The sequence below is a fragment of the Erythrobacter sp. AP23 genome, assembly GCF_001542855.1.
Taxonomy (GTDB): Bacteria; Pseudomonadota; Alphaproteobacteria; order Sphingomonadales; family Sphingomonadaceae; genus Qipengyuania.
The window spans coordinates 107,937-223,279 of sequence record NZ_LNBY01000018.1; the positions used below are offsets into that span (position 1 = coordinate 107,937).

Here is a 115,343-nt window from a genome sequence, read left to right on the forward strand (position 1 = left end):
ACAGAATCAGCGCGGCATAGGCGAAAGCGATTGCCTGTGCCGGATCGCGCCATTCCGCAGGGCCGGCATAGAGCACTGCGACGCAGGCGATCTGCGGCAGCAGGCCAGCCAGCCCAAGCAGGCGCGGCAGGGTCGGAACGCTACCCAAGTTTGCGCCCCCGCAACAGGAAAGCGGCGAAGCCGAGTGCAAAGGCCAGATCCCCTGCGACGATAGCACCCACGCCCGGGTCACCGCTCTCACCCCAGCTGGGAGGGCCGAGCATCAGCACGACCATCACCTTGCCGAGGATTCCGGCGATCAGCACGGGCGCAAACCGCTTCGGCTGGCGTGCGACCAGAGCATAGACTATGCCGAAGCAGAAGATCAGCACTCCGCCGATCGCCTCGGCCGAACCCCACTCCGCATCGAGGAATGCGCCGAGGCCGATTACGAGGTTGTAGGCCGCAGCAAGCCAGAAGAAGATGCGCCAGCCGATAGGGGTACGGTCGGCCATTACGGCGTGTCCGGGCCGCTGAAGGGCTGGCTTTCGGTCCAGGCGCAGCCCAGGCGCTGCTCGCCCCCGACAAGCAGTGTGGCAGTATAGGGATAGCTGCGGTCGCTCATCCCGTCGGAGCATTCTCCCGGTGTGATGGTCAGATCGAAACCCGCGCCGTCGAGCTGACCGCTGATGCCGAGGCCGTTGTTCCCGGCAAAACGCTGTACCGCGAACTCGCGACCGTCGGGATTCTCGGGCGTGGAATAGGTCGCCATGCCGCCGCCTGCCGCGCCGCCCCAGAAAGGCTCGGTGCCGGTGTAGTGCACGACCTCGGCCTCGGCGATCTCGGTGAAAGTCGATTCCTGCAGCGATCCGGGGCCCGGATCGTCACCGCGGTCACCGCAGCTGCCGAGAGCCAGCGCTCCCAAGCAAAGATAGAACCTACTGTGCTTCACGCCGCGCTCCTGTATTTGCGGATGAAGTCGACCGTCTCGCCGCGCGCCCGTTTTCCCTCGGGCACGGGCAGCAGCATCCAGACGTGGAACATGTCCTCATACTCGCGATAAATGTGTTCGGGCATCCCCTCATCGCCCAGCCGCTCGGCAAGCCGGCGGCCGTCCACCAGCAGGATATCCGAAGTGCCGGAGAAGATCGCCATCGGCGGCAGGCCCTCCAGTTCGCCGAACAGCGGGCTGACGCGAGGATCGTCGATGGACAGGTCGCCGCGATACATTTCGCCGCAGGCCTCCAGCCCGCTGACCGCCAGCATCCGGTCGCGCTTCTCGATCGCGCGTTGACCCTCGGCGGTCGCGGTCGCATCGAGCCAGGGCGAATAAAGCACCAGGCTGCCCGGCATCGCCGCGCCTTCCGATTTCAACAGTTGTGCCAGCGCCAGGCTCATTCCGCCGCCCGCGCTGTCGCCCATCACGGTGATGTTCTTCGCCCCGTAGCGATCCGCCAGTTCATGATAGAGCGAGCGCATAGCCGCCAGCACATCCTCGGCCTTGTTTTCCGGCGCGAGCGGATAGATCGGCACCGTCGCCGATGCTTCCAGCCGCTCGCACAGATCGGCCACCGTGTCCCAATGCACCGCGGCGATGTCCATCACATAGCCGCCACCATGCAGGTAGAGCAGATGCGGCGCATCCGGCCGTGCCCCGCCCTTGGGCTCGATCGTCACCACCGGAAAGCCGCGGCTGGCAAATTCGCGAATGGCAAAGCGCTTGTGCCACTTCGCGCGCGGGCGGATCGGCTTTTGTGCCCGCAGCTTTGCAATCCTCTCGTCGAACTTGTCCGGCTCGGAAAAGAAGCGCTTGATGCCGAGCAGCGGCAGTGCGAAATTGACGAGGCGGGCGCGGATGCTGGCCATTCCCCTTGCTCCTTCAGCCGGGATTGGTGTCGAAAGCGGGAATATCGCCCGTCTCGACCCAGCATTGCTTGCTGCGCGTCCAGATATGCGCCGACGGCGTGAATTGCGTAGTATCGTCCAGCGTGCCTGCCTTGATCCACAGCATCTGCGGCGACACCTCGGCCCTGGTGAACAGAGGCGAACCACAGGTGTTGCAGAACTGCCTTTCGACAGACCGACCGCTTTCCCCACTGTCGCGATAGCGCGCGGGATCGCCGGTAATCTCGACCTGCCCTTCCGGCGCGCCGATGATGGTCGAAAATGCACTGCCCGACTGCTTCTGGCAATGCGTGCAATGGCACACCATGGTCGCCGCCGGCTCCCCTTCGAATGCATAGCGGATTTCCCCGCAAAGGCATCCGCCAGTTTGTCCGCTCATCTCTTCCCCTCCCGAAAACAATGGCGAGACTACCCTTCCAAATCCCTGTGTCCAGCGGGCAGGCGGCGGATTGGATGCAGTTCGGCCCGCATCGTCGAGGGCCACTGTGTCCGCGAGCCGGCAGGGCTTTGGAACACGCCGGGGCCGATCGGCGTTGGGAAGGTGGAAACCCGTCGTCATGAATATGCCTCGCCTCGATCCACGCCTTTGCGCCGCCGCCCTCGTGCTTGCCGTGGTAACGGCCGGCGCGCTGAGCGGCTCGGCGATCGGCTCCACCCCCATGCTTCAGCGCAGCGCGGCGAGCCATATCCCCGAGGCCCCACCCAACGCCGGCGTCGGCGATTTCAAGCTCGACCCGCGCAAGCGGCCACCCGATCATTACCCGCTCGTCACCCCGACCGGCACCATTCCGGTGGCCGCGCTGGCGTCGCATGGGCGTTTGCGCGACAGGCGAGGCGGTTGGGGGGACCGGCCCGATGCCATCCCGCTGGCGGCGACCTACGCGGATGAATTGGCCGAGGACGAGGTAGATCGCCTGGCCAGATGGCAACCCGCGCCGCGCCGGACGGTGCCGGTGGCCGTCCGAATTTCACCGCCGCGCGTTACCGTGGCACGCGGTGCAGAGCGTGGCGAGCAGAGCTATGCGGCGAGCCCGGCGCCGGAGGTCCAATCCGATACCGCCGTCCGGCAGCAAGATCCGGCTAACCCTTCGCCCTCCTAGCCGGCCGGCAGCCGATAGGCCCGCTGAAGCGAGGAAGGCGGCCCCGAAAGAGGCCGCCTTCCGATTTTCGCTCCGATTTCCAACGAAGCTTATTGCGGCATCAACACCGTATCGATCACGTGGATCACGCCATTCGAGGCGGCGACGTCGGTCGCGGTGACGGTGGAGGTGCCACCCGCGGCGTCGGTCAGCACGACATTGCCGTCGACCACAGTGGCGGTCAGCGTGCCGCCGTTTACGGTGGTGATGGTATAGCCTTCCTCACCCGCATCGGTGATCGCCTGGGTCAGCGTGGCGGCGTCCACATTGCCCTCGACCACGTGGTAGGTGAGGATATTGCCGAGCGTTTCGGTATCGTTGGTGGTCAACTCGGTCAGCGTCGCCTCGGGGATCTTGGCGAAAGCATCGTTGGTCGGCGCGAAGACGGTGAACGGGCCGTCGCCCGACAGCGTTTCGCCCAGCTCTGCGGCAGTAACCGCGCTGACGAGCGTCGAGAAGGTCTCGTCGCCCTGCGCGACTTCGACGATGGTGCCGGTTTCGGCTTCGGCATTGGCCATCTGGTCGGCCGCAGCGGCGGTATCGTCATAGCCGTCGTTTTCCGCCGGGGCTTCGGCGCAGGCGGCGATCGCCAGCGATGCGGCAGAGGCGAGCGCAATGGTAAGCTTGTTCATATCGGGTCCCTTTTGTCGGTAAATTCAAGCATTTCCTCAGCCGGCCCACCCGGCTGGTGCTTCAAGATACGAACGCAGAGCGGCTGCGGATGTTTCGAATTTGGGCAAGATTGTGTCGAAGCGGGGCTGAGGCGCGGCGAAGCGTGCCGACATCCGGGCGAGCGGTGCGCGCGATGCCCCGTCTCGCCGCTTCTACATCACCTTGTCGGGCCGCGCATCGTGCTTGTGCTTCGATTCCTTGCCGAAGTTCCGCTCGAGCCGCTGGGCCAGCGTATTGGCCGCCTTGCGCGCGGCATCGTCGACCTTGGCGGCGTGCGCGGTGACGCCGATGGGATTGCCCGAACGCGGGCGCGCCTCGATCGTGCAGACTTTGTCGTCCGCCCCGCCCTTGCGCCCGTTCTCGTCGCGCACATGGATCTCGACCCGGGTCAGCCGCTCCTCGAACCGCGCCAGCTTGTCGCGCACAGCCGCCTCGATGCGCTCCGCGACGTTTTCGGTGCCCATGACGGAGTGATCGGAATTGAACTGGACCTGCATTGGCGAAGCTCCTCTCGGTGATGGTTCTGACTGTTTCCGAGATGGGGTCGAAACCCCTTCTGTCCAGCAGAATCGGACGCATCGTCGACCGATTTGCGCACGCCGTCTCAAGGCGGGCCTCCGCCAGGCGGGAGGCGCGACTGCCGGTCGGGCGAGCGCAGGACGAGCCCTCGCATTCGCGCAGCGAGACCGGGCGCCTATCCCGGCGATACGCGCGCGGTGATCTTGATCTCCACCTCGCCCTCGGGCGCGAACAGGCGGTCGATATCGATCGCGGTCCAGGCGGGGAACGGCGCCTTCACATAGCGGTTCTTGACCGCCGCCAGCGCGGGCATCGAGGCGTCGATATCGACATGGTAGGTGGCGATGTCGATCACGTCGTCCCAGCTCGACCCGGCGCGTTCGAGCACACTGCCGAGATACTGGAAGCTGCGGTCATAGGCCTCTTCGCGGGTCATCCCCTCGGGCGCGGGGCCGAGGATCACGCCCGAGAGATAGACCGTGTCGCCGTGGATCACCGCTTCGGAAAAGCCGAATTCCTCCATCATCGCGAGCCCGGGCCCGCCTTCGGGCATCAGGGTGCGCTTTTCGCCCGCCGCATGATCGTCGGCCAGCGCGGGTGCGGCACTCGCCAGCGGCGCGGCGAGCAAGGCGGCGGCAAGGAAGGGCTGGAAGGCATGCATGGCGGTGATCCTCTCGGGCAATCGGGATATTGCGCGGACGCGCTCTAGCATGAATGCGGGGAGCGCGCGAAACGCCGATACCGCGTGACGAAGGTGACACCGCGTCACCTTTCATCCTCGCCATCAAACTCCTGTAATGCCTCGATCAATTCCTCGTCCGACCAGCCGGACGGACAGTGGCCCAAGGCGCCTTTATGCGTGTGCGCGGCGCTGCCATGCGCGCGCAGCGCCTCCAGCTCGCCCGGATCGTCGGGCCCCGGCGCGCCGGTCTCCACCTTCTCGCCCGCCGCGATCCGCCCGAGCAGCCGCTCGAAATCGCGCGCATGCCGCTCGGCGCCCGGCCCCAGCCGCCCGAAGGCCGGATTGCCGCCCAGCGTGAACCGGCCGAGCAGCGCGACGGTCAGCCGCTCGTCATAGCGGCGATAGCTGTCCACCTTTTCCCCCTGGAAATAGACCGGCACCTCCACCCCGTTGAGCGCGCGTTCGAGCGCGGCATGCGCGAGCACGTCGTAGGAGTGGTGGAAGGCGACCTCCCAGGCGAGATCGAACGCCCTGCCCTTCAATCGCGAGCGCAGGCGATAGGCCGACTGACGCGACATACCGACCGACTTCGCCGCCTCGGTCACCGAATGCGTGGCGGAGAGCGCGCGCAGGAAGCGCACCTGTCTTGCGAGCGACCAGCCGTCGTGACGGGTGGCGGGCGCGGTGTCGGAGGGAGTGTCGGAGAGTGCGTCGGAGGGCTCGGGAGTGGCGGGAGCGGCGGGCGGGATGGGGCTGTGGCGGGTCATCGTGCAGGATAAGGCACAAAACGGGGGGTGTAGGAAAGTTTACCTGCCGTTTACCTGCCCCGGCCGCCTGCGCTAGCGAGGCGCGCATGAGCGCGCCCACCATCCTCGTCGATGCCGATGCCTGCCCGGTAAAGGAAGAAATCTACCGCGTCGCCGAGCGCTACGAGGCGCAGGTCCGCGTGGTCAGCAACAGCGCCTTCCGCGTGCCGGTGAGCGAGTGGGTGAAGCGCGTGGTGGTCTCCGACGGCTTCGATGCCGCCGACGACTGGATCGCGGAGAATGCGGACGAACGCAGCGTGGTGATCACTGCCGACATATTGCTCGCCGAGCGCTGCCTCAAGGCAGGCGCGCGCGTGCTGAAACACGACGGCCGCGAATTCGACGCCGCCAGCATCGGCAGCGCCGTGGCCACCCGCGCGATCATGGAAGACCTGCGCGCCGGGATGGACGGCATGGGCTGCGGCCCACCACCGTTCAGCAAGGCGGACCGGTCGAACTTCCTGCAGGCGCTGGACCGGGTGCTGGTGAGGATGCGCTAGGTCGCGACGATATGCTGGCGGAACCAGTCGGCGAGTTCGTCTTCGGACAATTCGCCGGCGGCAAGGGCGACGAAGGCGACAACCAGTTCGGCGTCGGTGGCATCGAGCGTGTGGCCATTGAGCATCAGGAAGGTTTCGCTCACCACCGCAGCGGTGCGCTTGTTGCCATCGACGAAAGGATGGTTGCGCGCGATCCCATAGGCGTAGGCTGCGGCCAAAGCCGCCGCGTCGGGCTCGCCATACTCGGCGAGGTTGCGCGGGCGCGTCATGGCGCTGTCGAGCATTCCGGCATCGCGAATGCCGTCACCCCCGCCATGCTCGGCCAGTTGCTCGGCATGCGCAGCGAGCGCCACTTCGGTGACGATCCAGGTCCAGAGCGCGGGCATCAAGCCCCCTCTTCTTTCGAGGAGGGGGTTGGGAGTGGTGGCGACCCCCTATCCGTCATGCCAGCGAAAGCTGGCATCTCTGGCGTCAGGCAAAACCGATAGCGATCCCAGCTTTCGCTGGGATGACGTCCACAAATCACTTCGCCAGCTCGCGCAGCGCGCGCTTGCGCTCGGCCATGACCTTGCGCGCCGCCGCCATCTGCTCCTCGAAATCCGGCTCCCCGCCGACGAGCTCGATCCCGTTGGGCTTGAGCACCAGCGTCAGCTCGTCCCCCACCTTCCGGTCGAGATGCGCCAGCACCTCCTTGGGCAGGACGATCCCAGCGGAATTGCCGATTTTTGTGATCTTGAGCGGCTTGTTCATACTGGTGTTATAACGCGAAGCGCCTAGGCCAGCAAGCGATTGCGCTTCTTGATACGCCGTAAGAACCTCTGCCTACTCCACCATCGCTTTAACCTTCGCAATCCCCGATAATGCGTCCAGCGTTCACCTATACGAAGTTCGCGCTTCACATCTTCAATTTCCATCGGATGAAAGCGGCCAAAACTGTCTTCCAGCACGAACAAACGCCACGGATCGAAGTGGACTTTCTCGTCATTCGGATCAGTTTGGTTCCGCTCTAAGGCCTCGACACCCAGTGGATGGATTGTCACGCACTCCCCCGGTTCGATTTTCACGGGAAATCGGCGATCCTCCGCACCTAGCGCTGCTGCAGGTTCGTCATGGATACCCATCGAATAGGCACTTGTTTCACCAAGAGCACGAAAGCGAACAAGAATGAGAGGGCGATATCCCACATTGCAAATCAAAATTCGAATGCGCATCATATCCCCGAAGTGAGGAACGTCTCGAAATGTCACGCGGTCAACGTAAAATGTGAGGCGAGGCCTATCTCTCCATGTTCGCCAGATTTCCCGGGAAAACGCCAGAAGTGCGAGGACGGTTGCGATAACAGAAAGCCATATGTCCATGATAGCTACAGAAAGTTTTCCCAGTCCCGCTTAGGCACCGTGTCGTCGTCGATCATCTTCCAATAAAGCTGGTCATGGTTTGCCCGACGAAGAAAGTCCGCAACTACGAATAGAGTTCGTCGATAAACGTCTTGGGCCTGAGCCATATTTAAAGCTGGCGCATCATAACGAACCGCGACGTATTTGGGCAGCGTTTCCGCTACCATCTGAACCTGATCATCTACGGGTGATGATAGTCTGTCTGCAACAGCTTTGGCCAGCTCGGTAAGGTCATGTCCAAGTGCTTTAATCTCTTTCTGCGTCGCGCCTTCCTTCAGCAGCACCGACTTTCCTACAAGTTCGCAAGCCATAGCTAGGCCTTGCGGTATCGATAAGTCGATTTCTCCAGCGACTAACTGCCTTGCTGAGGCTGTAAGCTGGTTTACTGCAGTCGCCAGCATGTTCTCGACGGCTTTGATTTTTGAATGGTAATTCACCTGAGCCATAAAAAGATCGACACCATCGAAGCCTTGGAATGTGAGTTCCCAGAACGCACTCGGGTGCGTTGCCCAGAGCCTCTCGACTTCGGGTTTGGTAATTGTGATGTAGTCGAGTGGCTTTATCGCTACGCGGCCAAAGCCCATCGGCGGCTTCAAGAAGTAGGAAATCGAGCGCGCCGAGACGCAAAGCGTCAGAAAGGCGCTGCCGTCATATGGAACCGATGGATGCAGTTCACGATATCTTTCGCGAAACCAACCCTCCTGTTTCAACGCAGTCATTATATCGCCCGACTGCTCCCCCCAAATTTTGGCCGCTTGAAATGGGCGCTCCAAAGCAGGGACGCCGTCATCAGCTAGCTGCTCGTCGATGGCTAAAAACTGTTCCGGGGTTGGAGGCGGGCCATCGCCCCCGATGATTGTCATCTAATCTCCCTCCGGCAAATACAACTTCTCGCCCTTCTCCCGATACACCTCGCTCATCTCTTCCATGCCCTTCACCGCTTCCTCGGCTTCTTCGGCTGAGGTCTCGCGCTTGATGTTCTCGCTCGCGAGGTAGCTGTCGGAGTTCTGCTTCGCCGCAAAATCCCGCACTTCCTGCGTGATCTTCATCGAGCAGAACTTCGGGCCGCACATCGAGCAGAAGTGCGCGGTCTTGGCGCCTTCTGCGGGCAGCGTCTGGTCGTGATATTGCTCGGCCGTGTCGGGGTCGAGGCTGAGGTTGAACTGGTCGCGCCAGCGGAATTCGAAGCGCGCCTTGGACAGCGCGTCGTCGCGGACCTTGGCGGCCGGGTGGCCCTTGGCGAGGTCGGCGGCGTGGGCGGCGAGCTTGTAGGTCACGACGCCCACCTTCACATCGTCGCGGTCGGGCAGGCCGAGGTGTTCCTTGGGCGTGACGTAGCAGAGCATGGCGGTGCCGTACCAGCCGATCTGCGCCGCGCCGATGCCGCTGGTGATGTGGTCGTAGCCGGGCGCGATATCGGTGACGAGCGGGCCGAGCGTGTAGAAGGGCGCTTCGCCGCAGGCCTCCAGCTGCTTGTCCATATTCTCCTTGATCTTGTGCATCGGCACGTGGCCGGGGCCTTCGATCATCACCTGCACGTCCTGCTCCCAGGCGCGCTTGGTCAGTTCACCGAGCGTGTAGAGCTCGGCGAACTGGGCTTCGTCGTTGGCGTCGGCGATGGAGCCGGGACGCAGGCCGTCGCCCAGCGAATAGGCGATGTCGTAGGCCTTCATGATCTCGGTGATCTCGTCGAAGCGTTCGTAGAGGAAGCTCTCCTTGTGATGAGCGAGGCACCATTTCGCCATGATCGAGCCGCCGCGCGACACGATGCCGGTGACGCGCTTGGCGGTCATCGGGACATAGGGCAGGCGCACGCCGGCGTGGATGGTAAAATAGTCGACGCCCTGTTCGGCCTGTTCGATCAGCGTATCGCGGAAGATTTCCCAGGTGAGGTCCTCGGCAATGCCGCCGACCTTTTCCAGCGCCTGGTAGATCGGCACGGTGCCGATGGGGACGGGCGAGTTGCGGATGATCCATTCGCGCGTGTCGTGGATGTTGCGCCCCGTGCTGAGGTCCATCACCGTGTCCGCGCCCCAGCGGATCGACCAGACCATCTTGTCGACTTCGCTAGCGACGTCGGAAGCCACGGCGGAATTGCCGATATTGGCGTTGATCTTGACGAGGAAGTTGCGCCCGATCGCCATGGGCTCGGTTTCGGGGTGGTTGATGTTGTTGGGAATGATCGCGCGGCCGCGGGCGACCTCGTCGCGGACGAATTCGGGGGTGACGTAGTCGGGCACCGATGCGCCCCAGGGCTGGCCGCCGTCGCGCGCGGTTTCATAGGCCGCCGCATCGCGCAGCATTTCGCGCCCTAGGTTCTCGCGCTCGGCGACATATTCCATCTCGGGGGTGACGATGCCCTTCCGCGCATAGTGCATCTGCGTGACGTTCGCGCCCGGTTTGGCGCGCAGCGGGCGCTTGACGACATTGGGGAAGGCCGGGACGCCGCCCGAACGATCCGGGCCGAGCTGGCCGTTATCCTCGGGCTTTACCTCGCGCGCATCGTATTCCTCGACATCGCCGCGCGCCATGATCCATTCGCGGCGCTTGGCTTCGAGCCCGGCGCGGATATCGATGGTCGCATCGGGATCGGTGTAGGGACCGCTGGTGTCGTAGACGCGCACGCTGGGCTCGCCGCCCTCGAGGTCGATCTCGCGCATGGCGACACGGATGCCCGAGCCGCTCTTCGCGCCGACATGGACCTTGCGGCTGCCGCGGATCGGGCCGGTGGTGACGCCGATGTCGAACTTGGAATTGATGTCGGCCATGAATGAGGACCTTCCTTGGATTGGGGGAACGTTAGAGACGAATGAGCGCGGCGGCGATCAGCACCACGCCGATGAGGAGCGAGAGCCACGCCCACAGCTTGTTCGCGGCGCCCATCAGGCGCCGGGCGATGGCAAGGAAACTGTCGCCGAAGGCGAGGATGAGCGCACCTTCGATAGCGATCCACCCGCCGAGGACGGTGACGAGCACGGCAAGCCAGTCGTCCGGCCGCCATGGCGAAACGAGGTAGATCGCCGCGCCGAGGGCGATGCAGACGATCCCGCTGAGAAAGCGCAAGCCGATATCGCGTTCGAAATGGGCGAGCAGCGCCGCCCAGCCGCCCGGCATGCGCAATTCGCCGATCGCCGCTGACAGCGCATAGAGCCCGAAAAACAGGGCGATCCAAGCGGGGATGTCGATAGCGTCGGCCACGCGAAATCTCTCCTCTTGGCGGATGGAGAGCGGACCCTTGGCATGTGCCGCCCACTCCCTCCGCCGATGCTAATCGGTTCAGGTTCGACGGGTCGGGCAGCGCAACCTGCCCCTCTCAGCCCAAAGCACGAAGACTCTGCTGGCTCCCCGGGGTTGGCTGGAATTGTACGCACTTGCACCGTCCCTGTCGAGCCGAACCCGCCATGCGTCGGTTTGCCCCGCACCGTCCTATCGCTATAGCGGCCCCACCACCCCCTAAGGAGAGGATTCAACCGATATGAAACTTCGCGCGCCGCTCACCGCCGCCGCCTTGCTCGCCACCGCCTCGATCGCCGCGCAGGCGCAGGCACGGCCGATGACCCCCGAAGACGTCGCCAAGCTCGAAAGCGTCGGCACCATCGCCGTCTCGCCCGATGGCAGCCGTGTCGCCTATACGACCGCGCGGCTTCCCGACGTCACCGAAGGCGAGGAGAACGGAACCACCACGCAGCAGCTGTCGATGGCATACGGTCCCGGCAATGTGCGCGAGTTCCTGCCCGACGACATGAATGTGAGCGGCGTGCAGTTTTCGCCCGATGGCCGCATGGTCAGCTTCCTGTGGGCCGACGGAGACGATAAAACCGCCGTATGGGGCATCCCCGTGGATGGCGGCGCACAGCGCAAGCTCGCCGGTGTCGATGGCGCGGCCGTGCGCTCCTATGCCTGGTCGCCCGATGGCAGCCATATGCACCTGCTGGTCGCGGCGGAAGAGGACAAGGATCGCACCAAGCAGAGCGAGGCCGGCTTCAATTCGGTCGTCTACGAGGAGGAGCAGCAGCTCAACCGCCTGTTCCGTGCGCGTATCGGCGGCGAGCCCGATGCCGAACCGCAGGAAGTCAGCGTTCCTGGCTACGTCACCTCGTTCCAGATCGCGGACGATGCGCGCATCGGCGTGATCGAAACTGCGCCCACCACGCTGATCGACGACCAGTACGTCAACAAGAAGGTCAACATTCTCGACATGGCCTCGGGCGATGTGCGCCTGGTCATCAACACGCCGGGCAAGATCGACGATGTCGAAATCTCGCCCGATGCGAGCCAGCTGGCGCTGATCGCAGCGGTCGACATGAACGATCCGGCGGCGACCACGATCCATTTCGTCGATACCGCCACCGGCACGGTGACGCCACATAATGCGGGTGCCCCCGAAGCGGTGGTCGACGTCGAATACATGGATGACGGCCGCCTGATCGCGGCAGTGCATGTCGGCGCGCAGAGCGTGCTGCGCATCCACAATCTCGACGGTTCGCTTGCACGCGAAATCGATCCCGGCGCGCTGATCATCAGCAATGTCGAGACCGAGGGTTCGGTCATCGCGGTCGAAGCGAGCGCGCCGCGCCACCCGACCGAACTGTTCCGCCTCGACGGTGACAGCTTCACCCGCTGGACCAGCCATAACGCGTGGCTGAGCGAAATCGACTTCGGCGAGCAGCGCACCTTCCGTTACACCGCGCGCGACGGTCAGGAAGTCGAAGGCGTGCTGATCGAGCCGGTCGGCGGCGCCCCGGCAGGCGGCGCCCCGCTGATCCTCAACGTCCATGGCGGGCCGGAAGCGCATGACAGCAATGGCTGGCAGACCGCCTATTCCAAGCCCGGCCAGGTCGCGGCGGGCCAGGGCTATGCCGTCTTCCTGCCCAACTATCGCGGCTCGACCGGCTACGGCACTGCGTTCTCCAAGCAGCACCAGGGCAATTACACCGACCCCGAATTCACCGATCTGGTCGATGCCAAGCGCGCGCTGGTCGCCGAAGGGATCGCCGATGCCGATCGCGTGGGCGTGACCGGCGGATCCTATGGCGGCTATGCCACCGCCTGGTCCTCGACCCGCTGGAGCGAGGAGTTTGCAGCGGGCGTGATGTTCGTCGGCATCTCCAACCAGATCAGCAAGTTCGGAACCGGCGACATCCCCTACGAGATGTACAACGTCCACAGCCGCGCCTGGCCGTGGGACGACTGGCAGAAGATGCTCGAGGTCAGCCCCATCTATCATGTCGACAAGGCGGAAACCCCGCTGCTGATCATGCATGGCGAGGAGGACACGCGCGTCGATCCGGGCCAGAGCCTCGAGCTCTATCGCTCGATCAAGATCCGCAAGCCCGATACGCCGGTGCGGATGGTCTTCTATCCGGGCGAAGGCCATGGCAACCGCAAGGCCGCCGCGCGCTACGACTACAATCTGCGCATGATGCGCTGGTTCGACACCTATCTGAAGACGGGCGACCGCAACGCCGCCCTGCCAGCCGAACGCCCCGAGCTTCCGGCCGGCACGACCGGAACCAAGAGCGAGGACTGATCCTCTCGGCTCATGAAAACGAGGCCGCGCGACCCTGCGTCGCGCGGCCTTTCCGTGTCCGCCGCCGGTGGCTCAGCTGAATTCGAGACCCTCGAATTTTCCCGATTTGCGCCACTGGTCGATATGGTTGAAGAAGCCAAGCGCCCCCGCTGGATGGCCGAGCGCGAACCGTTCCTGCTCGCCATAGCCCTGCCCTTCATTGTTGTAATAGCCGGGTGTGCATTCGGTACTGCCCAGGCGCGCGCCCGGACCGGTGAGCAGGAAATCGATCCACTTCTGTTCGGCCTGCGCGCTCGGCTCGACCGTCGCGTGGCCTTCGCTTTCCGCGTGGTTGACCACGCAGGCCACAGTGTCTGCGTGGTCGACGAGATTGTGCGGATAGTTGGCGATGAAGGCCGCGGCCTGGTTCTGCTGGACGAAGAACATGTTGGGAAAGCCGTGCACATGCAGCCCGTGGAAGCTGCGCATGCCGCCCGCCCAATAATCCGACAGCGTCTGCCCGCCACGCCCGGTCACATCGTATCCCGCGCGCTCGGTGAAATCGGTGCCGACTTCGAAGCCCGAGGCATAGACGATGCAGTCGACCTCATATTCTTCGCCATTGGCGACGACGCCCTTGGCGGTGATCCGCTCGACGCCCTTGCCATCGGTATCGACGAGGTGCGTGTTGGGCCGGGTAAAGGCCTGGAGGTATTCATCGTGGAAGCACGGGCGCTTGCACAGCTGGCGATACCAGGCCTTGAGCTTCTCGCCCGCTTCGCCGCCGACGATGGCTTCGGCGCGCGCACGAATTTCGCTCATCTTCTCGTTATCGGCATCCTCGAAGGCGGCCATGATGCCTTCGGGCGTACGTTCTTCGGGCGGCATGTCGACGACTTGCGCGCGGATGCGCTTGCCGAGATCGGTCCAGCCGTCATCGACGAGATCTTCCGCCGGGAAGCCGACACCGAGATTGGCGACGAAATTTTCCTGCCACTGCTTTTGCCAGCCGGGTCCGGTAACGCTGTCGAACCAGTCGCGTTCGAGCGGGCGGTTGTTGCGTTCGTCGACGCTCGACGGCGTGCGCTGGAAGACGAACACTTCCCTGGCATCGCGGGCGACCTTGGGCACGACCTGCACCGCCGTGGCACCCGTACCGATAATCGCCACGCGCTTGTCGGCCAGCCCCGTCATCGGCTCGCCTTCGGGCGTCCCGCCGGTGTAGCCATAGTCCCACCGACTGGTGTGGAAGCTCTTGCCCTCGAACTGCTCTATCCCGGGCAAGCCCGGCAATTTGGCGACATGCAGCGGCCCCGTGCCCATGCCGACATATTTGGCGGTGAATTCGTCGCCGCGATCGGTCCGCACGATCCACAGCCTGCGACCTTCGTCCCATTGGACGTCGGTTACCTGCGTGTGGAACAGCGCGTTGTCGTAGAGGCCGTACTGCTTGCCGATGCGGCTGCAATGGTCGCGGATTTCGGGAGCGTGAGCGTATTTCTCGCTCGGCATGTGCCCGGTTTCCTCGAGCAGCGGCATGTAGATCATGCTCGCCGTGTCGCATTGCGCGCCGGGGTAACGGTTCCAATACCACGTCCCGCCGAAATCGCCGCCTTTTTCGACGATGCGATAGTCGTCGATGCCCGCTTCCTTGAGCCGCGCCCCGACGACCAGCCCGGCAAAACCGCCACCGATGAAGGCAAAGGTCACATGGTCGCTGACCGGATCGCGCTCTTCACGCGGCGTATAGGGATCGATGGCGAGACCGGAGAATTCGCTTTCGAGCCGCTTGTATTGCGCCGAACCGTCGGCGCGCAGCCGCTTGTCGCGCTCCTCGGCATATTTGCGCCGCAGAGCCTCCTTGTCGATCATGCCGTCCTTGTGGGCCGTAGCCATGTCTCTCTCCCCCGCCGCGTCAGTCTCGATTCGCAACCGAAACATCATGCGTCGTCCAGGGAGGCGCGGCAAGAGGCCCGCATGCCGGGACCTGAGGAATGTCGGCCCATCGGCTTGCCGGACTGGCATGCCCTCTTGCCCAGGGGCTCGGCGCCGAACGAGCCGCGCCCGTTCCGGCTCGGGACGGCAAGTGGGGGGCGCGGACCTCCCGTGGTGGTTCGCGCGAGTGCGCGGACACGTATATTCCCGCATACGAGCGAAACACGGGTGCCCCTAGTTCGTCGGGGGGAGCCGAGAGATGGATTTTGTCGACACCGCCTGGGGAGACCTGCTTCCCTTTGTCGCGATCGGGTTCGTGGCCCAATTGGTCGATGGCGCGTTGGGCATGGCCTTCGGAGCCATCGCAACCACGTTGCTGGTCGGCTTCATGGGTATCCCGCCGGCACAGGCATCCTACCGGGTTCACATCATAAAATGCTTCACCACGGCGGTGTCGGGCGCGAGCCACGCACTGAGCGGCAACATCGACAGGCGGCTGTTCCTGAAAGCGGCCCTGCCCGGCGTGCTGGGGGGCATGATCGGGGCCTATGGCCTCACCCAGATCGACGGCGATACCGTCAAGCCCTTCGTTCTCGCCTATCTCGGCCTGCTGGGCGTGATTCTGATCCTGAAGGGCATCCATGGCCAGTTTCGCCAGCGCACACCCAAGGCGGTCGTGCCTCTCGGATTTAGCGGCGGCATTCTCGACGCGATCGGGGGAGGCGGCTGGGGACCGGTCGTGAGTTCCGGGCTGATGCTTCAGGGCACCGAGCCGCGCAAAGTGGTGGGCTCGGTAAACAGCGCCGAGTTCTTTGTCGCAGTCGCCATATCGGGGGCCTTCGTCAGCCAGCTCGGGATCGAAGAACTGGCCGGCGCGACCCTGGGACTCCTCATCGGAGGCGTGTTGGCCGCACCGCTTGGCGCGATCGTTGCGAAACGCCTTCCGGCACCTGTCATGCTGGTGCTGGTCGGCAGCGTATTGAGCGCGACCACGACCTACTGGCTGTTCACCAGCGTCCTGTGATCCCCGCGACGGGCGGCGCCACGCGGCCGAGGCCGTCCGACCGTCATGCCCGGCGTATCCGCGAAAATCCGTATAGCCAAGGCGGGAAGGGTATGTCGCAATCCCCCCGCTTTTCAGGGCGATTGCGGCCGCTTCGATGCCGTGCCGACCGGTTTGCCCTGAATGCAGGAAGGAAGCGAATTTCGATGCTCGCATCGCGCGGCAGCCGGTGGATCGTCCGCAGCATCCTGCTGATGCTGGTTGCGGTGGCAATCGTGCTCGGCTCTGCCGCCAGGTCCTCATCCGGAGAAGCGATCCTGCTCCGCGTCGAAGGGGCGATCGGCCCGGCGACCGCGTCGTTCTTGGCCAACGGTCTGGAGCAGGCGAGGCAGGCGGACGCCAGCCTCGTCATCGTCGCCATGGATACACCCGGCGGCCTCGACACCTCGATGCGCGACATCATTCGGGATATCCTCGCATCGCCCATCCCGGTCGCCACCTATGTCCATCCCAGCGGGGCAAGGGCAGCGAGCGCCGGAACCTACATTCTCTACGCCAGCCATTTCGCGGCGATGACGCCGGGCACCAATCTCGGCGCGGCGACTCCCATACAGATCGGCGGCATGCCCGCTCCCGAGCAACCCTCCGATGACGAGCAGGACACGGGAGCCGTTCCGGCAAACGCCGCGGAACGCAAGGCGGTCAACGATGCCGTCGCCTATATCCGCTCCCTAGCCGAAATGCGCGGGCGCAACGCCGAATGGGCCGAAGAGGCGGTACGCGGTGCTGCGAGCCTGTCCGCCAATGCGGCGCTGGAGCAAGGCGTGATCGACGTCGTCGCATCCGATCCGGCGTCGCTGCTCGGACAACTGGACGGACGTGAATACATCATGGACGGCGAGACACGCGCGATGAGCAGCGCCGGTCTCCTGATCAACGAAATCGAGCCGAGTTTGGGCACCCAGATCCTGGCGACGATCACAAATCCCAATATCGCGCTGCTCTTGCTGATGATCGGCGTCTACGGGCTGGTTTTCGAGTTCCTCAATCCGGGCGCGCTGGTGCCGGGAACCATCGGCGCGATCTCGCTCCTGATCGCCCTGTATGCGCTCGCCGCGCTTCCGGTCGGTTTTGCGGGGGTGGCGCTGATCGCGCTGGGGGTCGGGCTGATGGTGGCGGAGGCCTTTGCGCCGTCGTTCGGCATATTGGGCATAGGCGGAGTGATCGCCTTCGTGTTCGGCGCGACCGTGCTGTTCGACACCGACGTGCCGGATTTCCGGGTCAATTGGTCCGTGATCGCCGCCTTGGCCATCTTCGGCGCGGGACTAGTGGTTCTCGTGGCGCGGGTCGGCATTCGCTCTTTCGGACACCCCGTCGTTACCGGCGCGGAGGAGTTGATCGGCGTGACCGCGACGGTGCTCGACTGGCGCAATGGCAAGGGCCACGTGTTCGTTCATTCCGAACGCTGGAACGCCCACGGACCCGATCGCCTGGAAGAAGGCGAGACGGTCGTCATCGACGAGATTGCGGGTTTGAACCTCACGGTCTCACGATCGGCCGCGAGCGAGAATTGAAAGCCGGGAGATAACGATGGAATATGTGAATTTTGGCTTCGTCGGCTCGCTGGTCCTTCTGGTTCTTCTCTTCCTTTGGGCCGCGATCAAGATCCTGCGCGAGTACGAGCGCGCCGTCGTGTTCACGCTCGGTCGGTTCACGGGTGTCAGGGGTCCGGGCCTCATCATCCTGATCCCGTTCGTGCAACAGATCGTACGCACCGATCTGCGCACCATAGTGCTCGATGTCCCGACGCAAGACGTGATCTCGAAGGATAACGTGTCGGTGGAGGTCAACGCTGTGGTCTATTTCCGCATCGTCGATCCCGAGAGCGCTATCATACAGGTCGAGAATTTCGCGCAGGCGACCAGCGAGCTGGCGCAAACCACCCTGCGTTCGGTGCTCGGCAAGCACGAGCTCGACGAAATGCTGTCGGAGCGCGACAAGCTGAACGAGGACCTGCAGGAAATTCTCGACAAGAACACGGATGCCTGGGGCATCAAGGTCGCCAATGTCGAAATCAAGCATGTGGACATCGATGAATCGATGGTTCGCGCAATAGCCCGACAGGCCGAGGCCGAACGCGAACGCCGCGCCAAGGTGATCAATGCCGAGGGCGAGCACCAGGCCGCCGCCAGGCTGCTCGATGCTGCCCGCGTCCTTTCCGAAGCGCCCGAAGCGATGCAGCTGCGGTATCTTTCGACCCTTAACGTGCTCGCCAACGAACAGAACAGCTCGACCATCGTCTTTCCCTTCCCGATCGGGTTGGGCGATTGGCTGGCTGGGCGAAAGAACGAAGGATCCACCGATGCCGAAGCTCGATCGACTTGAAGAAACGCCAATGAGCCCGGCCGTGGGAGAAACCGAAATCGGGGAGAAGAACAATGCAGGACATCCATCTCGCGCGCATCCTAATCGGAGGCATCGCGGCGGGTCTCGTCATCATCGTCGGCGAGTATGTGCTGAATGCGATCCTTTTGGCCGAGCACTGGGCCGAATTGAGGCATGACTTCGGGATTTCGCAACCCGGCACCGCCCAGTACGCTTCCGGTAGCATACTCACGCTGTCCTACGGTGTGGTTCTGATCTGGCTCTATGCGGCGATGCGCCCGCGTTTCCGGTCGGACACCAAGGCGGCGGTCGTCGCCGCCTTCACCTTCTGGTTCATCGCCTATGTCCTGTTCCTGCTATCGGTGTGGGCAAACGGATTCGTGACACTTGGAATCGCGATCGTCTCGATTGTCCGGGGCCTTTTCGAAGCGCCCCTTGCCGCTCTGATCGGCGCCCGGGTCTACGGGTTGGGGTCGGGCTTCACCAAGTGAGGGCCGCCCCCCATTCGCCTGCGTGCCCAAACTAGGGACATTTACGGGAAGATTCGTCGCCTCTCGACTTGCGATACTGCGGCCTCCGGGCGGGCGCTCGCCGCCCGCCGGGAGCGGTGTTCAAATTGATAAGGGGGTGCTTGACGGAGTGCCCTGGAGATTGGTCAGACTTGAGCATGCGCCGACCGGCGTGTTTCCCGCCGGGTCCGCAACCCGTGCCTATCTCCTGCGGGTTCCTCTCAATTCGAATGGGCATATCGACCCGCTAATGCACGCCGTGGATCAGCGCCGCGCAACGATGAGGAGATTTTGGCCCAGCGAACCCGACCGCTCGGGCTATATCGTGCGCGAAGAAGCGACATGGCATTTCATCGTCACGAACAATGGTCCGCAAACCGACGATATCGCGTGGTTCGAAGATTGCGCGTTGAGGATCGGCAGGATGCTCGAAATCATCGAACTGGCCAATGGCCCCATCCCGTTCCGGGTCGCCGCAATCGGGCCCGACTAAGCCGATTCAGGTCGCCGGCCCGTCGGTAGGCTGGGTCCCGATGTCCGCGCCTGCCTCTTCACCCACACCCGCGGCAAAGGCGATGCGCAGCAGGTCCGACAGGTTGTAGACATCGAGCTTCTTCATCAGGTTGGCGCGGTGTATCTCGACCGTGCGCGAGCTGATTCCGAGATCGTAGCCGATGGTTTTGTTGGGATGGCCTTGCGCAAGCCCTTCCAGCACTTCGCGCTCGCGCGGCGTGAGGCCGTTGAGCAGCATTTCGGCTTCCTGTCGCCGCCTGCTCTTTGCATCCGATCTATCCAGCCGTTCGAACGCCTCGCCGACCGCTTCGAGCATGGTCTCTTTGGCAAAGGGTTTCTCGATGAAGTCGACGGCACCGGCCTTCATCGCGCGCACCGCCACGTCGACGTCGCCATGACCCGTCATGACGACGATCGGGAAAGCGACACCGCGGTCACGCAACTCGGCTTGCACTTCCAACCCGTCGCTCTTGGGCATTTGAATGTCGAGCAGGACACAGCCCGGTTCCAGCGAACGCAGTTCCTTCAGGAATTCATATCCATCGACATAGGTTTCGACCTTGTGGCCGGAGGTCTTGAGCATAAACCCGACCGAACGGCGGACGGCGGCATCGTCATCCACGAGATAGATCGGATATTCAGTCATCGCCATTTCCTGCCTCCGCCAACGGCACAGTAAAGTGAAACGCCGTTCCTCCCAAATCCGAAGGTTCTACCCAAATCTTGCCGCCATGCGATTGAACGATGGAATGACAAATCGAGAGACCGAGCCCCATACCATCCGACTTGGTGCTCTTGAACGGGTGGAACAGGTGATCGGCGATCTTCGAGTCGAGGCCCGGACCGCTATCGGCAACGGTGATCTCGACAAAGGCCTTCTCTGCCGGGGTCGTGATGACCCTCAACTGTCTGTGCGGCGATTCCAGCATCGCTTCGAGCGCGTTGCGGAGAAGGTTGAGCACTACCTGCTGGAGTTGCACGGGATCGACGAGGACCTTGTCTAGCGATGCGTCCAGCCTCGTCTCGAAATCGACACCCTTGCCATCGCCATTCATCAAGGCGAGCGCCGCTGCCTCTTGGATAATGCGGCGCAGGCTGACGATTTGCCGTCCGGTCTCGCCGCGCTTGATGAAATCGCGCAGGCGATGGACGATCTGCCCGGCACGCAGAGCCTCGGCAGCACATTGCTCCAGCGCTTCCCGGATGAGGGCCATGTTCTCCTCGCCCGGCTCGTCGAGCAGGTCCCGCGCGGCATTCGCGTAGTTCGCCACCGCGGTCAGGGGCTGGTTCAATTCGTGCGCGAGCGAGGTTGCCAAGGAGCCCATCGACGAAATGCGCGACACATGGGCCAGCTCGGACTGCAGCGTGTGCAGTTCGCGCTCGGTCGCATGGCTCTCGGTGAGATCGCGGATATACCCGACGAAGCCCTGTCCCTCCGCGGTTTCTATTTCTCCGATCGACAGCTTGATGGGAAAGGTATTGCCGTTGCGGTGCCGTGCCGTCGTGACCCGGCCGATTCCGATAATGTGCGGCTCGTTCGTAGTGAGATACCGCCGGATATAGCGATCATGGTTTTCCCGATCGGGCGAAGGCATCAGCAGGCTGACATTTTCGCCCTGAACATCCGCCTCGCCATAGCCGAACATCTCCTCCGCGCCCTTGCTGAAGGAGCGAATACTTCCCTCTCCATCGATGACGACCATCGCGTCGGGCACAGTATCGATGAGTGCATGCATTTCCTCGGCATTGCGCAAGGAAATAAAGGACGGCGCCTTTTGATTGCTGTCGTCGACCGTTTCCATACTACCCACCTTCGAATCGCGAGGGGGGGACCCGCGATTGCAATGAGTATACGGTGATTTACGCATCCAACGCGAATCATGCTTTGGGCATGTCGGTCCCATGGCCCGAGTACCGATCAGCGATTGCCATGTCGGCGACAATCGGGATCGCTATGGCCGCGCGCCAATCACCGTCCATCGCAAGGGCCGGCTCGAGCGGATCGGACGCTTGAGCCGTTTCGCACCATGAACGGGCGCCCCCCGTCCACGGGGATCATGCGCGCGATGGAGTTCAAGAAAGTCGGTTCGCCCCTGGAGATGGTCGAACGGGCGATGCCCGCCCCGGGCGCATCGCAAGTCGTGGTCCAGGTGGCAGCCTGCGGCGTGTGCCGGACCGACCTGCACGTTGTCGATGGCGACATTCGTGGCTTACGACCGATCGTTCCCGGGCACGAGATCGTCGGCAGGGTCGTTGCGATGGGGGACGCAGTCACGCGTTTCGACTTGGACGATCGTATCGGAGTTCCCTGGCTGGGCGCGACATGCGGCGAGTGCAGATATTGCCGCACACGCCAGGAGAATCTGTGCGACGCCCCTCAATTCACCGGCTTTTCCGTCGACGGCGGCTTTGCCTCGCACGCCTTGGCCGAAGCAGATTATTGCTTCGCGCTTCCGCCCGCGATCGACGATGCGCATGCCGCGCCGCTGCTCTGCGCGGGCCTGATCGGATATCGCGCTTTTGGCCAGATAGGCGATGCGCAGACGATCGGATTCTATGGTTTCGGCGCGTCGGCCCACATCCTTGCACAGATCGCTACAAGTCTCGGCTGCACGATCGCCGCATTCACCCGTCCAGGCGACGAAGAGGGACAGGAATTCGCGCGCGGACTGGGGTGTGCCTGGGCTGGTGGATCGGATGTGACCCCGCCCTTCGAGCTAGACGCCGCGATCATCTTTGCGCCGGTGGGCGCCTTGGTTCCTCTCGCCCTCTCCGCGGTCAGAAAGGGAGGCACCGTCGTTTGCGCCGGAATTCACATGAGCGACATACCCGCCTTCCCCTATGAATTGCTCTGGGGCGAGCGAAAGCTGCGTTCCGTAGCGAACTTGACCCGCGCCGATGGCGAGGCGTTCTTTGCCGCGATTGCCGACCTGCCCGTCAGAACCCGGATCGAACGGTTCGCGCTCGACGATGCGAACGAAGCGCTCGACAAATTGCGCAATGGGCGGATCAAGGGCGCCGCCGTGGTGGTCCCTTGAATATCCCGTCGACACGCATCGATCCCACGATCGGCAGCCTGGCCCGGCTATTGCTTGCCGCCGCCCTCTTTCTTTCCGCTCCCGCGCACGCCGCCCCGGTGTGGTCTTCGACACAGGCCGAGACCCTCTTGCGCTGGATCGAGCGCGCGCCCGGTGAAGCCCTCACCCTGCCTTCCGGCAGCATTTCCCGCCTTCGTGCGGCCATCGACAGCGGCGATCGAGACCGGCTCGATACCGTGTCCAACGAGGCGGCGATCGTTCTCCTTCGGGCGTGGCGCGGTCGATGTTGCGGGGCGAGGCGGCCTGCCTGGTGGCATATCGACGGCGGTATACGCGACGCCGACCTTCACGCCGGTCTCGAACGCGCCCTGCGCGAGGACCGGCTCGATCCCTACCTGCGCTCCGTTCGGCCCTCGCACCGGCACTATGCCGCCTTGGCGACTGCATTCGCGCAGGAGACCGACGCAGATCGAAAAAGCGTAATCGCCCGAAACCTCGCGCGATGGCGGTGGATGCCCGCGAACCTCGGCGGACGCTATCTGCTGGTCAACATCGCTTCGCAGTACGTCACCTTGTGGGAAGAGGGCCGTGTGCGCGCACGCTGGCGCGTCATCATCGGCAAACCTTCCACCCGAACGCCGGTTTTCAGCACCGATGTCACCGGGGTGGTCCTCAATCCCTGGTGGAACATCCCTTCGAGCATCGCTGCCGAGGGTATCGCGCGTTTCGTTCGCCGCAATCCGGCCGCCGCGCGTGCGCGAGGCTATATCTATCAGAACGGCCGCTACAGGCAGATGCCGGGCGAAAAGAATGCGCTGGGTCGCATGAAGCTCGTGATGCCCAACCCCTACAGCGTCTATCTCCATGACACATCGAATCGCGAGCTGTTCGCCGAGGACCGCCGCGCCTTCAGCCATGGGTGCGTGCGTGTCGACCGTGCGCTGCCATTTGCAGCGAGGTTGCTCGCGCGCGACGGCTGGACGCTGGCGATGATCGAACAAGCGGTAGCGAGCGAAGAAACGCAGACGATCGAGATGTCCGAGGATCTGCCTCTCTACGTGACCTACTTCACGGCGGAGCCGGCATTCTCGGGTGAAATCCGGTTCCTGGAGGATCTTTACAGCCGCGATCCGGTGGTCTTGCCGCCCTCCTCGCGGACCGGGGCTACGGGCATTTACGGATCGCCGCCCGCAGGCTCATCGGACAGTCTCGCTGCCGTTGCAGGAGCCGCGCCATGCCCGATCTGACCACGCCGACCACCGACCTCCCGAACCCGCCGGAAGGATCGCCTCCGAAGCGGTTTTCTAACCGCGAGGCCGAGGAAACATGGAGCGGCCCTGTGACGACGCATACCGGCATGGAATTTCTCATAACGCCGGCGCGGCCGGACGATCGCGACGCGCTACAACGCTTCTTCGATCGCGTTGCACCGCAGGATCTGTATTTCCGTTTCCTGTCCGGCCTGCGAAAAGTCGATGAGGAACGCTTGCAGCAGATGGTGCGGGACGACGATGACCGAAGCATCGATTTCCTCGCCATCGACCAGGAGAGCGGAGAGATCATCGCCAGCGCGATGCTGGGGGCGGACGAGAATTTCGATACTGCCGAGTTCGCGGTATGCACACGCGAAGACATGAAGCATCGCGGGATCAGCTGGGCCCTGCTGGACCATGCGGCCCGCTATGCCGAGGCGATGGGAATCGGCAAGATCGTCTCGCTCGAGAGCGCAAGTCAGGCCGACGCGCTCCAGCTCGAACGGGAGATGGGCTTCACCATCCGTAGCTGCCCGGATGACGCCACGCTGAAACTGGCCGAAAAGACCTTCTAGCCAATCTCGTCTCAGATGACCGCCGAGGACCGCGCCTGGCATGCCATGTCTGCCGCCGAGGCGCTCGACGCGCTCGGGGTCGATCGGCACGGGTTGTCGGAGGGAGAAGCGAACGCCCGGCTCGAACGGCACGGGCCCAATCGACTGCCCGAAGCCAGAATGGTCGGCCCGGCGCAGGTGTTCCTGCGCCAGTTCCGCAGCCCCCTCATCTATCTGCTTCTGGTCGCGGGCGTTCTGTCGCTGGTGATCGGCGACCGCTGGGACGCGACTTTCATTTTCGGCGTGCTGATACTCAATGCCTCGATCGGTGCGTTTCAGGAACTCAAGGCGGATGCCAGCGCACGCGCGCTGCGGTCGCTCGTGCCGCAGATAGCGCGACTACGCAGAAGCGGGGTGACGCGCGACGTGGCCTCGGAAGACATCGTCCCCGGCGACATCGTCGAGTTGGAAAGCGGGATGTCGGTCACTGCCGATATGCGCCTGATCGAGGCGATCGGACTCGAAGCCGACGAATCCACCTTCACCGGTGAATCCATGCCGGTGGCCAAGCGGGCGAGCGAGAATCTGGGCATCGATACGCCCGTGGCCGATCGCACCAACATGGTCCACGCCGGCACGTCGGTCGTTGAAGGTCGGGCGCTGGCGGTGGTCACGCAGACCGGCTCGCAATCGCAGTTGGGCGATATCGACCTGACCCTCGCCGAAGCCGGTCGAAGTGCGGGCGCCATTCCGCTGATCAGGCGGATGAACGTGCTCGCCCGTCAGATCGCGCTCATCGCGGTTATTCTGATCGTGGTTCTGGGCACCATGCTCGCGCTGGAGGGGCAAGGCTGGCGCGAGATCGTGCTGCTGGCGATAGCCCTGGCCGTGGCGGCCATTCCCGAAGGCCTGCCCGTCGCCGTAACGGTCGCGCTGTCGGCGGCGGCGAGCCGGATGGCGCGCCGCAACGTCATCGTCCGGGCCCTCCCGGCGGTAGAGGGGCTGGGGGCCTGCACTCTGATCGCCAGCGACAAGACCGGCACGCTGACCGTCAACAGGCTCACCGTCGAGCGGGTCGTCTTGCCCGATGGCCGGTCGATCGCGCGGGCGGATTGGCAAACGGGTGGCGCCGACCACGCCTTGGCGGAACTGGCCGCGGCGGCGGGCCTGTGCAACGAGGCGCAGTTGCGGGAACACGGCAGCCCGGTGGGCGATGCGGTCGATCTGGCACTGCTCGATTTCGCGCGTGAGAACGGCGGCGATGTCGAGCGCCTGATCGCCGCGGACCGTCTCTCGATCGTCCCTTACGAGCCGGCGCTGCGCTACGCGGCGGTCGAAGCGGACTGGGGTGAGGAAACCCGAACCGTAGTCAAGGGTGCGCCCGAAACGGTGCTGCCGATGTGCGGGGGTTCGGGTGCGGACGAGCAGGGCCTGGCCGATCGGCTGGCAGGAGAGGGATTCCGCGTCCTCGCGCTCGCCCGAGGGCAGGCTCAGACCGGCGGCGGCAGCATTCGCGACCATCTGCGCAATCTCGAATTGCTGGGCTTCGTCGGATTGACCGATCCGCTCCGCCATGGCGTGGTCGAGGCGGTCGCCAAATGCCACGAGGCGGGCATCGGCGTGGTCATGATTACCGGGGACCATCCCGCCACGGCGCTCGCGATTGCGCGCCAACTCGGAATGGATGTCGACGAGGCGAGTGTCATCACCGGTCGGGAGCTGGGTTCTCGCCGTGATGACGAGGAGGCCTTTGCCGAGCGGGTGGTGGGCAGGCAGATCTTCGCGCGGACCGAACCGGCACAGAAGCTCGCAATCGTGAGAGCGCTCGAAGAGGAAGGTCAAATCGTGGCCGTCACCGGCGACGGGGTCAACGATGCCCCCGCGCTGCGTATGGCCGATATCGGGATCGCCATGGGACGAAGCGGCACCGATGTCGCGCGCGGCGCGGCCGATCTCGTACTCGCCGATGACAATTTCGCCACGATCGTCGCCGGTGTCGAAGAGGGACGAGTCACCTTCGCCAATATCCGCAAGATCGTGCTTTTCATGCTGGCGACCGGCGCGGCGGAAATCCTGATGTTCCTCCTCGCGCTGTCACTGGGTCTGGCGATGCCGCTCACGCCGGTGCAGCTCTTGTGGCTCAACCTCGTGACCAACGGAGTGCTCGACGTGACGCTCGGCTTCGGCAAGGGGGACGGCGACGAGTTGCAGCACCCGCCGCAACGCAAGCTGGCTTCGCTGATCGATCGTGACGCCTTGATCCTGATGTTTCCGGGTGCAGCGCTGATGACGGTTATCGCGGTCTGGGTTCTTCATGACCGACTTGCCCTGGATATGCCGATCGAGGATGCTCGCAACCACGTCCTGGTGATGGTGGTCACGTTCCAGATCGCCTTCCTGCTCAGCATCCGCAATCTGAAGCTGCCATTCTGGCGCTGGCATGCCCCGGAAAACGGCTGGATGTTCGTTGGAATGGCCGTGGCCATCCTGCTGCAGATCGCCGCCATGACCGTGCCAGCACTGCAGAGCTTGCTCGACACCGCGCCGGTCGAGAGCAGTTTCCTGTGGCTCTGCGCAGGGGCCGCACTCGCAGTGCTGCTCGTTACCGAGATCGCCAAATGGTGGCTGATCCGGATGGAGCGTGCCACGGAAGAGGCGATGCATTTTGCGGGCGCCCCGAGCATCAGGGGCAATCGATGAACCGATCCAGCGAACTGCCGCAATTCGATCTCGCCTGGCTTCGCCCATCGCGCATCGTGCTGGTCGGAGCATCCAACCGGGCTGGCTCGGTGGGAAAGGTGATTTGCGACAACCTGCTGGCGGGGCGCGGATCCTATGTGGTTCAGACCGTCAATCCGAAACCGCTCGGTGTGGCGGGCGCGGAGCATTTCACGACCTTGTCCGATCTGCCGTCGGGCCCGGGGTTGGCGGTTTTGGCCATTCCAACCAAGGCGGTTGCCGAGGCGATCGGCGAACTCGGCACCAAAGGCATCCGGTTGGCGATCGTAATCTCCGCAGGCCTCGGCAGGACGACCGAGGAAGGCTTGGCCATGCTCGATGCTGCGCGCGCTTCCGGTATCCGCCTCGTCGGTCCCAATTGCCTGGGCATCATACTGCCGCATCATCGCCTCAATGCCTCGTTTGCGCTCGATATGCCGGCCCCGGGCGATCTTGCGCTGCTCTCGCAAAGCGGTGCGATCGCCACCGCCATGCTGCAGTGGGCCAAACCGCGCGACGTGGGATTCTCGGCAGTCGTGTCGGTCGGCGACATGGCCCAGACCGGCATGGGCGAGTTGATCCGGCTGTTTTCCGAGGATCGGAATACCAGCGCGATCCTGCTCTATCTCGAAGGGCTGACCGACACGCGGGGATTTGTCGAGGCGGCGCGCGCTGCCAGCCGGATCAAGCCGGTCATCGCGCTCAAGGCCGGGCGAAGTCGAGCGGCCGGCCGGGCGGCACTTTCCCATACCGGGGCGCTGGCCGGATCCTGGGACGTGTACCGAGCCGCATTTCGCGAAACGGGCATCGTCACCGTCGACACGCTCGAAGACATGTTCGACGCGGCTCACCTGCTGGACCGTTATCCCGACGGAGCCGGCGGACGCTTGGCGATCGTCACCAATGGCGGCGGTGCAGGCATTCTCGCCGTCGACGCGATGGCGGCGACCGGTGCGCGTCTGGCCGAACTGAGTTCGGAAACGATGGCGACGCTCGATCGGTCTCTCCCGCCCACATGGTCGCGCGGAAATCCGGTGGACGTGATCGGAGATGCCGATGCCGCCCGTTACCGCGTCGCAATCGACGCCGTGATCGCCGACGGCGGAGTCGATGCGGTTCTCGTCATGAACTGCCCGACCGGACTGATCGCGCCCGGCGAGGCAGCATGGGTCACGGCGCAATCGGTGAAACAAGCGCGAGCGCGGGGGCTGACCAAACCCGTATTCGGATGCTGGCTGGGCGACGAGAATTACGCTTCTGCAGCGGCCGTCCTGCAGGCCGCACGCATTCCCGTGCTCGCCAATCCGGCCGATGCGGTGCGCGCATTCGGCGTGCTGATCCAGGCCGAGCGCTCTGGCCGGGTACGACCTCGCCATGCGAAGAAGGCCGTGTCCGAGGGGACCCTACGAGCGGCCCGGGCGCTGCTGAAGACGGTAGCGGCAGATGGACGCAAAATCCTGAGCGAGATCGAGGCGAAAAACCTGCTCCGCCTGTTCGCCATCCCCGTCGTCGAAACCCGCCATGTCGGTTCCGTCGAAGAGATCGATGCCGCGTGCGCCGGGATCGATCCCCCCTTCGCGCTCAAGATCGTCTCGCCCGACATCACGCACAAGTCCGACCATGGGGGTGTGGCCCTGGGGCTCGCCGATGCGGCGTCCGTGCGCCGGGCCGCCAAGGCCATGCACGCCCATATCGGGGAAATTTTCCCCGCGGCGCGGATCGAGGGTTTTGCATTGCAGCCGATGATTGCACGCAAGACGGCGCACGAGCTCTTTGCCGGCATCGCGACCGACGAAACCTTCGGGCCCGTCGTTCTGTTCGGCGCGGGCGGGACCGCGATCGAGGTCATCGCCGACAAGGCGATCGGATTGCCGCCCGTTTCTTCCGAGCAGGCCCGCGAGATGATTGCCGATACGCGTATCTCGCGCGTGCTCGGCGGATACCGGCATATTCCGCCCGCCGATCTCGAGGCGATTGTCGAGGTGCTGGAGGCGCTTTCCCGGCTCTGTCTCGCTCTGCCCGAAATCGCGGAGCTCGACGTCAACCCGCTACTCGCCGATGCGGATGGTGTGATCTCGCTCGATGCGCGAGTGATCCTCGCCTGATTTCGTGCGCGCTAAGGGGGTTTCCGTATCGGGGCGATCGACCGGAAACCGTATGACTCGGCCCCCAACCAGCCCATGGAGAAGTCAATCATGGCCGAAGAAATGCTTCTTGCGGAAAAGCGGCGCGAGCATTCCGGTTTGGCAGATTATCTGCGCGAACCGTTCAGTCGGCTGCGTGGCGAAGTCGACCGAATGTTCGACGAGTTCCCGCCGCGCTTTCCGGCCGCGCACTTTGGCTCCCGCTATCTCGCTTCCATGCCGATGCCGGCGCTGGAAATGAAGGAAACCGACGAGGAATACCGTCTCTCCGTCGAGGTGCCGGGCGTCGCTCCGGACGATATCGATCTCACTCTCGAGAACGACATGCTGGTGCTCAAAGGCGAAAAACGGGAAGAGCGTGAAGAGAAGGAGCGCGACTACAGCGTTTCGGAACGGCGCTATGGCGCATTCGAGCGGCGCATATCCCTGCCGCAGGACGCGGTAGTCGATGGAATCGAAGCGAAGACCGATAACGGCGTTATCACGATCGCGATTCCTCGCGACCAAAATGCGTCGCCCAAGACGCGCAAGATCGAGATTTCGGCGCCCAAAGAGGCCTGAACTCACGACTCGTCGGCCGTCCCCCCGATCAGCGCCGACGATGAAATGGATAGCTCGGCGATCCGGCTATCCAGCAGATGCTATCCCGGCCTTCTTTGCCCCCTTCGGCCGGGATAGCTTTTTTTGATTGTGATGCTGTCGATGGGTTTGCTCGCCCGGGAATGGCGGCAGCCTCGTCCAAGCGTTCCACGGTTTCGATTATTCGGCCTTGAAGCCGAGATCGCCAATCGACCGCGGCCATGGCCGATGCGCTCCGGCCCATCGAATTCGGGCATTTACCTATTTCGCGGCGGCGGCCGTCTCCACACACTCTGAGGAACGGACCGCGCTTGAGGAGGCACCCGCGATGCAACGACGTTCCAAACGATTGCTCATGGCAGTCAGCATGGCGTTCGCATTCGTCGTCACGGGATGTGCGATGAGCAGTACGCCCTATCAGCCGCTCCAATCGGCCAGCCGAATCTCGGGCGGCTACTCCGACATCCGGATCGACGAAACCCACTACCGGGTCAGCTTCGCGGGCAATCGCCTGACTTCGCGCGAGCGCGTCGAGAGCTACCTGCTGTTCAGGGCCGCCGAACTGACCTTGCTCAAGGGCTATGATTACTTTGTCATCGAAGACCGCGAGGTCGAGCACCAGATAGAGCGACAGATTCGCCGCGACCCGTTATACGATCCCTGGTACTCGCCCTATCACGCTTACTGGCGGCCGTATTGGCGCTATTATCGGGCAGGCCACGGCTGGTATCACTGGTACCCGTATTACGGAGATCCATTCTGGGCGGATCGCTATGACGTCCGCACGATCGAGCGATTCGAAGCGACCGCCGACATCCGGCTCGGCCGCGGCCCGCTCCCCAATGCCAATTTGCGCGCGATGGATGCTCGCGAAGTGCGCAATCGTCTTGCGCCGCAGATCGAATACCCTTCGAATTGATCGCCTGATTGTTCACTCGCGCAAGGCGACACGCGTACCGTCCTCGATCGCGCTGCCGGGGTTGACGACCACAAGGGCGCCCTGATCGAGCCCGCCGAGCAACTGGGCGTGCTCGTCGTTGATCCGGCCCAGGTCGACCGTCTTCACCCGGGCGCGCCCGCGCTCGATGGCGAAGACCTGCCACTCGCCTTCGGGGCCCCGGAACAACGCTCCGATAGGAATGCGCAAGGCATCTTTGCTGCGCCACAATTCGATTGTCGCGTCGACCTGATAGCCGTGGCCGAGGCGGGCGCCCTGCCCCGCCGACCCTTCCGTAAAGCCGATGATGACGTTGACACGCTGTTCCTCGATACCGAGCGCGGAGATTTTTAGCCGACCGAAAGGTTCGATCCGCTCGACCGTGCCGAGCAGCGGATTGGAACCGCCCCATTGATTGATCTCGACCCGGTCGCCCGGTTTCACGCGCACGGCTTCTCGCGAAAGCAGGTCGACCACGACTTCGATCGTGTCGGGATTGCCGATCGTGACCAGGGGCGTTCCCTCCACGATCACACCCTCGCTTTCGTTGATGACCGACAGAACCTCCCCGCCTGCCGGCGCGCGCACGGCGACCGGTGCTCCGCTCGCAGCACCGCTGGGGTCGGTCAGCATGGCACGCAAACGGGCGATATCCGCTCGGGCTTGCTGCTGCGCCGATCTCTCGGTGGCAACACGCGTGCGGGCTGCCTCGAGCTGCGCACGCGGCAGAAAGCCGCGCTCGGATAGTTCCTCTGCGCGTCTCAGGTCGCGCCGTGCCTGGCCGAGCGCCGCCGTTGCCCCGCTCTCCGCGGCGCGGGCCGAAGCCAGCGCGCCGCGCATCTCGTCGCGACTGCGCTGATCGAGCGGGCTCGAGGGGCGCCCCGTCATGCGCGTGATCAACGCCCCTCGGCCTACCGCATCGCCCGGTTCGAGCTCGATCCGCGAAAGATAACCGGTCACGGGTGCGGAGACGACGTAATACTCGTCGGCTCGTGTCACCCCGTCATCGGTGATCCCGACGGTCATCTCGCCGCGCGTTACCGTGCCCGTATCGACGGCAACCGCTTCCGGCCATAGTGCATAGAGGAATCCGGCCATGAGCAGTCCGGCAATCAGCAGCGCCCAGCGCCAGCGTTTGATCCGCTTCCACATCAGTCGCGCGCCTTCAGGACACGGACCATGTCGAGGCCCATCACGCGGCGGGCGACCACGAGGGCGGTCAGCAAAGCAGCGACAAGGACGACCATCGCCGAATAGGCATAGGTCGAATTGGAAGGCGCGAAAGGCAACCGGAACAGATCCGAACTGAACATCAACACCATAAACTGCGCCAGCCAATGACCGGTTATCAGTCCCAGGGGCACGGCGACCGCCACCAGCAGCGCAATCTCGCCGATCAGGACCACGGCGACTTCGTGGCGATGATAACCGAGCACGCGCAGCGTTGCCAATTCGTGCGCACGTTCGGAAAACAGGATCCGGGCACTGTTGTAGACGACGCCGACCGCTATCGCCGATGCGAAAGCGATATAGAAGAAAATCATGGTGTTGATGTTATCGTCGATCATCTCGGCGAAGCGCTCCATTTCCAGGTCGCGGTCACCGATGCTCAGTGCCACGGGCATCGCCTTGAGTTCGGTCAGCAAAGTCTCGCGCATGGCGGGGTCGATGAGGAGAAGGGCCGAACCCGCCGGGGCGCCGTCTCGCGCCATATCCTCGATCGTGCGGTCGGTGGCATAGGCGTTGGCCCCGATGAACTCGTCGACCAGCGCCCCCACCGGCAGCATCGCTTCGGTTCGTCGTCCGCCCAGCATCTTTACGCGAACGCGGTCGCCGACCTCGGCTCCCAACTGGTCGGCCAGTTGGCGGCTGAGCATCAAGCCACCTGGCGGCATTGCGATCACATTGCCGTCCTGGTCGATCCGCGCGGTCAATAGCGAATCCGGAGCGCTGGCCTGCAGGGCCGTGCGCTCGTGACGATTGGCATAGCTCATCTCCACGCTGAGCGCGCGCCGGGGTTCGACACGCAAGACGCCGGGCAATTGCGCCAGTTCGTAGAGCACATCTTCATTGCGCGCCTCGGTGAAGGTTATCGAAAGATCCTGCTGCTGCGAACGGAAGAAATAGGACTCAAGCATGAACTGGCTCGCATCGATGAATTGCAGCGTGGAAAACAACAGCCCCATGGACAGGGCGACGCCGCTGACGGTTATCGCCGAGCGGCCGGGCCAACGCGCGATATGGCGCACGATCATGTGACCGATCGCGGTAAAGCCCGCCCGCTGCCCCAGGCGCTCCACCGCACCTGCCCTGTAGACGGGCGGAGGCGGTGGCGACATCGCGACCGCGGGCGTCAGGCGGGCGGCGGACCATACGCCGGTAACCGCCCCCAGGGCTGCAGACGCCATGGCCAGCGCGCCCGCGCCGACGAATACGCCAGGCGCGAAGCTGAAACGCAGGAAAGGGAAATGATAGTAGCGGCCGTAGAGTTCGGTCATCGCGCGCCCCATCCAGATGCCGGCCAGCGAGCCGAGGATGGTGGCGAGAATGGCAATCGCGAGTGCGAATTTGAGATAATGCCAGGCGATGGCGACGTCCGAATAGCCAAAGGCCTTGAGCAGCCCGATCAGCGAGCGCTGGGTTCGGATCATACGCCCGAGTACGATGTAGACCAGAAATGTCGAAACTATCAGAAAGACGGGTGGGAAAACCTGCACCATCGCTTCGAGCTGATCGAGCTCGCTGTCGAGAAACATGTGGCTCGGATGATCCTCGCGCCCATAGGCACCGGTTCCGCCATAGGGTTCGAGGATGGTATCGATCGCCCGGATGACGTCGGGTTCGGATGCCCCGTGCTGTAGTTTCACCGAGAGCGCATTGATCGCCTCCGTACGATCGGTTGCTGCCTCGAGCGCTTCCTCGCCCATCCAGAACACGCCGAAGCGCGTGTCGTCGGGCACGATATCGCCCGGCGCAAATGCGTTGATGTAGTTTGGCGCGAGACCGATCCCGACGACTCGCAGCCGCTGTTTCGTGCCGTAGATGATCGCGTCGACCTCGTCTCCCGGGCTGACGCCATTGGCAAGCGCGAATGCCTCGTCGACGACCACCTCGCCCGGCTGGCCCGGCGCGGGCATACGACCGGTCTTCAAGCTGACGAGATCGAGACGGTCGCGCCCGCGCTCGTCGACCGATTGCAGGAGCGCGCGCACTGCGTCGACGCGGTCGGGATAGTCGAGCAGCGCATATTGCAGGATCGATCCCTGCGCCTGCTGCACGCCTTCGACCCGCGCCACCCGGTCGACGATGCTGCGCGGCGCGCGGGTCATGTTGGCGAAGACGTCGCCGAAATTGTTTGCCGAGTAGTAGGCGTCCCGGGTGACCGTCAGCGAGCCATGGACACCCATGGACAGGATGAAAGTTGCCGAGGCAGCGGCAAGGACTACCGCTATGGCCAGGGCCTGCCCGCGCATGCGCCACAAATCGCGCATCAGCTTGAGATCGAGCGCCTTCACCAGGTGATCTCCGACGGGCTGATCCTGTGCGTGTTGTTCTCGATCCGGGCGATCTTGCCGTCGAGGAAGTGAAACACGCGATCGGCCATCGCGGCGATCCCGGCATTGTGCGTGATGATGAGCAGCGTCGTATCGAGCTCGCGGTTGGCAGTGTCGAGCGTCTCGAGCACACGCACCCCGGTGCTGCTGTCCAGCGCTCCGGTGGGTTCGTCGCACAGCAAGACGCCCGGCTGTTTGGCGATGGCGCGCGCGACTGCCACGCGCTGCTGCTCGCCGCCGGAGAGCTGGGCCGGGAAATGATGCCGTCGCTCCGCCAGTCCCACCAGGCCGAGGGCGTCGGCAGGGTTCATGGGATCCTCGGCGATATCGGTGACGAGACGGACGTTCTCTTCGGCCGTCAGGCTGGGTATCAGATTGTAGAACTGAAATATGAAACCGATCTGCGCGCGGCGGAACCGCGTAAGATCACGATCGTCCAGCGCAGTCAGCTCATTGTCTTCATAGTGAAGAGTCCCCGAGGTCGGCCGATCGAGGCCACCGACGATATTGAGCCAGGTGGACTTTCCGCTGCCAGACGGACCGAGCAGGACGAGGACCTCTCCCTTGCGGATATCGAAATCGACACCGCGCAGCGCATGCACCTCGGTTTCGCCCGTGATGTAAATCTTGCTCAGGCCACGTCCCGAAAAGGCGCGTGCGTTCGCTGCCGTCTCGCTGTTTTCGCCTTCGACCTGCATGCCGTTGCAATAGCAGGTCTGCGAGGCGCGACGTTACGCAATTCCCGCAATTGCCGGACGTTACGGCGCAAGCGAAAGCAGCATTGCGAGACCGCAGAAGTAGACCAATATCGCGGCGATCGAGTCCTGCCCCATGCGCAGCACCGTCCGATCGCGCCGCTCGATGAGGCCGAGTACGAATATCCCCGTCAGCACCAGCGCCAGCATTGCAGCCGCGATTTCGAAATCGCCCGCCTGCTCGATCACCGGTTCGCCCGAGGCGACCAGGTCGATCGCGAGTATGATGGCGAGATTGAACATGTTCGAGCCGAAGATCTCGCCGATCGCGAGTTCGTATCGCCGGTTTCGCATTGCCCCGACGATAGCACTCGCCTCGGGGAGCGAGGTGGCGATCGCGATGATGAGGAAACCGACCACTCCTGCACCCAGGCCGGTTTCGCGGGCGATTGCCTCACCGGTATTGGCGAGCGTGACACCCCCGACCAGAATGATTGCCGTAAGGGCGCCCAGCACCACTGCAAGCTTGCCCGTAGAGATGGGTCTTTGCCTGGCTTCCTCGACCAGTTCGAGGTCGGGCGGATTGACCACCTGCCACATCGGCCGCCGCTCGGCGCGATCGGAAACCACCAGGGCAAGCAGCACGGCGAGGAAAATCGCGATGGCCCAGGCGCCCGCCGGGCCGCCCCAATCTCCGCCTCCAATCCCGATGGCTGCGCCAACGAGAGCGAACAGGATCATGCCCAGCACGCCCTGGATCAGCGTGACGGGCCGCGCCACGACCGATGTCAGCGGCGCCGGGCCAAGCACCATATCCGCAAGCGCCAACAACAGAAGATTCAAGCTCGCGCTGCCGAGAATGTCGTTGAGGGACAATAGCGGCACGCCGATCGCGGCTGCGGTCGTACCCGTCGCGAGTTCGGGTAGCGAAGTGATCCCGCCCAGCACGAGCATCCCTGCCAGACCATGTCCGATGCCCGTCTTGTCGCTCAGCGCAACGACATAGGCCGGAAGACGCGTACCGGCCCACCACACGGCAGCCGCCGCCAGGGCAAGGACCAGGGCGATTTCCCACAAGGCGGTCATCGCCCGCGGACGAATGGAAGACTGATGGGCCTGCGTCCTGCCATGCCGTTGCTCGTTCCCGCCAATTGAATGCGCTCCGCACCTTTGGCGCTCCGGCCGTCCGAACACATCCGTAGATGTCCCGATTGGCATGCTTTGGCTGTGTCCGGAAATCACCCCTCGGGAGGTTTGCGTAATGACGGCGAGCGGCATTGGCGCCTAGCTTCGCAATTCCCTCGTTCAGCACCTTTCGGAGAACATGATGAGCGCCACGATTCTGCCCTTGTTCGACAAATCCCTGCAAACCACGGCCATCTGGCTAGAGGAAATTCAGAGCGATATCGGTCCGGACCGCGCCTTTGCCTGGCGGGTTCTGTCGGTCGTCCTGCAGCAACTGCGCGACCATCTGCCGTTGGAGCTTTCGGCCCATTTCGGTGCGCAACTGCCCTTGATCGTGCGCGGAACCTTCTACGATCGGTTCGACCCCACCGGCTTGCCGCGCTCGACCCACGGGGGAGACGAGTTCCTGCAGGCCGTTGCCGACGGCCTGCGCGATAGCCGCGGGGTGGATCCCAGGGACGCCGTGCAATCGGTGTTCGGCGTGCTCGACCGCCACCTCTCGCGCGGCCAGATCGAAAAGGTCGCTAGGTCGCTGCCACGCGGAATTCGCGCCATGTGGCCCGACTCGGAAGTGGTTGGGTAGCGCAGGACCCTTACTCTCACCGCTCGCGACCAACCGCCCGTCCCCCATAAGGAACGTTCCCTATGTCGAGTCACGCAACGCCGCAGCATCTTCGCCCGGGCGGCAGGGGATCGTCAGATTCGAAGAGGTCAAGACAATGCTAAGCCAGTCGGACTTGCAGCTAGCCAGCGATCCGCCACCGGCGACGTCTCGAGCGATTTCCGAAGAGCTCCGCGAAAACACGCCGCATGCGGCAAAGGGGCCGCGGCTGCTGGCCTGCGTCGACGAGACGCCGATGGCGCGCGCGGTCACGATCCACGCAGGAGCAGTGGCGCGCAGCCTGGGCCTGGAGATGACGCTCGCCAGGGTGATCGAAGAGGGCGGGCGCTATGGGGCGCCCGTCGATCCGATCGAGTGGCAATTGCGCCGGCAGGAACACCACTCGCAGCTACGCAAGCTCGCCGAGGATGCCAATGGACCCCGGCAACCTGCGGCGGTTCTGTTGAGCGGCGATGCCGGCGACGAATTGATCGACTGGAGCGAAACGCACGGCACCACATTGCTGGCGCTCGCGACGAGAAACGACAGCGGCCGCCACGCCCTGGGTTCGACGGTGCTGCGCCTGCTGGAGCATGGATCGGCTTCATTGCTTCTGGTGCCTCCACAAGCGAGGGTGGCGCCGACCTATCGCCGGATTCTGGTGCCGGTCGACGGATCCCCGCGCGCCGAGAGCGTAATCCCGGTCGCTCTCATCATCGCGCGTGCCCATGGTGCCGAATTGATACTGGTCCACGTCGTGCCGCCGGTGCGCCGCCTGTCCGGTTTCAGAGCCGGACAGGCCCAAGACCTGCATTCGGAAATCGAGCGCCAGAGCGCACGAGGCGCACGCGAACACCTCGAGCAATTGCGGCTCCGTGCCCAAGAAGTCGGCCTCGTCGTACACTCGACCCTGCTGGGTCCCGCCGAGCCACGCCAGGCGACCTGCCAGTTCGCGCGGGAGAAGGACGTCGATCTCGTGGTGATGTCGTCGCACGGGGCAACCGCGCTCAGCGATGTGCCGTGCGGTAGCGTTGCCGAATATCTCGCCACGCATTGCACCATGCCCGTATTGATGGTCCGACCCAATCTCGTGACCGGTTTTTGCGGTGACGATCTCGAACCGGACGGCCAATCGGTCTTTCGTTTCGGTTAGTGGCCGAGGCTGCCGAACTCACTTCGCCCCTGGAACTGGCGGCCGAGGAGCTGGGTCAAAAGCACAGCGTCACCCAGAGAAGCGCCGCCCCACTCGATATCATCCGCAATCCGAAGGCGGTCGAGAACTGGCTCAATCAAGCACGGCTGGCCTGTCGCAAGCCGGATCCGGATGCCGCCAAGGCTGCCGAGTGGGTGCTCGACAATGATTATCAGGTGAGCCGAGCCTTGCGGCTCATCCGCAAGGACATGCCCGACGCGTTCTACAAACGGCTACCGGCGCTGGCGGACGAAGGGGCGTGTGGGCCGCGCATCTACATGATCGCGCACGAACTATTGCGCGCCACGCACCTGCAACTCTCGCTGGCCAATGCGGTTCGCTTCGTCTCCGCCTATCAGCGGAGCAAGCCGCTGACCATTGCCGAGCTATGGGCGTTTCCGACCATGGTCAGGGTCGCCTGCATCGAAATCCTGGCTGCTGCGCTCACTCCGATGCTCGCTGGGCAGGTGCGGCTCGGTTTCGCTGTGTCTACATGCGCTGGCGATGCGCATTCGCTCGAGCCGACCGAGCGCGTCGCACGCTCGATCTCGAATTTGGCCGAAGCGGCGGCGATCCCGTGGGAGGAGTTTTTCGAACGCACCAGCCTGGTGGAGAAGGCGCTGCGCGAGGATCCGCACGGTACCTATGGGCGGATGGATTTCGAAACACGCGATCATTATCGCACCGCGGTCGAGGAAATCGCAAAATGGGGTAGCGTCCCCGAGATCGAAGTAGCGCGCGAAGCGATCGCGCGTAGCCGAAGCGAACGCTCCGAGAAGGTCGGTTTCCACGTCGGCTACTGGTTGATCGACGATGGGCGCGCCGAACTCGAACGACAGTTCGATGCGAAGCCTGAGCCGAGGAGGGCCTTCAAGCGCGCGATACTCGCCCGCCCCGGACGATTCTTCGCTGCAGGCATGACGATCTCCGCGGTGCTCTGCGCGGTACTGCCCGCATTTTATCTGGCCTGGATCGGGGCCGGCTGGATCGGCTGGGTCGCCGCATTGCTTCTGAGCCAGATACCGGCCTCGATTCTTGCGATCACCCTGGTTCACTGGGTCGTGACGAGAATAACCGAACCTTGCGTCCTGCCAAAACTCGACAGCGAGCGCGGCATCCCGGCGGAATTCCCGGTGACCGTAACCGTCCCCGTCGTCATCGCGCGGCAGGAGGAAGTCGAAGCGCTCAAGCGTCAGATGGAGATGCATTGGCTGGCGAACACCGATCCAGCATTGCAGGTGGCGCTGCTCGCCGATCTCGCCGATGCGCCCGAGGAAACCCTGCCCGGCGACCACGCGATAATAGAGGCGCTGGAATCGGCAGTCGAAGACCTTAGCGAACGGTACGGGTCTCGCGGTATCGGGCCATTCCATCTGCTGATGCGCCCGCGGCTCTTCAATCCGCAGCAAGGCTGCTGGATGGCGTGGGAACGCAAACGCGGCAAGCTCGAGCAGTTCAACCGGCTGATAGTCGAGGGCGACGGCGCGCCCTTCACGATCAGGGTCGGCGATCGGATCGCGCTCGACGCCACGCGTTTCGTCCTGACGCTCGATGCCGACACGATTCTGCCGAGCGGCTCGGTGGCAAAGCTTGCGGGAACGCTCGCCCACCCGCTCAACCGACCGGCGATGACGCGCGAAGGCCGGTTGCAGCGCGGATATTCGATCATCCAGCCGCGTGTCGAGATTTCGCCTGCCAGCGGCGAGCGAACCCTCTTTGCCCGGCTCTTCACCGGCGAAACCGCGATCGATATCTACAGCCGCGCAGTATCCGACGTGTACCAAGACCTGTTCGGTTCCGGCATCTTCGTCGGCAAGGGGATTTACGACCTCGCCGCCTTCCATGCTGCAGCGGATGGGAGGGTCCCGGAGAACGCGATCCTGAGCCACGATCTCTTCGAGGGTGCGCTGGGCAGGGCCGCGCTGGCGACGGACATCGTGCTCTACGAGGGGTTCCCCGACACGTATCGGCACTATGCACAGCGCCTCCATCGATGGATCCGCGGCGATTGGCAGCTGCTTCCATGGCTGATGCGCAGAGTGCCGGGCACTAACGGCACGCGAATCCGCAATCCGGTCGGCGCGCTGGATCGCTGGAAGATGTTCGACAATCTGCGCCGCAGCCTGGTACAGCCGGGACTGGTGGTGCTCGCCATGGCCGGCTGGCTGGTTCTGCCGGGCAGCCCCTGGTTCTGGACGGCGTTGGTCCTGCTTGCTCCTGCCGGGCAACTTCTGATCGACCTCGCCAGCGGCCTGACCCGCGGCCGTCGCCGCGGCGCAACCTTCGGCTTCCGGGCGCGGATGATCGACCAGACCGGCCGATGGCTTCTGGTTATCGTCTTCATGCTGCACGAGGCCTTGCTTTCGCTCCATGCGATCGTGGTGACCCTGTGGCGCCGTTACGTCAGCAAACGAAACCTGCTCGAATGGACCTCGGCTGCGCATGTCGCGGCGCACGCCGGGGGCGAGCCCCGCAGGTTCGCCCTATGGCGGCAAATGGCCCCTGCTCCGTTGCTTGCGATTGCCATTGCGACAGCAGTTTACCTTTTCCGGCCTGCCGCAATTGCGCCGGCATTGTTCTTGATCCTCCCGTGGGCGCTCGCGCCCGAGATAGCCCGTTTCATCGAGCTGCCGCGGCGCAGGGCCGGACCGACCGAGGGCAAACTCGACATTCCCTATCTGCGCCAACTGGCACGCCGGACCTGGCTCTATTTCGAGACCTTTGCCGGACCGGGCGACAACTGGCTGCCTCCGGACAATTACCAGGGGCCACCGCACGAGGAAATCGCGCACCGCACCTCGCCGACCAATATCGCGATGCTGATCCTGTCGACGGCCAGCGCATGGGATCTGGGCTTCGTCGGGCGGGTCGAGCTGGCCGCGCGAACGCGCAATGTCCTCGATAGTCTGGGGCAGCTCGAACGGCACCGCGGTCATTTTCTCAACTGGTACGAGACGCATCACCTGCGTCCGCTCGAGCCGCGCTATGTCTCCACGGTCGATAGCGGCAATCTCGCGGCCGCCTTGGTCAGCTACGCACATTGTCTGCGTGACGCGGCGAGGGAAAACGCGCTCGAAGACCAGCGCTGGGCGGGGTTGCAGGATCTCTTCGCCCTTGTCGCCGAACATGCCGGCGAGCTCGACGACAGCGAGGAATTTCGCGCGCGCGTCGGGCGCATGGGCGAGGATGCATCGCGGCAGGGAGACGATGCCGCAGATGCGCAGATCCTCCTGCATCGGCTGCTGAGCGATGATCTTCCCGCGCTCGAGGCGGAAGGTGCGCACATCATGAAGCGCGCGGCCAACGATCGCGCCGAGCAAGTGCGCGATCTCAATATCTGGATCGAACGCCTCAGGCATCACATCCACGATATGGCGCGCGACACGGCAACGGTTCCGACGATCGGCTCGGAGCTGATCGCGCTCGCGCACGAAACCGAACGGCTTGCCTGGGAAATGGATTTCACCTGGCTCTACGACAAGGAACGCCGTCTATTCTTCATCGGCCACAATGTGAGCACGGCCAAGACCGACGTCCATCACTACGATCTGCTGGCCTCCGAAGCGCGCATCGCGAGCTTCTTCGCCATCGCCAAGAAGGATGTCGCGGTCGAGCACTGGTTCCATCTCGGGCGTCCGATAACCCGCGCGGATGGTAACGTCGCGCTGGTCTCGTGGAACGGCTCGATGTTCGAATATCTGATGCCCCGCCTGTTGATGCCGAGCGGGCCCGACACGCTGCTGGGCGAGAGCGAGCACACCGCCGTCGCGGTGCATCGCCGCTATGGCCAATCCAGCAGCACGCCCTGGGGGATTTCCGAATCCGCCTACGCGGCGCGCGATCCCGAACATCGCTTTCGTTACCGCGCCTTCGGTGTGCCGGGCCTGGGGTTGCGCCGCGGCCTCGCCCAGGACCTGGTGATCGCGCCCTATGCCTCCGCCCTCGCCTTGGCCCACGACCCGGTCGCTGCCCAGGCCAACCTCAAGCGGTTGGAGAGTCTCGGGGCCGGCGGCCGATACGGTCTATGGGAAGCGATCGATTTCACGCCGCATCGCGCACCGGCATCGGACGGCACCTTCACGCCGGTCAATGCATTCATGGCGCACCATCAGGGCATGATCCTGTGCGCGATCGGAAACCTGCTCACCGGCGACGTTCTGGTGGACCGGTTTACGCGGGATCCGCAGATTCAGCTTACGACCTTGCTCTTGTCGGAACGCATCCCGCACGAACTGCCGGCCGAGATCGAACGGCTTGAAACGGTCACGATCGACGATGCCGCCGGCGCCAACACTCAGATCCGGTACAATTGGACTCCGACCGAGACCTCGTTCCCGCAAACGCATCTTCTCGGCAACGGTCGGTTGTCGAGCCGCATATCCTCTTCGGGCGGTGGCGGGCTGTTCTGGAATGGTCAGGCGCTGACACGTTTCGTGCCGGACGCCACGCGCGATGCCGAGGGTTTCTGGTTTTACCTGCGCGACGAGCACAGCGAACGCGTGTGGTCGGCAACGCGCCAGCCCACAGGGGTCGCTCCGGCCGAGGAGAGCATTACTTTCCGCAGCCACGCGGCGGAATTCCAGCGGCGCGACAGCCGGATAAATACCCGGCTCGAGGTGACTGTCGGCGCGAGCGACGATATCGAATTGCGCCGGCTGCTGATCACCAACGAAAGCAGCCGTCGCCGGTCTCTCCGATTGACGAGCTATGCGGAGATCGCCCTCGCGCCGCCGCTGGAGGACGAACGCCACCTCGCATTCAGCAAGATGTTCGTGCGCAGCGATTATCTCGCCGAGCCCGGCGCATTGCTGTTCACCCGCCGCCCGCGCCGTCCCGAGGATACACCGCCTGTGCTCTTGCAGACGGTCATCGGGGCCGACGGGATCGTCCCCGATGTGAGCTTCGAATGCGATCGCCGGCTGTTTCTCGGCCGCAACCGCACCGCGCACGCGCCGTTAGGAGCCACGCGAAGCCTCTCCGGCACCCAGGGTTGGACGCTCGATCCCGCTGCATGCTTTCAGCTGCGTTTCGATATGGAACCGGGTGAAACGAAAGAGCTGTGCTTCGTCACGATCGCCGCAGCCTCGCGATCGAGCGCCCTCGAACTGCTCGAGCGTCACGCTACGCTCTCGGCAATCCGCTGGCTGACCGACGATGCCGAGCGGGAAGTCTCACGGGCAATCCACCGCGCTCGCATCGCGCCTGATCTGTTGCCCGATGTCCAGGCACTCGGCTCGCTCATGGTCTATCCGCACTCCGCCCTGCGGGCCGAGCGCGCCACGATCCGCGGCAATGCGCTAGGCCAGCAGAACCTGTGGGGCCTCGCACTTTCGGGCGACTTGCCGATCCTGCTCCTGAAGGGGGAACTGGAGGAAAACGAACTGTTGGACCTGGTGATCGGCGCGCATCAATTGTGGCGCCGCGCGGGCCTCCAGGTCGACATCGTCATCCTCCAGACTCTGGGTTCGGCCTATATCGAGCCTGTCCGTGACGCTTTGGTGAGCCTGCTTCAGGAAGTCGGCGCGACCGAAATGCTGGGCCGCAATGGCGGCATTCACCTCGTCTTCGCGGACCAGATCGGTTCAGGGCATGTGCGCTTGCTCGAAGCGATGGCGTGGGCGGTCCTCGACGGCTCGAACGGATCGCTGGCCGACCAGATCGCGCGAGCCATGCCGCATCGCCTCGAGCCCCCGCCGATCCTTCCCTCGCTCGAATTCGAGCCCGAGCCGCAACGTCCGCCAGCAAGGCCGGACGATCTGCTGTGCGACAACGGATATGGCGGGTTCACCTCAGATGGACGCGAGTATCTGATCCATCTCGAGCCGGGTAACACGACGCCCGCGCCATGGGTCAACGTACTGGCAAACGAAGCATTCGGGACGCTCGTCACCGAGTCCGGCGGTGGCTTCACCTGGTCGGTCAACAGCGGCGAATATCGGCTGACCCCCTGGACGAACGATCCGGTCACGGACCGCCAGACCGAGATCCTTTATCTGCGCGACGAGGAAACGTCGCAGGTATGGTCGGTTACGCCCGATCCCGCCGGGCGCGACATGACCTGCCAGGTTCGGCATGGTGCGGGATTCACCGAATGGCGCCAGGCGAGCCGCGGGATCGAGCAGCGCATGACCGTAACGGTTGCCCGGGATGCCCCGGTCAAGCTCATCCGTCTAACCCTGCGCAATCTCGGCCGGCGCGATCGGCGCATCACGGCAACGTATTACGCGGAATGGCTGCTGGGCTCGCTCCCCGGCATCGCGCGGCGTCACGTCCATTGCCGCTTTTATCCCGACGCGCAGGCGATAGTTGCGACCAATCCGTGGAATGCCGATTTTGCCGGGCGGAGCGCTTTTCTCACGGCGAGCGAGCATGCGCACGGCTTCGCGACCGACCGCCAGGAGTTCATCGGCCGAGAAGGCAATCTCGCACGGCCCGCCGCACTTGGCCGCTGGGGCCTCGACAATTCCGAGGTCGCCGGCGCGGACGCCTGCGCCGCCTACCAGGTGCATCTCGACCTCGCTCGAGGAGAAAGCCGCGAGATTCTCTTCGTGCTCGGCGAAGCGGAGACCGAACAGGAGGCGCTCGCCTTGGCGCGCGACTGGCGTTCGGTCGGCCGCGGCGTGGCGGCCGAGGCCGAGAACACCGCCTATTGGGACGACCTGCTGGGCGCGGTCGAAGTCGAGACGCCCGACCCGGCGCTCGATATCCTGGTCAATCGCTGGCTGCTCTACCAGAGCCTGTCCTCGCGCATTCTCGCACGTACCGGCTTCTATCAAGCCAGCGGTGCGATCGGTTTTCGCGATCAATTGCAGGACGTCCTCGCCTTCCTGCATGCCGACCCGGAACGCGTCCGCGACCATATCCTCACTTGCGCTGCGCATCAGTTCGAGGAGGGCGACGTGCTGCACTGGTGGCACCCGCCCGCCGGACGCGGTGTACGAACCCGCATTACCGACGATCTGCTGTGGCTCCCCTATGCGTCGGCGCATTACGTAAACGCCACGGGTGACACGTCGATCCTCGAGGAGGAGGTTCGCTTTCTCACGGCGCCCCCGCTCGCCGACAACGAGCACGATCGCTACGCGATGTACGATGCCGGGGGAGTGCCCCGTTCGCTGATAGAGCATTGCGAACGGGCGCTCGAGCGGGTCGAGCTGGGCAGCCACATGCTCCCGCTCATCGGAACCGGCGACTGGAACGACGGGATGGACCGGGTCGGTGACAAGGGCAGGGGCGAGAGCGTCTGGCTTGCCTGGTTCGCCTCGGTCTGCGCCGCGTCGCTGGCGCATTGCGAGCGGCTCTTGGGCCGTATCCCGGAATCGCGCCACTGGGCGGAACGCGCCGCGACCTGGCGGCGCAATGCAGAGCATTCAGGATGGGACGGCGAATGGTATCGCCGAGCCTACGACGATGAGGGGACACCGCTCGGCTCGCAGGAAAACGACGAATGCTGGATCGACTCCATCTCGCAATCCTGGTCCGTCTTCGCCGGTGGCGCGAGTACGCGGAGCCGAACCGCGCTCCAGGCCGCGCTGCGCGAGCTGGTCGACGAAGAGGCCGGAATCGCGCGACTGCTATGGCCGCCTTTCGACAAGTCGGCGCACGATCCCGGCTATATCATGGCTTACCCTCCGGGCATCCGCGAAAACGGGGGGCAGTATTCGCACGCCGCGGCCTGGTTGGGTCTGGCTCTCGCACGGACCGGCCAGGGCAATCACGCGCATCGCATCTTCACCATGCTCAACCCGATCGAACACGCACGCGAGCGGCAGTCGGCAGATATCTATCGTACCGAACCTTACTCCGTGGCGGCCGATATCGGCTCGGTGGGCCGCCATCGCGGAATGGGCGGGTGGAGCTGGTACACCGGTGCCGCGGCATGGACCTGGCGGCTCGCGGTAGAAGGGATTCTCGGCCTCACCTTGCGCGATGGGCGGGTGCACATCTCGCCCTCGCTACCGGAAGGATGGGATGGCTATGAAGCGACCCTGCGGCGGGGCGGCGGGACGATCCGCATCAAACTCGCCCGCGAGGGGCCCCTCCATGGACGTGCGCGGGCACACTTGATTGTCGATGGCGAGCCGTTCGACGGGGAACTGATCGCCTTTCCGCCAGCCGGCGAATGCCGCGAGGTCGAGGCGCGGATCGGGGACACTCCAGACACGGTTTCCAAACCCGAACATGCGGGGGTGAAAGATAAAGCGACATGAGCGATGACCCGATCATTTACCCGTTCGAAGCCCTGACGCGCGAGGACACGGCGAAAGTGGGCGGCAAGAACGCCTCTCTGGGCGAGATGATCGGCGCGCTGGCAGGCAAGGGCATTCGCGTGCCGCCAGGCTTTGCCACCAGCGCCGCCGCCTATCGCGCATTTCTGGGCGCCAATGATCTCGACGAGGTGATTGCCGGGGAAATTGCGAACTATCAGGATGGCCGGGCGAGCCTTTCGCAAGCGGGCGCCGCAATCCGGAGCGCAATTCTTGCAGGCGAATGGCCGGAGCCGATCGCCGATGCGATCCTCGCCGCCTATCGCGAACTCGACGCGCGCGACGGATCGGGAGCGGCGGGCGTAGCCGTCCGTTCGAGCGCGACGGCCGAAGATTTGCCCGACGCGAGCTTTGCCGGACAGCAGGAGACGTTTCTCAACATCGTCGGCGAAGATGCATTGCTCGGCGCGTGCAAGCGTTGCTTCGCCTCGCTCTACACCGATCGCGCAATCGTCTATCGCGAATTGAAAAGCTTCGAACACTCTGCCGTGGCGCTCTCGGTCGGCGTGCAACGGATGATCCGTTCCGACCGGGCGGGTGCGGGCGTCATGTTCTCGATCGACACCGAAACCGGTTTCGACCGGGTCGTGCTGATCAATGCGGCATGGGGACTGGGCGAAAGCGTTGTGCAAGGCTCCATCGAGCCCGATGAATATCACGTCTTCAAGCCGCTGCTTGAAGATCGAAGCCTGTGCCCGATCATCAAGAAGCGGTGCGGGGCCAAACAGCGCAAGCTCATCTACTCGAACGATGATTCCGGCACCCGATGGGTCGATACAAGCGAGCCCGAACAGCACGCCGCCGTACTGGAAGATGAAGAGATTCTAACTCTTGCGCGATGGGCAGCGGTAATCGAGCGCCATTATGGTTGCCCGATGGACATCGAATGGGCGAAAAACGGCCGGCAGGGCGAGCTCTTCATCGTCCAGGCACGGCCCGAGACCGTGCAGGCGCAGGATCGCGCAGACATCCTGCACAGCTCGAAAGTGCTTCGGCCAGGTCCCGTGCTGGTCGAAGGACAAGCCATCGGATCGCAAGCCGCGACCGGATCCGTCTGCGTCATTTCGGGCGCCGCCGAGATTGATCGCTTCGTCGACGGATCGGTGCTGGTGACCGGGGTGACCGATCCCGATTGGGTGCCGGTGATGAAACGGGCGGCAGCGATCGTCACCGATCACGGCGGACGCACGTCGCATGCCGCGATCGTCAGTCGCGAGCTGGGGGTGCCGGCCATTGTCGGATGCGGCAATGCGACCGAACAGCTCCAAGAAGGGCAGAAAGTCACGGTCAATTGCACCGCCGGCGAGCACGGTCTCGTCCATGAAGGACGGTCGGAGATCCGTGAAGAGCGGATCGATCTCTCCGCGCTCCCTGCGACCCGAACGCGCGTGATGCTCAACCTTGCCGATCCGGGCGCCGCCTATCGCTGGTGGAAACTACCGTCCGACGGGGTCGGGCTTACGCGGATGGAGTTCGTCATTTCCAACCTCATAAAGGTCCACCCGATGGCGTTGCTCCAGCCCGAGCGGATCGCCGACCCCGAAGAGCGTGCCGCAATCGAACGTCTTACGCGCGGTCATCGCGGGCACGCCGAATTCTACGTCGATCGCCTGTCCCGCGGGCTCGCGCGGATTGCCGCGCTGCAATATCCGCATCCTGTCGTGATCCGGTTCAGCGACTTCAAGACCAACGAGTATGCGGACTTGCTGGGTGGCCGCGCGTTCGAGCCGGAAGAAGAAAATCCGATGCTCGGCTTTCGCGGGGCATCGCGTTACGCGTCGCCGCTGTTCCGCGAGGGATTCGCGCTCGAATGTCGTGCGATCCGGCATCTGCGCGAGACGATGGGCTTTACCAATGTCGTGGTCATGGTGCCGTTCTGCCGCACAATCGACGAGGCCGATCGCGTGCTCGCGGAAATGGCCGCGAACGGGCTCGCTCGCGGACAGGCCGGCCTCGAAGTCCTGGTGATGTGCGAAGTGCCGAGCAATGTCGTGCTTGCGGGAGACTTCGCCGAGCGGTTCGACGGCTTTTCTATCGGCAGTAACGATCTCACCCAACTCGTCCTCGGAATCGATCGCGATTCCGAACTCCTCGCCGAGCAATTCGACGCCCGCGATGCGGCGGTCATGTGGATGATCCGGCATGTGATTTCGGAGGCGCATGCGCATGACACTCCGGTCGGCCTGTGCGGGCAAGCGCCCAGCGATCATCCGGCCTTCGCCGAATTTCTGGTCGAATGCGGGATCGACTCGATTTCCGTCACGCCCGACAGTTTCGTCGCCGTAAAGAACCACGTCGCGGCCGCCGAAGGCATCGCCAAGGTCGAACCCGCGATTGCGCAGTAGCTTGCTCAGGCCGTCTGCTCCGGCGAGAATTCGCGCGCCCTCGCAAGGTACTCGACGACTTCCCGGTCGCTGGTTTGCCCGAAGTCGGCATAATGCGCTCCGACGGCCTGGAAAGAGCGCGGCTTGGCCAGGCAGATCACTTCGTCACATAGAGATGCCAGGGATGCGATCGTGTCGGGCGGGGCGACGGGTACCGCCAGCACGATCTTGGCCGGCCTGGCCTGGCGAATGCTCTCGAGCGCAGCACGCGCCGTGCTCCCCGTCGCAATGCCATCATCGACGACGATGACCGTCCGATCTTTCACAGAGACGGGGTTCATGGCACCATAGATGACGCGCCTCCGCCCGATCTCCGCCAGCGCGGCCTCCTTCGCGCGCTCGATGTAGGCATCGCTCGCTCCGGTCATCCGCGCCACGTCGGCGTCGATGACGACCTGGGGATTCTCTCCGTCGACGATCGCCCCGACAGCGAATTCCTTATTGCCTGGCGCACCAAGTTTGCGCACCATGACCAGGTCGAGCGGCGCCCGAAGCTTCTTGGCGATTTCGAACCCCACCGGCACGCCGCCGCGGGGAAGCGCGAGGATCACGGGATCGTGCCATATGCGCTTGGCGAGCTCTGACGCGAGTTCCTTTCCAGCCGCTCGCCGGTCTTGAAATGAAGATATCGGCATGGGTTGGGACCCTTCTGTGAATGTGAGCTACAATTGGTTCAACGCTCTTTCGCGATCCCGAAATACGTAACGTTCCGCGATTTATCCGCCGGCGGACTGAGGCATGGGAGGTGCATGACATATCCTCCCCCAAGGAGTTGACGACATGCTGAGCATCGCGACCCTAACGCTTAATCCAACTATCGACGTCGCCTACTCCGTTCCGCGCCTGAGCCACACCGACAAGGTGCGCATTCCGCCGCAATTGGCGGATCCCGGCGGCGGGGGTATCAATGTTGCGCGCGTATTCGTCCGCATGGGCGGCAACGCGCGCTGTGTCTACCTGTCCGGCGGATCGACCGGTATCGCGCTGGACGCGCTGCTCGACATCCACCAGCTGGTCCGCGAACGCATCGTCGTGCGCGGTGAAACCCGTATCAGCACGACCATACTCGAAGAGGAAACCGGACACGAGTATCGCTTGGTGCCTTCGGGCCCCGAGGTGCGAGAAGTCGAATGGCAGGGTTGTCTCGACAGGCTGGACCAGATCTCCAGCGATTTCCTGGTCATGAGCGGATCGCTGCCGCATGGCGTACCGACCGACTTCTATGCTCGCGCTGCAGCCGCGGCCAACAAAAGGGGTATTCGTACAGTACTGGATTCATCCGGGGAGGCGCTCTCGGCCGGGCTCGAGGCCGGAGGGTTCGAGCTGATCAAGCCCAATCTCAAGGAATTTCAGCAATTGGTCGGCAAAAAGGTCACCGATCCGGATGCGATTGGCGAAGCCGCCATGGACATTGTCCGAAGCGGCGGCGCCAGGCTGGTCGCGGTGACCATGGGCGAATGCGGCGGCATCCTGGCGAGCGAGGCCGGTGTGATCGAACTCGCGGCTCCCCAGGTGGAAACCGCCAGCGCGGTGGGTGCCGGCGACAGTTGTCTGGCGGCAATGATTTACGGGCTCGCGCTGGGCAAGCCGGACGAGGATGCGTTTCGCTTGGGCATCGCGGCAGGTGCGGCCTCGCTCATCACCGCGGGAACCGGGCTCGCCAGGGCGGAGGATATCGAGAAGATATACGGTAAGCCGATCTAGCCCGGCGGGCCGGACCTGAATCACTAAGGCCTTCTGCGTAGTTACCTCGTGCGAGCGGCATCGCATCCTTCGCCTTGTTCTCACAATGGCAATGGAGCGAGCGAATGGCCGAGCTTATGAAAGCCGCAATCTTCGTCGAGCCCGGACGGATCGTCCTGGGTGAGAAACCGATCCCCGATGTCGGCCCGCTGGACGCGCTTATCCGTGTCACCACGACGACGATTTGCGGCACCGATGTGCATATTCTCAAGGGCGAATATCCGGTCGAAAAGGGTCTTACGGTCGGTCACGAGCCCGTCGGCGTAATCGAGAAGCTCGGTTCGGCAGTCACAGGTTATGAGGAGGGCCAGCGGGTCATCGCCGGGGCGATTACGCCGGCGGGTACTTCCTATGCTTCGCTGGGCGGGTGCCATGCCCAATGCGGCGGCCAGGGCAAACATGGCATCAAGGCGATCGGCGGATGGCGCTTCGGCAATACGATAGACGGCGCCCAGGCGGAATACCTGCTCGTCCCCGATGCGATGGCGAACCTCGCGCCGGTACCCGACGGATTGACCGACGAGCAGGTGCTGATGTGTCCCGATATCATGTCCACCGGCTTCAGCGGCGCGGAATCCGGGCGGATCAAGATCGGGGATACCGTCGCCGTATTCGCGCAGGGGCCGATCGGGCTGTGCGCCACGGCTGGCGCGCGCATGATGGGCGCGACGACGATCATTGGCGTAGAGACAGTCCCGGAACGGCAGGCAATGGCCAGAAAGATGGGCGCGACGCATATCGTGGACTTCGCCAAGGTCGATCCGGTCGACGAGATATTGAAGATCACGGACGATCGCGGTGTCGATGTTGCGATCGAGGCGCTGGGGACACAGCAGACCTTCGAAGGTGCCTTGCGGGTGTTGAGGCCCGGGGGGACGCTCTCCTCGCTCGGTGTCTACTCGGACGACCTCACTATCCCGCTAGAGCCGCTTGCAGCAGGGTTGGGCGACCACACGATCCGCACTACGCTCTGTCCGGGCGGCAAGGAAAGGATGCGGCGGCTGATGGACGTCGTGGCATCGGGTCGCGTCGATGCCGGCCCATTGGTGACACATCGTTACCCGCTCGAGTCGATCGAAGACGCCTACGAACTATTCTCGCATCAGCGCGACGGGGTGCTCAAGGTGGCGATCAGGCCTTGAGGTTCGGGCAAGACGCCGGTGGTCGTTTCAAGCCGACGGTGACATGGCGGGTGCGGTCAGCGCGCCTGCTGCCTGCTTCGCGAGCGCGCCCAGTCCGAAGACCATGGCGAGCAGCCAAATCAGCGCTCCCGCGACCGGGATCAGGGTGAGAAGGAAAACCGCAATCACTCCGAGCAGCGGCCAGATTATGCGCGCGAAGAGCGTGTCGGGCGGATCGGAAGTTCCGGTAGTCACCCTGCGTAAGCTCATCCCGACGAAGTAGGCCGTGACGGCAAGCGCAATCGGAGTGAGCGCCACCGAGATGGCAATCAGCAGCACGGCAAGAGGTGCGGCGACAACCGTAACTACGAGCGCCACCACGAGCAGCGGCACGATCAGCGCGTAGAGCACGCCGATGCCGAAGCTCTGCCATGGTTTTTCCCGCATCATGGTCGAAGCAGAGCGCATCAGGCCCGGCGCAAAAAAGACCAGCAGCGCCACGAGAATGAAGTAGCTCAGGACGATGGATAGGCCAAAGAGCAGGAACAGCTGGCCAACGCCCTTGCCGATTTCCTCGGCAGTGGATCGATCGGGCATCGGCAAGGCAGCCCTGCGGCCCTCGATAACGGCGCCCGGCTGGATGGTGAGATTTTCACTACGATAGAGGAGATCGCCTCCAATCCGCGCCAGTGGGCCAAGCACGATCGTGTCGCCAGACAGGCGCGCCGTGCCCTGCACTGAGGAGTTCACGAAGATGTCGCCCGCGCCGATCCGCAGGTCCCCGCCCACCGGTGCTTCGAGCCTGACCGAACCACCGGCGAGAACGGCCGACCCGCCGATATCGAAACCCGGCCTCGCCACGATATCGCCTCCACCGACGATGATATCGTCGGTGACCTGCGCGCTACGCAACCGGAGCTCGCCACCCCATGCGATCAGGTCGTGAACGGTCGCGTCGATCACCTCGATCTCCCCGCCGGCCAGGAACAGGTGATCGGCCTGCGCGCCACTGGTCACCACGGTGCCGCCGGCCGCGAACAGATCATCCGTCGTCACTGCCGACACAGCCAGGTTCTCGGCCGAAACGAATACCATGTCCGTTTCTGTCGCCGTGGCGACCGCAGGTTCCTGCGTTTGGCTCTCAGCCTGCCCGAAAGACGGAGATGAGGGTGCGAAGGCCGCGATCATCACCGCCACCGCGCAGGCGAACAGCTTGCTGGGTCTCAATCGTTGGAAAAGCATTCCGATCACCCTCTTCGGCTGGCTTTCAACCTGTTTGGTCATGCGCCGTTGTGACCGATATCCGTAGATAACCGGAGGTCTGCGCCTGGCGTGATCGTTTAGGTTTTTCAGCGCGCTTCGCAGACGAGGATGACGAGCCGAGCGCGAAATCGGAACGCAGGGCAGCGCGAACGGATCGAGATGAAACTCGAAAGAAACACGAGAGCGCCGCGAGCGGAGCCCCGGCCTTCACATGGCGGCGAGCGGCATGGTTCGCCAACCGCTCTCGACATCGTCGACATTCGGAAATCCTTCGGGGCAAGGCAGGTTCTGAACGGTGTATCGCTGACGGTGAAAGGAGGCGAGGTAGTCGGCCTGTTCGGGCGCGATGGCGCGGGCAAGACCGTCACCTTCTATTGCATTCTCGGCCTGGTGAAATGCGATGCCGGGCGGATAATGCTGCACGATACGGATATCTCCAGGATGCCCTTCTATCGCCGCGCGATGCTGGGCCTGGGATATCTTCCCGAGCAGCCATCGGTTTTTCGCGGCTTGTCGGTCGCCGACAATATCCTGGCCATGCTCGAGATCGTCGAGCCCGATCGACGGATCCGCCGGCAGCGCCTGGACGAGTTGCTCGCGGACCTGGGCATAGAACATTTGCGCGGCGCCAAGGCGACATCCTTGTCGGGCGGCGAAAGGCGACGCTGCGAGGTCGCGCGGGCGCTGGCGCTCGATCCGCTATTCGTCCTGCTGGACGAGCCATTTGCGGGGATCGACCCGCTTACGATCGCGAGCATCAAGAGCATGATACGGGATTTCAAGAAGCGCGGGATCGGCGTGCTGATGACCGACCAGAACGTACCCGAAATGACGGACGTCATCGACAGGGCCTACCTGCTCGATGAGGGCATGACGGTTTTCTCCGGAAGTCCGCAGGAGATGCTGAGCGATCGGCAGGTTATCGCGCGATATCTCGGCCATCACGATTGATGGAGTGCGCTCGCCCTTCCGGACACCTCGTCGGCGAACCGTGGGACCTTGCGATAGTGCGGCGATGCGCGCGCGATTCACATCGTCATGATCGGCGGCGCCTTCTGATCCTCAGGCTCCCGGCTACGCACCTTGTCCACCGCCACCATGTAATTGTGACCGTAGGCCTCGGCGCATTTGGGGCAGGTCGTATAGAAGATGTAGCTCTCCTCGACTTCCTCCCCCTCGTCGGCAAGCTCGCGCGCGAAGGCATCGAGCAGGACAGGAGCCTCCGGATAGGGCGCATCGAACACGCGCGTGCGAAAATGTCCGGACAACGTCACGGTTTCCTCGTCCGGCACCTCGCCATCGACAGCGAAGAGGTGCTCGGCCTCCCGGGACGAAAGGTCGCGGCTGAGGACCAGGAAATGCGGCTCATCAAGCGCGCCTGCATCGGCTATCGCCTCGTGTACGCGACCGAATACCTTATCCATGTCGACCGGCACGTGATCTTGCGAGCGAGTGGTGGCACGGACAAAGCGCTTGTCCTCGAAATGCAGGCTCTGGCGATCCCACCCTTCCGGATGGAAGCGCGGACAGCAGCCGGTGGTGTTGTCGAGCGGGTCGATTTCCGGCGTGGCATTTACGGGCAAGTCTGCTTGCAAAGCGGTTCCCATGGCGGCCTCCTGCTAGCGGGGCCAAGAGGATGCTCCCCGCGTCAGGCTCGCCGGAATAGGGGAAGGTCCGTAGGTGGCTCTACTGGTGCGCGATGTATTGCCGCGGCGAAGCTCGGTGCCGCGAACCGCATCGCAGTCCCGCCAATTCGCCACCCAGATCTCCATCGCGTGTCGCACTTCCCAAGGAAGCCAGCGCGATTCCTCGACCTCTCAGGAACGCTTCGCGCGCCAACACGAACGGGGGGTCCGGTCCGCATTGGAGGCTGTACGGGCCCCTACACCGCGGACCTCGCAAACGCCCGCGCCCATGTCCGGATGGTCACGGATCGGAGAGGCGAGAGAAGAAGAAATGGTACTAAAAGAGGACACACAACGAACTTCACATAGCTAAAATATTGGTACTTTTTGCTTGTTATTCCGCAATGATGTGCGCGATAGACCCCCAACATAGCTGAAAATTGGTTTTCACAATTTCGCATTTCAAAAGGTGGGCTATCGGGTGGGCTCGGTTTTTCGGGTCCCAAATTCTAGCGCTGGCTTTGCATTCAGGATCACACCGCTGCGTTAGCATTGCGCTTTCTTATGCTGGCGCTTGCGAGAACGAGCGAGGTTTGCCTCGCCACTTTCGACGAAATTCGCCATAATGTTTGGACGTTTACACCCGAAGGCATCGAGACAGGGCGAGCGCACCGCATACCCCTCACGCCTGAAGCGCTAGCGGTCGTAAACATCGCGAGGCGTCGTTCTCAGAATGAGTAGTTGTTGTCCGCTCTGCGTGGAAGGCCCACTTCCTATATGGCAATGTCGACCTCCCTGAGAAGAGAACAGTTCCAGCTCGCCCCCACGGATTTCGCACGACATTTCGCGATCGGGCAGAAGAGAAAATGGATGCTGCCTTCGAGATTATAGAATCTGCATTGGGACACCACATAGATACTGGAGTGATTGGTGCTTATCAGCGGTCTGATCGGCTCGAGATGCGACGCAATTTAAGGGAACAGTGAAATGATCTGCTTTTGCCAGAAGTAAAGTAAGAACCTGCGCGACGCTCCAGCGTTTTCGAAATTCTGGGATGTATCACGAAGACATTATATCATAACGGAATCGCAGCGTGATTTAGAGAGCATAATGTCTGGAAGAATACGTGCGGGGCATTTCATCCCTTTGGCACGGCCACTATTTTTTTTCGGCAATTGCGGTGCCTTTATCAGCATATGGAGCGACAACTGAAACGCTCAGGCAGAACTTGAAACCAGCCAAATTATAAATGGTCGGGCCATACCGCGAACGGTTATCCCAGAAACCTGCGAGTTGCCGACAAGGGAGCTATCGAAGGAAGGATCGCGACAGAATCATCGTCGGGCGCATCGCCGGCGAAAGCCTCGAATCAGGTCAGCCCCCCGCGCCGTCGAGAGCCGCTGGGCGAGCGGGTAAACGGTGCCCGCGCCAGACGACGCAGATATCCCATCCCTCGGCGTTAGCGAATGGCTCGTGCGCATAGTCTCTTTCAAACGGTAGGGCATAACGCTCAGAACGATCCCGGCGCGAAACCGGCGGGACGCCACAATGACCCTCGCGCCGGGCTGGCGTCTCGAATTGCATTCCAGCGATCTTGGAAAGGTCGCGAACGAAGGAACCATCACCGAGCGGGCCTGATCGGCGTTCATCGCAGCGGGGCGAAGGGCTGCATCTCGTTGCGACCGCATCCGGTTTCGCGCGGAGGATCGCAATAGACCGATCTCAGACCGCGCGCCACGGACCGTGGGAATGCCATGAACCTATCGGAATCGTTGAACACCATTTCCCGCAACCAGAGGTCGGCATAGCCCCTGGATCGTATTTCCGCGATCAATCGGAGCGTCCGGCTAGATGCGAAGCGGTTCGCTCCGGGAATGCCGATGAACACCCGGGCTTTCGGCGAGGCGTGTCGATGGAAAGAAGCCTGCTCCGCGTCGAAGAGATCCATGCCCTCCGCACCGAGGTCGGGGCTGGCAACGACATACCGGCTGAAAATTTCCGGCTGCCGGAATAGCGAGAGAAGCGCAACGCTTCCGCCATCGAATTCTCCCAGAAGACCCCGGTCCGCCGGATCGGTTCGATACTTCGCATCTATCGCTGGAATCAACTCGTGCGCTAGAAAGCCGAGGTAATCTTCCGCGGCTTCCAGTGTCGGCGCGGCGTCCTCCGCCGCTCCCAATGCCGCCTGACGCCCGGCGCCGGTCCCTGGCCCGTCGATGCCCACGATTATCATCGCAGGCAATTGAGCCGAAGGCAGGGCGACATGGACAGTTTCGCGAACCGTGCCGAAAATGCGCTCCTTGTTCAGAACATAAAGCACCGGATATGCCACGCTGCCGGACCCGTCATAGTCGGGCGGCAAGGCGACGAGAATTTCCTGGGCCCCGCCGAGCGTGCTCGAGTATAAAGAAAACTGTTCGGTGAAAGGGCGCGAAAAATCTGCGGCATTGTCGCCCCCGCTCGCATCCGAAGCCGCCGCCCGGCACGAAGCTGCCGCAAGCAGAGCGACCAGTATAGACCCAATCAGCTTGAGCATCACCGCCCTACCTCCTTCCCGGGACATTTCACCTTCGGTTATCGCTATCGGGCAAGACCGCCAAGTGAACATCGCGGATCGTGGCCATGGCTTCCTTCAAGACATCGTCAGCAAGGGTAAGCGCAGGCATGAGCCGAATGGTATTTCCGTGCATGCCGCACGACAGGAGTATCAACCCGCGCTCGAGTGCGTTCTCGACGAAAAGGCGTGTGGCCCGGGCATCGGGCCGGTGTGGCTTGCCGGGTTCGACGATGTCGAATGCGACCATTGCGCCCAAGCCGCGGATCTCCTCGATGACCGGATGCGGGGCCTCGGCCTTGATGCTTTCCAGGTGGTGCCGCATCTGCGCCCCGAGCATTGAGCTGCGGGCGAGGAGATCCTCATCCGCAATTACGTCCAATACGGCCAGCGCGGCGCGACACGATACAGGGTTTCCTGCGAAGGTTCCGCCCAGGCCGCCCGGACCCGCGGCATCCATCAGGGTGGAGCGACCGATCACCCCGGCCAATGGGAAGCCGCCGCCCAGGCCCTTCGCGACAGTGACCAGATCGGGCTCGATCCCGAAGTGCTCGACAGCGAACATTCGCCCCGTACGCGCAAATCCCGTCTGGATCTCATCTGCGATCATGACGATGCCATGCTTGCTGCACAGATCGCGTATGGCGGCCAGGAAAACCGGGTCGGCGGCGCAGTAGCCACCCTCGCCGAGCACCGGTTCGACGATGATCGCTGCTACGTCGTTCGCGGGGACCTCGACCCTGAAGAGCCGTTCCAGCGCAGCCAAGGCATCGGATGCGTCAATACCGAGGCTCACGGAAGGGAACGGTATGTGAAAGATGTTCGCAGGGAAGGGACCGAAGCCTTCCTTGTAGGGCCTGACCTTTCCGGTTAGCCCAAGGCTGTAGAGGGTGCGCCCATGGAAGCCGCCCATGCAGGCGACCACTCCGGAGCGCCCCGTAGCCGCACGCGCGATCTTGACCGCATTCTCGACGGCCTCGGCCCCAGTGGTCAATAAGAGCGTCTTCGCCTCGCCATCGAACGGTGCGATCGAATTGAGCCTTTCCGCGAGAGCGACATAGGGCTCGTATCCCGTAACCTGGAATGCGGCATGGGTCAGCCTTTCGGTCTGGCCGATGGCCGCATCCATGACGCGCGAATGCCGGTGCCCCGTGTTGAGAACCGCAATCCCGCTTGCGAAATCGATGAAGCGCCGCCCTTCGACATCCCACAATTCGGAATTCTCAGCCCGATCGGCGAAGATCGAATGCGCGGTCGAGATTCCTCGCGGGATACTGGCTTTCCGCCGTGCGGCCAGGCTGGCATTTGTTGCGGCTTCCGACATGCGTGCTCTCTGACCTAATCGCTTCCTGGCATACAGACGCGGTCATCTGGCGCGACCCTAGGAAGCGGAATGCAGCGCCGGCAATCTTCCACTATCCACTGGGGAAAGCCCATCCGCTCGCGTCGTGGGTATCGCAATCTTGCGAATGAACCTCCACTTGCTGTCTCAGGGAAGGGGCGAACGACATGCCCGATCGGACCGACTTTTTCTCGCAACTCAGGCTGCCGGTCATTGCGGCCCCGATGTTCCTGGTTTCCGGGCCCGAACTCGTGATCGCAGCGGGCAAGGCCGGAATCGTCGGGACCTTCCCCGCGTTGAACGGACGCACTTCGGCCGCGTTCGAGGAGATGCTCGTTAAGATCGAACGCGAGCTGGGATCACCGGGGCAGACGGCTCCCGCGCCCTTCGGGGTAAACCTCATCGCGCACAAGACGAATGCCCGTTTGAACGACGATCTTGCGATTTGCGTGAAACATCGGGTTCCCCTGGTCATCACGTCGATTGGTGCCGTCCCGGATCTGGTCGAGCAAGTGCATGGCTATGGCGGCATGGTCTTTCACGATGTCGGCACCGTCGCGCATGCGCGCAAAGCCGCGGCCGCTGGCGTCGATGGGCTGGTCTTGATCTCGGCTGGCGGTGGTGGCCATTCGATGACCATGAACCCCTTTGCCTTCCTTGCCGAAGTGAGGGAGTTCTTCGATGGCTTCATCGTCCTGGCCGGTTGCCTTTCGACGGGCAAAGATATCGCGGCCGCCCGGGTCGCGGGCGCGGATATGGCTTACATGGGAACACGTTTCATCTGCACCAGGGAGAGCATGGCAAACGATGCGTATAAGCAGATGATCGTTGACGCCAGGGCGGACGATGTCGTCCACACGGCCGCTTTTTCAGGCGCACCGGCCATGTTTCTCAAGGAGAGCATCATTCGGGCGGGGCTCGACCCGGAAAACCTGCAGGACCGTGCCCGCGGCGACTTTGGCGAAGCACCCAGGGGGCAGAAGGCTTGGACCGACATACTCGGAGCCGGCCAGGGCGTCGGATCGTGCAACGACACACCCCCCGTGGCTACTTTGGTCGAACGACTTGAAGCCGAGTATCGGCAGGCGGTGAAGCGGGCGTGACCGGATCGGCGGCTTGCGTGGGTTCCGCACGCGCGGACGGTCGGCTGAAAACCGGTTCAGCCTTGCGGCCTCGAGGCGGCAGTATCGAAGACCGAAGCGTCGAAACCGAACCTTGGCATGTCTTGCGCGGTGAATGCAGTCGGCGCTCGACTTGCCGGATCGACCTTTACGAAGGTGCAGAGCGATTTCGCCGAAGTGGCGTCCCCAATGGTGAGAACTTGCTCCAGAACGAGCGATGTTCGACGGATCCGGGAAATCCGCATGCCGATTTCAACGAGCGAGTCCAGGAGCACCTCGCCGGTGAAATCCGCTTCGATCCTCGCCAAGAGGTATGCGGCATCGCCAGGCAAGGAATCCGCGCGAAGGGGAACCGCTAGGCGAGCGTGCTCGAAATAGCGCAGAATGGCGATGTGGTTCACATGGCCGTTGAAATCGATATCCGATACGAGTGGCCTGATCTTCGTCCAGTGCACGTAGTTACGCGAGCACGGCTCGGCCGAATTGTCCGGGTTCATGGCTAGACCGCCTTGGGCAGCATCGCTTCCGCCATGCGTACCCAGATCGACGCCCCGATGGGCAGAAGCCGATCTTCGAAATCGTAGCGAGGGTCGTGAAGCATCCGCGAATCGCCTGAATCGCCGGATCCAAGCCAGAAGTAACACCCGGGGCGCTCTTGAAGCATGGCGGCGAAATCGTCGGACCCCATGACCGCCGGCGCATTGTCGTAGATGTGGGACTGCGGCACGATCTGAGCCGCCACGTCCACGGCACGCTTGGTTTCGGCAGGCGAATTGATGAGGGGGGGATATCGTCGATCGTAGGAAAACGAGCAATCCACCCCCATGGCAGAGCAGATATTTTCTGCCATGTTCCTGAGCTCCCTTTCGATCATGGCCTGGGTCTCGGGGCAATGGGTCCGAACCGTCCCGCGCAGCACGGCTTCGCCGGGCAATGCGTTCCAGGTTTCGCCGGCCTGAAACTGTGTGATGCTCACCACGGCCGAATCGCTGGCCGGCACTTGCCGGCTGACGATAGTCTGCCACGCCGTTGCGACCTGAATCGCAGCCATGATCGTGTCTCGGCAAAGGTGGGGCGTAGCGGCATGTCCCCCCGTGTCTCGAACGATCAACTCGAACATATCCATCGAGGCGAGAAACGCCCCGGGCCGTGTTGCCACGGCTCCGAAGGGGGCGCCCGGCGCATTGTGGATCGCATAGATGGCATCGCAGGGAAACTGAGCGAAAAGCCCCCCGTCAATCATCGCCTGGGCTCCGCCTTCGTTTTCCTCCGCGGGTTGGAAAATGAAGTAGACCGTACCGTCGAACGTTCCGCGCTCTGCAAGATAGCGTGCAGCTGCGATCAGCATCACGCTATGCCCGTCATGCCCGCAGGCATGCATCACACCGTCGTTGCGAGACTGGTGCGGCAAGCCGGTCGCCTCCTGAATCGCCAGGGCATCGAGATCGGCGCGTAACCCGATGCTTGCGTTGCTGGTACCTTTGCGGAGCACTCCCACCACGCCGGTTCCACCCAGCCCGGTCGCTGTCTCCACGCCAAAACTGCGCAACTTCTCGGCAACGAATGCGCTGGTATCGTATTCCTTGAATGCCAACTCGGGGTTGGCGTGAAGTGCATGGCGCCATCGCCTGAGTTCATCGTCGACCGCGGCGATTTCCGGAATGATGTTGAAAACGGGCTCGGGCGTGTCAGCTGACATTTCGACTTCGACCTTCCCAGTATGGCGCGCGAAGGTCGTTCTTCAGGACCTTGCCGGTCGCATTGCGGGGCAGCTCGTCGAGAAAAGCGACCTTGCGGGGGATCTTGTAACCGGCCAGCCTGTCGCGACAGAACGAAACCAGATCATCGGGCTCGACGGTTCTGGCAGCTTTCAGCACGACACAGGCAAGCACAGCCTCGCCGAACTTTTCATCGGGCACGCCGACGACGCTGACCTCGGAGATCGCCGGATGCCCGTACAGGGCATTTTCGACCTCTTGGGGATAGACGTTTTCCCCTCCGGATACGATGACGTCGTTCTTGCGGTCTAGCAGGTAGACGTAGCCATCCTCGTCCACGCGGCCAACATCTCCGGTAAACAGCCACTCGCCCCGAAGAGTCGCCTCGGTTGCTTCCGGAAGGTTCCAGTATCCGGCCATAAGCTGCGGCCCCGACGCGACGAGTTCGCCGACGCAACCGGTGTCTTGGGGGTTCCCTTTTTCGTCCACCGTACGAATGTGCGTGCCCATCACCGGCCTGCCGCAGGACCGCAGGATTTCGGGCCGACCATTCAACGCCGCAAGATGGTCGCTGTGGTTCAGCATGGTCAAAGTAGCGGTGGATTCGGTCTGGCCGAACGACTGGTAGAATTCACAGTCGAATATCTCCATCGCCCGGCGCAATGTCTCTTCCGCGATGGGCGATGCTCCGTAGCTGATCTGGACGAGGTCGGGATAATTGCGATCGGCGAGATCGGGCACGTTCACCAGCAGGCTCTGGATCATGGCAGGCACGAAGTTCGCGCCCGCGATACGGTCCTCGGCGAAGGATCTGGCCACTGCGTGGGGATCGAAATCCTCGTGGATCACCAGCGAGGCACCAATACCGATAACCCCGCCGACCATTATGGCCCCTGCCGCATGGTAGAGCGGAGTGCAGATAAGCACGCGCATGCCGCGTTTGCCCGGAGTCTCGACCGATGAGCGATTCTGCACGAGATTGGCCATGACCGAACGCTGGTGGATGACGGCGCCCTTGGGGCGTCCCGTGGTTCCACTGGTATACATCTGATACAGTGGAGGGTCGCCGACCGGGTCTACGCTTGGCGGAACCGTCGGCTGTTCTTCGATGAAAGAGTCATAGTCGATCCAATCGTCCGTTTGCCCGCCGATAGCGACAAATGTTTCGACGCGGGGGATTTCGGTCCGGATTTCGTCGAGCAAAGCGCAGTAATCGCCCTGGGCCAGGACCAGCACGGCTTCGCAGTCATCGATGACGAATGCCAGCTCGGCCGCCGCCAGGCGGTAGTTGAGCGGCACGAGTACCAGCCCTGCTTTCGACGCAGCGATGAACGCGATGACCATGTCAGAAGAGTTTTTCGATAGATATGCAAACCGATCGCCCGGGCCGAGTCCGGTTGCCAGAAGCGCATTGGCGAGCCGGTTGGCGCGCTCGAACGCGTGGCCGTAGGTCCAGCTTTCATCCTTGAATACGGCGAATTCGCCCGCAGGGTTCACGCGGGCGTAATAGTCGAAATAGTCATGGTAGAGCAGGTCGTGCTGCATTAGTCGGCCACCTCTCGCTGGTTCGCGAAGTAGTCTTCGTAGATTTGTTTGAGCTCCGATTTCAGGACCTTGCCCGCCGCGTTTACGGGAAGCGAACCCGAAGCGAAGCAGATGCCCTTGGGCAATTTGTAGCCAGCGATGATGTTGCGGCAGTGATCGATGAGAGCGGCCTGATCTATTGCCGGCTGGTGCTCGTTCGGGACGACGACGGCCAGTACCGCCTCGCCCCATTTCCGATGTGGTACGCCTATAACCGCGCATTGAGCGACAGCCGGGTGGCTGGTGAGGGCGTTTTCCACCTCGATCGAATACACGTTCTCACCGCCGGTGATGATCATGTCTTTCAATCGATCCACGACGTACAGGAATCCGTCCCGATCAAAGTAGCCGCAATCGCCGGTGTGCATCCAACCGTCCCTCAGCGCAGCGGCGGTTTCGTCGGGTCTGCGCCAATAGCCCTGCATCACATTTGCGCCTCGGACCCGGATTTCGCCGACATCCCCTGCGTCGAGCTCGATGCCCTCCGGCCCGACAACTTGCACGTCCACCCCGTAGGCGGGGCGGCCCGCCGAACGTAGACGGCGGGTCGACGTCAAATGCTCGGCAGGGCTCAGGACAGTAGCCAGGGGAGACAATTCCGTCATTCCATAGCCTTGCACGAACCCAGTCCCGGGCAAGGCTGCCAAGGCATCCTCGAGCAAGCGGGGCGGCATCGGTGAGGTACCGTAGATCAGCCGCTGCAGGCTTTGCGTATCGGTGCACGCGAAAGCGTCATCGTCCAGAACGGACTGAATCATGGTGGGCGCAAGCATTGCATGGGTCACCGCATGTTTCTGAACGGTCGCCAGGAAGTCGCGGGGGTGGAATGTCTGCAGGATCGCATGCGCGCCGCCCATCATCGAGACCGCATAGGTCGAGGCGCCATCCCCGAGATGAAACATCGGCGCCGAGTGCAGATAGACAGTGTCAGCCCGGTAACCGAATTCGAGAGCAGTCGTTAGCGCGTTCGCCATCAGGTTGCGTTCGCTCAGGATAACGCCTTTGGATCGACCGGTAGTTCCTCCGGTATAGAAGATCCCGGCCATCGCATCGTCTTTGCGCCGAAAGGGCGGGCATATGGCCTTTGTTCCGCTCGAACGACAAAGGCTGACGATATCCAGCTTGCGAATTGCCGAGGAGCACTGCTCGATGAGCGACGGAACAATCGAGGCGGAGGAGCAATCGTACAAGACGAAGGTGGGCTGACAATCGTCGAGACAATCGGCCAACTCGGGAACGCTCCACCGGGTATTCAGCGGAACCATGACCGCACCGATCCAGGGCACCGCGAAGTAGAGATCGATGTAGTGATCCGAATTTTGCGAGATTATGGCGATCCGGTCGCCGGGAACCGCACCTGCCTCCCTGAGCCCCGCAGCTATGCAGCGCACATTCCGCGCAAGCTCGCTCCAGCTACGCTTGCGATCGGAGCAAATGGTCGCAGTGGCATCGCCATGCAGTTGTTCCGTACGTGAAAGCAATTGCGTGATCTGCATCGGGCGCCCCTTCGTTCGAGCCGTTCCTTCGTCGCGGGTTCAGCGCCAAACGCTGTCTACCAGGCGCTCGAAATTACCTCCCAGAATCAGTGCGATATCCGCATCGGAATAGCCGCGCCCGATCAGAGCTTCAGCGAGATCGAAGAACTTCAGGGGATGGTCGAATCCCTCGATGTCCACCTTGTCCGAGAGATAATCCGCGGGAAATCCGGCCCTGAACTCGTCATGCGCTGCTTGCGGAAGAGCATCCCAACCAGTCAGCCCGGCGTCGGAACCAATCCCGACATGTTCGACCCCGACAAGCTGGATGACATGGTCGATATGATCGACCAGCTTACCGATGCCAACCGGCTCGGTACCGACGAAGTTCCTGATCCCGGTGATGCCGAACACCCCGCCCTTTGCTGCGAGGCTCACGATGATATCGTCCGATTTGGTGCGCGGATGGTCCGTGATCGCGCGACAGTTGGAATGGGTGATCGCCATCGGCCCATCGCACACTTCGATGGCATCGCGGGTCGTTCGCTCGTTGCAGTGCGATGCGTCGACTAGCATGCCCTTGGCATTCATTTGCGCAATGACTTCGGCGCCGAAGTGGCTCAGCCCACCCTCGCTTCGTTCCAAGCTGCCGGAACCCAGCCGGTTCTGGACATTGTAAGTCAGCATCGAGACCCGAAGGCCGAGATCGTAGAGCAGTTCCACGTCGTCGGCCGTGCGAAAGTGATCGGCGTTCTGCACTCCGAGAATGACGCCGATCTTGCCCTGTCGGCGCGCCTCGGCGATGTCCCCGGGCTTGACGATGCGGGCGAAATGCTCGCCATAACGAGCGAAGAAACCGTTCCAGGCTGCAAGGAAGGCAAGAACGTTTTCGTAGGCGCCGGCCCCCTCGATCGGGAGGTGATGATGGAGGACGTCGATACCCGACAGCTTGAAGCAGCGCAGGGTTGCCGCCGACATCCCGTTTTCGCCGAACATCCAGTGAAACGCGTGCTCGTGCTGCATCGCGATCAGCGTCATCATATCGATCGTCGTCGACGTGCCGACGAGCTCGCGTGCACGCCGGGAATATTCGTCGACCTCACGCGGAAGCGTCCCGAAATCGCCGCCGTCGCGCCCGAATTCCTGCTCCCGAACATCACTTTGCAAAGCGCCAGACATAGACATACCAATTTGTTGCCGTTCTCAGTCATGACGAAGCCGAAGCGGCCTGCCCTAGTGATCGGCGCGCGTTCCGGGGATCGGACCGCAGCATTCTCGCGAGGTCGGGCGGGAGCCGCGCGTGACTTGGGGATTGCGGGACCGACTCTGGTCCGCGCGCGAGTTATTCGCTTCGTTCACGCACGGGCGCGGCGTCCCGGGTAGCCGGCATTCCGCCAGGGGTTCGAACGAAGGAGATTCTGAACGGCCCGCGCCCGGCGATCCACCGCCGATCGTGGGATGGCATGATGTGCGAGCGAGCGAGCGGAGCATTCCCCCGCTACGGCATCATTCGCGCATCTCATCTCGATAAATTGCCGCGACGCCGCCGTTGACGATGAGGGGGACGACGGAGATGTGGTTTTCGCCCTCGAAGACTTCGATCTCAAGGTCCAGAGCATCGTATCGTCGCAGGGCTGCTCCCATACCGAACAGCTCGGCCACTCCCGGACCTTCGTTCGCACCGATCGCCATATAGACCCTCGCCTCGATTGAGTCCTTCTCTGCCCAAAGCCGTCTTTCTTGCTCGGCGAGGAAACCACCTCCCCATGACAGCGCGGGGCTGCCGACGATGTAATTGTCGAACAGCGCGGGATTTTCGAACAAGGTGTAGAGCGCGAACGTGCCGCCGAGCGAGGTGCCCAATATCGTTCGATCGTCGGGCCTGACGCGAAACTCCGCTTCAATCTCGGGAATCAGCTCTTCTTCGAGAAACTCGAGAAATCGGCGTGCCCCGCCACCTTTGTTCTCCGCCGGCTGGGCGCCGAGCAGCTGTTCGACCATGACATTGTAGAAATGCGTCGGATCCGGAGCCGGCCCGTAGTCTCGTGCCCGCAAAGCCCATGTCTTCCGAAAATCTTGCACCGGATAGCCAACGCCCACGACAATGGTCTGCGACCCGTTGGAGGTGGATTCGATACGTCTGACGGCGTCCAGAGCCGTTTCGAAGAATCCATTGGCATCGAGGACATACAGGGTTGCAAAGGATTCCTGCGCCCCTTCCTCATAGGATTCCGGCAGCCCCACATAGATCCGGAACTGGTCATCCACATGTTTCGAATGGCGATCGAACTGGATCGTGCCAGGCCGGGTGGCCTGCTCCAGCTCGGTCGACGGCAGCGACATTTCCTGCGCGAGGGCTGGAGAAGGCCACGCAAGCAAGACGAGTATCGCGATGGAAGCCAGTGTTTCGACCATGGGGCACGACAATGGAAGGTTCTTCATATTTTCGCCCAATCAATCCGCAAGACGCAGCCTATGATTAGACGTTGCGGATAGGTTTTCCCTAGCGCTTCAAGACAGTCCGTCCGGACCGCCCCCGGCAACGCGTCGCTCGGCCAGGGTAGATCATCCATAGCGCATGAGTGTCAGGCCTTCCGGATCGATGCAGGGTTCATCGCCAGCCATCATCGCGGCGACCAGGTTTCCCGAACCGCATGCCATTGTCCAGCCGAGCGTACCATGGCCGGCGTTGATGAAGAGGTTGGGGATCGGTGTTGGGCCGATTATGGGCGGGCCGTCCGGGGTCATCGGGCGCAGCCCGGTCCAGAAGCGACGATCGTCCACCTCGGTGGCGGCGCGCGGGAACAGCTCTTCGAGCGAGCGCCTCAGAGTGCCTTCACGCCCCCGGTGCAGCGTCCGGTCGAAGCCGGAGATTTCTGCCATCCCGCCGACACGAATGCGGTTGCCGAGCCTTGTGATCGCTACCTTGTAGCGATCATCCAGAATAGTCGAGGCCGGTGCGTTTTCGTGGTCTTCCACGGGCACGGTGATAGAATAGCCCTTTACCGGATAGATCGGCAGACGGATGTCGAGAGGTTTCAGCAGCTTCGGGGTGAAGCTGGCAAGAGCGGACAGATACAGATCACCCCTTACCGGCCCTTCGTCGGTATTGACGCAATCAATGCGCCCGTCTCTGCAATCGATCGAGACGACCTGGGTGTCGTAAAGGAATTCGGTGCCCATGTCCGTCAGCCTTGCGGCGAGCTCGCGTGTAAACTTGTGACAGTCGCCGGTTTGGTCGCCGGGGAGCCGCAGTCCCCCGGCGATGGTTCCGATCGCACCCGACAGACCCGGTTCGGCCTCCACACATCCTTGGCGATCGAGCAGCTCGAACTCGACCCCGCATGCACGCAATGCCTCCACGTCCTCTGCGCTGGAGTCCAGCTCGCGCTGTGTACGAAAGAGCTGTAGCGTGCCAAGGGAGCGAAAATCGAAATCGATCGTCAGCTCGCCGCACAGCCTTGCCAGCTCCTCTCGGCTGAAAGCCGCGAGGCGAAGCATTCTGCGCTTGTTGATGGCGTAGTGTTCCGTGGTGCAGTTCTGCAGCATTTCGAGCATCCAGCGCCACATGGCCGGATCGAGCGAAGGACGGACGGCGAGCGGCGAATCCTTCATCAGCATCCATTTGACCACTTTCCTCGGCAAGCCGGGAGTGGCCCAGGGAGATGCATAGCCCGGCGAGATTTCTCCGGCATTGGCATAGCTGGTCTCCAATGCCGGGCCGGATTGCCGGTCGAGGACCGTGACATCGAATCCCGCCTTCTTCAGATAATAGGCCGAGGTTACGCCGACGACACCCGCACCCAGGACTACGACCCGCATCGCTTTCCGCTCAACGCAGGACGACAGCCGCTTCAGCAGTCGCAAGGGTTTCGTCGGCTCCCCGAACTGCGCGAAGCGAAACATGGGCAATACGTTGCTGCCCATCCTGGGAAAGGGCCACCACCGTGGCCTCGCATCTGATCGAGTCCCCCGGCGCGGTTGGAGCGACGAAACGCGTGGTCAGGCTTTTCAGGGCAGCGGCATGGCGCCACGCGGTGATGGCGCGAGCCAGGTAGGCGACGGTCAGCATTCCGTGACCGATCACATCGGTTCGACCTCCTTCGCGCCTCGCGAAGTCGGTGTCGATGTGCAAAGGGTTGTGGTCACCGGAACCGCCCGCATAAAGCGCCAACGTCGTCCGGCTCAAGGGAGGCAATCGAAGAGTCGGCAGGCGGCTTCCCACTTCAGGGCTCGGATCGGATCCCTTCGTCATTCTCGCCCGACCTCCACCAGGAGAATGGTCTGCTCGTTGACGAGCGAACCGGTGGTCGTATCTCGCAAGGTTCTTTTCAGTCTGGCAAACCGCAAGAGCCCTCCCTTGCGCTCGAAGATCCTGTCCAGCTCGGTCGTAATCTCGACCACATCGCCCACACAAAGCGTGCTGTGAAATGCAAACGTCTGTTCCGCGTGGAGCGTACGGCCCGGATCCAGCCCCAGAACCTCTGCTATCTCCATCAGGGGCTGCTCATCCATGCCGATGCAGAAAGCAAAAGCCTCCGGAGTGGGGATGTCGCGAAAACCCGAACGGATCGCCTCCGCACGGTCCCGATGGATGGCACCGCTTTCTCCGATTGCAGTGCAATAGAGCCTGACCTGCGCATGGTCGACTTCGGCCACTTGCCGAAATTGAGACGCTTTCGGCATGCTCAATGGACCCGCTGGTACATCGTCATGACACAAGCACCTCCGACACCCAGATTGTGCTGCAACGCTGTGCGGGCGCCGGATACCTGACGTGCTTCTGCCTGATCGCGTAGCTGCCAGACGAGTTCGGCGCATTGGGCAAGGCCGGTTGCGCCCAGCGGATGGCCCTTGGACAGAAGGCCACCGGAAGGGTTGACAACGACCTGTCCGCCATAGGTGTTGTCGCCATCTTCGACGAAGCGTTCGGACTGGCCCTGAGGCACAAGCCCAATCGCCTCGTAACTCAACAGTTCATTGGTCGTGAAGCAGTCGTGGAGTTCGACAACGTCCACGTCTTGCGGCCCCACTCCCGCTTCGTCGTAAAGGGAGTGCGACGCCCTTACAGCCATGTCGTAGCCCACGACATTCATCATGCTGCCGCTGTCGAAACTGCTGCGAGTGTCGGTCGTCATTGTCTGGCCGATGATCTGCACCGAACCGTCGAGGCCATGGCGGCGGGCGAACTCTGCAGAACAAACGAGCGCGGCGGCTGCGCCGCAAGTGGGGGGGCAGCATTGCAGGCGGGTCAAAGGATCGAAGATCGGTGGAGACGACAGTATCTGCTCGAGCGACAAGTCGTCGCGGAAGACCGCATTGGGGTTGTTCTTCGCGTGGCGACGAGCTTTGAGGGCGATCTTGGCGAAGGTCTCCCGTCGAGTGCCATAAAGCTCCATGTGTTCGCGGCCGGCGCCGCCGAACAATTGCGCTGCCGGAGGCGCGTCGGCCTCACCTTGGATTTCGCTCATGGCGGCCTTGAACCTGACGAGCGGATTGACCCGATCCGTCCAGGCCGTGCCCAAGGCACCTGGCGGCATCTGCTCGAAACCGACTGCCAGAGCGCAGTCCGCAGACCCGCTCGCGACAGCCTGCCTTGCCAGGAAAAGGGCCGTTGAGCCCGTCGAGCAATTGTTGTTCACATTCGTGATTGGAACGCCGGACAGGCCGGTCTCGTAGACCGCAGCTTGTCCGGAGCAGCTCTCGCCGTAGACATAGCCGGCATAGATTTGCCCGATCAGCGAGTAATCGCCGAGACCTGCGTGACCGAAGGCGGCTTCGATCGCATCTTGAGCCAGCGCAACATAGCTCTTGCCTTCGCTGGGCTTGTGGAAGCGGCTCATGCCGACCCCGGCAACAACGACATTTTTGTTCATGGGTGGTCTTTCCGCGATCAATTGACCCAATCGAATGGGTGCGAGGTGATTTGTTCGAGCTTCTCGAATGTGTCCTGGATCGCGCTGGGAAACTCTGCCCGGTCGAATGCGACGATCTCGTCCCAACTTGCAGCGACGCCCTCGGCCGTCATCTCACCGTTGCGCCCTATGTCGGCGCCTTGGGATCGCTGCCACCGAAGTTTCGCGATCCAGCCACCGCCGACCTCGAACAATCCGCCGGTTTCGTTGGAGGTATCGTGGCAGAGATAGGCGACGAGCGGGCTGATCAGTGTTGGATCGAGGACCGAAGTGACTTCGTCTGGCAAGACGGTCGCGAGCATTCTCGAAGCGGCGACCGGCGCGATGGTGTTCACCAGGATATTCTTGGATTGGCCCTCGACGGCAAGCGTGTTGGCGAGACCCAGGACGCCGAGTTTCGCCGCACTGTAGTTCGCTTGCCCGAAGTTTCCGTAGATCCCGGCAGCAGAGGAGGTGAAGATGACCCGGCCGTTCCCCTGTGCCATCATGTGCGGCCACGCCGCCTTGGTCACGCGCGCTGCGCCGAGCAGATGGACGCGGTATACGAGGTCCCATTCGTCGTCTGTCTGCTTCTTGAACGAGCGATCGCGCAGGATTCCCGCATTGTTCACGAGAACGTCCACGCGCTGGAAGTGATCGAGCGCACGCCCGACTATCGCCTCGCCATGCTCGACCGAGTGATAGTCCGCTTCCGCAATTCCGCCGGCGGCGCGGATCGTGTCGACGACTTCGTCCGCCGAGGTGCTACTGCGGCCTGATCCGGTACTGTCGGTGCCCAAATCGTTGACCAGAACTTTGGCCCCTCGCCTCGCGAACTCAAGCGCGTGCGCGCGGCCCAGTCCGGTCCCCGCACCAGTGACGATCACAGCTTTGCCATCGAAGTGGAGTTCGTCCATCTCAGCGCATCCCGTTTCAAGAAGGTCGCTGGTGAGACGTTCGGTTTGGTGACAACCCTAGTCAGCGCATCGCGTCATTCACTCCCGCAATCGGGCCAAGCTAGTCCGTCTCGACCAGCTCCTCACGCAGACTGCGACCGGCGCGCCAGAGCAAAGCGGCACTGACGATGTAGAGGATCAGCCCGGCCAGCAAGGCATAGCGCAGACTGTCCGTTCCCACCGACGGCTGCATGAGATCGCTCAGAATGCCGATCGCCAATGGCCCCAGGCCGAGCCCGACGAGATTGGTGACCAGCAGCAAAACCGCCGAGGCCGTTGCGCGCGCATTGTGCGGCACGATGCCCTGAATGATCGAGAGTGCGGGCCCCATGTACACGTAACCGAGAAAGGTAACGGGAAACAGGGCAGCCAGCGCGATACCCTTGCTCGGCGCCAGGGCGAAAAGCACGGCGAAGGGTACGGACAGCAGCAAGGCATAGGCGGGAAATCGAACATACCAGCGCTTGTCGATGGCTCCCAGGCGATCGGAGATGTAGCCGCCGAGGAATATCCCTGCTCCGGCCATCGAACCGATAATGAGTGCGAGCCAGGTTCCAACCTCTCCCGTTCCCATTCCGTAGGTTCGGATCAAATAGGTCGGGATCCATTGACCGACGCCATAAGAGACGAACGATGCCGCCGAACATCCCGCTATGACGTATCGAATGGACGACGCGCCGAACACGATATTGGCAACCTCGCGAGGTTTCAGCGTTGCGATTTTCGACCCGGCATTCCCCTGTCTGGTCGGGATGTCTCGGACAGTCGCGAAAACGAGTGCGGCGAGAAACAGTCCGGGGACACCCATGGCAACGAAGGCAGCGCGCCAGCCGAACAGTTGGTTGACCCATCCGCCAACCAGGTAGCCGACCAGCAACCCTGCGGGCATGCCCAGCGAGAAGATTGCCATGGCCGTGGCCCTCTTGGAGGGCGGAAAGTAGTCGGCGATCATTGCCTGTGCGGGCGGGGATGCTCCGGCTTCGCCGATGGACACGCCGATCCTGTAGAGGAGGAGCTGGGTGAAGTTCGCCGCCGTGCCGCACAGCGCAGTCATGAAGCTCCATGCTGCAACCGAGCATCCGATGATCCTTACGCGATTTCCCCGGTCGGCAAGCCGGGCGATCGGTATCCCGAAGGTCGTGTAGAATATCGCGAAGGCAAGACCGGACAGGAGCCCCAATTGCGTATCGGAAAGCTGCATCGTTTCCGAAATCGGCTGCATCAAAATCGCCAGAATCTGCCGATCCGCGTAGTTGAACGTACAGGTCAGGAACAAGACGAAAAGGATGTAATTGGCCTGCCGGTCATCGACATGTTTCGTGAATGTGTTCGGGCCCATTTCGGTCGCATTATTCCGATGCATCGATGCTGCCCTTACCTGATTTTCCAGCATTGTGGTCGATTTTCACGGCAGGTCGCGCTGCATCACGTGGCGTCGCATATCTGCATCGCGCCAGACCAACGATCCTCTCGCCATTCACGATCTCGATATCCACCAAGTTTACCGTACGCCCCAATTGTCTCGCTACTGCATTAGCGATCAACTCTCCACCGTCTGCCGGGGCCATGAAGTCTAACCGCAAATCGATTGTGGCGATCGGGCGCTCGTACAGCATTCCGAGGAGAGCAGCTCCGGCCGTGTCGGCCAAGGCTAGCAAGATGCCGCCGTGATATTGTTCGCCTTCGGGCAAGCGTGCAAAATGACGTTCAGCTTGGATGGAAAAAGTCGCTTTTCCCTCCTCCACCGCAATGGCGTCCAAGCTGATGCCAAGGTGAGCATAGAAGGGCGATCGCTGCAGGATGGCCTGCGCTGCTTCTATGTCGAAGGGCTCTGTCATTGCGTAATCACGATCTTTCCGAAAGTGGAACGGCTTTCGAGCAATTCCATCGCCTCGACCGCCTCCTCCAACGGCTTCCTCGTGGATATCGCCGGGAAGATCTCCTTGCGCTCGAGGTGAACCATCAGGGCGGCGATGTCTTCGCGCAACCAGCCATTGGAACCCACGATAGTCTGCTCGAAGCTCCAGATGTAGCGCAGGTCCGTTTTCGGGGCGTAGCCTGCGGTCGCACCGCAGGTGAGGACACGCCCCCCCTTCGCGAGACATTTCAGCGATTCGACCCATGTGTCACCACCGGTGAAGTTGACGATCACGTCCGCGCCGCCGCCGGTGCCGAACACGTTCGGTTTTCCGAAAAGTTCGATGACCTGCTCACGGAAGGGGCGCCGGGTGTAATCGACCAGATGGTGTGCGCCGAGTTCAGCCAGACGATCGAGCTTATCGGCCGAGCTGGCACAAGCCACGACTTCCGCCCCCATGAGCATCGCGATCTGTACACACGCCGTCCCGACCCCTCCGCTTGCGCCCAGGATCACCACTTTCTCCCCGCGGGAAATTTTGCCTCTTGCCACCATCATCCGATAGGCAGTTGCGTATGCCATGGGCAGGCAGGCGGCTTCGTCGAATGAAACTCCTTTCGGAATGGCCAATGCCTGATGCGCGGGCGCGACCATAAACTCGGCCAGCCCGCCGGGGGTCGTCTCCCCGATCATCCCGAATTGCGTTCGGTTTATCGGGTCGAACAACACTCTATCGCCGGGACGCCAGCCATCGACTTCCTCGCCGACTTCCACGACTTCGCCGGCCACATCGCATCCCACGATCAGCGGAAACTCCAGATCGATGCCGGGCATGCCTCGCCGAGTGAATATGTCGTGATAATTGAGCGAAGTTGCGCGGACACGGATGAGCAAGTCTTCCGTACCGGGTTCGGGCCTGGGGAAATTATCCTCGAGGACGAATGCGTCATTATCACCGTGCCGGTGCAGCACTACAGCTTTCATACCCATGGCGTCCTACATTTGCCTCCGCTCGATCCCGCGCACACCGCACCATCGCGCGATGAACAGCGCCAGGACCTTCGTCACACGCTTCAAGGAGTCGAGGTCGACAGCCTCATCGAAAGAGTGGATGTTCCTTCCCCGGGCGCCGTAGACTAGTGCCGGAAAGCCACCGTAGAGGCCGAATGTGCGGGCGTCCGACGTAGCTGGCGTAAGGAGCTCTTCCGGTGCGGCCCCGGCGATCGCCCGATGGCAATCGATCAGCAGGTTCCAGGGCTCTTCCGCATCCGTCACGACATAGCCTCGCGCCTTGAAACCACCTTCGCGCAGAACCGGACGGTGTTCCGCCAGGAAATCGTTCGCCTCTGCGATATCTTCCACCCTTCGGCGGATCTGAGCGACCGTATCCTCGAGTGACCACCCGGGAAACAATCCGACCCGCAGGCTGATCGCGCATTGGCTCGGCACGCTGGAAACCCAATCCCCCCCGGAAATCATGCCAAGATTGATGTTGATGGGGTTCTCGATCGAATCGAACGGCGCGTGTTCACCCTTCAGCGCATTCCATTCGGGCTGGAGGGCGCGAATGCCGTCGGCGATCAGAAGTGCGTTGTCGACCGCACTGGAACCGAAGCCTGCGCTGCCCGATGCATGCTGGGGGTCGCCGGGAACATCGACATGCAGCCACAGCACGCCCGCCTGGGCGCGGACGATCTGTTCGCCGGAGGGCTCCGGGATGACAGCAAGATCGGCCTGGTATCCACGCATCAGGCAGGCGACCGTGCCGTTTCCGGTGCACTCTTCCTCCGCAACCGATTCGATGTGCAGGGGCGATGCGGGCTGGACGCCTGCTGCGAGCAGTGCACGATAAGCGCCAAGACACGCTATTACTCCAGACTTCATGTCGGCACTGCCGCGCCCGTAGAGCCAGCCGTCGCGCTCGACCGGCTCGTAGGGGGGCGTGCTCCAGCGGCCGATGTCGCCGGGCGGCACGACATCGATATGCCCGTTCAGTATGAGGGATCGACCCTCGGACCGCTCCGTGGAAACCGACCCCACCACGCAGTCGAGCCGATCGCCGGAAATGCCCTGGGCCGGCGGAGAGCTCCCCGGATGGCCGAGAACGCTCTCGAGTTCAGCCTGCCAACGATCGACCTCGAGGCCGAGATCTGCCATCGCCGCGGAGACGATATCCTGTGCCGCGCTTTCCCGGCCCGAGAGAGATGGCACCCGGATCGTTTCTGCGGTCAATCTCAACTGCTCATCGTAACCGTCCTCGACGGCCGAACAGATCTTCTCGATGAGGTGCTCGTCGAGCATCTGGGTGCCTCTCGCTGCAATCATGTTCGGAAGTGCGGGGCCTGGCCCGAAGCGACGTCGGCTGCGGCTTGCTCAGAAGCTGAAGGTCGCATCGATCCCGTAGGTCCTTGGCGGAGTGTAATTCACGACATCCGCACCCACGAAAGGGAACGCATCTTCGATGACGACTTGATCGGTTAGGTTCTTGACCCAGGCGGACAATTTCCACGAATCGTCGTCGGGGCCGAAACCGATGCGGGCGTTGAATAACGACGAGGACGGAATGAAGTTGCTCGGGATCGTCGCCGCATTGGAGTATTGGTCGGACACGTAAGTGAAATCGACCCGCGGCGAAATCTGCAAGCGTTCCGTCACGTAGAAGGAGTAGTCGATCGCGGCGGAAGCCGTCCATTCGGGTGCACGAAGCAGTGGATTGCCGGAAAAATCGACCCCCGGTTGGAGAATATACTCACGAAATTCGGCATCGGTGTAGCCGAGACTGCCCGATAGAATCAGGTCATCGACGGGTTCTGCGGTCAGCTCGATCTCGCCACCCAGCGCGCGCGCGCTCGCCGCGTTGCGGATGACAAAGGAGAGCCCGTTGAAATTGCTGACCTGAAGGTCCTGGTAATCCAGATAGAAGATGGCTGCGTTGAGCGACATCCTTCGGTCGAAGAACACCCCCTTGTATCCGATTTCGTAGTTGGTTGCGGTCTCCGGTTCGAATGTGAAACCATCGGGGTTCGTATCGACGACAAAATCGTTGTTGAACCCACCCCCCTTGAAACCGGTCGAGATCGTTGCGTAAATCGATGAATCGGGTGTCAGGGCATAGCGGGTGCCCAGCGTATAGGTCAGTTCCTTGTCGGTCCGGCTCGAAAGAGTGCGCGGAATGCTGGGCAGAAGGAATACCGCACTTCCTGTCGGGGAAAAAATCTGCCGGAAATCGTTATCCTTCGTATCCGAGGTATATCTCAGGCCGCCGAAGGCCGTCAGCGCATCGGTCAGGTTGACGTTGACATGGCTGAAGACGGCATAGGTCTTAGTGGTCACTTCGCCGACATTCGATCCTAGCAGCTCGCCACCAAATACGCTGCCCCCGGGAACCGGCCTATCGAAGCGCGCTTCCTGCCAAAAATACTGACCGCCGATTATGAACGTCCCCCACTCCGCATCGCCGGGGGATGCAATCCTCAGTTCCTGCGAGAATTGCTCGACTTCGTCGCGGAAGTCGATCGTGAACAAATCCACTGGCGAGAGATCCTGATCGTAGGCCAGCCGTACTTTCGCCGACCGGTAAGCGGTGATGGACGTCAATGAAAAGCCACCCCCAAGTTCGTAGTCGAGGGTTAATGCGGCACCACCGGTTTGCCTGTCTTCGAAGTTGTCGGGCGCGTTGAAATTCACCGTGTAGGGCCCGGGCACGAACCCCGGACCGTTCAGGGGTTCCTGGGGCGCCAGCTCGCTGAACGCATCGAGATAATCGGCCGCGAGAAGCACGGTGAGCGAATCTCCGACATCGAACTGCAACTGCGCGCGGACATTGTCGACGTTGTTGGACCCCAGACGCGAACCGTCGAAGACGTTGGTGATGAAGCCATCGCGCTGCGAGTGGTTGGCGGAGATTCTGAGAGCGGCCCGGCCTTCGACCAGAGGGATGTTGACCGATCCCCGAAGCGTCCAGAAGTCGAAATTGCCATACTGCGCGGTGACCGTTCCACCGAACACATCGTATTCGGGCTTCTTACTGACGATGTTGATAGCGCCAGATATGCTATTCTTGCCGTACAGCGTCCCCTGAGGGCCGCGAAGCACCTCCACGCGCTCGATGTCGTCCAGAGGGACCCCGAACCCTTCGCGACGCCCTACCGGGACTTGATCCAGATACACGACCACGCCGTCTTCGAAGCCGAGGTTGCGGACATTCGAAAACACCCCGCGGATTGTGATCTTGGGCCGGGAATCGAACGATCCATCGGGCAGCGATACGTTCGCCAGGCTGCGACCGACGTCCTCGATCGTGGCGGCACCGGTTCGTTCGAGGACACGTTCGTCGAGCGCCGCGATGGAGATCGGAACATCGATCAGCCGCTCGGCTCTTTTCTGAGCCGTGACGATGATCACGGGGCCTTCCTGCTCGCCAGCTTCAGGTTGTGCAGCCGGATCCGCTTCCGTTTGCGCGTGCGCCGTACCGGCGAATGCGGCACCGATCATTGCGGCTGCGGCGGCGGATGTCAGCTTCGCCGCTCGATGGCGAGCAATAAAGGACCCCAAATTGCTGACCTGCATGATGACCATCTCCCCGCTCCCTCATTCAGCTACCAATCGCATCTTGGCAGGAAGCCGATTGCTTCCGCGTCTGGTGGTAATGACGCTGGCGCGTCCAAGGACCCTAGTTTCGGGCTCGCGTCCAAAGCAGCAAGCAGATTGCCGACCCCCACCGGACGCCCTGCAATCGAGCGCGTGACCGAAACCCCAAGCAGCTGTTCGACCGGCGACATCTTTTGTGCGTAGCACAAGCGCTGCGCGAAAGAAGGTTGTCGAAATGCCAGCGCGCACTTAACCTTACGCGATGGACTGCCGGCCGGTTGATTTTTTCGCAATCTTCTGGTCGGCTTTTCGACGGGCGGTCTTCGACCTGCCACTACGCAAGAGCACTCCTTCAAGCCGGAGTACTATGTTGGCACCTCGGGCCGCAGCGAAGCGCTTTACGCTGCAGAAGTAAGCTAGGTTCATTCATTGGGACAGTCGCGAACACCAGCCGTGCTTGAGGAAACATTTCACTCAAATGTCACGGCCCTTCGCGCGTTTCTCTTGGCCAGATTGCGAAACAAGGACGATGCGGAGGACGCCTTGCAGGATGTTTATCTCAAGGTCGGCCAAGTGCCCGAGGACTTGCATATTGGTGCGCCCAGGGCATTCTTGTTCAAGATCGCGGCGAACTTGGTCATCGACCTGCAAAGGAAACGGCAACGCGATGCCCGCGCCGGAATGGGCACCTATGCGGCGGACATCGATACATATTCGGAAGTGATCGCGTCTAGTGATCCCATGCAAGACGACCAGTTGATTTCGCGCGAAACGACACAACGCGTTCTGGAGGCTATCGAGATATTGCCCCCCAAGACGAAAAGAGTCTTCATGTTGCATCGCTTCGAAGGGCTCAGCCACTCCGAGATTGCCAGGTCCCTTTCCGTCACCACGAAGACAGTGGAGTACCACATGGCCCAAGCCCTCCTGAAGTTGAGACGAGCCCGCCAGGATGATTGAGATGTAGTTTGAATTCTGAATTTATTTGCCTAGGAATTGGGGTCTGGCAATCGTCATTGGCTCAAAAATCTAAAATCCTTTCACTTCCATCCTTCTAAGAACGACAAGTGTCTGACAAATGCGAAACGAACCAACCAGTGCAGCAAGGTGGGCCGTCATAGAACGCGAAGCCGCGCATTGGTTCGTACGACTCCAGGCCGATTATGTAACTTCGGAAGACCAGATCGAATTCGGCTTGTGGCTCGCCGAAGATAGCGCCCACCTTGCATGCTTCGAGGAGATAGAGCGCAGTTGGAACGACGTCCCGACCCCTGAATTGGCCGCGCACCACGATGACGTGATCAGCACGCTAAGTCGGCAGAAATTCGCCAGCGGGATAGTTGCCAGGCTGTCGAGCAGGACGGCCGTGCGAACCGCATGGATCAGCCCCATCATCCTGGCCTTTGCGATGATGGCCGTGTTGATCAGACCGGGTACGATCTACGTATCGGATGAACAGGCCCAATTCGTGACCCTGAGCGACGCCACGCGGATCACTCTATCGCCAAATTCGAAGATCCGGGTCGTCTATTGGGGTGACCAGAGAGTCGTCGACGTGCTCGCAGGAGGAGCATCGTTCGACGTGTCCGACGATCCTGCCAGAAGATTCGTGGTGTGGACCAATGGCGGAAGGTTGGACGCGACGGATTCCGAATTTGCCGTTGCCCTTGTCGCCGATGGGACACAGGTTTCGGTCCAGGGCGGACTGGTGCGGCTCACCACGGCTGCCCCCACGCTGAATGGAACCGTTTTTGCGGAAAGCATGATTTCCGCGGGCGAGGAGAGACACTTCTTCCTCCCGGACCTCAACAGGCTGGCAGGCCTCCAGGGATTGAGCGGTTCGGCACATGTAACCGGATTGACGCCCGCCGGCACCCCTTGAGGATCGAACCAGGTGCTGCACCCGCGCCTCGGTCGCGCGCATGAGCCCCCTGCTCGCGGTTCGTTTCCCCTGCCGATCCCAAGTGCAGAACAGATTTGCGCGGCTCACGCACGCCTGACCACGAGCATCCGCATCCGGCCACTGCCGAGGCGATCGTCATGAATGCCTAGGGGAAGGCCTTCGGGCTGCGTCCTATTCCTGCCGACCAAAGGACGCGGCTACGCGGGATAGCAGGAAGGGGCGCATGGAGGCTGTTGCAAAAGGGATCGACCATGTCGCCGTACTTGTCGCCGATCTGGACAAGAGCGCGCGGCATTACGAACGGCTAGGCTTCAATCTGGCGCCTCGCGGCCATCACCCTCAATACGGAACGGCAAACCACACGATGATGTTCGGATCGGACTATCTCGAGTTGATTACCGTCGAACAATTGCGATCGAGCAATTACCTGATCGCGGAACGTCTGGAGAGTCACGAGGGACTCTGGCTGCTCGCGCTGGCATCCGAAGATCTGGCCGATGCGGCACTGGTGCTGGATGATCGGCAAGTGTCGCACGGAGGTGTCCAGCAGTATTCGCGCGAGACGAGCGATGCTTGCGGCTCGCCCGCTCCTGCTCGGTTCGCCACGATTCATTTGGGATATCACGACTATCCGGGCGCAACGGTTGCACTCTGCCAACATCACACCCGAGAACTGGTGTGGAAACCCGGCCTGGCGGATCATCCGAACGGGACGGTCGGCATTGCCGAACTGACACTCGTGGCGAAGGATCCGGCTGCGGTGGCCCAGTGCTACCAGCCTATCTTGGGTCAGCCTTTCCGGAATTCTGCCACTGATTTTTCCTACGTTCTGGGTCGGCAGACCATCCGGGTAACGACACACGAATTGCTGCGCAATCGGATCGGCATCGACGCACCGCACAGCCTGCCGGAAACGGCGCTCGCTCACGTGGCGCTGGAGACCACCGAACTGAAACTCGTCCGAGATTGCCTGGCGCAAGCCGGTGTGGCTGCGTGCGAAAGTCCCGTCGGGTCCCTGATCGCGGATGCCGCCCTGACCAGCGGAACGATCATCGAATTTCGGGAACATGTTCCAAGTGACCGGCGCCATCGGTCACGCCAGGTCCTTGCGGGTTGATGGGAGCGAAAATGCAGTTCGAAACTCTCAACATCGCTGTCGAAGACGATTTGGCGATCGTGGAACTCAACCGGCCGAACCGGCTGAATGCTTTCGATCTTCAGATGGTTACCGATTTCATTGCCGCAATCGACGTGCTTGGGAAAGACGACGCCGTGCGTGCGATCATCGTGACGGGTGCGGGACCCCATTTTTGTTCCGGCGCCGACCTCAGCCGCGGCAGGGATAGCTTCGACGCCGGTCACCAGCTGCAGGGTGACGATCCCCGAATACGCGACAGAGCCGGCTTGGTCACATTGGCATTGTTCGATTGTCCGAAGCCGCTGATCGCTGCGGTCCAGGGCGCCGCTGTCGGAATGGGCGCAACCATGACGCTGGCAATGGATTGCCGCATTGCGAGCACCAACGCTCGGTTCGGCTTCGTATTCACGAGGCGCGGAATAGTACCCGAAGGATGTTCATCCTGGTTCTTGCCGAGAATCGTCGGCATCCCGAAATCACTGGAGTGGCTGCTGACCGGCGGTTTCGTGGATGCCGAAGAGGCACTTGCCGCACAGCTGGTATCCGATGTCGTGACAGAGCACGACCTGTTGGCTTCGGCAAAGGCAGTTGCCACCAGGTTCATCACAAGCACATCGGCGGTCTCGGTGGCCCTCACCAGGCAGATGCTCTGGAAGCTCTCGGCTGCAGATCACCCCATGGCGGCTCATCGGATCGAAAGCCGCGGCGTCTACGAACTGGGACGCACGGCAGAAGCAAGAGAAGGCATCGAGGCCTTCATTCAAAAACGCACGCCAGAGTTCCCCCTCAAGGTCAGTGCCGACATGCCTGATTTCTATCCCTGGTGGGAAGAGAAGACGTATGACTAAGCTAGATACGTCACACACTCCCCGACCGCACACTCCCTTTCCGGCCTTGCAGTCGAGCATCGACGACAGTTCTTCCACTTTCAAAGAGAACTACGCTGCGATGACGGGCTTGCTCGACCATGTCCGATCGCTCGAAGGGAAGATAGTCGCCAATTCCGAACGCTCGCGCGCCAAATTCGAGCAACGAGGGCAAATTCTGCCTCGGGAACGCCTCGAACATTTGATCGACCGGGGCTCTCCGTTTCTCGAGATATCCTCGCTCTGCGGCTACAAGGTACACGATGACGACGGCGACAAGTCGATCATGGGTGGTGCGGTAATTGCCGGCATCGGGGTCATCAATGACGTACGCTGCGCAATCACAATCAACGATTCTGGAATCAAGGGCGGGTACACCACCGCGTTGGGCAACGCCAAAGCACAACGCATGCAGCAAATCGCTCTCGAGAACAAGATTCCCCTCGTTTCACTGATCGAGAGCGGTGGAGCCAATCTACTTCGGCAATCGGAACTCTTCGTCGATTCCGGCCGGTTCTTCGCAAACATGGCGCGGCTCTCGGCGGCCGGCGTCCCCACCATCACGGTAGTTCACGGCTCATCCACCGCGGGGGGAGCCTATGTTCCGGGCATGTCCGACTATGTCGTGATGGTGAAGGATCGCGCCAAAGTATACCTCGCCGGCCCACCGTTGCTGCTCGCCGCGACCGGCGAAGTGGCCAGCGAACAGGAACTGGGCGGGGCGGAAATGCACGCCCAGATCGCCGGAACGGCTGAGTACGTCGCCGAGAACGATTCAGACGCGATCCGCTTGGCTCGAGCGATCGTGCCAAACGCCCGGCGACCGCAGAGGCGGCAGAATCGTGGAGAGGTCGAAGCCCCGCTATTCCCCGCCGATCAACTGCTTGGAATCGTTCCCGTTGACTATCGGCGCCCATACGATGTCCGTGATGTAATCGCGAGAGTTACCGATGGGTCGCGCTTTCAAGAAATGAGCAGTGATTTCGGCAGCATGACCGTTGTCGGTCATGCCCGGATCTGGGGACATGAAGTCGGGATCATTGGCAACAACGGGCCGATCGAGCCGGAGGGCGCTGCCAAGGCAGCACATTTCATCCAGCTATGCTGCCAATCCGATACGCCGTTGTTGTTCCTCCACAACACCACCGGTTTCATAGTCGGGAAGCGCGCGGAACAGGCAGGGGCCGTGAAGCATGGCGCCAAGTTGATTCAAGCCGTCGCCAACGCGCACGTACCCCGGATTACGATCCACATCGGTGCATCATTTGGTGCCGGAAACTACGGCATGAGCGGTCGCGGGCTGGATCCGCGGTTCATCTTCGCGTGGCCGAACAATCGGGTCGCAGTGATGGGGGGTGAGCAGGCCGCCCGCGTGCTGTCCATCGTTTCCGAAGAAAGTGCCGCACGCACGGGTCGTGAGCCGGATCGGGCCGCACTCGAGAAAATGCAGCAGACCATCATCAAGACATATGATGAAGAATCCACCGCACTCTTCGCGACCGCAAGGCTTTGGGACGATGGCATTATCGATCCGCGCGATACGCGTGATGTCGTGGGCCTCTGCCTCGATTTGGTCGAGGAAGAGCGCCAGTCTGAAACGCAAGTGACCAATTTTGGCGTGGCTCGGTTCTAGGATCGGAATGACCAATGGATAACACCGGGCGGGAATTGATAGTGCAGCGAGAAGGCGGGGTCTTGTTTGCCACGCTCGACCGGCCCGAAAAGCGCAACGCGCTCAACCAGGGCATGATTGAGGCACTCGATGAACTCGCGGACGATCTGGAAACCTGCGCGCGCACCCGGATCCTCGTCATCCGAGGCAGCAAGGGCGTATTTTGCTCGGGCGGCGATATCAGCGGGTTCGATAAGGCGGGCAGACCCGATCGAGCGAGGTTGATTGCTGGGAACAAGACATTCGGCCTGCTGCTGGAAAAGCTCGACCGCCTGCCCCAGACCGTGATTGCGGTTGCAGAAGGATTTGTTTTCGGGGGCGGGATAGGACTCATCTGTGTCGCCGATTTCGTACTCGTCGAGGAAACAACTCGCTTCTCGATCTCGGAAACGACGCTCGGCGTACCGCCAGCGCAGATCGCTCCGTATCTTGTCTCCAAGATTGGCCCGGGACGGGCTCGTCGGCTTGCGCTGACCGCCGAGCGTTTCGACGGGCGCGAGGCGACCAGCCTGGGACTTGCCGATCGGCTCGCGACGGGCAACGCCGAACTCGAGACGTCCGTTCGACAGGTTATCGGGCGGACACTGGACTGCGCACCGAAGGCCAGCCGGCAATCCAAATTGCTGATCCAATCGGCCACGCACTGGCCGCGTTCCTCCTTCGCCAGCCATGCCGCCACCATATTCGCCGATTCCATCATGAGCGAGGAAGGTAGCGAGGGGGCCGCGGCGTTCCTGGCGAAGCGCAAGCCAAGCTGGGCGGAAAACCCATGACACCGCGCAGTCTGACCAAGATCTTGGTTGCTAATCGGGGCGAAATCGCATGCCGGATCATCGCCGCCTGCCGCAAGGACGGCATCGGATCCGTGGCGGTCTACAGCGATGCCGATCATTCAGCTCCGCATGCCCGCCTCGCCGATGAAGCGATCAACATCGGTCCAGGCGCACCGCTGCAATCCTATTTGAACATCGAGGCGATTGTCGAAGCCGCCATCAAGACGGGAGCAGATGCCATTCATCCCGGGTATGGTTTTCTTTCCGAGAACGCCGAATTTGCGCAAGCGGTCGGGGAGTCAGGCCTGATATTCATTGGCCCCTCACCCGAAGCGATCCAATCGATGGGCAACAAGGGGGTCGCCAAACGGCTGATGCTCGACGCTGGCGTCCCATGTGTGCCGGGACACGATGAAGGCGAGGGGTCTCTCGAGGAGCTGGAAGAAGCAGCGGCCAGCGTCGGTTTCCCGCTGATGGTCAAGGCTAAGGCCGGCGGTGGCGGTCGCGGCATGCGGCGTGTGGATTCGTCGACCGCCTTACGCGCCGCCTTGGAATCGGCGCAGTCGGAAGCGCTCAATGCATTTGGCAATGGAGATCTCCTGCTTGAGCGCGTCATTACCAATGCACGGCATGTGGAATTCCAGATCGTTGGCGACCAGCTGGGACATGTTGTGCATCTTGGAGAGCGGGATTGCTCCCTGCAACGCAGGCATCAGAAGCTCATCGAGGAAGCCCCGGCCCCCAATGTCGACAAGGCCCTGCGCGCGAAAATGGGAGAAGCGGCCTGCGCCGCGGCAAGAGCAATTGGCTATGTCGGAGTGGGAACCGTCGAGTTCATGCTCGACGACAGGCAGGATTTCTACTTCCTCGAGATGAACACACGGCTGCAGGTGGAACATCCCGTTACCGAGCTGGTGACGGGAATAGACCTCGTACTGCTGCAGTTCGAGATCGCTCGCGGCATGCCCCTGCCTTTCGAGCAGGCCGACATAGCCTTGCAAGGTCACGCGATCGAAGGCCGCTTGTGCGCCGAGGATCCGCAAAATGACTTCTTGCCCCAGTCCGGGCAAATAGCCCTCTGGGCCGCTCCCGAGGCATCGTGGTTGCGTACCGATACAGGCGTGGAGACCGGAAGCGAGATTGGCACTTTCTACGATCCCATGTTGGCCAAGATCATCGTTCACGGGGCCGACCGCGAACAGGCCCGAAGGCGGCTGGACTGGGCACTCGAGAATTTGTCTGTCTGCGGATTGAAGACGAACCGCCTGTTTCTCCAGCAACTCCTCCGCAGCGAACGCTTTGCAAACGGCACCGCAACGACGGACTATCTGCAGGACATTGTCGAGACCCTCACCGGGAAAGTCGGACCATCCCCGATCGAGCTGGCGATGCTGGCATGTGCCATTTGGTCGGAACGCTGCAAGGCGAATGCCGCGACAGGGCCCACGATAAGGCACGGGCGCAAGCCCGGCACGCGATTCAGAATCCTGCTTGCCGACGAGCAATTCGAGTGTCGTGTCCTCGAGGCGGAAGGCACGTGGCAGGTAAGTTGCGGCGAGAGGCTCCTTTCGATCGGGGTTGCCAATGTCGAGGCCGCGTCAGCCCGCATTTGCATCGATGGAGTGTGGAGCAACATCAGGCATTGCCAGACACCCATCGGGCTTCACTTGGCCTGGAAAGGCGCCGAAGCGGTCGCGATCGACCAAACCTATGCTGTGGAAGGGGAAAGTGCACTAGATGCAGAGGGCGTGCTTGCTGCACCGATGACCGGTCGCATCCTCGAGCTTGCCGTTGCCACGGGAGATTTGGTGCAGGAGGGACAAGTCCTGCTGGTGCTCGAGGCGATGAAAATGGAGCACCGTATCGTCGCCCCCTTCGACGGTCGCGTGCAAAAGGTTTTCATAGCTGAAGATGACACGGTCTCGGCCAAATCCCGCATGATCGAGATAGTGCCCGACGGCGAGCTTGAGGGCTAGATCATGCAACAGGCCCTGAAAATCGGAGGCGGTGGAGCATTCTGGGGGGACAGCATGATCGGTTTCGATCAGCTGTTGAACGAGGATCTCGACTACATTGTTCTGGATTACCTTGCCGAAGTCACGATGTCGGTGCTGGCCCGTGCCAAGCAGAAGAATCCGGAACTGGGCTATGCTACCGACTTCGTGGATCGACTTCTGCCCGATCGGTTAGGCGCCATTGCCCGGCGCGGTGTCAAGGTGATCACCAATGCAGGGGGCTTGAACCCCGAAGCCGCCGCAAGTCGAATAGCGCGACTCATTGCTGATCGTGGCCTTGCTTTGACGGTGACTGCCGTAGGCGGCGATGACCTGTCCGGACGCGCCGAGGAGTTTCGCAGCGCGGGTGTGGCGGACATGTATTCGAATGCCCCGTTTCCCGAAGATTCTTTGAGCATAAATGCATATCTTGGCGCGTTCCCGCTGGTCGAAGCCCTGCAAAACGGTGCTGATATCGTCGTAACGGGCCGCTGCGTCGACAGCGCCATGGCGCTGGCCCCCTGCATTCATCATTTTTCGTGGCGCCGTTCCGACTATGACCGACTGGCTGCTGGAAGCTTGGCTGGGCACATTCTGGAGTGCGGAGCACAGGCAACGGGCGGGATCTTCACCGACTGGGAGGAATCGCATAGCTGGGATCGGATCGGATATCCCATTGCATCGATCCAGAGCGACGGAACGATCGAGATAAGCAAGCCGCGCGACACGGGGGGCCTGGTTTCTCGCGGCACCGTGAGCGAACAGATCCTATACGAAGTCGGTAATCCGGCAGCCTACCACCTGCCGGACGTCATCTGCGATTTCTCGAACGTCGAAGTCGAGCAGATATCCGGGGATCTGGTTCGCGTGAGCGGTGCTTCCGGAGCGCCTCCGTCCGGAAACTACAAGGTGTCCGTCACCTATGCGGATGGATTTCGAACGGCATTCTATCTGTCCGTCGTCGGGATCGGTTCACGCCGCAAGGCCGAGCGTGTCGCAAGCTCGCTGCGTGACCGCAGTCGCCGATTGTTCTCGGATGCCGGCCTTTCTGACTTTGCCGAGTTCGACTTCGAACTCTTCGGCGAGAGTGATTGCGAAACCCCCACTTGCACCACGACCATTCTGAAACTTGCCGCAAGGCATGAGGACGCGCGAGCCCTCGAGGTGTTCACGCGCGAAGCAGTTTCTGCCGGAACCTCCATGGCACCCGGCATCTGCGGCGTAGGCGGAGGCCGGCCGCGAGTTTCACCTTGCGTGCGCCTCTTTTCGTGCCTGCTTCCCAAAGGGGTGCTCGAAGGCGCCAGGCTTGCGAGCCCTTCTTCCTCGCCCGAGGCATCGCACCGTCATCGCGCATTTCCCGGTAGCAATGCGAATGTGGCGACCGCAGGTCGGCCGGAGGAAGGTCCGCCGAGGCCGACCGCACCGCTGGTCGATTTTGCCTGGGCACGCAGCGGCGACAAGGGCGATACCGCCAATATCGGTGTGATCGCCAGAAAGCCCGAATACGTTGATCACCTGCGGAAGCACTTGACCATCGAGCTGGTGCGCGATTGCTTGGGGGATGCGGTCCACGGGCGGATCACACGCTTCGAGGCGCCCGGCCTCCATGCTTTCAATTTCGTTCTCGAAAGCGCGCTCGGCGGGGGGGGAATGGCCAGCTTGCGCAATGATCCGCAGGGCAAGGGGTTCGCCCAGAGACTCCTGGCCTGGCGAATTCCGTCTCCATGAGTGAGAATTCCATCCTGCCCGACCATACCACTGTGACTGCGAAGACCATGGACTGCGACGAAGACGATCTTTTTGAATTCAGAGACGAGTTCGCCGGATGGCTACGTGTCAATGCACCGGGCAAACCCGCCTTCCCGTTGCCGGAAACATTCATGGAGGTGGGAACCGACGAGCAGTTCGACTTCCTTAGCGATTGGCAAAGATCGGTTTACGAGGCCGGCTATCTCGGAGTGAGTTGGCCGCAAGAATACGGAGGCCGGGGGCTGCCAGTCGAATTCCAGAACGCAATCGATCTGGAGATGATCCACCAGAACGTTCCGATCATGTTCAACACGATCGGGTTGGCTTGGGCTGGCCCATTGATTCTTGACATCGGCAGCGAGCGGCAAAAGAAACAATATATCAGACGGATACTGACCGCCGAAGATGTTTGGTGCCAGGGGTTTTCGGAGCCGGGTGCCGGATCGGACCTTGCAAACATCCGTACGGTTGCCGTTCGTGACGGTGAAAACTGGCGGATCAACGGGTCCAAGATTTGGACCACGCTCGGCTCTTATGCGGATCACATGATCCTGCTTGCGCAAGGCGATTCCGGCGCAGCCCGCTACAAGGGACTCAACTTCTTGCTCGTACCGATGGAGTCTGAAGGCATAGAGGTACGCAAGATTCGCAAAATGACCGGCGAACACGGATTTTGCGAAGTTTTCTTCAATGATGTCTTCGTCCCGAAAGATTGTTTGATCGGACAGGAACTGGGCGGGTGGCAAGTCGCGATGCGAACCTTGACCTACGAGAGGGGAGCCGCAGGTGGGCAGGCCAGCATGCACACCGGGACGAGGATCGAAAGCAGCCTGATGATCGAGGCCGCGACGCGCGCCGAGTTTGATGGCGGCCCTGCTCTCGAGGAACCCCTGATCTGCGATGAACTGGTTCGCCTCTTGATCGAGGAACGAGCCAATCTCCTTCATGAATCGAGAAAGCGGCATTCCGCTTTGGCGGGCCCCTATCCGACCGCGATCGATATGTCTCACAAGCTTCGCTGGACCGAGTGGAATCGGCGACTGCAACGTTTGGCGGTTGAGCTTCAGGGGCTGGAAGGCTCCCTCTACCTGGAAGATCCCGACGCATTGGACGGAGGCGCCTGGCAGCGCGGATACCTCAACAGTTTCGCTGCGACCATTGGCGGAGGCCCCTCTGAGATCCAGTCCAACATTCTTGCCGAACGTGTCCTCGGACTGCCGAAAGGTTGAATAGGATGAGCGACGACCGGGCAACCGCAATCACCTTCTCCGACGAGCAACGCCTACTGCTTGAGCAATCCGAGCGATTTGCAAGGAACAGGTCGGGTTTCGAATCTGTTCGCAAACGCATCGCGGCCAAGGACGATATCGACCGAAGTATATGGCAGGACATCGTTGCGATGGGGTGGGCCAACCTGCTTGTCCCGGTCGCTTACGGGGGTTCCGGCCTGCGCGTGGACGCACTGGTGCCGATCGTCGAGTCCGCTGGCAGACATCTGCTGGCAAGCCCGCTGATTTCTACAGCGTTGGCGACGCAACTGCTCGTGGACGCTGGCTCGCGCGGACAGAAGGAGATGTGGCTACCGCAAGTTGGAAGCGGTTCCGTTGCAACAACGGCGCTATGCGAGCCGGGAGGGTCCTGGGCGCTGACGGAGCCCCGGCTTCAGGCTCAGTGCTCGAACGGCATCGTCCGTTTGTCCGGAACCAAGATCCACGTGCGAGATGCGAAGGAGGCGCAATTCCTTATCGTGAGCGCCATGCTGGATGGCCAACCGGCCCTTGTTGTCGTGGAACGGGCGTATCTTCGAGAGAATTCACTTCGGAGCCAAATCGTGCTGGATGAAACACAGCGCTGCTACACTGTCTCCTTCGAGGAAGTAGAAGTGCCCGCGACCATGGTTCTTGATGGAGGCGATGTAGTCGAGGCGCTGTGCGCATTGGAGCGGACGGGAGAGCTGCTGTTCAGCGCCGAAATGGCCGGCGGACTTGGCGGAGCGCTGGCATTGCTGGTCAACCATCTCACGACCAGAGAGGCGTTCGGCGGTCCGATCGGCAGGTTTCAGGCCCTGAAGCACGCCACCGTCGACATCCTGCTGGATTTCGAAGCCGCCCGTTCACTCGTTTACGGCGCCGGCACAACCATCGCATCGTCGCCGGGCAAGGCCGCAAGCGAAATCGCCACACGGATGGCGAAGGCGCATACCAGCGACGCATTCGTCCATGCCTGCGATAGAACTATCCAGTTCCACGGTGGTCTCGGATTCACCTATGAATGCAACGCTCAGCTGTTCCTGCGGCGCGCTATGTGGAGTCAGGCTGTTTTCGGCTCCGCAAAATATCACAGACAAAAGCTCGCTCCGCTCTTGCTCAGCTGATTTTGAGGGAAGGTTCAACGCTCCTCCCGGGGCTCAGACATTGAAGCTCCGAGCAATGCCGACTCTCTCCAGGAATGACTGATCGTGGCTGACCAACAAGAGTGCCCCATCGTAGCTCCGGAGCGCCTCCTCCAACATCTCCAGAGACTCGATATCCAGATGATTGGTCGGCTCGTCCAGAATAATCAGCCACGGAATTTCGGGGCCGGATAGTGCCGCGGCCAATCCGGCGCGAAGGCGTTCACCACCCGAAAGTGTGCCGACGATGCGCATCGCCTCGCGATTGCGAAAGGCAAATCGAGCGCAGGTGGAATGGGCCGCCTCGCGGCTGATACCCTTATGTTTCGCACGAACATTGTCGAGAACGCTCTTGTCCACGTCCAGCAGACTGACATGCTGGTCTACCATCGCGATGCGACCTTCTGCCCGATAGGCCCTGCCCATCGACGGTTGCATCAATCCAGCGGCGATACGCAGCAAGGTGGTCTTGCCCGACCCATTGCCCCCAGCCACCGCCACGCGTTCCGGACCGTCAATGCGTAGCGTCCATGGGCCAAGGTGGCGATCCCCGACCTGTGCAACGACGCCGTCAAGCTCAAGCAGCTTCGCGCCTGACGGCAGGCCGCTCGGGGGTAATTCGATGGTCAGCGGTGCGCGGACCTCAAGGCGAGCGCGAGCCGCCTTCTGCGCCTCCACCGCGTCGGCCAGGGTGCGTTCATTCAGAGACTTCTCGCGTCCACCACTGTTCTCGGCCCTCTCCGCCCTCTTGTCGAGCAGGATCTTGGGTTCTGAGCCTTTGGCCGCGAATGCCCGGCCCGCCTTGTCCCGTTTCGCCTTCGCTTCCTTGCGAGCCTGCGCATTCTGGTGTGCCTGACGGACCACGGCGTCGGCTCGCGCAGCCTCTTGGACAAGCCGGTCGCGCTCCTGATTTCTGGCCTGCTCGAATGCGGTCCATCCGCCCCCGAAACTGCGCACGCCAACCGGGCTCAATTCGACAATGCGATCCATGCGCTCGAGTAACTTGCGATCATGGCTCGCAATCAATGCGCCACCCCGCCAATTGCGCAGAAGACCGGAGATGGCCTCCCTTCCGGCTGCATCCAGATTGTTGGTCGGTTCATCCAGTAGCAGGAGATCCGGCTCTTCGAGCAGCACGCGCGCTATCGCGATTCGCGCGCGTTCGCCGCCAGACAAGCTCTCCAAACGAACATCCAAGCCGATCGAAGGGAGGCCACATGCTGCCAGGGCCGCTTCCACCCGCGGTTCCAGCGACCACTCGGCCAGTTCCAGATCGTCCGCCGAGCCGGTTCCATTTTCGATCCGCTGCAGAATGTTGACGGCTTTCTCGATCCCAAGTGCCTTCTTCACCGGCCAGCGCTCGGGCATTTCCTGTTCCAGGAAGGCGATCGTACCCGACCTCTTGATCGTGCCCGCTGGCGGGCTTGCCAGCCCTCCGACCATTCTCAACAAGGTCGATTTTCCCGATCCGTTGCGCCCTACGAGACCGACGCTTTCCTTCGCGATGGAAAGGGAAAGATTTTCGAAAAGCAGCCGTCCGTCGGGCGTCTGCGCGGCGATATCGGTGAGAGCAACATAGGCAGACATATCGAGCTATCTCAGCGTGTGTCGAAATCCAAAAGCTCTTGCTCTTCAAGTACTGGCAACGGAACCACAAACTTCCTCGGAATCGATAGGCAAGTGGTTTGCCAGGGCCCGAAAAGATGAGCGAGACATTGCGGCAGGACCTTCATGCGGCCCCGGATGTGTACTGACCATTTCCAGCAGGCGAACCCAAGATCGTATCTCATTCAACCACACCACCCTTACCTCGTCCACATTCGAGCCCGGCCTTGCTCATGGCACCTGGCGGGGTGCTATTCTCGCCATCGAACATCTGGCCGCTTGGCATCCCTGCCGCGCCAGCAAACGAGATGACCGCCCAGAATGCCTTCGATGTCGAGTACCGGTTGGTGTGAGGGGCGCGCGATCTCCGACGCCACCAGCTGGACGCGGTGCGCTGCATTACCATCGCCCTTGTGCCGCGAGTTCACGCCGACCAGTTCCAACAGGTCAACCAATCCCGTCCCCAGTGAGTCGATGAAGTCAACCTTCTGGACCAACTCGGCGGTTGAAACGGACGACTGCGGCGCCCCCTTGGAGGCCTTGTCCCTCACCGCGCAAATCTCGAAAAGAGGCGACTGGTGCCAGAAGAGGCATCACATTCGAACTTCTTTTCCGTTTAATTTCTGATGTTTAGATATTTCGGTCAAGCTGAAAAGCCCGCAAAAGGCCCGCAAAATCCCTCTAATGTATTGGTTCGATGCCTTTTTTAGGACTCGGAATTTCAATTTCAAACTTGACCGCGGAGTAGGTCGTTATCCGCTTTGCGCTCCAATCTCCGCTATTCTACGGGCTGCGCGCTCTGCCCGGAAGCAGTCATCCGTTCGGTTTACTTTAAATCATCGATATTCGTTCCAGCTTCTCTTCTTTTTGGCCGATAGTCTGGGAGGGGAGGATTTGATGTAATTCCCTCAACCTGAATATCTTCGATTTTTTCACTGAGAGGAGCAAGTTCGCGACTAAGCTCGCGAAGGTCCGTTTCACCTTCAACCAAAGAATCTTCGACCGCCGGAATGCCACTCCTTATCTGGGAAAGTTTGTTTTCAGCGTTCTGCACGCCCTCCCTGAATTGGCGAAGGCGTCGTTGCGCGATAGCAGAAGCGCTCCGCCCTGAGATCCGCCGATCTGCATCTCGAAGATTATTTCCCCATCCACCAACCCTGTGCCCTAAGTCTAACAATCTTCCTTTTGTTGAGGCCAATCGTTCGTCCCAACCTTCGGCGTCCGATGCGAGTGCGGCCGTCGTGACTCGAAGCCGGACAAGATCGGAGGTGATCACCCGTTGCTTTTCTGGCTCCAGTCCTTCGTTCAGAGCGCGAATGCTATTTGCCACGGTCTCTACAGTGGCGGTCGCATCCCTCCCCAATAGTCCGGTTTCGTCCGCGGCGGGAATGATCTTTTTTCCTGACTTGTCGGTGTAAATGCCCTGACGACCCCGTCGGCCCTCGAGCACGAGCGCAGCCTCTCCAGTTATCAGATCCGTGCTGATTGTCGCTTCAAGGCCGTGGACTTTCGCCGCAGAAGGATCGAGAGTCAGAACAACGACCACGTTTTCCGGTTCATTTTCCGCCAGACGGACCGATGTTACCTGTCCCACAGGGACTCCCGATAGTGTTACAGTCGATCCCGACTGAAGGCCTTCCACGGAGCGATCAAACTTGATCTGATATGTTTCCTGATTTGGTCTGGGATCGATTAGCCACATCGCGAAAGCGATGGTCGTAAGCATCAGAATGCCAACGATCCACGCCACTAGGGAGAAGTTTGCGTTAGTTTCCATCTAGCACGCCGCCAGCGGTTTGTTCGTCCGGCAGAGGGCCGGTGCAATGAAAGTTCGCGTCCCGCATGCTCCATTCGGTTGTCCGCTATAGAACATGACCGAGGTTCGTCCCCTGGCGCAATCGCCACGAGCGGGGCATCCGGGCGCGTCGAATGTGTTTTGGTTTTGAGATCGGCCTAGTCCCAACACGGGCGTGATGCCGCCCCGCCCGTGGCGACCGAATATTGCTATGACTTGCGCAAGCCGCGTCCGGTCACTCAAGCGCGAAGGCGTCATGTCTTCCAGGCCGCTGCTGGAGGATGTGATTTCAAGTCTCCTGGCGATGTCCGTCTGGTTCAGGGCAGGAGCTCTGATCAACTGCGCCAACACACGCCACTGCGTACGATTGAGGCTCAGCGGCTGTGCTCGGTCATCGAATGCCTTGCGCGCGGCGCGGCTGATCTGGTCCATCATGAAGATCGCTCGATCATCGTGGGTGATGACATTGTCGAGTGCGAGAGTGCCCTCATCTTCTGGCATGAGACATTCCTATCGATCGGAGAAAAATAGTAAAGGACTTTCGCATTTTGTTTTGGCCGCTATATCGCTCGCGCAGCGGCTCAAACGATGGCGAGGAGCGAAATAATCATGGCGGACGAGACAGCAGGGGCTAGCGATGAAGGCGCACGTCCGACGGGGTTGTCCAGTCCGCGGGTCCGGCTGGGTCTGCTGATCGCCGGCATTCTGGTCCTGCTCGCCGGGAGCTACTGGTATTACAATCATCAGACGTACGGCAGATTCCAGCAGTCCACCGACAACGCTTATATTGCCGCCGACAGCGTCATCATCTCCCCCAAAATTGCGGGCTACGTCGAGCGCGTATTAGTGACGGAGAATCAAACGGTCGCGTCGGGCGATGCGCTTGTCCAGCTGGACGTGCGAGATTATCGTGCCCAAACGAACCAGGTCGAAGCCCAGATCGCCGCGTCGCTCGCCGGAGCAGATACGGTACGCGCCCAGCAACAAGAGCAGGACGCGGCAATTGCCCAGGCCCGTGCACAGCTCGCAGCAGCATCTGCACAGGCTGGTCTCGCTGCTGAGCAGGTTGTCCGGTACCGCCCCCTTGCCGCTTCGGGAGCGGAGCCGCGCGAGAGGCTCGATCAGCTGGAGGCCCAGGCCAGAGAAGCGCAGGCTCAAGTCGCGGCAGCGCGCGCCGCGCTCACGGCGGCACAGCGCCGACAGAACACGCTTAGCGAGCAGATAGACCAGGCCAATTCGCAAGCCAACGCCGCTCGTGCGCAACTCGAGGCCGCCCGTCTGAACCTGTCATCGACCACGCTCCAGGCCAGTATTTCCGGGCGGGTGGGTGACCTCACGGTCCGACCTGGACAATTTGTCCAGCCTGGCCAACGCCTTATGAGCCTCGTACCGACCGACCGCCTCTACGTGACAGCAAATTTCAAGGAAACGCAGCTCGGACTTGTCCGCCCGGGGCAACCCGTCACCTTGGAAATCGACGCGCTGCCGGACCTCGAGCTATCAGGAAGAGTGCAGAGCATCGCGCCGGGTACCGGGGCAGAATTCTCGATCCTACCTCCGCAAAACGCGACGGGTAATTTCACCAAGATCGTTCAGCGCGTCCCGGTGCGCATATCCATTCAGGCTTCGCCCGAGATCCTGCGTCTGCTGGTGCCGGGCATGTCTGTTGTCGCGAGTGTCGATACGCGCGCCGCTAGAGACCAACTCGATTCGATCCGCAACGCGGCCGGAGACTGACCGATGGCAGGCGCCGCTGCAGCGGTTTCGCCGCCGGTCGAAAAGGCCGATGCTACGGCCTGGATCGCCGTAGCCGCCGGTGCGCTGGGGGCGATGCTGGCAACGCTTGACATCTCGATCGTCAATTCGGCGCTGCCGACGATCCAGGGGGAAATCGGCGCGACCGGAACCGAAGGCACCTGGATCGCGACAGCCTTCCTTGTTGCCGAGATCATCATCATCCCTCTGAGCGCGTGGCTGGAAAGACTGCTCGGCCTTCGCACGCTGCTCATCGTCGCGGTTTCTGCCTTCACGGCCTTTTCGGTGTTGTGCGGCATTGCCACCGATCTGACGACGATGATCATCGGTCGCACCGGTCAAGGGTTCATGGGCGGCGCGCTTATTCCAACCGCTATGACCATCGTCGCAAAGCGACTGCCTCCATCGCAACAGCCGATTGGCATGGCGCTCTTCGGAATGACCGTGGTTCTTGGGCCGGTAATGGGCCCGTTGGTGGGGGGCTGGCTTACCGAGAACCTGAGCTGGCACTACGCCTTCTTCGTCAACGTGCCCGTCTGCGCGTTGCTCCTTGCTTTACTATTCATCGGGCTACCCCATGAAAAGCCCGACTGGGTTTACCTGCGCGAGGCTGATTGGGCGGGAATAGCTGGTATGATCCTTGGGTTGGGTGGGCTGACCATCGTTCTGGAAGAAGGCCACCGTGAGGAGTGGTTCGATTCCACGCTGATCGTCCAGCTCACACTGATGACGGTCGTGGGTTTTGCACTTCTGACCTACGGACAGCTTTACGCGCGCAAACCCGTGCTCAAATTGCGCCTGATGCTCAGCAGGCAGTTTGCCAGCGTCGTGGTGATGGCACTGGCGCTTGGCATGGTCATGTATGGCTCGACCTACGTGATCCCGCAATTTCTCGCGATAATTTCCGATTATAATGCCTTGCAGACCGGACTTGTGATCTTCTGGATGGGCGTTCCGGCTTTCCTGTTGATGCCCGTTCTCCCGTTCATGATCCGCAGGATTCACATCCGCATTGCGGTCGGCGCGGGCATGTTCATCATGGCGCTAAGCTGTTTCGTCAGCATAAATCTGACAGCGGAATCGGGAGGTGGAGTGTTCACCGAAAGCCAGTTCCTGCGTGGCATCGGCATGATCCTCACGATGATGTTCCTCAACCAGGCGACGGTAGCTTCGGTTGCCAAGGAGGATGCCGGCGATGCTTCCGGGATCTTCAACGCGGCGCGAAACCTCGGGGGCTCGTTCGCGCTCGCGGGGCTTGCCTCGTTCCAGGATCAGCGCCTGTGGCATCATAGTCGACGCATGGAAGAAACCCTCAACGCCAACAGCCCCCGGCTACAGGAATACCTGGACGGCATGACGGCGTCGCTGGGCAGCCCACAGGCCGCGCTGGAGATGCTTTCCGGCATCATTCAGCGCGATGCGTTCGTGATGACCTACAACGATGTCTTTTTCGCCATGGGCGCGATTACCCTGGTCACGGTGCCGCTGGTACTGTTCCTCAAGCCTCTCCCGAAGAACTTATCCCTTTCGATGCACTGAGAACTCTATGCGCAAGACCCTAACCCTCCTCGCTCCCATGGCGCTCCTCGCGGGTTGCATGTCCGGTCCCGACTATGCCGGTCCCCCGCAACTTGCGACCGCCGCAGGCAATGCGTTCGTACGCGCCGGCCCCGAAATCGATCCGTTTGCGCCGATTGCCGGCGACTGGTGGACGCTGCTCGGCGATCCGGTTCTCAATGAACTGGAGGCGCGCGCGCTGGTCGGCAATCCGGGCGTGGCCGCGGCGCGCGCTCGCATCGAACAGGCAAGGGCTTCTGTCCGCCAGGAGCGCGCCAACCGGCTACCCGCCGTGGCTGCGCAGGCGACTGCGGTCCAGGCGAATATCCCAGGGCTAGATATCGGCAGCGGCCCGCCCCCGGGATCGCCCGGCGCTCCTGCAGACACCGAAGAGCAGGACAGCCTCAGCGTCTACAACGTCGGGCTCAATGCAAACTGGGAGATCGATTTCGCTGGGGGGCAGGCACGGCGTGTCGAGGCCATTAACGCTCAGGCTGCGGCCTCGGTGGCGAACGCCGAGGATGCGAAAGTCCAGCTCGCCGCCGAAATCGCGCGGGCGTATGTGAGCCTGCGAGAAGCGCAAGGGCGGCTCGAGCTTGTCCAGCGAGAGCGCGACTTGCAGCAGCAAATTCTCGAATTGACCTATCAGCGCTATACACAGGGCGCTCTCGCGCTGTTCCCGGTCGGTAACGCGAACGCCGAGCTCGAACTGCTCAAGTCGCAGATCGCGGAAGCTCAAGCGGACATCGATGTATTCAAAGACACGCTCGCGGTGCTGACGGGCGAAGCGCCCGGCGCACTCGACGGGCTCCTGGCGGCTCAGGCCGAAATTCCGCTTCCCCCCGAACGGGTCGCGGTGGGCGATCCCGCAGCGCTAATAGCGCGGCGGCCGGATGTTCGAGCCGCCGAACGCATGCTGGCCGCGGCGAATGCGCGCATTGGCGTGGCAGAGGCTGCTCGCTTCCCCAAGATTTCCTTCATGGGGATTCTCGGTTTGGGCGGATCGGAGCCCGACGACATCCTGGACCCGGGCAACTTATCGGCAATCGCTTTGCCGCGGCTGCAGTGGAACCTGCTTGATTTCGGCCGCACGGCAGCATCGATCGATCAGGCCGAGAGTGCGCGCGACGAGGCCGAAGCGCGCTATCTTGAAGTGGTCCTGGGCGCACTACGCGACGCCGAACAATCGCTTGCTCGGTTCGGGCAACAAAGAGCCAACGTAGCCGCGCTGGCGCAGATCAGTCGGCAGGCCGACACGGCTGCGGAGCTTAACGAGCAACGCCGCGCCGCGGGGGTAATCTCGCAAGGCGAACTCAACACTTCGATCCGCAAGCGCGAACAGGCCAGAGCAAATCTCGATCGGGCGATCGCCGCCATGACAAATGGCTGGATCGCGATCCAGAAGTCGCTTGGGTTGGGATGGGTCGAATTGTCTCGCGACAATCGCACGTCGGTTGAGCCAGCTCCGGTCGATCGAAAATCAGTTATGAAACCTGAACAGAGTTAGGATAAGTTTTCTCAGAAGTCTGCCCCGCAGCCCCTTCCAACTTTTCCTAACGCGTCAGCACCTCGTGCACTACGACCCAATCTTGGATCATAGGGGTCAGCATGTTTCCGCCTTTCGCAGAGTGCGTTTGCCAGTATCACCATCGGATATCCCGATTGCACTATTCGGTGACTCTTCATTGTCGTTTCTATGTAAGGCCTTAAGCTTTCCGCGAGCATCTCGTAGCGACATCAACGAGCGATCGTACAGGCATTTCGAGTGCAGCTCGCATTTGGCCGGTTCGATGACCGCCTCGTCGGTAGGCTTACGAGGCGGTCATCGAGCATTACGCCGCTCTGGAAAAGCTATAAAGTCATGGGTCGAAATACGAACTAGCTGGCACTGTCCGTTCGGGTCGTTGGGAGGACCACCGATCTCCCCGCCAACACGATCTGGACCTGTTAGAAACTGAACCCCAAAGCAACACCATATCTACGAGGATCCAAAGTGTAGATATTGGTAAAATTCCCCGAGGATGCGTCGGTCAAGTACAATCCTGTCACCGAGCTGCTGTCGAAAATGTTCTGAACAAATCCGCGCACGAACCAACGCTCATCCGCACTGTTCAACTGCACGATCGCGTTGGCTTGCACGAATGGCTCGATCCGGTTGACCCTGCCGTTAAAGATATTGCCGTATTGCTCACCAGTCAGCGCTACGTCCACGCGAGGAACCAGAGTCATGCCATTGTCGAAAGTGGCGGTGTACTGCACACCCATCGAAACCTTCATTTCGGGGGCCTGCGGCAACTTGTTCCCTTTTATGTTGACCTCTACGCCAGGGCTTAATACCGCAAGGCCGCTGCCCGCCGGAACGGCTCCGGCCAAGACATCGCAAATGCTGAATGCGCCGCTTGACGCAAGATTGCCGTCATTAGGAAATTCTTCGGGACCACGAAGACCCAGAGCTGCGTTCACTCCGGCCACGAATGCGTCGGCCGCGCCGGGGGCTGGCCCGGTTACGGCACAATTAGCACCGTTGCTAATATCCTTGATGATGACGGCATCAGGATCGCCGCCACCCGGGTCGCGCGGATTGGAGAAGAACTGGTCGCCGGCAACTTCCGCGTTGAGATAACTGAACGTCAAGTTGACAAGCCAATCGGGATCGGGCCGGATAACGGACTCTAGTTCCACACCCCAGATATCGGCATCGATAGTATCATTAACTGAGGTACGGGCGACGATGCGGCTAAGCTGCAACCCGCTATACTTATAGTAGAATGCAGTAGCGTTTAATTGCAGTGCGCCATTCGCAAAGGTATTTTTCGATCCGATTTCAAATGCGTCGATGGTTTCTGATCCGAAGCTTTCAGCCACATCGAAAACGGGCGAAAGGGGCGGGTTGATACCCCCGGATTTATAGCCCCTGGCATAAGATGCGTAAATCGAATTGTCAGGCGTAACTTCGTAGTCGAGCACCGCACGCCCGGTTATTTCATCGAAACCTACTTCTCTAAATTGCGTTAGCTGCTCACCTGGCGTACCAGGATCGGCATCAAAAAGACCAGAGGGACCGGTTAAGGGAGTGATCGGGCTGTCGAACGGCTCCCCGTCATTCGCGTAAGGATTGAGGAAGCTAATCAAGGTCGTGCGCGCAGTCACGTCTTTCTTGTCGTCGTTATACCGCAAACCTCCGGTGAAGGTCAGACGCTCGGTCAGGTCGACGTAGATCTCCCCGAACACACCGAAGCTCTCAAGATTAGCCTCGAGAGAATTGTTGCGGTACATGGATGTTGCGAAGTAGGATGGCGGTGCACCGCCTGCCAAAGTACCAAACGATCCCAGAATGGCACTGGCGTAGTCAAGCGCGAATGAGTTTACATAGTAACTGTTGTCGGTAGTCTTGGACTTTGCATAGATCCCTCCGAGCAGGAAATTGAATGCTCCGTCGAAATCACTGGAAAGGAGGATTTCGCCGCTCCAGGATTCGCGTTGCTCTGAAGACCTGTCGAAGGATAGCGGCGTTTCGCCGCACAATACATTACCTTCGAACGCGCCCCTGTTCCCATCATCGTTATCGGAGGTGCACAATAAGCCCCCTGGGCCATTGGGGATGAGAGCCTCCACAATCGGGGTAAAATACGCCGACGAACCTGGCACGAACGCCGGTGCAGGTGCGGGGAGGCCGGTAGGCAAACCGTTGGCCGCGAAGCCGGACAACACGTTCAAGGCCGTAGCAAAGCCGGTACGATCCTGAATGCCCAGAAAGTAGTCCTGCCGGGAATCGACTTCGGTGTCCTGATAAAGACCGGTTGCAGTCAGTGTCATAGCTCCGATGCGCTGCTCGAGACGGGCCTGTAGCTGCACTTCATCGGCAAAATAGAATGGAGTATACGCCGTGTTTACCGTGCGCACATCGTCGGGCTTATCGAATCCTGCAAATGCATCGGGGCCGTACAGGCTTCCCAATCCCAGTACTGAGGGAATTCCCTGAATAGCGAAGAACTCTTGCGAACTGAGCGTTGCGCCGACTGTGGAATTGGCATTGGTGATGTCAAAGTCGCGGCGATTGTTCAGACAACCCAGCACGCCGAGCGGGTCACGCTGGCAGGCCTGCTTTTGATTACGTAAACGGGTGTCATCTTCCCTGAAATAATATGCCATGAAGTCGAGAGTGGTATCGGCACCGGGTTCAAAACGAAGAGAACCACGAACAGCGTACATGTCTCGGTCGTCGACATCCGAATTGTCGAAAAGGTTTGTGGTGTAACCGTCGCGATTCAGAAAGAATCCGGCTACCCGAACGCCGATAGAATCGCCGATCGGGACATTGACCATCCCTTCGGCCTTGATGCTGTTGTAATTCCCATACTCGAACTCTCCGGCCGCGCCGAAAGAACCGAGGTCAGGCTTGGCTGTCACAAGGTTGACAACACCCGAGGTAGCGTTGCGGCCGAAGAGGGTGCCCTGCGGCCCCCGTAGGACCTCAATTCGCTCAAGGTCAAAATATTCTGTTTCGAACAGCCGGGTACCAAAAAGAGGGGAACCATTGATATGGATAGCCGTCGCTGCGTCACACGTCACACCAACACAAAGATCGCCGATACCACGGATGGTGAAGGACGACCCGGTGAAGTTGCCCTTCGAAAATGAGACGTTCGGGAGCGTCAATTGAAGGTCAGCAGCGTTCTCGATCTGCTGGCTTTCGAGAGCCGTAGCATCGAAGGCACTGACCGCGATCGGCACCTCTTGCAGACTTTGAGATTGGCGTTGGGCCGTCACGATGATTACGGATCCTTGGGGTTCCGCCTCATCAGTTGTGGAATCCTGCGCTAAAGCCATCTGCGGCCAAGCCAAGATGGCCGAAGTGGCGAGCACCATCGCTCTCAGTGTCATATAGCATCCCTTCCCATCTCTTCAGTGCGACGATAATTGGCTCCGCCGCTTACTGCAAAATGGGGCGACCTCGAGGGTCGCCCCTTAGTCTGTGGAGAGGAGAGGGAGAGAATTAGCCCAATCCCCGTCCATGGGCATATACATCCGCGTGATATTAGTAAAGCGCCTTATCTTTTGACCCCATGGGCCACGATCCAGATCGCACGCGGAGTGAACGTTTGCTAAAGATCAGCAATGGTTGGCGTGCTAAGCGAGTTGCTCCCGATAAAGCTTTTGCCCCAGCTGGCATCGAGACCAACGAAGCGTTCGCCGTGCCGACGGCGACAATAGTTCGGATATAGTACAAGATGAATATGGACGCCCTTTGCCCCCATCTCGCTGGCCTCTGACCAGGAACCAGCCTCTTAGTATGGGGGATCTCAGAGGCTCCAAAAGGCCAGTACCGCCCGTAGCGCAGCGACGAACGCGAGCGGCTGATCCAGCATGAGATGATGGCGTGCATCGGGCACTGCAACAATTGGTATCTTTCCCCCTCCCAGTTCCCGGATATAGCGGGCGGAATCGCGATCAAAGAGCTGACTTTTCTCGCCGTACACAATCGCTTTGCGCCCGGGCGCATCGACCAGCCTCTGGCCTACTGTCAGCCATTCGTCGGGCTTGTTGCTGCGCCGGAACACTTCGGGAGAAAACTTCCATGTCCACTCCTCGCCATCGCGGCGGAGAGAGTGATAGGCCATGTAATCCATCAGGAACGGCTCACCAACTGCCTGCGGCGGCGACAGGATATACCTCTCGCGCGCCGCTTCGTAGGTGGGGTAGCGTCGCACCGGTTTGTCAGGATTACCCGACCCGGGGCTCGATCTGCCCATGGTCCAGTATTTCTCCAGCTTTTCGGGCCGCATCACCATGAGATCGCAGACAATAACGCCGGCGAAGGCATCCGGCGATTGGGAAACGGCGGTCAGCGCTGCACCCGAGCCGAAACTATGGGCGATGATCGTCGGTCTGCTTCCATCTGCAAACAAATCGAGCGCTTCGCTGATCTCGACAAATTCCTTTCCCCGCGCAGCTATATCGGCCACGCCGCGCATCTCGCTATCGCCCATACCGGCCAGATCGAACGCCACCACGTCGTAGTCTTCGGCAAGGTACGGTGCGATGAAGGCAAAGCAGCGGGCATGGGCGAGAAAACCGTGAGTCATGAGCAATTTGGGCCGGTCACGCCTGCCCCAGCGAAGATAATGCACCCGCGCGCCACCAACCTCTACGAAGCCTTCCTCACGGGGCACGCTCAGCGCCCAGGCGAACCATTCGGGTATATCCGCCCCGTCGCCGGCCCATACGGGATCAATATCTGTTGACCCGTCGTGGATTGGTTTCATTTCATTCATTTCGGCGCAGTCTCCATACCGGATAGTGTATTCCTGATAAAACCACGATAATCGTGCCGTGCGACATCGTGGCATAGATCGGCGTAACCAGATACGCTGGGGAAATTGATCAGTTGTCGGGGTTTGCCGGGAATATTGGCGCCCATGTACCACGATTCAGCCTTGGGGAAGAGCGTCATCGACCCTACTTGGGCGACCATATCGGTCCAGCTTCGCTGGGCCAGCGCATCGGCTTCGAAAAGGCCGATCCTGTTATCGCGCAGCCAGATCAGGAAATCGCAGATCCAGTCACCCTGGATTTCGGCGCTTGTCGGACCGTTGGAAAAGCCTGAAGGGCTGAGCGGTCCGTAGGCGAACAGCATGTTCGGAAATTGGGCGACAGCCATGCCCAGATAGGCTTTGATCTCACTCTTCCATGCTTCTGCCAGCGCCAGCCTTCCGCGGCCGGTGATGTTCATGTCGATGAGCCCGCCACGACCGGCATCGAAGCCGGTCGCGAAGACAATGAGATCGCACGGGATCATGCCAGTGGCTGTTTCTATCCCGGCCTCGGTGACGCGAGTGATCGCGGTGTCGTTCAGATCGACCAGCGTCACATTGTCTTGTGCGAAGATCTCGTAATAATTCTGTTCGAGCGATGGTCGCTTGGTCCCGAAGGGATGTGGCGGCTCATCGGGAGCGAGCTTCTCGGCAATGGTCGGGTCGCAGATCCGCTCGCGCACCTTGTCACGCCAGAACTCGTAGGCGTGGCGATTGGCGTCCTCGTTCGTCAGTATGTCAGCGAAATTATGATACCAGAAGCGCAACCCTCCTCGCTGCCACAAATCCTCGAAATGCGTAGTCCGCTCTTCCTCGGTCACAGCCAGGGCCGAAATGTCCAGCGATTGGCATTCGAAACCGCCACTTGTCGTAAGCCTTTTCTGGAAGACAGCGGGATATTCGGATTTTTCGCGAAGCTGACGATCTGCGTCCAGTTTTTCCTGCCGCATGGGAAGGGCGAGAATCGGGGTTCGCTGAAAAAGCGTCAGCTGCTCCGCGCAGCTTGCCGCCTCCTGCGCCACCTGTACGCCGCTGGCACCCGTGCCGATCAGGGCGATCCGGCGGCCGGAAAGGTCGATGCCTTCCTGCGGCCAGCGGGCGGTATGGCACCATTCGCCTTCGAAATCGCTAAGGCCCGGGATATCGGGAATGTAGGGTTTCGAGGCGAACCCCAGGGCCGGCAAGAGGAAACGCGCGCTTACTTTTCCGCCATCGTCGAGCTTCAATCGCCAGCAGGCGGTGTCTTCATCGAACGGCGCGCTTTCGACCCGTGTTTTCATTCGCATTGCCGGCCAGAGGTCGAGCGTATCGCAGACGTGGAGGAAATAGGCGCGCAGTTCTTCCCAGCCTGGAAATCGTTCGCTCCACGTCCAGCTTTTCCATACTTCCGCAATGGAAAATTCGTAAAGTGGAACCTGGGAATCGACCCGTGCTCCCGGATAGCGGTTCCAGTACCAGATTCCGCCCGGCTGCTCCGCTGCGTCTACCAGCAGAACATCGAACCCCGCCTGACGCAGCTTGTATAGCAGGTATATTCCGCTGAACCCGGCCCCGACGATTACGACATCATAGTCAGGAAGGGGCGAATGGCTCACGAGGCCCCGGCACCCGCTTTCGCGATGTCTTTGGCCGTAGTATAATCCGCCTTGCCGTTTGACGCGCGCAAGGCGGTTTGCGTTGGGCAAATCGCCTTGGGCGTTTTGTAACCTGCCAGTTGCTGGCGCACGTGATCCTTGATCGCTTGCGCGTCGAAGTCCGCATCCTGGGTCAAATGCACCACAGCGGTCACCGCTTCGCCCCATTTTTCGTCAGGCACCCCGACGACAAGCGCGTCGGCAATGGCGGGATGGGTTTTGAGCACTTCCTCCACCTCCTCGGGGTAAACCTTTTCACCTGCGGTGTTGATGCAGACGCTGCCGCGGCCCAGCAAGGTCAGGCTTCCATCGGATTCCACCCGGCACCAGTCGCCCGGGATGGAGTAACGCACGCCATCGATCGTCCTGAAAGTCTTGGCCGACTTTTCCGGGTCCTTGTAGTATCCTGTGGGGATTGCGCCCTTGCGGGCAATAAAGCCGGGCACGCCGCTCCCCGCCTCGACCTTCCGGTCGTTCTCGTCGAATACGTCGCAAAATTCCCCGATCCCGAATTTCGCGGTGTTGGTGCCGCCCTGTGCGGTCGTCACCGACAAGCCGTAGCCCAGCCCTTCCGAAGCGCCAAAACTGTCCATGAGGATGACCTGGGGGATATGTTTGCACAGGCCCGCCTTTACCTGTTTACTCCACATGACGCCGGACGAGATGATCGAAATCAGGCTGCTCGTGTCCCAGCGCTTCGGGTGGGCGTCCAGCGCCTGCAGCATGGGTTTGGCAAAAGCGTCACCGACAATGGCGATGCTCTGCACCTTGTGCTGGTCCACTGCATCCCACAATTCTTCGGCGTCGAAGGATGGATCGGACAGCGTGACGATGGCCCCGCCCGACATGAGCGTGCCGATAGCAGTAATGAACCCGGTTCCATGCATCAGCGGGCACGCCGGCAAAGTGATGCGCGCAAGCTCGCCCTGCTTCACCAGGGCCACCATTTCCTCCATGGTCTGGGGAACCGGACCCAGCAGCTTTTGCGCGTCGAGCTGAGCCTTGCGCATATCATCGTGTCGCCACATCACGCCCTTGGGCATGCCGGTGGTACCGCCTGTATATATGAACAGCAGGTCATCGGGGGAACGCTCGATATCGAGAGGCGCGCCGTTACCTTCTACAAGTTTTTCGTAAGGAAGCGCGAAGGAAGCGATCTGCGAAGCATCGCCGATTTCTACAAATGTATGAACCTTGGTCAACCGTTCCTTCAGTTCAAGAATGCAGTCGCGGAACTCGGAACTGTAAACAATTACCTCGCTATCGGAATCGTCGAAGATGTAGAAAACCTCCTCGGGACGGTAACGATAATTGATGTTCACGTGCGTGAGGCGGCCCTTGAAGCACGCGGCCATCAATTCCCCGTATTCGGGACGGTTGCGCATGTAGAAGGCTATCTTCGCCCCGTCGCCTGCACCTTGCGCGCGCAGATTGCGCGCCAAATTGTTCGAACGCTTCGACATTTCGGGCCAGCTAATGATCCGGTCGCCGTGAATCAGCGCCGGAGCATCTTCTGGGACCGCAGGCTCGATTGCATCAAGGATGTCGCCAAGGTTCCAGTCGATCACGTATTAATTCCTCTCTCCTTGGTGGCCACGATTTTGTCGGTAGCGTGCGCCTAATTCATCGTCTCATGCGACCTGCGTCCACCCCTGCAAGGCCGCTGCTTCGGCCCGGACCGCTTCGGGACCGCCCAGAACCTGGCGGTCGAAACCGATTCGCTTGAACCAGAAATGCAGACCTAGGAGATCGGTAAAACCCATCCCCCCATGCACCTCGGTTGAGGTTCGGGCGACAAAACGGTGGACTTCGCCCGTATGTGATTTGGCATGGCATGCCACCAGCGAAGCCTCGTCGGGCGTCGCATCGAACGCATGGGCGGCATACCAGACCAGCGAACGGCATGGTTCATGGCGGGCAGCCATTTCCGCGCACATATGCTTGACCGCCTGGAAGCTGCCGATCACTCGTCCGAACTGTTCGCGCTGCCCGGCATAGTCGACCGCTTTTTCGATCATAGCCTGGCCCGCACCGAGGCTATCGGCGGCCAGGAGCACCCGGCCGGCGTCCCGCAGGCGCCTGACTGTGGCCCCACCATCGTCCGCGAGAGCCTCGCCCGCTACGCCAGAAAACCGCAGCTCCCCTACGCTCCGGGTGCGGTCGATCGTTTTGAGAGCAACCTTCTCCAGACCCGCAGCATCGCCAGCTACGAAGTGCATACGACCGGCGGTATCGGCTACCAGAAACGCGTCGGCTTCCAGGAAGTCGAGCGCGAACAAAGCCGTTCCGTCGAGCTTTGCGCCGTCGAAGTCCACGCCTGCCCGGTCCCGGATCTCCACCGTTTCCGCGATCGCGACGGCGATTTGCGCCTCGCCCTTCGCTATCCTCGGCAGCCAGTGCGCCTTCAACTCCTCGCTACCGCCCTGTGCCAGCGCAAGGGGTGCCAGTACATGGGCACCGATAAAAGCCACCGGCGCGACGGCATAGCCGAGCTGCTCGGCCACAACGGCGGCATCGAGCATTGTCATCCCGAGCCCGTCATGTTGCTCGGGAACCATCATTCCCCAAATGCCGATTTCGCCCAGCGCCGAACGCACGTTGTCGCTGAAGGGAACCGAGCCCTCCGCGCATTCGCGCACATGATCGAGCGGACAAGTATCAGCAAGAGTGCGGCTGATCGCGTCGCAGAGCATCTCCTGGTCTTGCGAAAGTCCGAAATCCATCAGGCGGCTCCCTTATTCTGCCCGCTTGCAACGGCCGTCGCCTGTTCGGCCGCGGGAGGCGTTGCGAACTTGGGTTCGCGCGGCATTTCCAGCCCGCGTTCGGCGATGATGTTCTTCTGGATCTGGGCGGTGCCTCCACCGATGATCAGACCAAGCTGGAACATGTAGTTCCACTGCCAGGCACCGTCTTCGCGCTCGCGCTCGCTTCCGTGATAGAGTATGCCCATCTCGCCCATTGCGTCGATCGCGAGCGCGGAAATCTGATGGGCGAGCTCACAGCTCTGCAGCTTCACGACAAGTTTCGCCATGCCGCCGGCATCCCCCCTAAGGCTGTTCGACAGGATGCGCATGCCGTTGAATTTCATCGCCGCGACTTCGGCTTGCAATGCAACCAGCCGGTCACGCAGAACGGCGTTGTCCATTGCGCAACCCTGGCCGATGCGTTCTTTTTGCATCAGCCTGACCAGCGCCTGGAGCCGGTTTTCCAGTGCATCGGGGTCGCCCAGCATGCCACGTTCATGGCCCAGTGTGGCATTGGCCACGTACCACCCCTGCCCGCGCTGCCCGACGATCTGATCCAGGGGAACCCGCACGTCGGTAAAGAACGTTTCATTGAACTCGGCATGACCGGTCATGGTCTTGAGTGGTCGGACCTCGATCCCTGGTGTGTCCATCGAGAAGATCAAGTAGGAGATGCCGCCGTGCTTGGGCGCGTCCGGTTCGGTCCGCACAAGGCAAAAGATCATGTCCGCCTGCTTGGCCGTGCTGGTCCAGATCTTCTGTCCGTTGATGACAAAGTCGCCATTTTCGACGCGGGCGCTGGTCTTGAGCGCGGCGAGGTCCGATCCCGCTCCAGGTTCCGAATATCCCTGACACCAGACTATCTCGCCATTAAGGGTCGGCTCGATCCATTGCCGTTTCTGGGCTTCGGTTCCGAGTTCCAGCAGCGTGGGAACGAGCATGGAAATGCCCTGGTTCGCAAGGCCTGCGGGGATGCCAGCGCGCGAAAATTCCTCGGCAATGATCCGCGATTTCAGGATGTCCGGCTCGGCTCCGTATCCGCCGTATTCTTTGGGAATCGTGCGCGCGGTGTAACCATGCAGGATCAACAGCTGTTGCCATTCGACGGCTTCGGGGGAAGGGCGCGCGGCACGGCCTTGGCCATCGGGTGCGCGGTGACCGTGGGTTTGCAGGAACTGGCGCACTTCCTCGCGAAACACGTCATACTGGGGTCCGTAGTCGAGATCCATCTTGGTCTATCCTTCTGCGCGCGCGATCGCGACGGGTCGGAATACTGGCAGGCGAAAATCTTCGGAGATCGGCTCGAAATCCAGCGTGACCGGCAGATCGAGCTCAAGCTCGTCGAGCGCGCAATCGACCAGCCGGGTTGCCATGCGCACTCCCTCCTCCAGTTCCACCACCGCAGCGATGAAGGGAATCTCGCCGGCGAAGGCGGGATGCAGTGCCTGATGGGTCACCGTCCAGGAAAACAGCGTGCCATTGCCGGTGCTACGCTCCCACGACCACTCAGGAGAACCGCATCGGGCGCACATATAGCGCGGCAAATGCCGAAAACTGCCGCATCCTTCGCACTGCTGGAAGTAAAGGTTGCCGTCCTGACACCGGTTCCAGAATTCCTGCTCCACCGGATCCTGCGGGCGCGGCTTTGGCTTGGCTGGTGCGGCCTGCGCCGAGGGGCGCATCTTGGGCGGCAGATCTTTCTCGTCGCTCACGCAAACCTCCTCAAAATCGCTATACTGCCGTCACCCAGATCGCCCCAGCCGGTCACCAGGCCGGTCTGGGCGCCTTCGACCTGCCGCTCCCCACAATCGTGGCGCAACTGACGCACCGCCTCGACGACATGGTTCAGTCCCCAAACATGGGCCTCGCTCAGCAGGCCGCCATGGGTGTTGACGGGATAGCGCCCGCCCAGCTCGATCTGGCCATTCGCGACGAACTCTGCCTGTCCACCTGGTTCGCAATAGCCCAGGGCCTCCAGCTGCAGGAGAACCACGTAGGTGAAGCAGTCGTAGATCTGCAGAAAATCCATGTCTTCGCGATCGACCCCCGCCATTTCGAACGCGCGCGGCGCGGCGTAGCTCAGGCCGATCTTGAAGGGGTCGGGACGCGAAGGGATATCGTCGGCGGGGTAAGGATGCCCTTCAGCCGCACCGGCGATGCTCACGGGAACATGCGGCATGTCCCTGGCGCGGTCCATTCGCGAAACCACGACTGCGCATGCCCCGTCAGTCTCCAGACAGCAATCGTAGAGGCGAAAGGGTTCGGATATCCAGCGCGCGGAATGGTAGGTTTCGGCATCCAGTTCCCGGCCATAAGTGAAGGCCTGCGGATTCATCTGCGCATGGCGACGGCACGCCAGTGCAACGGCCGCCATCGCTTCCGGGCCGATATCGTAAATTCGGGAGTGCCGGGTGGCGAGCCAGGCATACATCTGCACCGGCAGGAACACGCCATACGGAATGTAATAGCCTTGGATCGTATTCGTCAGGGTGTTCATGTTCATCGGCCGCGTCGGCGGTGCGCCAGGCTTGGGCCGCAAGGCGGAATAACCGTTCCACCCGAGCGTCACCAGCACATGGTCGCATAAGCCGCTGGCAATTGCCATCGCGGCGTTCTGGAGTGCCGTGGTAGGGCTCGCCCCGCCCATGTGGACCGTAGAGGCATAGCGCAGAACTTCGATACCGAGGTTAGCCGCCATCTCTTCCGAGGTGGTGTAGATCGGCGGAGGAACCATGCCGTCGATATCCGACGGCTTCAGCCCTGCATCTGCTATGGCTTTGCGCGATGCTTCCAGCATCATGTCGACCGCGGTTTTCTCGGTGCCTTTCACGAAAGCGGTTTCGCCCACTCCGGTGATGGCCGATTTGTCGCTTAAGCTCATGCCTGCCTGACCGCCTGGTAATCGCGTTCGAGCTGTTCGGAAAGAGCGCGCACCCTCTGATAGGTCTCCGGCGGACGCAGTCGCAACCCGCGGCGGACATCCTCCAACGGACGATCAAGATTTTCTTCCCAGTAGAAGGTGGTCAGATCGGCTGCAGCCCGGCCCCGGCGCCACGCTTCAAATGCAGCGCGCGCCACTGGCAACTGGGCAGCTTCCAGTTTCATCTTGGGAATGCCGACGCCCAAGATGAAAGCGATCCCGTGATTATAGAATTGCGCGTTTCCGAAGGACAGCACGCACAATTCGCCCAGTGCGTCCCTGCCGTATCCGGCGACGACATGAAACAGGTCATGCGAATCGCGAAGGCGCCGACGATAGAGGGAAACATCGGGGTCGCCGAGGTCCTCCAGACCTCCGGCCTCGCTGGCTTCCGCCAGACCTTCTGCTGTCAGACCCTCCCCGTAAACAAAATCGAGGTAGGCTCGGCCAAGCGTGCCAGACGCACAGGTCGCAAGGCGTTTGCGATCGCACAAGGTTTCAAGTAGGTCGGCCCGGTCGGAAGCGATACGCCGCCCATCGCTCGACTTCATGAAGCGATTGAAATTCCGATAATAGGAATTGCCCGACAATGCCTTGACGATACGGAACACCTGCTCCGTATCCTCCCTGTCGGCAATCAACTGCCTCATTGCCCCAGCGCTCTGAGAGGCTCTACGGGGCGGCGCAATTCATGACCTTTGGCGTAAGCCATCTTCTTGCCTCCTGCGCTTCACTTGTAGATGCCAGCGGACGCCAACGCCTTCTCGGCTCCATCGACCAGGTCGCGCATCACTTCGGCGGCAGGCCGGATCGAATCGATCAGGCCGATGCCTTGCCCCGCGAAGCCGGGGATGACATCCTTGCGCTCTGCCTTGATCCCGGAGGCCATGACCGGGCCGGAGATCATCGACTGATAGGGCATCGGCAGAGGCTCCTTTCCGGCCTGCACCCAGGCGTCGGCCCATTTGTTACGGATCATGCGCGCCGGTTTGCCGGTAAGCGATCGACTAACGACCGTATCGGCATCGCCGCTTTCGGTGATCGCCTCTTTCTGGAAGCGCTCGATGCCCGCTTCCTCGGTCGCGAGAAATGCCGTGCCGACCCACGCGCCCTCTGCCCCCAGCATCATCGCAGCGGCAACACCCCGGCCATCCGAGATACCGCCGGCCCCAAGGACAGGAACACGATCGCCAACGGCGTCGACCACCTGGGGAATCAAGGAAATAGTCCCGATCGGCGAGTTGTGACCTCCGCCATCGTGCCCTTGCGCGACGATCATGTCGATGCCCGACCCGACGACCTGTTCGGCGTGCTTGACCTTGCCGATCACCGCCATGACCTTGGTGCCATTGGCATGGAGCCGATCCATCCACGGTTCAGGATTGCCAAGGCCGGCAGCATAAACCGGCACCTTTTCCTCGATCACCACTTCCATCTGCGCCTCAAAGAATTCCTTCGAGAACAACTGCGGGCCGCCCTTGCCCATTTCAGGCGCGCCCGCCGCCCGCATGGCGGCGGCAGCATCGACCTCCGGAAGCTCTTCACGATCCATGAAGTCGCGCGCGAACTGCTGATATTCACCCATCAGATCCATGGGATTTTGGGGTGCAGCACCGCTTTGAGGGGCAGAGCCGCGCCTGACCGACGCGGGGAGCAGCGTATCGACACCGAAAGGTTTGTCGGTCAATTCCCGGGTCTGGCGAATCCAGTCACGCAACTGATCGGGCGAACACGCCGCGGCACCCAGGACCCCGAGCCCGCCGGCATTCGAAACCGCAGCCGCCAGCGCCGGAACGCTCGCTCCGCCCATCCCGGCAAGCAGGATCGGGTACCGGATCCCCAGCATTTCGCATATTCGGCTCTTCAACGCCATTCTTCCTCTCCAGCCACTTGCCTAAACGCACACTCAAACTATTGAAAATTCTACAGCTGCCCCCACCGCACCCGCTGCGAGACCAGCTCGGGGCTGCGCTCCGAAAGATAGACGGCAGAGCCGGCCACCAACCGGCTCATTGCTTGACGGGCCGCGGCGCTGTCGCCAGTCCGCACTGCCTCGAGCACCCGCACCAGAAACTTCATCTGCACCGCCCGTTCCTGTGCCGAATATCCCAGCGAATGGGAAAACTCGCGGGTCAACAGATGCATCGCAGAGGTCAGCAAACCGAACAGCGGATTGCCGCTCGCCCAACCCAACAAGTCGTGAAATCTGCGATTAAGTTCCTCGAATTGATCAGAGGCTTCATGATGCCTCAATTCCGCCAGACACCCTGCCAACGCGCTGAGATCAGCGGTAGTTGCACGCTGGGCTGCATACCCTGCGACATCGGGAGCAATTGCTTCGCGCAATTCAAGCAAACCACGCAAATCGGCTTCCATGAAATGCAGAATCAATGACAAACTGCTTGCAAAATCGCCGGTCTGCGGACGGGCTACGACGGGACCTCCACCACGGCCGAGCTGGAGATGGATGACCCCTTGCAATTCCAGGAACCGCAAAGCCTCCCGCAAAGTTGCGCGCGCAACCTCGTAACGCGCGAGCATTTCATCCTCGCGCGGAAGCCTGTCACCCGGGTTATGGCGACCCGCCTCGATGTCCCGCACGATGCTTTGCGCAAGAGAAAGGGCACGCTTGGCCTTCTTCACCGCTGACATCCGCCACTCATCAGCACACCCGCACCTCTCGAATAAAAAGTATAAGGATATTAGCAAACCTTCGTTGGATCGGCACACTATCCGATGGGATTGGTGTCTGCAAGGGACTAAAAGAGTATACGATTTATTGACTGCACGAGATGTCTCCCTTAAGGATGACTGAAGGCCGATCAGGCCTGAGATGTAGAAGGAATAGTTCTTATGGACAGCCAGATCGCCGAGCCGGATGCCGCGGCGAGGATCGCGTCAATTCCGATCGAGGAAATCGACGTGGCCCGGCCAAGCCTGTTTCAGAACGATACCATCGGTCTATTTTTTGACAGGTTGCGCGCCGAAGAACCTGTCCACTACTGCCGCGAGAGCTATGTCGGCCCTTACTGGTCCATTACCAAGTTCGACGACATCATGGCGGTGGACACCAATCATAAGGTCTTCTCTTCGGAAGCGAAGCTAGGCGGAATTGCAATCCAGGACATGCATTCGGTGGAAGGCGCGCTCGAACTTGAAATGTTCATAGCGATGGACCCGCCCAAGCACGATCAGCAGCGCAAGGCGGTGACTCCGGCAGTGGCTCCGTCCAACCTGCAACTGCTCGAGCCGATCATCCGCAAGCGCGCGGGAGAGATTCTCGATGAACTCCCGATTGGCGAAGATTTCGACTGGGTGGATAAGGTTGCGATCGAGTTGACGACGATGACGCTGGCAACCTTGTTTGATTTCCCTTGGGAGGAGCGGCGCAAGCTGACGCGCTGGTCCGATGTAGCAACTGCGGCACCTGAAACCGGGATCGTCGAATCCTACGAGGCGCGGCGCGAAGAACTCATCGGTTGCGCGATGTATTTCAAGACTCTGTGGGACGAACGGATAAACGAGGAGCCGAAGAACGACCTCATCTCGATGATGGCTCATTCTCCCGCCACGCGCGACATGCCGTTCCTCGAGTTTCTCGGCAATCTTATGCTGCTGATCGTCGGTGGAAACGACACAACACGCAATTCCATCAGCGGCGGCGTGCTCGCCTTGAACCAAAGCCCGGACGAGTACGCGAAACTCGACGCGGATCCTTCGCTCATTAGCAAAATGGTTCCGGAAATCATCCGTTGGCAGACCCCCCTCACTCATATGCGCCGCACCGCGCTGGAAGATTGGGAGATCGGCGGCAAACAGATCAAGAAGGGCGACAAGGTGGTGATGTGGTACCTGTCAGGCAACCGCGACGAGAGTGCTATCGAGCGCGCGGACCAGTTCATCATCGACCGCAAAAATCCGCGCCATCACCTCTCATTCGGCTATGGCATTCACCGCTGCATGGGAAACCGGCTCGCGGAACTGCAGCTGCGGATCATCTGGGAAGAAATTCACAAGCGCTTTTCCCGGGTCGAGGTTACGGGTGAACCAGAGCGTCTTTTTTCAAACCTCGTCCGCGGAATCACCAGGCTGCCGGTGCGGCTCCGCGCCCGCTGACTCTCGAGATCGAAATGCGGAGTTCAAGATGATCAAAATTACGTTCGTGGCTAGCGATGGTGAGCGACGGGAGGTCGAAATAGAAGAAGGCGAGACAGCCAGGGAAGCGGCGCTATACAATGACGTGCCGGGTATCGATGGCGATTGCGGAGGGGTATGTGCTTGCGCGACCTGTCATGTGCATGTCGATCCCGAATGGATCGACAAGGTGGGTCGGCTTATGCATGATGGAATGGAGGCCGACCTCTTGCAGTTCGCCGAAGGCACCACTGAATACAGTCGCCTTGCCTGTCAGATTCCGATGAAGCCGATGCTGGATGGATTGGTTCTTCACCTACCCGAACAACAATACTGACGGAGGGATCCTCGTCCCCGTAGCCTACATTCTTATCTGTCTTTCCTTGATTCTTCGAGAAAACACCCATGGCCACACAAATCGAGCCCGCAACCCAGACCGACGAAGACGCCTTCCGCGCGGAAGTGCAGCAGTTTCTGGCGGACAATTTTCCCGCCGAACTCAAGGGCCAGTCGAACGCGCTGGCCGGCGTGGACGGCCCCACCAATGAAACGCCGGCGCAGACCAAGTGGCGCGAAGCCGTGGGCGCGCGCGGCTGGGGCACCCCCACCTGGCCGAAGGAATACGGCGGCGGCGGCCTCACCAAGGCGCAGGCCAAGATCATCGACCAGGAATTCGCCAAGGCGGGTGCCTACAACCCGATCGGCGGCATGGGCGTCATGATGTTCGGCCCGACGCTGCTCGAATACGGCAACGAGGCACAGAAGCAGGAGCATATTCCGCCGATCTGCCGCGGCGAAATCCGCTGGTGCCAGGGCTATTCGGAACCCAATGCCGGCTCTGACCTCGCGAACCTCCAGACCTTTGCCGAGGACAAGGGCGACCACTACCTTGTCAACGGCCAGAAGACCTGGACCAGCGGCGGCCAATGGGCCGACAAGTGCTTTGCAATTGTACGAACCGACAAGAGCGACAAGCACAAGGGCATCAGCTTCATGCTGA

General features: G+C 61.7%; 98 protein-coding genes and 1 riboswitch (2 of these 99 cut by a window edge). Of the genes, 40 read left to right on the top strand and 58 right to left on the bottom strand.

Annotated features, from left to right (window positions below; genetic code table 11):
• The 5 genes in view from ASS64_RS13555 to ASS64_RS13575 are tightly spaced (at most 13 nt apart) and all read right to left on the bottom strand, a layout consistent with a single transcriptional unit that may run on beyond the window.
• Positions 1 to 148: the start of a DUF3429 domain-containing protein gene (locus tag ASS64_RS13555; RefSeq protein ID WP_067695615.1), read on the bottom strand. Its footprint begins 305 nt before the window's first position; 148 of the gene's 453 nt are visible here — the first part of the coding sequence; it begins with the start codon at positions 146 to 148; the stop codon falls past the left edge of the window.
• Positions 141 to 494 carry a hypothetical protein gene (locus tag ASS64_RS13560; protein ID WP_067695618.1) on the bottom strand — a complete coding sequence of 118 codons (354 nt, stop codon included), beginning with the start codon at positions 492 to 494 and terminating at the stop codon, positions 141 to 143. Before ASS64_RS13560 ends, ASS64_RS13555 begins: the two co-directional genes overlap by 8 nt.
• Positions 494 to 931: a COG3650 family protein gene (locus ASS64_RS13565; protein ID WP_067695620.1), complete on the bottom strand. Its 438-nt coding sequence runs from the start codon at positions 929 to 931 to the stop codon at positions 494 to 496. Before ASS64_RS13565 ends, ASS64_RS13560 begins: the two co-directional genes overlap by 1 nt.
• Positions 928 to 1,845: an alpha/beta hydrolase gene (locus tag ASS64_RS13570; RefSeq protein ID WP_067695623.1), complete on the bottom strand. Its 918-nt coding sequence runs from the start codon at positions 1,843 to 1,845 to the stop codon at positions 928 to 930. The genes ASS64_RS13565 and ASS64_RS13570 overlap by 4 nt, the downstream gene beginning before the upstream one ends.
• Before the next feature lie 13 nt (positions 1,846 to 1,858).
• The gene (locus ASS64_RS13575) at positions 1,859 to 2,263 is read right to left on the bottom strand and encodes a GFA family protein (protein WP_067695625.1); all 405 of its coding nucleotides are present in this window, start codon (positions 2,261 to 2,263) and stop codon (positions 1,859 to 1,861) included.
• A gap of 178 nt (positions 2,264 to 2,441) precedes the next feature.
• Between ASS64_RS13575 and ASS64_RS13580 the strand changes: the two genes are divergently transcribed.
• Complete coding sequence (locus tag ASS64_RS13580) at positions 2,442 to 2,984, top strand: hypothetical protein (RefSeq protein WP_067695628.1); 543 nt, start codon at positions 2,442 to 2,444, stop codon at positions 2,982 to 2,984.
• Between the two features lie 89 nt (positions 2,985 to 3,073).
• Here the strand turns inward: ASS64_RS13580 and ASS64_RS13585 are convergent, their stop codons facing one another.
• From ASS64_RS13585 to ASS64_RS13600, 4 genes are all read right to left on the bottom strand, one after another.
• Complete coding sequence (locus ASS64_RS13585) at positions 3,074 to 3,655, bottom strand: fasciclin domain-containing protein (RefSeq protein WP_067695630.1); 582 nt, start codon at positions 3,653 to 3,655, stop codon at positions 3,074 to 3,076.
• A gap of 192 nt (positions 3,656 to 3,847) precedes the next feature.
• On the bottom strand, positions 3,848 to 4,192 hold the full coding sequence (locus tag ASS64_RS13590) for an HPF/RaiA family ribosome-associated protein (protein ID WP_067695633.1): 345 nt from the start codon (positions 4,190 to 4,192) through the stop codon (positions 3,848 to 3,850).
• 197 nt (positions 4,193 to 4,389) lie between these two features.
• Positions 4,390 to 4,875, bottom strand: a complete 486-nt coding sequence (locus ASS64_RS13595; protein ID WP_067695636.1) for a RidA family protein — start codon at positions 4,873 to 4,875, stop codon at positions 4,390 to 4,392.
• A 104-nt stretch (positions 4,876 to 4,979) separates the two neighbouring features.
• Positions 4,980 to 5,663 carry a hypothetical protein gene (locus tag ASS64_RS13600; RefSeq protein WP_067695639.1) on the bottom strand — a complete coding sequence of 228 codons (684 nt, stop codon included), beginning with the start codon at positions 5,661 to 5,663 and terminating at the stop codon, positions 4,980 to 4,982.
• 86 nt (positions 5,664 to 5,749) lie between these two features.
• On the opposite strand from ASS64_RS13600, the gene ASS64_RS13605 reads away from it, so the two are divergent.
• A complete protein-coding gene (locus ASS64_RS13605; protein ID WP_067695642.1) occupies positions 5,750 to 6,202 on the top strand; it encodes a YaiI/YqxD family protein in 453 nt (150 codons plus the stop codon).
• Here ASS64_RS13605 and ASS64_RS13610 read toward each other — a convergent pair.
• The 6 genes from ASS64_RS13610 to ASS64_RS13630 form a co-directional block, all read right to left on the bottom strand.
• Positions 6,199 to 6,588, bottom strand: coding sequence for a type II toxin-antitoxin system death-on-curing family toxin (locus ASS64_RS13610; RefSeq protein ID WP_067695645.1), 390 nt, complete (start codon positions 6,586 to 6,588; stop codon positions 6,199 to 6,201). The genes ASS64_RS13605 and ASS64_RS13610 overlap by 4 nt on opposite strands.
• A gap of 136 nt (positions 6,589 to 6,724) precedes the next feature.
• Positions 6,725 to 6,952: an AbrB/MazE/SpoVT family DNA-binding domain-containing protein gene (locus tag ASS64_RS13615; protein WP_067695648.1), complete on the bottom strand. Its 228-nt coding sequence runs from the start codon at positions 6,950 to 6,952 to the stop codon at positions 6,725 to 6,727.
• A 23-nt stretch (positions 6,953 to 6,975) separates the two neighbouring features.
• Positions 6,976 to 7,416, bottom strand: coding sequence for a hypothetical protein (locus ASS64_RS16735; RefSeq protein ID WP_157075197.1), 441 nt, complete (start codon positions 7,414 to 7,416; stop codon positions 6,976 to 6,978).
• Positions 7,417 to 7,565: 149 nt separating this feature from the next.
• Positions 7,566 to 8,462, bottom strand: a complete 897-nt coding sequence (locus ASS64_RS13620) for a hypothetical protein (RefSeq protein ID WP_067695651.1) — start codon at positions 8,460 to 8,462, stop codon at positions 7,566 to 7,568.
• Positions 8,463 to 10,367 carry a phosphomethylpyrimidine synthase ThiC gene (gene thiC / locus ASS64_RS13625; protein ID WP_067695653.1) on the bottom strand — a complete coding sequence of 635 codons (1,905 nt, stop codon included), beginning with the start codon at positions 10,365 to 10,367 and terminating at the stop codon, positions 8,463 to 8,465.
• Positions 10,368 to 10,398: 31 nt separating this feature from the next.
• A complete protein-coding gene (locus ASS64_RS13630; RefSeq protein WP_067695655.1) occupies positions 10,399 to 10,797 on the bottom strand; it encodes a hypothetical protein in 399 nt (132 codons plus the stop codon).
• A gap of 37 nt (positions 10,798 to 10,834) precedes the next feature.
• Positions 10,835 to 10,957: riboswitch (TPP riboswitch) on the bottom strand.
• A 117-nt stretch (positions 10,958 to 11,074) separates the two neighbouring features.
• On the opposite strand from ASS64_RS13630, the gene ASS64_RS13635 reads away from it, so the two are divergent.
• Positions 11,075 to 13,129 carry a S9 family peptidase gene (locus ASS64_RS13635; protein ID WP_067695658.1) on the top strand — a complete coding sequence of 685 codons (2,055 nt, stop codon included), beginning with the start codon at positions 11,075 to 11,077 and terminating at the stop codon, positions 13,127 to 13,129.
• A gap of 72 nt (positions 13,130 to 13,201) precedes the next feature.
• Here ASS64_RS13635 and ASS64_RS13640 read toward each other — a convergent pair whose 3' ends face one another.
• On the bottom strand, positions 13,202 to 15,004 hold the full coding sequence (locus ASS64_RS13640; RefSeq protein ID WP_083508376.1) for an NAD(P)/FAD-dependent oxidoreductase: 1,803 nt from the start codon (positions 15,002 to 15,004) through the stop codon (positions 13,202 to 13,204).
• A 298-nt stretch (positions 15,005 to 15,302) separates the two neighbouring features.
• On the opposite strand from ASS64_RS13640, the gene ASS64_RS13645 reads away from it, so the two are divergent.
• The 5 genes from ASS64_RS13645 to ASS64_RS13665 all read left to right on the top strand — a co-directional run bounded on the left by ASS64_RS13645 (position 15,303) and on the right by ASS64_RS13665 (position 19,433).
• The gene (locus ASS64_RS13645) at positions 15,303 to 16,067 is read left to right on the top strand and encodes a sulfite exporter TauE/SafE family protein (RefSeq protein WP_067695661.1); all 765 of its coding nucleotides are present in this window, start codon (positions 15,303 to 15,305) and stop codon (positions 16,065 to 16,067) included.
• Positions 16,068 to 16,252: 185 nt separating this feature from the next.
• Positions 16,253 to 17,620 carry a nodulation protein NfeD gene (locus tag ASS64_RS13650; RefSeq protein WP_067695663.1) on the top strand — a complete coding sequence of 456 codons (1,368 nt, stop codon included), beginning with the start codon at positions 16,253 to 16,255 and terminating at the stop codon, positions 17,618 to 17,620.
• 16 nt (positions 17,621 to 17,636) lie between these two features.
• Positions 17,637 to 18,431 (top strand): slipin family protein, encoded by a 795-nt coding sequence (locus tag ASS64_RS13655; RefSeq protein WP_067695666.1) that lies wholly within the window; start codon positions 17,637 to 17,639, stop codon positions 18,429 to 18,431.
• Positions 18,432 to 18,484: 53 nt separating this feature from the next.
• Positions 18,485 to 18,922 carry a hypothetical protein gene (locus tag ASS64_RS13660; RefSeq protein WP_067695669.1) on the top strand — a complete coding sequence of 146 codons (438 nt, stop codon included), beginning with the start codon at positions 18,485 to 18,487 and terminating at the stop codon, positions 18,920 to 18,922.
• 298 nt (positions 18,923 to 19,220) lie between these two features.
• Entirely contained in the window at positions 19,221 to 19,433 is a 213-nt protein-coding gene (locus ASS64_RS13665) for a hypothetical protein (RefSeq protein ID WP_157075198.1), read from the top strand.
• A 6-nt stretch (positions 19,434 to 19,439) separates the two neighbouring features.
• Here ASS64_RS13665 and ASS64_RS13670 read toward each other — a convergent pair whose 3' ends face one another.
• Together ASS64_RS13670 and ASS64_RS13675 are read right to left on the bottom strand one after the other, a co-directional pair.
• A complete protein-coding gene (locus ASS64_RS13670; RefSeq protein WP_067696203.1) occupies positions 19,440 to 20,099 on the bottom strand; it encodes a response regulator transcription factor in 660 nt (219 codons plus the stop codon).
• Positions 20,092 to 21,255: a PAS domain-containing sensor histidine kinase gene (locus ASS64_RS13675; RefSeq protein WP_067695674.1), complete on the bottom strand. Its 1,164-nt coding sequence runs from the start codon at positions 21,253 to 21,255 to the stop codon at positions 20,092 to 20,094. Before ASS64_RS13675 ends, ASS64_RS13670 begins: the two co-directional genes overlap by 8 nt.
• 100 nt (positions 21,256 to 21,355) lie before the next feature.
• Between ASS64_RS13675 and ASS64_RS17070 the strand changes: the two genes are divergently transcribed.
• The 8 genes from ASS64_RS17070 to ASS64_RS13710 all read left to right on the top strand — a co-directional run bounded on the left by ASS64_RS17070 (position 21,356) and on the right by ASS64_RS13710 (position 30,658).
• A complete protein-coding gene (locus ASS64_RS17070; RefSeq protein ID WP_255356049.1) occupies positions 21,356 to 21,484 on the top strand; it encodes a hypothetical protein in 129 nt (42 codons plus the stop codon).
• Positions 21,481 to 22,491 carry a zinc-dependent alcohol dehydrogenase family protein gene (locus ASS64_RS13680; RefSeq protein WP_234002411.1) on the top strand — a complete coding sequence of 337 codons (1,011 nt, stop codon included), beginning with the start codon at positions 21,481 to 21,483 and terminating at the stop codon, positions 22,489 to 22,491. The genes ASS64_RS17070 and ASS64_RS13680 overlap by 4 nt, the downstream gene beginning before the upstream one ends.
• Positions 22,488 to 23,738: a L,D-transpeptidase family protein gene (locus ASS64_RS13685; RefSeq protein WP_067695676.1), complete on the top strand. Its 1,251-nt coding sequence runs from the start codon at positions 22,488 to 22,490 to the stop codon at positions 23,736 to 23,738. Before ASS64_RS13680 ends, ASS64_RS13685 begins: the two co-directional genes overlap by 4 nt.
• Entirely contained in the window at positions 23,726 to 24,319 is a 594-nt protein-coding gene (locus ASS64_RS13690; protein WP_083508377.1) for a GNAT family N-acetyltransferase, read from the top strand. The genes ASS64_RS13685 and ASS64_RS13690 overlap by 13 nt, the downstream gene beginning before the upstream one ends.
• 15 nt (positions 24,320 to 24,334) lie before the next feature.
• A complete protein-coding gene (locus ASS64_RS13695; protein WP_067695679.1) occupies positions 24,335 to 26,998 on the top strand; it encodes an HAD-IC family P-type ATPase in 2,664 nt (887 codons plus the stop codon).
• Positions 26,995 to 29,121: an acetate--CoA ligase family protein gene (locus tag ASS64_RS13700; RefSeq protein WP_067695681.1), complete on the top strand. Its 2,127-nt coding sequence runs from the start codon at positions 26,995 to 26,997 to the stop codon at positions 29,119 to 29,121. Before ASS64_RS13695 ends, ASS64_RS13700 begins: the two co-directional genes overlap by 4 nt.
• A 75-nt stretch (positions 29,122 to 29,196) precedes the next feature.
• On the top strand, positions 29,197 to 29,721 hold the full coding sequence (locus tag ASS64_RS13705; RefSeq protein ID WP_067695684.1) for an Hsp20/alpha crystallin family protein: 525 nt from the start codon (positions 29,197 to 29,199) through the stop codon (positions 29,719 to 29,721).
• Positions 29,722 to 30,067: 346 nt separating this feature from the next.
• Positions 30,068 to 30,658, top strand: coding sequence for a hypothetical protein (locus tag ASS64_RS13710; RefSeq protein WP_157075199.1), 591 nt, complete (start codon positions 30,068 to 30,070; stop codon positions 30,656 to 30,658).
• Between the two features lie 12 nt (positions 30,659 to 30,670).
• Here the strand turns inward: ASS64_RS13710 and ASS64_RS13715 are convergent, their stop codons facing one another.
• Genes ASS64_RS13715 through ASS64_RS13730 form a run of 4 tightly spaced genes read right to left on the bottom strand, consistent with a single transcriptional unit; the run spans position 30,671 to position 36,011 of the window.
• Positions 30,671 to 31,828, bottom strand: coding sequence for an efflux RND transporter periplasmic adaptor subunit (locus tag ASS64_RS13715; protein WP_067695691.1), 1,158 nt, complete (start codon positions 31,826 to 31,828; stop codon positions 30,671 to 30,673).
• Positions 31,828 to 34,191, bottom strand: a complete 2,364-nt coding sequence (locus ASS64_RS13720; RefSeq protein WP_067695694.1) for an ABC transporter permease — start codon at positions 34,189 to 34,191, stop codon at positions 31,828 to 31,830. Before ASS64_RS13720 ends, ASS64_RS13715 begins: the two co-directional genes overlap by 1 nt.
• Positions 34,188 to 34,928 (bottom strand): ABC transporter ATP-binding protein, encoded by a 741-nt coding sequence (locus ASS64_RS13725; RefSeq protein WP_067695697.1) that lies wholly within the window; start codon positions 34,926 to 34,928, stop codon positions 34,188 to 34,190. The genes ASS64_RS13720 and ASS64_RS13725 overlap by 4 nt, the downstream gene beginning before the upstream one ends.
• 60 nt (positions 34,929 to 34,988) lie before the next feature.
• Positions 34,989 to 36,011, bottom strand: coding sequence for a sodium:calcium antiporter (locus tag ASS64_RS13730; RefSeq protein ID WP_198147721.1), 1,023 nt, complete (start codon positions 36,009 to 36,011; stop codon positions 34,989 to 34,991).
• A 241-nt stretch (positions 36,012 to 36,252) separates the two neighbouring features.
• Here ASS64_RS13730 and ASS64_RS13735 point away from each other — a divergent pair, with 241 nt between their 5' ends.
• From ASS64_RS13735 to ppsA, 4 genes are all read left to right on the top strand, one after another.
• Entirely contained in the window at positions 36,253 to 36,693 is a 441-nt protein-coding gene (locus ASS64_RS13735) for a DUF2267 domain-containing protein (RefSeq protein WP_067696212.1), read from the top strand.
• 136 nt (positions 36,694 to 36,829) lie between these two features.
• Positions 36,830 to 37,864, top strand: coding sequence for a universal stress protein (locus ASS64_RS13740; protein WP_083508379.1), 1,035 nt, complete (start codon positions 36,830 to 36,832; stop codon positions 37,862 to 37,864).
• Positions 37,864 to 46,113 (top strand): GH36-type glycosyl hydrolase domain-containing protein, encoded by an 8,250-nt coding sequence (locus tag ASS64_RS13745; protein WP_067695703.1) that lies wholly within the window; start codon positions 37,864 to 37,866, stop codon positions 46,111 to 46,113. Before ASS64_RS13740 ends, ASS64_RS13745 begins: the two co-directional genes overlap by 1 nt.
• Positions 46,110 to 48,515 (top strand): phosphoenolpyruvate synthase, encoded by a 2,406-nt coding sequence (ppsA, locus tag ASS64_RS13750; RefSeq protein WP_067695705.1) that lies wholly within the window; start codon positions 46,110 to 46,112, stop codon positions 48,513 to 48,515. Before ASS64_RS13745 ends, ppsA begins: the two co-directional genes overlap by 4 nt.
• Before the next feature lie 5 nt (positions 48,516 to 48,520).
• Here the strand turns inward: ppsA and ASS64_RS13755 are convergent, their stop codons facing one another.
• Entirely contained in the window at positions 48,521 to 49,189 is a 669-nt protein-coding gene (locus tag ASS64_RS13755; RefSeq protein ID WP_067695707.1) for a phosphoribosyltransferase, read from the bottom strand.
• A gap of 145 nt (positions 49,190 to 49,334) precedes the next feature.
• Between ASS64_RS13755 and ASS64_RS13760 the strand changes: the two genes are divergently transcribed.
• On the top strand, positions 49,335 to 50,258 hold the full coding sequence (locus ASS64_RS13760) for a 1-phosphofructokinase family hexose kinase (RefSeq protein ID WP_067695710.1): 924 nt from the start codon (positions 49,335 to 49,337) through the stop codon (positions 50,256 to 50,258).
• A gap of 104 nt (positions 50,259 to 50,362) precedes the next feature.
• Positions 50,363 to 51,439, top strand: coding sequence for an NAD(P)-dependent alcohol dehydrogenase (locus tag ASS64_RS13765; protein ID WP_067695713.1), 1,077 nt, complete (start codon positions 50,363 to 50,365; stop codon positions 51,437 to 51,439).
• Positions 51,440 to 51,466: 27 nt separating this feature from the next.
• Here ASS64_RS13765 and ASS64_RS13770 read toward each other — a convergent pair whose 3' ends face one another.
• Entirely contained in the window at positions 51,467 to 52,702 is a 1,236-nt protein-coding gene (locus ASS64_RS13770; RefSeq protein ID WP_067695716.1) for a hypothetical protein, read from the bottom strand.
• A 138-nt stretch (positions 52,703 to 52,840) separates the two neighbouring features.
• On the opposite strand from ASS64_RS13770, the gene lptB reads away from it, so the two are divergent.
• Positions 52,841 to 53,632 (top strand): LPS export ABC transporter ATP-binding protein, encoded by a 792-nt coding sequence (gene lptB / locus ASS64_RS13775; protein WP_067695719.1) that lies wholly within the window; start codon positions 52,841 to 52,843, stop codon positions 53,630 to 53,632.
• Between the two features lie 77 nt (positions 53,633 to 53,709).
• On the opposite strand, the gene ASS64_RS13780 is transcribed toward lptB, so the two are convergent.
• The 3 genes from ASS64_RS13780 to gabT form a co-directional block, all read right to left on the bottom strand.
• On the bottom strand, positions 53,710 to 54,288 hold the full coding sequence (locus ASS64_RS13780; RefSeq protein WP_067695722.1) for a hydrolase: 579 nt from the start codon (positions 54,286 to 54,288) through the stop codon (positions 53,710 to 53,712).
• A gap of 1,663 nt (positions 54,289 to 55,951) precedes the next feature.
• The gene (locus ASS64_RS13785; protein ID WP_067695725.1) at positions 55,952 to 56,842 is read right to left on the bottom strand and encodes an alpha/beta hydrolase; all 891 of its coding nucleotides are present in this window, start codon (positions 56,840 to 56,842) and stop codon (positions 55,952 to 55,954) included.
• Positions 56,843 to 56,870: 28 nt separating this feature from the next.
• Complete coding sequence (gene gabT / locus ASS64_RS13790) at positions 56,871 to 58,184, bottom strand: 4-aminobutyrate--2-oxoglutarate transaminase (RefSeq protein ID WP_067695727.1); 1,314 nt, start codon at positions 58,182 to 58,184, stop codon at positions 56,871 to 56,873.
• Positions 58,185 to 58,369: 185 nt separating this feature from the next.
• Between gabT and ASS64_RS13795 the strand changes: the two genes are divergently transcribed.
• Positions 58,370 to 59,305 (top strand): nitronate monooxygenase family protein, encoded by a 936-nt coding sequence (locus ASS64_RS13795; protein WP_067695730.1) that lies wholly within the window; start codon positions 58,370 to 58,372, stop codon positions 59,303 to 59,305.
• A 56-nt stretch (positions 59,306 to 59,361) separates the two neighbouring features.
• Here the strand turns inward: ASS64_RS13795 and ASS64_RS13800 are convergent, their stop codons facing one another.
• The 16 genes from ASS64_RS13800 to ASS64_RS13875 all read right to left on the bottom strand — a co-directional run bounded on the left by ASS64_RS13800 (position 59,362) and on the right by ASS64_RS13875 (position 77,302).
• Entirely contained in the window at positions 59,362 to 59,820 is a 459-nt protein-coding gene (locus ASS64_RS13800; protein ID WP_067695733.1) for a thioesterase family protein, read from the bottom strand.
• Positions 59,821 to 59,822: 2 nt separating this feature from the next.
• A complete protein-coding gene (locus tag ASS64_RS13805) occupies positions 59,823 to 61,022 on the bottom strand; it encodes a M20 aminoacylase family protein (RefSeq protein ID WP_067695736.1) in 1,200 nt (399 codons plus the stop codon).
• Positions 61,012 to 62,586, bottom strand: a complete 1,575-nt coding sequence (locus tag ASS64_RS13810; RefSeq protein WP_067695739.1) for a long-chain-fatty-acid--CoA ligase — start codon at positions 62,584 to 62,586, stop codon at positions 61,012 to 61,014. The genes ASS64_RS13805 and ASS64_RS13810 overlap by 11 nt, the downstream gene beginning before the upstream one ends.
• Complete coding sequence (locus tag ASS64_RS13815) at positions 62,586 to 64,121, bottom strand: long-chain fatty acid--CoA ligase (RefSeq protein WP_067695742.1); 1,536 nt, start codon at positions 64,119 to 64,121, stop codon at positions 62,586 to 62,588. Before ASS64_RS13815 ends, ASS64_RS13810 begins: the two co-directional genes overlap by 1 nt.
• A 39-nt stretch (positions 64,122 to 64,160) precedes the next feature.
• Entirely contained in the window at positions 64,161 to 65,279 is a 1,119-nt protein-coding gene (locus ASS64_RS13820) for a dipeptidase (protein ID WP_067695745.1), read from the bottom strand.
• 327 nt (positions 65,280 to 65,606) lie between these two features.
• Positions 65,607 to 66,515, bottom strand: coding sequence for an alpha/beta hydrolase (locus ASS64_RS13825; protein WP_067695747.1), 909 nt, complete (start codon positions 66,513 to 66,515; stop codon positions 65,607 to 65,609).
• Between the two features lie 150 nt (positions 66,516 to 66,665).
• Positions 66,666 to 67,922, bottom strand: a complete 1,257-nt coding sequence (locus tag ASS64_RS13830; protein WP_067695750.1) for a D-amino acid dehydrogenase — start codon at positions 67,920 to 67,922, stop codon at positions 66,666 to 66,668.
• 10 nt (positions 67,923 to 67,932) lie between these two features.
• A complete protein-coding gene (locus ASS64_RS13835) occupies positions 67,933 to 68,355 on the bottom strand; it encodes a MaoC/PaaZ C-terminal domain-containing protein (RefSeq protein ID WP_083508383.1) in 423 nt (140 codons plus the stop codon).
• A complete protein-coding gene (locus ASS64_RS13840; protein WP_067695756.1) occupies positions 68,352 to 68,759 on the bottom strand; it encodes a MaoC family dehydratase N-terminal domain-containing protein in 408 nt (135 codons plus the stop codon). The genes ASS64_RS13835 and ASS64_RS13840 overlap by 4 nt, the downstream gene beginning before the upstream one ends.
• A 29-nt stretch (positions 68,760 to 68,788) precedes the next feature.
• Positions 68,789 to 69,976 (bottom strand): lipid-transfer protein, encoded by a 1,188-nt coding sequence (locus ASS64_RS13845; protein ID WP_067695759.1) that lies wholly within the window; start codon positions 69,974 to 69,976, stop codon positions 68,789 to 68,791.
• Positions 69,977 to 69,993: 17 nt separating this feature from the next.
• The gene (locus ASS64_RS13850) at positions 69,994 to 70,911 is read right to left on the bottom strand and encodes an SDR family oxidoreductase (RefSeq protein ID WP_067695762.1); all 918 of its coding nucleotides are present in this window, start codon (positions 70,909 to 70,911) and stop codon (positions 69,994 to 69,996) included.
• A gap of 100 nt (positions 70,912 to 71,011) precedes the next feature.
• Positions 71,012 to 72,313, bottom strand: coding sequence for an MFS transporter (locus ASS64_RS13855; RefSeq protein ID WP_067695765.1), 1,302 nt, complete (start codon positions 72,311 to 72,313; stop codon positions 71,012 to 71,014).
• A complete protein-coding gene (locus tag ASS64_RS13860; RefSeq protein ID WP_067695768.1) occupies positions 72,300 to 72,788 on the bottom strand; it encodes a PaaI family thioesterase in 489 nt (162 codons plus the stop codon). The genes ASS64_RS13855 and ASS64_RS13860 overlap by 14 nt, the downstream gene beginning before the upstream one ends.
• Positions 72,785 to 73,792, bottom strand: coding sequence for a zinc-binding dehydrogenase (locus ASS64_RS13865; protein WP_067695771.1), 1,008 nt, complete (start codon positions 73,790 to 73,792; stop codon positions 72,785 to 72,787). The genes ASS64_RS13860 and ASS64_RS13865 overlap by 4 nt, the downstream gene beginning before the upstream one ends.
• Positions 73,793 to 73,804: 12 nt before the next feature.
• On the bottom strand, positions 73,805 to 75,109 hold the full coding sequence (locus ASS64_RS13870) for an ArgE/DapE family deacylase (protein ID WP_067695774.1): 1,305 nt from the start codon (positions 75,107 to 75,109) through the stop codon (positions 73,805 to 73,807).
• A 72-nt stretch (positions 75,110 to 75,181) separates the two neighbouring features.
• A complete protein-coding gene (locus ASS64_RS13875; RefSeq protein WP_198147722.1) occupies positions 75,182 to 77,302 on the bottom strand; it encodes a TonB-dependent receptor in 2,121 nt (706 codons plus the stop codon).
• Positions 77,303 to 77,851: 549 nt separating this feature from the next.
• Between ASS64_RS13875 and ASS64_RS13880 the strand changes: the two genes are divergently transcribed.
• The 10 genes from ASS64_RS13880 (at position 77,852) to ASS64_RS13925 (ending at position 89,867) form a co-directional block, all read left to right on the top strand.
• The gene (locus ASS64_RS13880; RefSeq protein ID WP_198147723.1) at positions 77,852 to 78,358 is read left to right on the top strand and encodes an RNA polymerase sigma factor; all 507 of its coding nucleotides are present in this window, start codon (positions 77,852 to 77,854) and stop codon (positions 78,356 to 78,358) included.
• Between the two features lie 118 nt (positions 78,359 to 78,476).
• On the top strand, positions 78,477 to 79,280 hold the full coding sequence (locus ASS64_RS13885) for a FecR domain-containing protein (RefSeq protein WP_067695783.1): 804 nt from the start codon (positions 78,477 to 78,479) through the stop codon (positions 79,278 to 79,280).
• Between the two features lie 244 nt (positions 79,281 to 79,524).
• Positions 79,525 to 80,418 carry a VOC family protein gene (locus ASS64_RS13890; RefSeq protein WP_067695786.1) on the top strand — a complete coding sequence of 298 codons (894 nt, stop codon included), beginning with the start codon at positions 79,525 to 79,527 and terminating at the stop codon, positions 80,416 to 80,418.
• 11 nt (positions 80,419 to 80,429) lie between these two features.
• Complete coding sequence (locus ASS64_RS13895) at positions 80,430 to 81,287, top strand: enoyl-CoA hydratase-related protein (protein ID WP_067696220.1); 858 nt, start codon at positions 80,430 to 80,432, stop codon at positions 81,285 to 81,287.
• Positions 81,280 to 82,938, top strand: coding sequence for an acyl-CoA carboxylase subunit beta (locus ASS64_RS13900; RefSeq protein ID WP_067695789.1), 1,659 nt, complete (start codon positions 81,280 to 81,282; stop codon positions 82,936 to 82,938). The genes ASS64_RS13895 and ASS64_RS13900 overlap by 8 nt, the downstream gene beginning before the upstream one ends.
• A gap of 14 nt (positions 82,939 to 82,952) precedes the next feature.
• Positions 82,953 to 83,750 carry an enoyl-CoA hydratase/isomerase family protein gene (locus ASS64_RS13905; RefSeq protein WP_067695791.1) on the top strand — a complete coding sequence of 266 codons (798 nt, stop codon included), beginning with the start codon at positions 82,953 to 82,955 and terminating at the stop codon, positions 83,748 to 83,750.
• Positions 83,747 to 85,726, top strand: a complete 1,980-nt coding sequence (locus tag ASS64_RS13910; RefSeq protein ID WP_067695794.1) for a biotin carboxylase N-terminal domain-containing protein — start codon at positions 83,747 to 83,749, stop codon at positions 85,724 to 85,726. The genes ASS64_RS13905 and ASS64_RS13910 overlap by 4 nt, the downstream gene beginning before the upstream one ends.
• A 3-nt stretch (positions 85,727 to 85,729) precedes the next feature.
• Positions 85,730 to 87,472: an acyclic terpene utilization AtuA family protein gene (locus ASS64_RS13915; protein WP_067695797.1), complete on the top strand. Its 1,743-nt coding sequence runs from the start codon at positions 85,730 to 85,732 to the stop codon at positions 87,470 to 87,472.
• Complete coding sequence (locus ASS64_RS13920; protein WP_198147724.1) at positions 87,469 to 88,722, top strand: acyl-CoA dehydrogenase family protein; 1,254 nt, start codon at positions 87,469 to 87,471, stop codon at positions 88,720 to 88,722. The genes ASS64_RS13915 and ASS64_RS13920 overlap by 4 nt, the downstream gene beginning before the upstream one ends.
• Before the next feature lie 5 nt (positions 88,723 to 88,727).
• Complete coding sequence (locus ASS64_RS13925; protein WP_157075202.1) at positions 88,728 to 89,867, top strand: acyl-CoA dehydrogenase family protein; 1,140 nt, start codon at positions 88,728 to 88,730, stop codon at positions 89,865 to 89,867.
• Positions 89,868 to 89,900: 33 nt separating this feature from the next.
• On the opposite strand, the gene ASS64_RS13930 is transcribed toward ASS64_RS13925, so the two are convergent.
• The 4 genes from ASS64_RS13930 to ASS64_RS17125 form a co-directional block, all read right to left on the bottom strand.
• The gene (locus ASS64_RS13930) at positions 89,901 to 91,472 is read right to left on the bottom strand and encodes an ABC-F family ATP-binding cassette domain-containing protein (protein WP_067695803.1); all 1,572 of its coding nucleotides are present in this window, start codon (positions 91,470 to 91,472) and stop codon (positions 89,901 to 89,903) included.
• A 269-nt stretch (positions 91,473 to 91,741) separates the two neighbouring features.
• Complete coding sequence (locus ASS64_RS13935) at positions 91,742 to 92,041, bottom strand: hypothetical protein (RefSeq protein ID WP_067695806.1); 300 nt, start codon at positions 92,039 to 92,041, stop codon at positions 91,742 to 91,744.
• A 275-nt stretch (positions 92,042 to 92,316) separates the two neighbouring features.
• On the bottom strand, positions 92,317 to 93,267 hold the full coding sequence (locus ASS64_RS16465; RefSeq protein ID WP_082737151.1) for an MlaD family protein: 951 nt from the start codon (positions 93,265 to 93,267) through the stop codon (positions 92,317 to 92,319).
• Positions 93,268 to 93,786 carry a MarR family winged helix-turn-helix transcriptional regulator gene (locus tag ASS64_RS17125; RefSeq protein WP_050599573.1) on the bottom strand — a complete coding sequence of 173 codons (519 nt, stop codon included), beginning with the start codon at positions 93,784 to 93,786 and terminating at the stop codon, positions 93,268 to 93,270.
• 108 nt (positions 93,787 to 93,894) lie between these two features.
• Here ASS64_RS17125 and ASS64_RS13950 point away from each other — a divergent pair, with 108 nt between their 5' ends.
• The 3 genes from ASS64_RS13950 to ASS64_RS13960 are packed head-to-tail and all read left to right on the top strand — an operon-like array spanning position 93,895 to position 98,104.
• Positions 93,895 to 95,022 (top strand): HlyD family secretion protein, encoded by a 1,128-nt coding sequence (locus ASS64_RS13950; protein WP_050599652.1) that lies wholly within the window; start codon positions 93,895 to 93,897, stop codon positions 95,020 to 95,022.
• Positions 95,023 to 95,025: 3 nt separating this feature from the next.
• Positions 95,026 to 96,579, top strand: coding sequence for a DHA2 family efflux MFS transporter permease subunit (locus ASS64_RS13955; protein ID WP_050599572.1), 1,554 nt, complete (start codon positions 95,026 to 95,028; stop codon positions 96,577 to 96,579).
• 37 nt (positions 96,580 to 96,616) lie between these two features.
• Positions 96,617 to 98,104, top strand: a complete 1,488-nt coding sequence (locus tag ASS64_RS13960) for an efflux transporter outer membrane subunit (protein WP_006834178.1) — start codon at positions 96,617 to 96,619, stop codon at positions 98,102 to 98,104.
• A 440-nt stretch (positions 98,105 to 98,544) separates the two neighbouring features.
• Here ASS64_RS13960 and ASS64_RS13965 read toward each other — a convergent pair whose 3' ends face one another.
• From ASS64_RS13965 to ASS64_RS14015, 11 genes are all read right to left on the bottom strand, one after another.
• Positions 98,545 to 101,481 carry a TonB-dependent receptor gene (locus tag ASS64_RS13965; protein ID WP_067463606.1) on the bottom strand — a complete coding sequence of 979 codons (2,937 nt, stop codon included), beginning with the start codon at positions 101,479 to 101,481 and terminating at the stop codon, positions 98,545 to 98,547.
• A gap of 419 nt (positions 101,482 to 101,900) precedes the next feature.
• Complete coding sequence (locus ASS64_RS13970) at positions 101,901 to 102,872, bottom strand: alpha/beta fold hydrolase (protein ID WP_050599570.1); 972 nt, start codon at positions 102,870 to 102,872, stop codon at positions 101,901 to 101,903.
• Complete coding sequence (locus ASS64_RS13975) at positions 102,869 to 104,506, bottom strand: NAD(P)/FAD-dependent oxidoreductase (protein ID WP_050599569.1); 1,638 nt, start codon at positions 104,504 to 104,506, stop codon at positions 102,869 to 102,871. Before ASS64_RS13975 ends, ASS64_RS13970 begins: the two co-directional genes overlap by 4 nt.
• A complete protein-coding gene (locus tag ASS64_RS13980; protein WP_050599568.1) occupies positions 104,503 to 106,113 on the bottom strand; it encodes an acyl-CoA synthetase in 1,611 nt (536 codons plus the stop codon). Before ASS64_RS13980 ends, ASS64_RS13975 begins: the two co-directional genes overlap by 4 nt.
• Before the next feature lie 63 nt (positions 106,114 to 106,176).
• Positions 106,177 to 107,268, bottom strand: coding sequence for an acyl-CoA dehydrogenase family protein (locus ASS64_RS13985; RefSeq protein WP_067463600.1), 1,092 nt, complete (start codon positions 107,266 to 107,268; stop codon positions 106,177 to 106,179).
• A complete protein-coding gene (locus ASS64_RS13990) occupies positions 107,268 to 108,518 on the bottom strand; it encodes an acyl-CoA dehydrogenase family protein (protein WP_067463598.1) in 1,251 nt (416 codons plus the stop codon). The genes ASS64_RS13985 and ASS64_RS13990 overlap by 1 nt, the downstream gene beginning before the upstream one ends.
• A 6-nt stretch (positions 108,519 to 108,524) precedes the next feature.
• Positions 108,525 to 109,001, bottom strand: coding sequence for a Zn-ribbon domain-containing OB-fold protein (locus ASS64_RS13995; RefSeq protein WP_006834185.1), 477 nt, complete (start codon positions 108,999 to 109,001; stop codon positions 108,525 to 108,527).
• Entirely contained in the window at positions 108,998 to 110,170 is a 1,173-nt protein-coding gene (locus tag ASS64_RS14000) for a transporter (protein WP_050599565.1), read from the bottom strand. Before ASS64_RS14000 ends, ASS64_RS13995 begins: the two co-directional genes overlap by 4 nt.
• Positions 110,167 to 110,859, bottom strand: coding sequence for a Coq4 family protein (locus ASS64_RS14005; protein WP_067463595.1), 693 nt, complete (start codon positions 110,857 to 110,859; stop codon positions 110,167 to 110,169). The genes ASS64_RS14000 and ASS64_RS14005 overlap by 4 nt, the downstream gene beginning before the upstream one ends.
• Positions 110,860 to 110,939: 80 nt before the next feature.
• Positions 110,940 to 112,082 (bottom strand): nitronate monooxygenase family protein, encoded by a 1,143-nt coding sequence (locus ASS64_RS14010; protein WP_006834188.1) that lies wholly within the window; start codon positions 112,080 to 112,082, stop codon positions 110,940 to 110,942.
• Positions 112,083 to 112,132: 50 nt separating this feature from the next.
• Positions 112,133 to 112,861, bottom strand: a complete 729-nt coding sequence (locus ASS64_RS14015; RefSeq protein WP_006834189.1) for a FadR/GntR family transcriptional regulator — start codon at positions 112,859 to 112,861, stop codon at positions 112,133 to 112,135.
• 201 nt (positions 112,862 to 113,062) lie between these two features.
• On the opposite strand from ASS64_RS14015, the gene ASS64_RS14020 reads away from it, so the two are divergent.
• The 3 genes from ASS64_RS14020 to ASS64_RS14030 all read left to right on the top strand — a co-directional run.
• Positions 113,063 to 114,325, top strand: a complete 1,263-nt coding sequence (locus ASS64_RS14020; protein ID WP_006834190.1) for a cytochrome P450 — start codon at positions 113,063 to 113,065, stop codon at positions 114,323 to 114,325.
• Positions 114,326 to 114,353: 28 nt separating this feature from the next.
• Positions 114,354 to 114,680, top strand: a complete 327-nt coding sequence (locus tag ASS64_RS14025) for a 2Fe-2S iron-sulfur cluster-binding protein (RefSeq protein ID WP_006834191.1) — start codon at positions 114,354 to 114,356, stop codon at positions 114,678 to 114,680.
• A 68-nt stretch (positions 114,681 to 114,748) separates the two neighbouring features.
• Positions 114,749 to 115,343, top strand: partial view of an acyl-CoA dehydrogenase family protein gene (locus ASS64_RS14030; protein ID WP_006834192.1) — the start only. It continues 617 nt past the right edge of the window; 595 of the gene's 1,212 nt are visible here — the first part of the coding sequence; its start codon is at positions 114,749 to 114,751; its stop codon lies beyond the right edge, outside the window.

Bases quoted from the DNA above. Each gene is read 5' to 3' on its own strand.
- ASS64_RS13580 (WP_067695628.1), top strand. From the start codon at position 2,442: ATGAATATGCCTCGCCTCGATCCACGCCTTTGCGCCGCCGCCCTCGTG.
- ASS64_RS13560 (WP_067695618.1), bottom strand. From the start codon at position 494: ATGGCCGACCGTACCCCTATCGGCTGGCGCATCTTCTTCTGGCTTGCT.
- ASS64_RS13730 (WP_198147721.1), bottom strand. From the start codon at position 36,011: ATGACCGCCTTGTGGGAAATCGCCCTGGTCCTTGCCCTGGCGGCGGCT.
- ASS64_RS13595 (WP_067695636.1), bottom strand. From the start codon at position 4,875: ATGCATGCCTTCCAGCCCTTCCTTGCCGCCGCCTTGCTCGCCGCGCCG.
- ASS64_RS13575 (WP_067695625.1), bottom strand. From the start codon at position 2,263: ATGAGCGGACAAACTGGCGGATGCCTTTGCGGGGAAATCCGCTATGCA.
- ASS64_RS13655 (WP_067695666.1), top strand. From the start codon at position 17,637: ATGGAATATGTGAATTTTGGCTTCGTCGGCTCGCTGGTCCTTCTGGTT.
- ASS64_RS13910 (WP_067695794.1), top strand. From the start codon at position 83,747: ATGACACCGCGCAGTCTGACCAAGATCTTGGTTGCTAATCGGGGCGAA.
- ASS64_RS13890 (WP_067695786.1), top strand. From the start codon at position 79,525: ATGGAGGCTGTTGCAAAAGGGATCGACCATGTCGCCGTACTTGTCGCC.
- ASS64_RS13985 (WP_067463600.1), bottom strand. From the start codon at position 107,268: ATGGATTTCGGACTTTCGCAAGACCAGGAGATGCTCTGCGACGCGATC.
- ASS64_RS13930 (WP_067695803.1), bottom strand. From the start codon at position 91,472: ATGTCTGCCTATGTTGCTCTCACCGATATCGCCGCGCAGACGCCCGAC.
- ASS64_RS13605 (WP_067695642.1), top strand. From the start codon at position 5,750: ATGAGCGCGCCCACCATCCTCGTCGATGCCGATGCCTGCCCGGTAAAG.
- ASS64_RS13865 (WP_067695771.1), bottom strand. From the start codon at position 73,792: ATGAAAGCTGTAGTGCTGCACCGGCACGGTGATAATGACGCATTCGTC.
- ASS64_RS13905 (WP_067695791.1), top strand. From the start codon at position 82,953: ATGGATAACACCGGGCGGGAATTGATAGTGCAGCGAGAAGGCGGGGTC.
- ASS64_RS13825 (WP_067695747.1), bottom strand. From the start codon at position 66,515: ATGGTCGAAACACTGGCTTCCATCGCGATACTCGTCTTGCTTGCGTGG.
- ASS64_RS13590 (WP_067695633.1), bottom strand. From the start codon at position 4,192: ATGCAGGTCCAGTTCAATTCCGATCACTCCGTCATGGGCACCGAAAAC.
- ppsA (WP_067695705.1), top strand. From the start codon at position 46,110: ATGAGCGATGACCCGATCATTTACCCGTTCGAAGCCCTGACGCGCGAG.
- ASS64_RS13615 (WP_067695648.1), bottom strand. From the start codon at position 6,952: ATGAACAAGCCGCTCAAGATCACAAAAATCGGCAATTCCGCTGGGATC.
- ASS64_RS13870 (WP_067695774.1), bottom strand. From the start codon at position 75,109: ATGCTCGACGAGCACCTCATCGAGAAGATCTGTTCGGCCGTCGAGGAC.
- ASS64_RS13845 (WP_067695759.1), bottom strand. From the start codon at position 69,976: ATGAACAAAAATGTCGTTGTTGCCGGGGTCGGCATGAGCCGCTTCCAC.
- ASS64_RS16735 (WP_157075197.1), bottom strand. From the start codon at position 7,416: ATGATGCGCATTCGAATTTTGATTTGCAATGTGGGATATCGCCCTCTC.
- ASS64_RS13570 (WP_067695623.1), bottom strand. From the start codon at position 1,845: ATGGCCAGCATCCGCGCCCGCCTCGTCAATTTCGCACTGCCGCTGCTC.
- ASS64_RS13645 (WP_067695661.1), top strand. From the start codon at position 15,303: ATGGATTTTGTCGACACCGCCTGGGGAGACCTGCTTCCCTTTGTCGCG.
- ASS64_RS13990 (WP_067463598.1), bottom strand. From the start codon at position 108,518: ATGGATCTCGACTACGGACCCCAGTATGACGTGTTTCGCGAGGAAGTG.
- ASS64_RS13735 (WP_067696212.1), top strand. From the start codon at position 36,253: ATGAGCGCCACGATTCTGCCCTTGTTCGACAAATCCCTGCAAACCACG.
- lptB (WP_067695719.1), top strand. From the start codon at position 52,841: ATGAAACTCGAAAGAAACACGAGAGCGCCGCGAGCGGAGCCCCGGCCT.
- ASS64_RS13835 (WP_083508383.1), bottom strand. From the start codon at position 68,355: ATGACGAAGGGATCCGATCCGAGCCCTGAAGTGGGAAGCCGCCTGCCG.
- ASS64_RS13765 (WP_067695713.1), top strand. From the start codon at position 50,363: ATGGCCGAGCTTATGAAAGCCGCAATCTTCGTCGAGCCCGGACGGATC.
- ASS64_RS13700 (WP_067695681.1), top strand. From the start codon at position 26,995: ATGAACCGATCCAGCGAACTGCCGCAATTCGATCTCGCCTGGCTTCGC.
- ASS64_RS13815 (WP_067695742.1), bottom strand. From the start codon at position 64,121: ATGCAGATCACGCAATTGCTTTCACGTACGGAACAACTGCATGGCGAT.
- ASS64_RS13960 (WP_006834178.1), top strand. From the start codon at position 96,617: ATGGCGCTCCTCGCGGGTTGCATGTCCGGTCCCGACTATGCCGGTCCC.
- ASS64_RS13860 (WP_067695768.1), bottom strand. From the start codon at position 72,788: ATGACAGAGCCCTTCGACATAGAAGCAGCGCAGGCCATCCTGCAGCGA.
- ASS64_RS13610 (WP_067695645.1), bottom strand. From the start codon at position 6,588: ATGCCCGCGCTCTGGACCTGGATCGTCACCGAAGTGGCGCTCGCTGCG.
- ASS64_RS13785 (WP_067695725.1), bottom strand. From the start codon at position 56,842: ATGCTCAAGCTGATTGGGTCTATACTGGTCGCTCTGCTTGCGGCAGCT.
- ASS64_RS13705 (WP_067695684.1), top strand. From the start codon at position 29,197: ATGGAGAAGTCAATCATGGCCGAAGAAATGCTTCTTGCGGAAAAGCGG.
- ASS64_RS13675 (WP_067695674.1), bottom strand. From the start codon at position 21,255: ATGGAAACGGTCGACGACAGCAATCAAAAGGCGCCGTCCTTTATTTCC.
- ASS64_RS14000 (WP_050599565.1), bottom strand. From the start codon at position 110,170: ATGAGCTTAAGCGACAAATCGGCCATCACCGGAGTGGGCGAAACCGCT.
- ASS64_RS13915 (WP_067695797.1), top strand. From the start codon at position 85,730: ATGCAACAGGCCCTGAAAATCGGAGGCGGTGGAGCATTCTGGGGGGAC.
- ASS64_RS13885 (WP_067695783.1), top strand. From the start codon at position 78,477: ATGCGAAACGAACCAACCAGTGCAGCAAGGTGGGCCGTCATAGAACGC.
- ASS64_RS13770 (WP_067695716.1), bottom strand. From the start codon at position 52,702: ATGACCAAACAGGTTGAAAGCCAGCCGAAGAGGGTGATCGGAATGCTT.
- ASS64_RS14020 (WP_006834190.1), top strand. From the start codon at position 113,063: ATGGACAGCCAGATCGCCGAGCCGGATGCCGCGGCGAGGATCGCGTCA.
- ASS64_RS13660 (WP_067695669.1), top strand. From the start codon at position 18,485: ATGCAGGACATCCATCTCGCGCGCATCCTAATCGGAGGCATCGCGGCG.
- ASS64_RS14025 (WP_006834191.1), top strand. From the start codon at position 114,354: ATGATCAAAATTACGTTCGTGGCTAGCGATGGTGAGCGACGGGAGGTC.
- ASS64_RS13670 (WP_067696203.1), bottom strand. From the start codon at position 20,099: ATGACTGAATATCCGATCTATCTCGTGGATGACGATGCCGCCGTCCGC.
- ASS64_RS13710 (WP_157075199.1), top strand. From the start codon at position 30,068: ATGCAACGACGTTCCAAACGATTGCTCATGGCAGTCAGCATGGCGTTC.
- ASS64_RS13965 (WP_067463606.1), bottom strand. From the start codon at position 101,481: ATGACACTGAGAGCGATGGTGCTCGCCACTTCGGCCATCTTGGCTTGG.
- ASS64_RS13800 (WP_067695733.1), bottom strand. From the start codon at position 59,820: ATGAACCCGGACAATTCGGCCGAGCCGTGCTCGCGTAACTACGTGCAC.
- ASS64_RS13755 (WP_067695707.1), bottom strand. From the start codon at position 49,189: ATGCCGATATCTTCATTTCAAGACCGGCGAGCGGCTGGAAAGGAACTC.
- ASS64_RS13600 (WP_067695639.1), bottom strand. From the start codon at position 5,663: ATGACCCGCCACAGCCCCATCCCGCCCGCCGCTCCCGCCACTCCCGAG.
- gabT (WP_067695727.1), bottom strand. From the start codon at position 58,184: ATGTCGGAAGCCGCAACAAATGCCAGCCTGGCCGCACGGCGGAAAGCC.
- ASS64_RS13810 (WP_067695739.1), bottom strand. From the start codon at position 62,586: ATGCAGCACGACCTGCTCTACCATGACTATTTCGACTATTACGCCCGC.
- ASS64_RS17070 (WP_255356049.1), top strand. From the start codon at position 21,356: ATGGCCCGAGTACCGATCAGCGATTGCCATGTCGGCGACAATCGGGAT.
- ASS64_RS13650 (WP_067695663.1), top strand. From the start codon at position 16,253: ATGCTCGCATCGCGCGGCAGCCGGTGGATCGTCCGCAGCATCCTGCTG.
- thiC (WP_067695653.1), bottom strand. From the start codon at position 10,367: ATGGCCGACATCAATTCCAAGTTCGACATCGGCGTCACCACCGGCCCG.
- ASS64_RS13950 (WP_050599652.1), top strand. From the start codon at position 93,895: ATGGCGGACGAGACAGCAGGGGCTAGCGATGAAGGCGCACGTCCGACG.
- ASS64_RS13760 (WP_067695710.1), top strand. From the start codon at position 49,335: ATGCTGAGCATCGCGACCCTAACGCTTAATCCAACTATCGACGTCGCC.
- ASS64_RS13820 (WP_067695745.1), bottom strand. From the start codon at position 65,279: ATGTCTGGCGCTTTGCAAAGTGATGTTCGGGAGCAGGAATTCGGGCGC.
- ASS64_RS13855 (WP_067695765.1), bottom strand. From the start codon at position 72,313: ATGCATCGGAATAATGCGACCGAAATGGGCCCGAACACATTCACGAAA.
- ASS64_RS14005 (WP_067463595.1), bottom strand. From the start codon at position 110,859: ATGAGGCAGTTGATTGCCGACAGGGAGGATACGGAGCAGGTGTTCCGT.
- ASS64_RS13920 (WP_198147724.1), top strand. From the start codon at position 87,469: ATGAGTGAGAATTCCATCCTGCCCGACCATACCACTGTGACTGCGAAG.
- ASS64_RS13620 (WP_067695651.1), bottom strand. From the start codon at position 8,462: ATGACAATCATCGGGGGCGATGGCCCGCCTCCAACCCCGGAACAGTTT.
- ASS64_RS13740 (WP_083508379.1), top strand. From the start codon at position 36,830: ATGCTAAGCCAGTCGGACTTGCAGCTAGCCAGCGATCCGCCACCGGCG.
- ASS64_RS13955 (WP_050599572.1), top strand. From the start codon at position 95,026: ATGGCAGGCGCCGCTGCAGCGGTTTCGCCGCCGGTCGAAAAGGCCGAT.
- ASS64_RS13585 (WP_067695630.1), bottom strand. From the start codon at position 3,655: ATGAACAAGCTTACCATTGCGCTCGCCTCTGCCGCATCGCTGGCGATC.
- ASS64_RS13925 (WP_157075202.1), top strand. From the start codon at position 88,728: ATGAGCGACGACCGGGCAACCGCAATCACCTTCTCCGACGAGCAACGC.
- ASS64_RS13640 (WP_083508376.1), bottom strand. From the start codon at position 15,004: ATGGCTACGGCCCACAAGGACGGCATGATCGACAAGGAGGCTCTGCGG.
- ASS64_RS13715 (WP_067695691.1), bottom strand. From the start codon at position 31,828: ATGTGGAAGCGGATCAAACGCTGGCGCTGGGCGCTGCTGATTGCCGGA.
- ASS64_RS14015 (WP_006834189.1), bottom strand. From the start codon at position 112,861: ATGTCAGCGGTGAAGAAGGCCAAGCGTGCCCTTTCTCTTGCGCAAAGC.
- ASS64_RS13680 (WP_234002411.1), top strand. From the start codon at position 21,481: ATGAACGGGCGCCCCCCGTCCACGGGGATCATGCGCGCGATGGAGTTC.
- ASS64_RS13830 (WP_067695750.1), bottom strand. From the start codon at position 67,922: ATGCGGGTCGTAGTCCTGGGTGCGGGTGTCGTCGGCGTAACCTCGGCC.
- ASS64_RS13875 (WP_198147722.1), bottom strand. From the start codon at position 77,302: ATGATCGGTGCCGCATTCGCCGGTACGGCGCACGCGCAAACGGAAGCG.
- ASS64_RS13850 (WP_067695762.1), bottom strand. From the start codon at position 70,911: ATGGACGAACTCCACTTCGATGGCAAAGCTGTGATCGTCACTGGTGCG.
- ASS64_RS13725 (WP_067695697.1), bottom strand. From the start codon at position 34,928: ATGCAGGTCGAAGGCGAAAACAGCGAGACGGCAGCGAACGCACGCGCC.
- ASS64_RS13780 (WP_067695722.1), bottom strand. From the start codon at position 54,288: ATGGGAACCGCTTTGCAAGCAGACTTGCCCGTAAATGCCACGCCGGAA.
- ASS64_RS13970 (WP_050599570.1), bottom strand. From the start codon at position 102,872: ATGAATGAAATGAAACCAATCCACGACGGGTCAACAGATATTGATCCC.
- ASS64_RS13900 (WP_067695789.1), top strand. From the start codon at position 81,280: ATGACTAAGCTAGATACGTCACACACTCCCCGACCGCACACTCCCTTT.
- ASS64_RS13695 (WP_067695679.1), top strand. From the start codon at position 24,335: ATGACCGCCGAGGACCGCGCCTGGCATGCCATGTCTGCCGCCGAGGCG.
- ASS64_RS13635 (WP_067695658.1), top strand. From the start codon at position 11,075: ATGAAACTTCGCGCGCCGCTCACCGCCGCCGCCTTGCTCGCCACCGCC.
- ASS64_RS13665 (WP_157075198.1), top strand. From the start codon at position 19,221: ATGAGGAGATTTTGGCCCAGCGAACCCGACCGCTCGGGCTATATCGTG.
- ASS64_RS17125 (WP_050599573.1), bottom strand. From the start codon at position 93,786: ATGCCAGAAGATGAGGGCACTCTCGCACTCGACAATGTCATCACCCAC.
- ASS64_RS13805 (WP_067695736.1), bottom strand. From the start codon at position 61,022: ATGTCAGCTGACACGCCCGAGCCCGTTTTCAACATCATTCCGGAAATC.
- ASS64_RS13895 (WP_067696220.1), top strand. From the start codon at position 80,430: ATGCAGTTCGAAACTCTCAACATCGCTGTCGAAGACGATTTGGCGATC.
- ASS64_RS16465 (WP_082737151.1), bottom strand. From the start codon at position 93,267: ATGGAAACTAACGCAAACTTCTCCCTAGTGGCGTGGATCGTTGGCATT.
- ASS64_RS14010 (WP_006834188.1), bottom strand. From the start codon at position 112,082: ATGGCGTTGAAGAGCCGAATATGCGAAATGCTGGGGATCCGGTACCCG.
- ASS64_RS13795 (WP_067695730.1), top strand. From the start codon at position 58,370: ATGCCCGATCGGACCGACTTTTTCTCGCAACTCAGGCTGCCGGTCATT.
- ASS64_RS13690 (WP_083508377.1), top strand. From the start codon at position 23,726: ATGCCCGATCTGACCACGCCGACCACCGACCTCCCGAACCCGCCGGAA.